Source organism: Psychrobium sp. MM17-31, assembly GCF_022347785.1.
Lineage (GTDB): Bacteria > Pseudomonadota > Gammaproteobacteria > Enterobacterales > Psychrobiaceae > Psychrobium.
The window spans coordinates 1-115343 of the sequence record NZ_JAKRGA010000003.1 but is presented as its reverse complement, the minus strand read 5'-3'; the positions used below and the strand labels follow the sequence as shown (position 1 = coordinate 115343).

The 115343-nt window shown below is 43.3% G+C and carries 94 protein-coding genes and 9 tRNA genes (1 of these 103 running past the window's edge); 36 read left to right on the top strand and 67 right to left on the bottom strand.

Annotation, left to right across the window (positions count from 1 at the left end):
• The 5 genes from MHM98_RS09370 to MHM98_RS09350 form a co-directional block, all read right to left on the bottom strand.
• A protein-coding gene (locus MHM98_RS09370) for a response regulator transcription factor (protein ID WP_239439010.1) crosses the window boundary here: on the bottom strand, positions 1 to 477 show its 5' portion. It extends 222 nt beyond the left edge of the window; 477 of the gene's 699 nt are visible here — the first part of the coding sequence; its start codon is at positions 475 to 477; its stop codon lies off the left edge, out of view.
• 13 nt (positions 478 to 490) lie between these two features.
• A complete protein-coding gene (locus tag MHM98_RS09365) occupies positions 491 to 1231 on the bottom strand; it encodes a spondin domain-containing protein (protein WP_239439009.1) in 741 nt (246 codons plus the stop codon).
• A 10-nt stretch (positions 1232 to 1241) separates the two neighbouring features.
• A complete protein-coding gene (locus MHM98_RS09360; protein WP_239439008.1) occupies positions 1242 to 1955 on the bottom strand; it encodes a spondin domain-containing protein in 714 nt (237 codons plus the stop codon).
• A 94-nt stretch (positions 1956 to 2049) separates the two neighbouring features.
• Entirely contained in the window at positions 2050 to 2772 is a 723-nt protein-coding gene (locus MHM98_RS09355) for a hypothetical protein (protein ID WP_239439007.1), read from the bottom strand.
• Positions 2773 to 2823: 51 nt separating this feature from the next.
• Positions 2824 to 3255, bottom strand: a complete 432-nt coding sequence (locus MHM98_RS09350; RefSeq protein ID WP_239439006.1) for a thioredoxin domain-containing protein — start codon at positions 3253 to 3255, stop codon at positions 2824 to 2826.
• 657 nt (positions 3256 to 3912) lie between these two features.
• On the opposite strand from MHM98_RS09350, the gene MHM98_RS09345 reads away from it, so the two are divergent.
• Positions 3913 to 5457 (top strand): methyl-accepting chemotaxis protein, encoded by a 1545-nt coding sequence (locus MHM98_RS09345; RefSeq protein ID WP_239439005.1) that lies wholly within the window; start codon positions 3913 to 3915, stop codon positions 5455 to 5457.
• 112 nt (positions 5458 to 5569) lie between these two features.
• On the top strand, positions 5570 to 6982 hold the full coding sequence (sbcB, locus tag MHM98_RS09340) for an exodeoxyribonuclease I (RefSeq protein ID WP_239439004.1): 1413 nt from the start codon (positions 5570 to 5572) through the stop codon (positions 6980 to 6982).
• An 89-nt stretch (positions 6983 to 7071) separates the two neighbouring features.
• On the opposite strand, the gene MHM98_RS09335 is transcribed toward sbcB, so the two are convergent.
• From MHM98_RS09335 to apbC, 15 genes are all read right to left on the bottom strand, one after another.
• The gene (locus tag MHM98_RS09335) at positions 7072 to 7941 is read right to left on the bottom strand and encodes an NAD(P)-dependent oxidoreductase (protein ID WP_239439003.1); all 870 of its coding nucleotides are present in this window, start codon (positions 7939 to 7941) and stop codon (positions 7072 to 7074) included.
• Positions 7942 to 7951: 10 nt separating this feature from the next.
• Positions 7952 to 9460 (bottom strand): FGGY-family carbohydrate kinase, encoded by a 1509-nt coding sequence (locus tag MHM98_RS09330; RefSeq protein ID WP_343229216.1) that lies wholly within the window; start codon positions 9458 to 9460, stop codon positions 7952 to 7954.
• Between the two features lie 155 nt (positions 9461 to 9615).
• Positions 9616 to 11478, bottom strand: coding sequence for an AsmA family protein (locus MHM98_RS09325; protein WP_239439001.1), 1863 nt, complete (start codon positions 11476 to 11478; stop codon positions 9616 to 9618).
• 140 nt (positions 11479 to 11618) lie between these two features.
• Positions 11619 to 12245 (bottom strand): dUTP diphosphatase, encoded by a 627-nt coding sequence (locus MHM98_RS09320; protein ID WP_239439000.1) that lies wholly within the window; start codon positions 12243 to 12245, stop codon positions 11619 to 11621.
• Between the two features lie 8 nt (positions 12246 to 12253).
• Positions 12254 to 12853 carry a DUF1415 domain-containing protein gene (locus MHM98_RS09315; protein WP_239438999.1) on the bottom strand — a complete coding sequence of 200 codons (600 nt, stop codon included), beginning with the start codon at positions 12851 to 12853 and terminating at the stop codon, positions 12254 to 12256.
• 3 nt (positions 12854 to 12856) lie between these two features.
• Complete coding sequence (locus tag MHM98_RS09310) at positions 12857 to 13153, bottom strand: YebG family protein (RefSeq protein ID WP_239438998.1); 297 nt, start codon at positions 13151 to 13153, stop codon at positions 12857 to 12859.
• A 73-nt stretch (positions 13154 to 13226) separates the two neighbouring features.
• Positions 13227 to 13997: a TatD family hydrolase gene (locus MHM98_RS09305; RefSeq protein WP_239438997.1), complete on the bottom strand. Its 771-nt coding sequence runs from the start codon at positions 13995 to 13997 to the stop codon at positions 13227 to 13229.
• A gap of 37 nt (positions 13998 to 14034) precedes the next feature.
• On the bottom strand, positions 14035 to 14361 hold the full coding sequence (locus tag MHM98_RS09300) for a PilZ domain-containing protein (protein WP_275441497.1): 327 nt from the start codon (positions 14359 to 14361) through the stop codon (positions 14035 to 14037).
• Between the two features lie 11 nt (positions 14362 to 14372).
• Complete coding sequence (locus tag MHM98_RS09295) at positions 14373 to 15422, bottom strand: DNA polymerase III subunit (protein ID WP_239438995.1); 1050 nt, start codon at positions 15420 to 15422, stop codon at positions 14373 to 14375.
• Positions 15423 to 15434: 12 nt separating this feature from the next.
• Positions 15435 to 16061 (bottom strand): dTMP kinase, encoded by a 627-nt coding sequence (tmk, locus tag MHM98_RS09290; RefSeq protein ID WP_239439704.1) that lies wholly within the window; start codon positions 16059 to 16061, stop codon positions 15435 to 15437.
• Between the two features lie 18 nt (positions 16062 to 16079).
• A complete protein-coding gene (gene mltG, locus MHM98_RS09285) occupies positions 16080 to 17192 on the bottom strand; it encodes an endolytic transglycosylase MltG (protein WP_239438994.1) in 1113 nt (370 codons plus the stop codon).
• Positions 17189 to 18010, bottom strand: a complete 822-nt coding sequence (pabC, locus tag MHM98_RS09280) for an aminodeoxychorismate lyase (protein WP_239438993.1) — start codon at positions 18008 to 18010, stop codon at positions 17189 to 17191. The genes mltG and pabC overlap by 4 nt, the downstream gene beginning before the upstream one ends.
• Positions 18010 to 18594 carry a dCTP deaminase gene (dcd, locus tag MHM98_RS09275; RefSeq protein ID WP_239438992.1) on the bottom strand — a complete coding sequence of 195 codons (585 nt, stop codon included), beginning with the start codon at positions 18592 to 18594 and terminating at the stop codon, positions 18010 to 18012. Before dcd ends, pabC begins: the two co-directional genes overlap by 1 nt.
• 35 nt (positions 18595 to 18629) lie before the next feature.
• Positions 18630 to 19268, bottom strand: a complete 639-nt coding sequence (udk, locus tag MHM98_RS09270; protein ID WP_239439703.1) for a uridine kinase — start codon at positions 19266 to 19268, stop codon at positions 18630 to 18632.
• Positions 19265 to 20353, bottom strand: coding sequence for an iron-sulfur cluster carrier protein ApbC (gene apbC / locus MHM98_RS09265; RefSeq protein WP_239438991.1), 1089 nt, complete (start codon positions 20351 to 20353; stop codon positions 19265 to 19267). Before apbC ends, udk begins: the two co-directional genes overlap by 4 nt.
• A 249-nt stretch (positions 20354 to 20602) precedes the next feature.
• On the opposite strand from apbC, the gene metG reads away from it, so the two are divergent.
• Entirely contained in the window at positions 20603 to 22639 is a 2037-nt protein-coding gene (gene metG, locus MHM98_RS09260) for a methionine--tRNA ligase (protein WP_239439702.1), read from the top strand.
• Positions 22640 to 22702: 63 nt separating this feature from the next.
• Here the strand turns inward: metG and MHM98_RS09255 are convergent, their stop codons facing one another.
• The 4 genes from MHM98_RS09255 to MHM98_RS09240 form a co-directional block, all read right to left on the bottom strand.
• On the bottom strand, positions 22703 to 23215 hold the full coding sequence (locus tag MHM98_RS09255; RefSeq protein WP_239438990.1) for a hypothetical protein: 513 nt from the start codon (positions 23213 to 23215) through the stop codon (positions 22703 to 22705).
• 115 nt (positions 23216 to 23330) lie between these two features.
• Positions 23331 to 25445 carry a methyl-accepting chemotaxis protein gene (locus tag MHM98_RS09250; RefSeq protein WP_239438989.1) on the bottom strand — a complete coding sequence of 705 codons (2115 nt, stop codon included), beginning with the start codon at positions 25443 to 25445 and terminating at the stop codon, positions 23331 to 23333.
• A gap of 222 nt (positions 25446 to 25667) precedes the next feature.
• A complete protein-coding gene (locus MHM98_RS09245; protein WP_239438988.1) occupies positions 25668 to 26183 on the bottom strand; it encodes a retropepsin-like aspartic protease in 516 nt (171 codons plus the stop codon).
• Between the two features lie 16 nt (positions 26184 to 26199).
• Complete coding sequence (locus MHM98_RS09240; RefSeq protein ID WP_239438987.1) at positions 26200 to 26832, bottom strand: single-stranded DNA-binding protein; 633 nt, start codon at positions 26830 to 26832, stop codon at positions 26200 to 26202.
• 128 nt (positions 26833 to 26960) lie between these two features.
• Here MHM98_RS09240 and MHM98_RS09235 point away from each other — a divergent pair, with 128 nt between their 5' ends.
• Complete coding sequence (locus MHM98_RS09235) at positions 26961 to 28232, top strand: DUF945 family protein (RefSeq protein ID WP_239438986.1); 1272 nt, start codon at positions 26961 to 26963, stop codon at positions 28230 to 28232.
• Positions 28233 to 28306: 74 nt separating this feature from the next.
• On the opposite strand, the gene pyrC is transcribed toward MHM98_RS09235, so the two are convergent.
• Complete coding sequence (gene pyrC, locus MHM98_RS09230; protein ID WP_239438985.1) at positions 28307 to 29338, bottom strand: dihydroorotase; 1032 nt, start codon at positions 29336 to 29338, stop codon at positions 28307 to 28309.
• A gap of 190 nt (positions 29339 to 29528) precedes the next feature.
• Here pyrC and MHM98_RS09225 point away from each other — a divergent pair, with 190 nt between their 5' ends.
• Entirely contained in the window at positions 29529 to 29858 is a 330-nt protein-coding gene (locus tag MHM98_RS09225; RefSeq protein ID WP_239438984.1) for a DUF440 family protein, read from the top strand.
• A 76-nt stretch (positions 29859 to 29934) separates the two neighbouring features.
• Here MHM98_RS09225 and MHM98_RS09220 read toward each other — a convergent pair whose 3' ends face one another.
• The 3 genes from MHM98_RS09220 to MHM98_RS09210 all read right to left on the bottom strand — a co-directional run bounded on the left by MHM98_RS09220 (position 29935) and on the right by MHM98_RS09210 (position 34089).
• Positions 29935 to 30657, bottom strand: coding sequence for a YebC/PmpR family DNA-binding transcriptional regulator (locus tag MHM98_RS09220; protein WP_239438983.1), 723 nt, complete (start codon positions 30655 to 30657; stop codon positions 29935 to 29937).
• A gap of 112 nt (positions 30658 to 30769) precedes the next feature.
• Positions 30770 to 33778 carry an immune inhibitor A domain-containing protein gene (locus MHM98_RS09215; protein WP_275441492.1) on the bottom strand — a complete coding sequence of 1003 codons (3009 nt, stop codon included), beginning with the start codon at positions 33776 to 33778 and terminating at the stop codon, positions 30770 to 30772.
• Positions 33766 to 34089 carry a hypothetical protein gene (locus MHM98_RS09210; protein WP_239438982.1) on the bottom strand — a complete coding sequence of 108 codons (324 nt, stop codon included), beginning with the start codon at positions 34087 to 34089 and terminating at the stop codon, positions 33766 to 33768. The genes MHM98_RS09215 and MHM98_RS09210 overlap by 13 nt, the downstream gene beginning before the upstream one ends.
• A gap of 149 nt (positions 34090 to 34238) precedes the next feature.
• On the opposite strand from MHM98_RS09210, the gene MHM98_RS09205 reads away from it, so the two are divergent.
• The 3 genes from MHM98_RS09205 (at position 34239) to MHM98_RS09195 (ending at position 36523) form a co-directional block, all read left to right on the top strand.
• On the top strand, positions 34239 to 35459 hold the full coding sequence (locus MHM98_RS09205; protein WP_239438981.1) for a Xaa-Pro peptidase family protein: 1221 nt from the start codon (positions 34239 to 34241) through the stop codon (positions 35457 to 35459).
• Positions 35460 to 35557: 98 nt separating this feature from the next.
• Positions 35558 to 36301, top strand: a complete 744-nt coding sequence (locus MHM98_RS09200; RefSeq protein WP_239438980.1) for a pteridine reductase — start codon at positions 35558 to 35560, stop codon at positions 36299 to 36301.
• 12 nt (positions 36302 to 36313) lie between these two features.
• A complete protein-coding gene (locus MHM98_RS09195) occupies positions 36314 to 36523 on the top strand; it encodes a CPXCG motif-containing cysteine-rich protein (RefSeq protein WP_239438979.1) in 210 nt (69 codons plus the stop codon).
• Positions 36524 to 36559: 36 nt separating this feature from the next.
• Here MHM98_RS09195 and MHM98_RS09190 read toward each other — a convergent pair whose 3' ends face one another.
• Complete coding sequence (locus tag MHM98_RS09190) at positions 36560 to 37174, bottom strand: riboflavin synthase subunit alpha (protein ID WP_239438978.1); 615 nt, start codon at positions 37172 to 37174, stop codon at positions 36560 to 36562.
• Positions 37175 to 37365: 191 nt separating this feature from the next.
• On the opposite strand from MHM98_RS09190, the gene MHM98_RS09185 reads away from it, so the two are divergent.
• Both MHM98_RS09185 and MHM98_RS09180 read left to right on the top strand, forming a co-directional pair.
• Positions 37366 to 37441, top strand: a tRNA-Val gene (locus tag MHM98_RS09185).
• 38 nt (positions 37442 to 37479) lie between these two features.
• Positions 37480 to 37555, top strand: a tRNA-Val gene (locus MHM98_RS09180).
• A 321-nt stretch (positions 37556 to 37876) separates the two neighbouring features.
• Here the strand turns inward: MHM98_RS09180 and recR are convergent.
• From recR to MHM98_RS09050, 26 genes are all read right to left on the bottom strand, one after another.
• Complete coding sequence (gene recR, locus MHM98_RS09175; RefSeq protein WP_239438977.1) at positions 37877 to 38479, bottom strand: recombination mediator RecR; 603 nt, start codon at positions 38477 to 38479, stop codon at positions 37877 to 37879.
• Positions 38480 to 38558: 79 nt separating this feature from the next.
• A complete protein-coding gene (locus MHM98_RS09170) occupies positions 38559 to 38888 on the bottom strand; it encodes a YbaB/EbfC family nucleoid-associated protein (RefSeq protein ID WP_239438976.1) in 330 nt (109 codons plus the stop codon).
• Between the two features lie 316 nt (positions 38889 to 39204).
• Entirely contained in the window at positions 39205 to 41727 is a 2523-nt protein-coding gene (dnaX, locus tag MHM98_RS09165; RefSeq protein ID WP_239438975.1) for a DNA polymerase III subunit gamma/tau, read from the bottom strand.
• Positions 41728 to 41756: 29 nt separating this feature from the next.
• Positions 41757 to 42302, bottom strand: a complete 546-nt coding sequence (gene apt, locus MHM98_RS09160) for an adenine phosphoribosyltransferase (protein WP_239438974.1) — start codon at positions 42300 to 42302, stop codon at positions 41757 to 41759.
• 156 nt (positions 42303 to 42458) lie between these two features.
• A complete protein-coding gene (locus MHM98_RS09155; RefSeq protein ID WP_239438973.1) occupies positions 42459 to 43391 on the bottom strand; it encodes an exopolyphosphatase in 933 nt (310 codons plus the stop codon).
• Positions 43392 to 43555: 164 nt separating this feature from the next.
• Positions 43556 to 44626 (bottom strand): DcaP family trimeric outer membrane transporter, encoded by a 1071-nt coding sequence (locus MHM98_RS09150; RefSeq protein WP_239438972.1) that lies wholly within the window; start codon positions 44624 to 44626, stop codon positions 43556 to 43558.
• Between the two features lie 260 nt (positions 44627 to 44886).
• Positions 44887 to 44962: transfer RNA gene (locus tag MHM98_RS09145), tRNA-Lys, on the bottom strand.
• Positions 44963 to 44982: 20 nt separating this feature from the next.
• Positions 44983 to 45058 (bottom strand) — tRNA-Lys (locus MHM98_RS09140).
• 20 nt (positions 45059 to 45078) lie between these two features.
• Positions 45079 to 45154: transfer RNA gene (locus tag MHM98_RS09135), tRNA-Lys, on the bottom strand.
• Between the two features lie 21 nt (positions 45155 to 45175).
• A tRNA-Lys gene (locus MHM98_RS09130) sits at positions 45176 to 45251 on the bottom strand.
• Positions 45252 to 45287: 36 nt separating this feature from the next.
• A tRNA-Lys gene (locus MHM98_RS09125) sits at positions 45288 to 45363 on the bottom strand.
• 33 nt (positions 45364 to 45396) lie between these two features.
• A tRNA-Lys gene (locus MHM98_RS09120) sits at positions 45397 to 45472 on the bottom strand.
• A 42-nt stretch (positions 45473 to 45514) separates the two neighbouring features.
• A tRNA-Lys gene (locus MHM98_RS09115) sits at positions 45515 to 45590 on the bottom strand.
• Positions 45591 to 46061: 471 nt separating this feature from the next.
• Positions 46062 to 46793: a tol-pal system protein YbgF gene (gene ybgF / locus MHM98_RS09110; protein ID WP_239438971.1), complete on the bottom strand. Its 732-nt coding sequence runs from the start codon at positions 46791 to 46793 to the stop codon at positions 46062 to 46064.
• 21 nt (positions 46794 to 46814) lie between these two features.
• Entirely contained in the window at positions 46815 to 47351 is a 537-nt protein-coding gene (gene pal, locus MHM98_RS09105; protein ID WP_239438970.1) for a peptidoglycan-associated lipoprotein Pal, read from the bottom strand.
• A 64-nt stretch (positions 47352 to 47415) separates the two neighbouring features.
• Positions 47416 to 48768 carry a Tol-Pal system beta propeller repeat protein TolB gene (tolB, locus tag MHM98_RS09100; RefSeq protein ID WP_239438969.1) on the bottom strand — a complete coding sequence of 451 codons (1353 nt, stop codon included), beginning with the start codon at positions 48766 to 48768 and terminating at the stop codon, positions 47416 to 47418.
• Positions 48768 to 49706: a cell envelope integrity protein TolA gene (tolA, locus tag MHM98_RS09095; RefSeq protein WP_239438968.1), complete on the bottom strand. Its 939-nt coding sequence runs from the start codon at positions 49704 to 49706 to the stop codon at positions 48768 to 48770. The genes tolB and tolA overlap by 1 nt, the downstream gene beginning before the upstream one ends.
• Positions 49707 to 49710: 4 nt before the next feature.
• A complete protein-coding gene (tolR, locus tag MHM98_RS09090; protein ID WP_239438967.1) occupies positions 49711 to 50139 on the bottom strand; it encodes a protein TolR in 429 nt (142 codons plus the stop codon).
• A 2-nt stretch (positions 50140 to 50141) separates the two neighbouring features.
• Complete coding sequence (tolQ, locus tag MHM98_RS09085) at positions 50142 to 50837, bottom strand: protein TolQ (RefSeq protein ID WP_239438966.1); 696 nt, start codon at positions 50835 to 50837, stop codon at positions 50142 to 50144.
• Entirely contained in the window at positions 50827 to 51228 is a 402-nt protein-coding gene (gene ybgC / locus MHM98_RS09080; RefSeq protein WP_239438965.1) for a tol-pal system-associated acyl-CoA thioesterase, read from the bottom strand. Before ybgC ends, tolQ begins: the two co-directional genes overlap by 11 nt.
• Before the next feature lie 587 nt (positions 51229 to 51815).
• Positions 51816 to 52826, bottom strand: a complete 1011-nt coding sequence (gene ruvB / locus MHM98_RS09075) for a Holliday junction branch migration DNA helicase RuvB (protein WP_239438964.1) — start codon at positions 52824 to 52826, stop codon at positions 51816 to 51818.
• A gap of 23 nt (positions 52827 to 52849) precedes the next feature.
• Positions 52850 to 53473 (bottom strand): Holliday junction branch migration protein RuvA, encoded by a 624-nt coding sequence (gene ruvA / locus MHM98_RS09070; RefSeq protein WP_239438963.1) that lies wholly within the window; start codon positions 53471 to 53473, stop codon positions 52850 to 52852.
• Positions 53474 to 53477: 4 nt separating this feature from the next.
• The gene (gene ruvC, locus MHM98_RS09065) at positions 53478 to 54065 is read right to left on the bottom strand and encodes a crossover junction endodeoxyribonuclease RuvC (protein ID WP_239438962.1); all 588 of its coding nucleotides are present in this window, start codon (positions 54063 to 54065) and stop codon (positions 53478 to 53480) included.
• A gap of 154 nt (positions 54066 to 54219) precedes the next feature.
• Positions 54220 to 55995, bottom strand: coding sequence for an aspartate--tRNA ligase (aspS, locus tag MHM98_RS09060; protein WP_239438961.1), 1776 nt, complete (start codon positions 55993 to 55995; stop codon positions 54220 to 54222).
• 134 nt (positions 55996 to 56129) lie between these two features.
• Entirely contained in the window at positions 56130 to 56588 is a 459-nt protein-coding gene (locus tag MHM98_RS09055; protein ID WP_239438960.1) for a GNAT family N-acetyltransferase, read from the bottom strand.
• 20 nt (positions 56589 to 56608) lie between these two features.
• Positions 56609 to 57064, bottom strand: coding sequence for a hypothetical protein (locus MHM98_RS09050; protein ID WP_239438959.1), 456 nt, complete (start codon positions 57062 to 57064; stop codon positions 56609 to 56611).
• A gap of 254 nt (positions 57065 to 57318) precedes the next feature.
• Between MHM98_RS09050 and cmoA the strand changes: the two genes are divergently transcribed.
• The 6 genes from cmoA (at position 57319) to MHM98_RS09020 (ending at position 65781) form a co-directional block, all read left to right on the top strand.
• Positions 57319 to 58050: a carboxy-S-adenosyl-L-methionine synthase CmoA gene (cmoA, locus tag MHM98_RS09045; protein ID WP_239438958.1), complete on the top strand. Its 732-nt coding sequence runs from the start codon at positions 57319 to 57321 to the stop codon at positions 58048 to 58050.
• 55 nt (positions 58051 to 58105) lie between these two features.
• The gene (cmoB, locus tag MHM98_RS09040; protein WP_239438957.1) at positions 58106 to 59092 is read left to right on the top strand and encodes a tRNA 5-methoxyuridine(34)/uridine 5-oxyacetic acid(34) synthase CmoB; all 987 of its coding nucleotides are present in this window, start codon (positions 58106 to 58108) and stop codon (positions 59090 to 59092) included.
• 305 nt (positions 59093 to 59397) lie between these two features.
• Positions 59398 to 61023 carry a methyl-accepting chemotaxis protein gene (locus MHM98_RS09035; RefSeq protein ID WP_239438956.1) on the top strand — a complete coding sequence of 542 codons (1626 nt, stop codon included), beginning with the start codon at positions 59398 to 59400 and terminating at the stop codon, positions 61021 to 61023.
• Positions 61024 to 61105: 82 nt separating this feature from the next.
• Entirely contained in the window at positions 61106 to 61660 is a 555-nt protein-coding gene (locus MHM98_RS09030) for an RNA polymerase sigma factor (RefSeq protein ID WP_239438955.1), read from the top strand.
• Positions 61657 to 62712, top strand: a complete 1056-nt coding sequence (locus MHM98_RS09025; RefSeq protein WP_239438954.1) for a FecR domain-containing protein — start codon at positions 61657 to 61659, stop codon at positions 62710 to 62712. The genes MHM98_RS09030 and MHM98_RS09025 overlap by 4 nt, the downstream gene beginning before the upstream one ends.
• A gap of 540 nt (positions 62713 to 63252) precedes the next feature.
• On the top strand, positions 63253 to 65781 hold the full coding sequence (locus MHM98_RS09020; protein WP_239439701.1) for a TonB-dependent receptor: 2529 nt from the start codon (positions 63253 to 63255) through the stop codon (positions 65779 to 65781).
• An 84-nt stretch (positions 65782 to 65865) separates the two neighbouring features.
• Here MHM98_RS09020 and MHM98_RS09015 read toward each other — a convergent pair whose 3' ends face one another.
• From MHM98_RS09015 to MHM98_RS08990, 6 genes are read right to left on the bottom strand one after another with little or no spacing between them, the layout of a single operon-like run.
• Positions 65866 to 66315: a hypothetical protein gene (locus tag MHM98_RS09015; protein ID WP_239438953.1), complete on the bottom strand. Its 450-nt coding sequence runs from the start codon at positions 66313 to 66315 to the stop codon at positions 65866 to 65868.
• Between the two features lie 23 nt (positions 66316 to 66338).
• Positions 66339 to 67247 (bottom strand): 23S rRNA pseudouridine(2605) synthase RluB, encoded by a 909-nt coding sequence (gene rluB / locus MHM98_RS09010; RefSeq protein WP_239438952.1) that lies wholly within the window; start codon positions 67245 to 67247, stop codon positions 66339 to 66341.
• A gap of 7 nt (positions 67248 to 67254) precedes the next feature.
• Positions 67255 to 67872, bottom strand: a complete 618-nt coding sequence (gene scpB / locus MHM98_RS09005) for an SMC-Scp complex subunit ScpB (protein ID WP_239438951.1) — start codon at positions 67870 to 67872, stop codon at positions 67255 to 67257.
• Positions 67873 to 67877: 5 nt separating this feature from the next.
• Positions 67878 to 68696, bottom strand: coding sequence for a segregation/condensation protein A (locus tag MHM98_RS09000; protein ID WP_239438950.1), 819 nt, complete (start codon positions 68694 to 68696; stop codon positions 67878 to 67880).
• A gap of 20 nt (positions 68697 to 68716) precedes the next feature.
• The gene (locus tag MHM98_RS08995; protein ID WP_239438949.1) at positions 68717 to 69337 is read right to left on the bottom strand and encodes an L-threonylcarbamoyladenylate synthase; all 621 of its coding nucleotides are present in this window, start codon (positions 69335 to 69337) and stop codon (positions 68717 to 68719) included.
• 23 nt (positions 69338 to 69360) lie between these two features.
• Positions 69361 to 70212 (bottom strand): PHP domain-containing protein, encoded by an 852-nt coding sequence (locus MHM98_RS08990; protein WP_239438948.1) that lies wholly within the window; start codon positions 70210 to 70212, stop codon positions 69361 to 69363.
• 384 nt (positions 70213 to 70596) lie between these two features.
• Here MHM98_RS08990 and MHM98_RS08985 point away from each other — a divergent pair, with 384 nt between their 5' ends.
• From MHM98_RS08985 to rlmA, 13 genes are all read left to right on the top strand, one after another.
• Positions 70597 to 72120: an anthranilate synthase component 1 gene (locus MHM98_RS08985; RefSeq protein WP_239438947.1), complete on the top strand. Its 1524-nt coding sequence runs from the start codon at positions 70597 to 70599 to the stop codon at positions 72118 to 72120.
• On the top strand, positions 72120 to 72749 hold the full coding sequence (locus tag MHM98_RS08980; RefSeq protein WP_239438946.1) for an aminodeoxychorismate/anthranilate synthase component II: 630 nt from the start codon (positions 72120 to 72122) through the stop codon (positions 72747 to 72749). Before MHM98_RS08985 ends, MHM98_RS08980 begins: the two co-directional genes overlap by 1 nt.
• 30 nt (positions 72750 to 72779) lie before the next feature.
• The gene (gene trpD / locus MHM98_RS08975; protein WP_239438945.1) at positions 72780 to 73799 is read left to right on the top strand and encodes an anthranilate phosphoribosyltransferase; all 1020 of its coding nucleotides are present in this window, start codon (positions 72780 to 72782) and stop codon (positions 73797 to 73799) included.
• Entirely contained in the window at positions 73796 to 75211 is a 1416-nt protein-coding gene (trpCF, locus tag MHM98_RS08970) for a bifunctional indole-3-glycerol-phosphate synthase TrpC/phosphoribosylanthranilate isomerase TrpF (protein WP_239438944.1), read from the top strand. Before trpD ends, trpCF begins: the two co-directional genes overlap by 4 nt.
• An 11-nt stretch (positions 75212 to 75222) precedes the next feature.
• Positions 75223 to 76416, top strand: a complete 1194-nt coding sequence (trpB, locus tag MHM98_RS08965; RefSeq protein ID WP_239438943.1) for a tryptophan synthase subunit beta — start codon at positions 75223 to 75225, stop codon at positions 76414 to 76416.
• Positions 76409 to 77215: a tryptophan synthase subunit alpha gene (gene trpA / locus MHM98_RS08960; protein WP_239438942.1), complete on the top strand. Its 807-nt coding sequence runs from the start codon at positions 76409 to 76411 to the stop codon at positions 77213 to 77215. Before trpB ends, trpA begins: the two co-directional genes overlap by 8 nt.
• 140 nt (positions 77216 to 77355) lie before the next feature.
• Positions 77356 to 77892 (top strand): septation protein A, encoded by a 537-nt coding sequence (locus tag MHM98_RS08955; protein ID WP_239438941.1) that lies wholly within the window; start codon positions 77356 to 77358, stop codon positions 77890 to 77892.
• A gap of 19 nt (positions 77893 to 77911) precedes the next feature.
• Positions 77912 to 78214 (top strand): YciI family protein, encoded by a 303-nt coding sequence (locus MHM98_RS08950; RefSeq protein WP_239438940.1) that lies wholly within the window; start codon positions 77912 to 77914, stop codon positions 78212 to 78214.
• A 12-nt stretch (positions 78215 to 78226) separates the two neighbouring features.
• Entirely contained in the window at positions 78227 to 79483 is a 1257-nt protein-coding gene (locus tag MHM98_RS08945) for an HD-GYP domain-containing protein (RefSeq protein ID WP_239438939.1), read from the top strand.
• 91 nt (positions 79484 to 79574) lie between these two features.
• Positions 79575 to 80384: an exodeoxyribonuclease III gene (gene xthA / locus MHM98_RS08940; RefSeq protein WP_239438938.1), complete on the top strand. Its 810-nt coding sequence runs from the start codon at positions 79575 to 79577 to the stop codon at positions 80382 to 80384.
• 55 nt (positions 80385 to 80439) lie between these two features.
• Positions 80440 to 80961 carry a GNAT family N-acetyltransferase gene (locus MHM98_RS08935; protein ID WP_239438937.1) on the top strand — a complete coding sequence of 174 codons (522 nt, stop codon included), beginning with the start codon at positions 80440 to 80442 and terminating at the stop codon, positions 80959 to 80961.
• 19 nt (positions 80962 to 80980) lie between these two features.
• Positions 80981 to 81586, top strand: a complete 606-nt coding sequence (locus tag MHM98_RS08930; RefSeq protein ID WP_239438936.1) for a hypothetical protein — start codon at positions 80981 to 80983, stop codon at positions 81584 to 81586.
• An 18-nt stretch (positions 81587 to 81604) separates the two neighbouring features.
• Entirely contained in the window at positions 81605 to 82411 is an 807-nt protein-coding gene (rlmA, locus tag MHM98_RS08925; RefSeq protein WP_239438935.1) for a 23S rRNA (guanine(745)-N(1))-methyltransferase, read from the top strand.
• A gap of 16 nt (positions 82412 to 82427) precedes the next feature.
• Here rlmA and yfbV read toward each other — a convergent pair whose 3' ends face one another.
• Positions 82428 to 82865, bottom strand: coding sequence for a terminus macrodomain insulation protein YfbV (yfbV, locus tag MHM98_RS08920; protein WP_239438934.1), 438 nt, complete (start codon positions 82863 to 82865; stop codon positions 82428 to 82430).
• 216 nt (positions 82866 to 83081) lie between these two features.
• On the opposite strand from yfbV, the gene MHM98_RS08915 reads away from it, so the two are divergent.
• From MHM98_RS08915 to MHM98_RS08900, 4 genes are all read left to right on the top strand, one after another.
• Complete coding sequence (locus MHM98_RS08915; protein ID WP_239438933.1) at positions 83082 to 84275, top strand: acetate kinase; 1194 nt, start codon at positions 83082 to 83084, stop codon at positions 84273 to 84275.
• 3 nt (positions 84276 to 84278) lie between these two features.
• Positions 84279 to 86423, top strand: a complete 2145-nt coding sequence (pta, locus tag MHM98_RS08910) for a phosphate acetyltransferase (protein WP_239438932.1) — start codon at positions 84279 to 84281, stop codon at positions 86421 to 86423.
• On the top strand, positions 86413 to 86856 hold the full coding sequence (locus MHM98_RS08905) for a hypothetical protein (protein ID WP_239438931.1): 444 nt from the start codon (positions 86413 to 86415) through the stop codon (positions 86854 to 86856). Before pta ends, MHM98_RS08905 begins: the two co-directional genes overlap by 11 nt.
• A gap of 195 nt (positions 86857 to 87051) precedes the next feature.
• Positions 87052 to 88881 carry a methyl-accepting chemotaxis protein gene (locus MHM98_RS08900; RefSeq protein WP_239438930.1) on the top strand — a complete coding sequence of 610 codons (1830 nt, stop codon included), beginning with the start codon at positions 87052 to 87054 and terminating at the stop codon, positions 88879 to 88881.
• Positions 88882 to 89101: 220 nt separating this feature from the next.
• On the opposite strand, the gene MHM98_RS08895 is transcribed toward MHM98_RS08900, so the two are convergent.
• Genes MHM98_RS08895 through pheS form a run of 3 tightly spaced genes read right to left on the bottom strand, consistent with a single transcriptional unit; the run spans position 89102 to position 92781 of the window.
• Positions 89102 to 89398, bottom strand: a complete 297-nt coding sequence (locus tag MHM98_RS08895; protein ID WP_239438929.1) for an integration host factor subunit alpha — start codon at positions 89396 to 89398, stop codon at positions 89102 to 89104.
• 3 nt (positions 89399 to 89401) lie between these two features.
• A complete protein-coding gene (gene pheT / locus MHM98_RS08890; RefSeq protein WP_239438928.1) occupies positions 89402 to 91789 on the bottom strand; it encodes a phenylalanine--tRNA ligase subunit beta in 2388 nt (795 codons plus the stop codon).
• Positions 91790 to 91800: 11 nt separating this feature from the next.
• On the bottom strand, positions 91801 to 92781 hold the full coding sequence (pheS, locus tag MHM98_RS08885) for a phenylalanine--tRNA ligase subunit alpha (RefSeq protein WP_239438927.1): 981 nt from the start codon (positions 92779 to 92781) through the stop codon (positions 91801 to 91803).
• Positions 92782 to 93083: 302 nt separating this feature from the next.
• On the opposite strand from pheS, the gene MHM98_RS08880 reads away from it, so the two are divergent.
• The 3 genes from MHM98_RS08880 to fabA all read left to right on the top strand — a co-directional run bounded on the left by MHM98_RS08880 (position 93084) and on the right by fabA (position 96949).
• Positions 93084 to 94286 carry a class I SAM-dependent methyltransferase gene (locus MHM98_RS08880; RefSeq protein WP_239438926.1) on the top strand — a complete coding sequence of 401 codons (1203 nt, stop codon included), beginning with the start codon at positions 93084 to 93086 and terminating at the stop codon, positions 94284 to 94286.
• A gap of 56 nt (positions 94287 to 94342) precedes the next feature.
• Positions 94343 to 96346 (top strand): AAA family ATPase, encoded by a 2004-nt coding sequence (locus tag MHM98_RS08875; RefSeq protein ID WP_239438925.1) that lies wholly within the window; start codon positions 94343 to 94345, stop codon positions 96344 to 96346.
• Between the two features lie 87 nt (positions 96347 to 96433).
• The gene (gene fabA / locus MHM98_RS08870) at positions 96434 to 96949 is read left to right on the top strand and encodes a bifunctional 3-hydroxydecanoyl-ACP dehydratase/trans-2-decenoyl-ACP isomerase (RefSeq protein WP_239438924.1); all 516 of its coding nucleotides are present in this window, start codon (positions 96434 to 96436) and stop codon (positions 96947 to 96949) included.
• Between the two features lie 68 nt (positions 96950 to 97017).
• Here fabA and MHM98_RS08865 read toward each other — a convergent pair whose 3' ends face one another.
• Together MHM98_RS08865 and MHM98_RS08860 are read right to left on the bottom strand one after the other, a co-directional pair.
• Positions 97018 to 97524, bottom strand: coding sequence for a GNAT family N-acetyltransferase (locus MHM98_RS08865; RefSeq protein WP_239438923.1), 507 nt, complete (start codon positions 97522 to 97524; stop codon positions 97018 to 97020).
• Positions 97525 to 97611: 87 nt separating this feature from the next.
• Positions 97612 to 115305: a cadherin domain-containing protein gene (locus MHM98_RS08860; RefSeq protein WP_239438922.1), complete on the bottom strand. Its 17694-nt coding sequence runs from the start codon at positions 115303 to 115305 to the stop codon at positions 97612 to 97614.
• Between the last annotated feature and the right edge of the window lie 38 nt (positions 115306 to 115343).

The following is a 115343-nucleotide window of genomic DNA, read 5'->3' as shown; positions in this document are numbered from 1 at the left end:
TGAGGTCAATTCAATGGCTGCGTTTTGAAAAGTAACTTTATGGCGTTGTGGCTCAATACAGAGATCCCCAAACACCAAATCTTGAGAAACACTAGGCGCCGCATTGTTTGCTTGAACCCGTCGAAACATGGCGCGAACTCTTGCTTCGAGTTCGCGAATACTAAAGGGCTTAGTCAAGTAATCATCGGCGCCCATGTTTAGGCCCATAATACGATCCGTCTCTGTATCACGGGCTGTCAGCATAACGATAGGTGTGGAAGGATCCGTCAGTCTAACTTGGCGGCAGATTTCTAAGCCATCTACCTCGGGTAACATAATATCCAACATGATGAGATCATAGTTGCCTGAGAGCGCTGCTTCCAATCCTGCTCGGCCGTTGTTAGCTTTCCTCACAACAAAGCCAGCGTTGATTAAGGTGATTTCGATTAGATTTGCCAAATCGATTTCATCTTCAACTATCAATATTCGCTGGCTCATGATTGTTTCCTTCTTACTTAGTTCGTTTAATGCTTACCCTTGCAACTAGGTTGTCAAAACGATGCGACGCATTTAACACAGAAGTTGGTAAGCCGTCATCTTGACTAACTACACCCGGATGCATAGTGACAAAGTCATTAAGATCGTCACGCGCGGCATTGAACCCTTCACCCATTGCGGCTGGGCCGGGTATCGATGCTTCTGTCTCAGTGTTCGCTTCGGTGCCAGAATCATAAACATTTAAACGAAATGACATACTGTCGCCTACAGCGTAGTTTGCTAGGTTGTGACCATTAAGACCTGTAAAGGCATCATTTGTATTCACTAACATAGACAAAATAGATAAATTAATATCAGTGGCCTGTGTCTCAATCGTTTGGGTGAAGGTTGCGCCAGGACCAACTGGATCGCTACCACTGGCTTTATTAACGATGCCATCGAGCGCCAATACGTCTTTGTTATCGCCCGCTTCAGCCAATACTTCTAATGCTGTACTTGCTTTTTCGCCGACCGCGAAGGTTTTAACGTCATCAGCGTGAGTTAAGATCGTAATTGGTGATAACGGCTGGTTGCTCGTTAAATTTGTTACGGTCACTTCATACTCATAAGTCGGAGCCGGTGTAGGCGTTGGGGTCGGAGTTGGAGTCGGCGCAGGTGTAGACGAACTCGAACTACCGCCACAACCAGCCAACGTCACAGCCGATAGACATGCCAATGCGATAAGTGATTTTTTGCTATTTGCTAACTTGCTCATAACCAACTCCTTATTTCACAGTCACAGTCACTCGTAATACAGGGTTTAACCAACGATGTACTGTATTATCTAAGTCACTTTTACCACCATCAGCCATAGCATCACCCACGTTGCCAGGGTGAATATGGACCATTTTATTGGTATCTTCAGTAGCTAAACCGCTACCGTTTGTGCCCGGCGTACCTACAGGAAATGCTGGAATACCTAATGCGCCAGGAGCGCCAGCACCAGCAACATATAGTTCGTTGTTCGCCTCTGTACCTGCGTCATAAGCATTAACGGTAAAGGTATAAGTTCCAGCTTCAGTTGGGATTTTCCAACTATCCGTGCCCGCGAACGCGTCATTGGTTGGTAATAACATTGCTGTTAATGATAAATGCGTGTCATCCATGGTGTTAAAATCGAATGCTTCAGTCGTTTCACCTGGCATTAATAACTTACCGTGTGGGTTTTTCACCACATGGCCACCTGCGGTTGTAACTTCGTCGGCTAAATCGTCAATAGCACCACCCTCTGCCATTTTTTGCAGCGCCATAGAAGCAGCTTCACCACTCTTAAATAAATGCGTGTCTGCATCATGGCTTGCTACTAGCAATGGCGTGAACGCGATACCGTGAGTAAGGTTGGTAACTTTAATAGAAAGATCTGCAGCTGAGGCAGAAAATGCGGATAACGCCATTACACCGGCGATGGTTGTTGAAACTAAGGTCTTCTTATTATTCATGATATTGCTTCCTTTGATTTAGTGTTGCACTAATCATAGGAAGCAAATATCCCGAAATTATTCGCTAATTATCACAAAATTATAACAATCTAAATTATCCAATAATAACAATAACTTCGTAAACTAAAATTTGTGAAATTAGGGTCAAAAATGTCGCGATACCCAATAATTTGTAACTTTGTTCATTAGAAGAAAATAATGGTAATAGCCACAGCGCTAACCCACCGGCTAAAAATCCAAAGAACCAATAAAGCTCAGGCGTAATTTGACTAAAGATTTCAGCACTTTCATTTGCGCCAAGCAACCAAGCGAGAATAACGAGACTAACTACACTCGCTATTACTCCTATCATGGGTAATAGACGATTAAATGCCTCTAAGCGATGCTTCGCTTTAACTAATAGCAATTGGGCTAAAACACTGCCGGTGATAACAACAGGTAACAGCACAAATAGATTTGATTGATAAATTAAAACGCCAAGGGCATAGCTCCCAACAGGAACCAAGGCACCATAAATTGCCCTATCAGGGATAGCACGCTTGTTGGGCAACTTACCTTGCCAAATACTCAATAAAATACCGTAGATACCGCCAATAACACCAATAGCTATTATCCAAGACGACAAATGAGTTTCCGCGGCCATCATTAACGACACAAAAACTACCGTCCAAATGGTAATCAGCTCACCTTGGATCCTGCTGTGCTGTCCAGGACATAGCTGCCCTTTCTTGAGAATCAAACAAATAATTGCCAACGAGACAAAAGGTGAAATCGCCAAAATTGGCACGACGATGTTATAAAATGAAATATCAACCACAAGTGTTACCCGATAAAAATTTGCGGCCGATTATACCTAATGACCACGCTGTTAGGACAGTGAATTATTGATAAAATTTATAAGCTCTTTTGGGCGCATGCCGCCGTTAACCATTGACTGAAGCTTGCCTTGCTTAAATAGTGCAATCGTCGGAACCCCTCTTATCTTATATTTTGATACCAATGCCTTATGCTTAAGTAGATAGGCATGAGCAAATCGGACCTTTTTATTAAACTTCTGCGCGGATTTTGCAAAGGTTTCTGAAAAACTCTTACAGATAGAGCAATTGGGTCCCGACATAAAAATAATTAAGGGACGCTTAGCGCGTGACAATGGCATGAAATGATGCGGTAACATCTCAATGACGACACCATCAGTAATCGGCTTTGCACATTTATTACACTGACGAGATTGGTCCAATTCCGCCAACGGGAATTTATTTGCGGTTTTACAAAAATTGCAATCTAGAGTTATAGAGCTCATTTTTACTTCTTCATTGACCTTAGTTTGGATTAAGAGATGATATCAGATAAACAGTATCGATAAGTTATCTATATTCTTTCTGATGAGCCATTTCTTCGATAGCTTGCTAATCCAAGCAGATTTAACGCAGATGGCGGTGAAAAGAGTTTTCAAAAAGAGGCGTTTATTATCCCGACTTCAGGTTAATAAATATTACCGTAAACAAGGGCGAGTCTATCATCTCAATTTGCTAGCTGCCTAATCACTTTGTATTTGCAACTTAATAAGTTCGATTATCGTGCAATCATTTCCTAATTCTGACTCATTAATAACTTTTTGTTATCAATACTACGACGGTTATAACAAACTTAAGGATTAGAAAAATTAAATATGATAAGAAAAAAGGATTAAGCTGTTGGTTTTATAAACAAAAAAATATCAACAAATTTTCACACTTTTAAAACTCACTGAAACGTGCGCTACATCACCGTTTCAGCCAGCGTGTTAATTATTTTGTAAGAAATAATTAATAAAAAAGGCGTTATTTACTGATTTAGAGCAATACTTTTATCTAGTAAGTCGATATGATTTTTATTGTTAGGTAGAGACTTTTCGAAATTTCAACTAAGGATTGAGAGAAGTTATCAGGAATATTTTTATTTTTTGCGAGAAGTTGTTATGAGTAAAGAACAGAAATTTTCGAAGTCTGATATTCTGTTGTCTACAACGGATTTAGACAGTCGAATCAAGTATGCAAATCAGCATTTCTGTGACATTGCTGGTTATTCATTGGACGAAATGGTTGGTAATCCGCATAACATGGTACGCCATGACGATATGCCCAAAGCAGCCTTCAAAGACTTATGGAGTTTTATACAAGCTGGCAAATCATGGATGGGACCAGTAAAAAACAGTTGTAAAAATGGCGATTACTATTGGGTAAATGCCTTTGTAACCCCCATCAAAGATGAAAATGGAAAAATTCACGAATATCAATCAGTGCGAACTTGTCCAGATGATGACGTAGTTAACCGTGCAAATGCTATTTATCCCCGCCTTAAATCAGGCAATATTCCTCGTCAAGCCACTGCACAAACAGACCAAACTAAATGGGTTCTAGCCGCGCTGTTATTAACAACCGTTGCATCATTAGCAAACCTAGTTTTAAGCGGTATTAATGTTGGTAGTGTTTTAATGACACTGCTAGCAGTTGGGACAAGTGCGCTGTTTTATAGCTGGCGCCAGAAATATGTCAAAGTAGTAGGAATGGCTAAAGACATTTTTGACAATCCCCTGATGACTTATCTTTACTCCGGCAACAACGACGATATCGGCGTAATAGAGCTTGCGTTTAAGAAGCGTCAAGCAGAGATTGCTGCCATAGTTGGCCGCGTTAGCGATATTTCAGGTAGCATCAACCAAACTGCTCAGCAGTCTTCAGAACGTGGCAGTAATGTGTCTCAAATCTTAAGTGAGCAACGCCACGAAACAGAACAAGTTGCTGCTGCGTCCAACGAAATGTCAGCGACGGTGCAAGAAATCACCCAAACAGTTAGTCAAGCAGCACAAGCAAGCCACGAAGGACTTAAGATTAGTAGTGAAGGCCAAGAGCAGGTTAACAGAACTGGCCAAGCGATTAATCAGCTATCTAATCAACTCAGTGAAGTTAACAACGCTATCGATAATTTAACCTCTGGTTGTCGCTCCATTGAATCGGTGTCAAATGAAATCAGCTCTATTGCAGAGCAGACAAATCTTCTCGCACTCAACGCAGCGATTGAAGCGGCGCGAGCCGGCGAACAGGGCCGTGGTTTTGCAGTAGTTGCTGATGAAGTACGCGCCCTCGCCCAACGAACTCAACAATCGACCAAAGAAATCGACGATCTATTAGCCCAGCTTATGCAAGAGTCTGACAATGCGACCCAAGCGATGAACGAAGGTAATAGATTGTCCGACGCTTGTGTTGAGCTTTCAAAACAAACGGGGGAATCGTTAGCCAAAGTACATCACGAAGTCAGTGATATTGCCGCTATAAGTCAGCAGATTTCTGAAGCCATCGGTCAGCAAGCAGTGGTTGCCGAAGAAGTGAACCAAAACGTGATAGCTATCTCCGACATGTCCACCCAAAGTGAAGAGCACGGCCGAGAAGCAACAGAGCTCAGCCTCAACTTATTGGAAAAACTGCGGGAGCAGCAAGGGCTGATCCTCCAATTTAAGGGATAAGGTTATATAAAGGCGCTGAACAGCGCCTTTTTTAATCACTAATTCGTTAATATCTAGCGATATTTATCAATGCTGTTAGACTCTCACCATTAACCGTTAGATAAACTATTGCATGAATAATTTCTCTCAGCCTACGATTTTGTGGCACGACTACGAAACTTGGGGCGCTGATACACGCCGCGACCGTCCAGCACAATTTGCTGCAATTCGCACCGATCTCGATTTAAACATTATTGGCGAACCTATCGAGCTGTATTGTGAACTAGCCAACGACTACCTCCCTGCCCCTGGCGCGTGTTTTGTTACAGGCCTTACGCCTCAAAAAGTCAATCGTTTGGGCATGCCTGAAACCCAATTTATCGAAAAGATTAATGCGCTATTTAGTGAGCCAAACACCACCGTAGCGGGTTATAACAACATTCGCTTTGACGATGAAATCACGCGTCAAACTCTTTATCGTAATTTTCAAGATCCCTACGCCCGTGAATGGCAAAATGGCTGTAGTCGCTGGGACATCATCGATTTAGTGCGCACCTGTTACGCACTGCGTCCAGAAGGCATTAACTGGCCGACGAATGATGATGGTGTTGTAAGCTTTCGCTTAGAGCTATTAACTGCCGCTAATGGCATTAGTCATGAAGGTGCTCATGATGCCATTAGTGATGTCATTGCCACCATCGAGATAGCAAAACTTATCAAAGAAAAACAACCTACGTTATTTGATTTCGTTTACAATCTACGCCGCAAAGCCGAGGTCAATAAGTATTTTGATTTGGTAAACTTCACGCCGCTGGTTCATATTAGTTCTAAGCTACCTGCAACATCTGGCTGTGCCACTTATATCGCGCCGCTTGCTTATCACCCAGTAAACAAAAACGCCGTAATTTGCGTAAATCTCAATATGGATTTATCACCGCTACTGGAGTTAACGCCCCCTGAGATTAGTGAACGAATGTATACCAAGCGCAGCGAACTTGGTGAATTATTGCCAATTGGATTGAAACTGGTACACAGCAACAAGTGCCCTGTTATCGCACCTGCAAAAACACTCACTAAGGAAGCAGCAGACCAACACGGTATCGATCGCGCGTTATGTCGCACAAACCTCGATATGCTTACCTCAAACCCACAGCTGCGTGAAAAAGTCGTTCAGGTTTATCAAATAGAAAGTGAACACGCGTCAGAGACTAATCCAGACTTGATGCTCTATAGCGGCGGCTTCTTTTCAAGTCACGATAAAGCCGCGATGGAGCGTGTGGTGCAAACACCACCAGAGCAGCTAGCAGCATTAGAATGCCATTTTGAAGATACGCGTCTCGATGAAATGTTCTTTCGCTACCGCGCTCGTAATTATCCACTTACCCTATCGATGGAAGAGCAAAAACGTTGGAATGACTACCGCCTATCGACAATGGATGGCCAAAGCTATGCTTACGAGCTTGAAAGTCTTGCCATGGAACACGAGAATGATGAACGAAAAATGGCAATTCTCAGAGCACTGTTTGAATATGCCAGTAGCTTATAATTGGTGAAATGATTCTTACAAACAAAAGGCGGTGTGATCGAACACCGCCTTTTTTATTTGCCTGCTCCTTAAAAGAGCAAACAATAAATTTACTTCTTTTTAGAAAGTCTTGCGTGCAAACTTGAAGTATCCCAACGATTCCCCCCCATTTCCTGCACGTCGCCGTAGAACTGATCGACAAGGGCTGTCAAAGGAAGCTTAGCGTTATTACGGCGCGCTTCATCTAGCGTAATGCCTAAATCTTTACGCATCCAATCTATCGCAAAACCAAAGTCGTATTCATTATCGATCATCGCCTGATAGCGATTCTCCATTTGCCAGCTTTGCGCCGCGCCTTTCGAAATTACTTCAATCACTTTCGCAACATCAAGATCTGCTTGTTTAGCAAAATGAACACCTTCGGCTAATCCTTGCACCACACCAGCGATACAAATCTGATTAACCATCTTAGCTAGTTGTCCAGCACCAACATCACCGATACGCTCGGCGCAACGAGCATATGCATCAAGCACTGGGCGTACATTATCAAAGGTTTCTTGCTCGCCGCCAATCATAATAGTCAGCACACCATTTTCTGCGCCTGCTTGACCACCAGATACTGGCGCATCTAAAAAGCCTATCGCTTTGCTCTGACAAACAGCCGCCAATTCACGCGCGACATCAGCTGATGCCGTAGTGTGATCACAAAGAATTGAATTTGCTTTCATCGTTTGTAGCACGCCATCTTCACCTATGGTGACCTGACGTAAATCATCGTCATTACCGACGCAACAAAATACGATATCCGCATTTTCAGCGGCGAGTGCCGGCGTTAACGCATAAGCGCCATCATATTCACTGCACCACTGCTGCGCTTTACTCGTTGTACGGTTATAAACAGTCACCTCGTGTCCTGCTTTTTGTAAAAAGCCCGCCATGGGATAGCCCATTACGCCTAATCCAATAAAAGTTAGCTTCATTTGAATTCCGTTATTCGTATTTGTTGTAAAAAGGTTTTAAGTAATCGTAGATTTTTGCACTTTTTTGCCGGTAAATCTGCTGATAAATAGTCGCATTGTTCGACGGTTCAAAACGTTGGCCGTGTTTTACCATCGTCTTTGCGCCTTCACTGATGCTGTTATAGAAGCCTACACCTTTAGCACAAGCTATAGCAGCACCCAGCCCTGATGTTTCATGAGTTTGTACGCGTTCACACGGCAAATTAAAAATATCACTGGCCATTTGCATCACCACATCACTTTGACTGCCGCCGCCACTGATACGAATTAAATCAATTTTCTGTGGTGCAATTTTTTCAAGCCGCGCTAATCCCTGCTTAAGTGACAACAGGATACCTTCAATCAACGCACGGTATAAATGATACCTTGTGTGATCTGGGGTGAAACCAACAATGGAGCCACGCGCCTCAGGCCCAGGATAGATAACACCGGGCGCCCAAAATGGTTGGACAATTAATCCGTTAGCCCCTGGTTCAATATCGAGAATACGACGACAAATCAGCTCTTCCGGCTTGATACCCAAACGCTGTGCTTCTTCAACGTCTGCTTGGCCATATTGCTCAATAAAATGCGTTAGCAGCCAAAAGCCACGCTGGAGAATAATCTCATTAATAAAGCTGTTTTCAACTAATGAAGGATAAGCGGGTAAATAGCGAAATGCTTCGCGATAATCTCGCTGAGTAATAGATATCGTTGATGCTGTGCCTAAGCTAATACTCGCCACATTAGGCGATGCAGTGCCAGAGGTTAAGGTTTCACAGGCTTTGTCAGCACCAGCACTAATAATTGGTGTTCCAACCACAAGTCCAGTGTCTAGATGCGCCTGCTGACTAACCCTTGCTATCATCTCACCGGGTTCAACCACATCTACCATTTGCTCAGGTTTCACTGCAATAGCCTGCCACTGCCAAGCGCTTTTTTTACCCCAATGACGCTTCTTGTAATTAAAGGGTAAATAGCCCACTTGCGCTGCCACGGAATCAGCTAATACACCACTTAACTTGAAATTTAGCCACCCTGATAAAAATCCAATCTTGGCGCTTTGCTTGGCAATTTCAGGCTGATGCTGCACGACCCAATTACACTCTGACTCGCCTTGAAAATAGCGAATGCGTTTAGTCATACCAATCACGCCAAAGGCTAATTGCCACCATAGAGAGAACTTCGGTAGTATGCTGGCCCTTCTATTATCCGGCCACATAATGATAGGACGTAACGGATTATTTTCACGGTCAAGATGAACAATACAATTACGCTGGGTCGTTAGAGATATCCCAACCACCTGCTCTGGCACAATATTACTTTCACGCCATAATTTTTGTAGCACCAAGCACACCTGCTGCCAACAGTAATGCGCATCTTGCTCAGCCCAGCCAAGCTGCGGCACTTCATAAGGGGTCACCAAATGCATCACTTTAGTAATAAGCTGCCCATTGGCGTCAAACACCAAGGCTCGCACACTTTGTGTACCGTAATCTATAGTAATAAGATATTGATTCTGTGAAGTATTAATGACGCTGACTCAAGTATGTAAAGACGTGGTTATGGTATATCAAAACACCTTTAAACCCAATCCTAGGCATAAAAAATGCCGCTAAATTAGCGGCATTTTTAGTTATTTAATAAAGTAAGAAATTAGAAGAAACCTTTAAGTTTATCTTTTAACTTGTCCTTGGCTTTCTTTTCAGCTTCTTTTTTTGCTTTTTCAAGCTTTTCGTTCGCCTTGGCTTTAAGTGCAGCCTTTTCCGCATCAAGCTTGGCTTTTAAAGCGCCGCTGGTATCTAAACCAAATTTAGGATCGGTAAAGCTACCACTCACTTTCAGTGGGATCGCAAGACCTGCTAAATCGCTGCTACCGCCTTGGCCTTTTGAAGTGCCGACCAAAGTCACTTTCAGGTGATAGTCCACCAACTCTTTTAAAATATCGGCGGTGCCCTTACCTGCTAAGCGTAAGAAAGGTGCTTCCATGTCTAATGATGTATTGTCCACCACACCATTCTTCATCGCGAACTTACCGTGTAGCGCAGTAAAGTCCGTTTTCTTTTCTTCTTCACTAGCATCACTGCCAAGTGCCGCTTTTGCTGAGCGTAGCTTTTGCGCGATATTAATGCCGTACAGTGCGCCATCTTTAATAGCAAAGCTGCCGTTACCTACTAGACCTTGCTTAATCTTGCTAACCGTTAAACCTTGACCACTAGCTTTAAGATTAAACTCCGTATTACCGGCAAGCATGTCAATATCGGCAGCGTCTTTAAGCAATGGTAAGATTTGTACGCCTTTAAGCACTTTATCGATTTGGTAACTATTCCTGCCGCCATCATGGCTAACCGTTGCGTTTAGCGTCATGTTACCTTGGTACAAATCAACACTTAGCGGAGCCAGCTTAGCGCTCCCATCTTTAACCAGCACTGTTAATGCAGTTTTACCTACATTGATGCCTTTAGCTTTAAATCCTTCAAAGGTTAGTTTACCGTCAACATCTAATGTATTAAGTACGCTTAGATCTGGCTCAACTTCCGGCGCAGGCGCTTTCTCTTCAGTGGGAGTCGCTTCATCTTCTTTAGGCGCTGGAATTAGCGGATTAAGATCCCACTCAGTCGCGGCTAGGTTAAAGCGCACCTTGGTTTTATCAGCGAGTGCAACCGAAGCACTGCCATCCATTTTCATACCGTTGATATCAAGGGCAAGTTTCTCGACATCAGCAACCACTGGCGATAAGGCAATACTCGCTGCTGTTTTTAAATCGATATCCATCTTACCAGCTGGTACGTTATCTCCTTTTAAAGAGCCGTTGAGGGTTAACGCATTAAGCGCCACCGCTGATAAATCTTGCTGCACCGTCATTTTGGCGTTTAGATTTAGATCGCCGACAAATTCTTTTGTCACAACACTTAAAATAATATCGAGCGAGGTTTCTTTACCTAATTCAAAACGGCCAAGCTCAATCAATTTAATGCTCAGATCTGTTTCAGAGCCGAGCTTTTGGTCGATGACGGTAATATTAGTATTGGTAATATCGATACCAGCTAACGTTAGCTTTGGCAATTTAGTCGGTGTAGCAGGTTGCGTTGTATCAGTTGTAGTACTTTGCGGTGGGGCTGATTTACCACTACCCATTCCTTCAAGGTTACTCACACCAGCTTTATTGGTTTCTAGATTGAAATTAAGTCCATCAAGGCTTAATTGACCTAATACAATTTCGCCTGAAATCAATGGCATCACATCAAGAGATACCGACAAGTTGTCAATTTTGGCGAGATTGTCTTTACTAAAGCCCGCTGCGTTCTTTAGTTCAATCTGCCCAGTTGCTATACCCAGTTTAGGGAAAATGACCCAACCTAAATCGCCATTGATCTTAAGATCGCGATTTAATGCCGTCTTGGCCTGAGTTTCAATTTCTGATTTATAGTCGTTGGGATCGACAAAGATTAATAACGCACTAACGGCGAGTACTAACAGCACGACAAGAGCGAGGAGAATTTTCAGTAGTTTTTTCATCTAGATTCCCTGATAGAAGATAAGTTGCTTTGTATTATGATAGACAACAGATAATGACATCAATTCATTTATTGTGTTATTACATTTGGCAAATAAAAAAGCAGCGAAATGTTCGCTGCTTTTCTTACGATATGATTTACTTATTTCGGATAAGCATTCTCTAATGCTTGATACACATTATCCGCCAGTGACTCATCACAAGCTAAGGCGTTTAACGCATCGGCTAAATGCTCGTTGTCTTCACGACCATTCCACACTTTGATGTAAGAGCCGTCTTTGTAGCCATGATCTTGACGGAAATAGTTAAGTACATTTTTTCCAATGTACCATTTGTAAAGGGCGTCAAAGTCAAAATCAACAACCGCCATTACTTTAACAAATTCGGTATACGCCATTTCTGACAAGGCAGATTTACCGACTAGTGCCTTAGCTAGTGGTAAGAACTTACCTCCTTCATAGGCTTTGCTAAAGTGCTCGCTCCAGATCTTGGCGCTTTGCTCAATGGCTTCTTCGATTGATAATGCAGGATGACGCTTTAACTCAGCGCTCATTAAGAAGTGCCAAATATCCACCAGCTCAAGATGTACTTGCTCAATATCAGGCGTTTGGTGTTTCCACCATTTCCAGCCGTAATGGTCGATCATTTCCGCGCCTTCAACGACTACGGCGCAGTGCCAGTCTTGTGAAGCGTCATTGATCCAATCGGGATTAATGGCGGCGTTTAATTTATTTTGCATGGCAAACATTTGCGTGAGTTGCGCGATCATAAATCTTCCTAATTGTTTTTATTGTTTGAGTGCTCAAGGTAACAAGAGTCGAGTAATGACTCCATGTATTGATATCCTTTGCGGCGAGTATACTCGATATTGCGCTCTGGGATCATCTCTGGTCGTAAAAAATTCGCCAGTGCCTTAGTAATATCTGCCTCGCGAATAATATGAATCGTCGGATACGGTGCTCTGTTGGTATAGTTGGCGGCATCTTCACCTTCCTGCTCGTCAAAACAATATTCTGGATGAAAACTCGCGAGCTGATAGATACCTTCATAGCCGTCGTTGATCAGTTGTTGCTGCGCACAATCGAGTAAATCTAGATACTGATCAAAATCCATTTGTGGATCGCTAAATATTAATAAGGTAGTGGCGATGTCTGCGTTATTGTCTAGCTCACAACAGGCATCGTAAAACTTATCCAGATAGGTATTAAAGGTGGCAGGAGTCAGTACTTGATATTTAATGCTTCGCGCTTGCACCTCTGCTTTGGCAAAGGGACAGATATTCAAGCGCACAATGACTTTATCTACCCACGCCTTAGTGTGGGCGATAATAGCCGCACTATCATTTGCAAAAGCGCGGCGTTTTTCTTGTGTGTTCATGCCTTATGAGGCTTCCTCGATTGAGGTTACATTGCTGCCATCAGCTTCATCACCAGAAAGCTCAGGCTGTTTACCTTTTAAGGCTTTTTCCACATTCTTAGCGTTAAGGGCAAGATAGATAGTCAAAGTTTCTAAATCGTCTTCCTTAAGTTTTGGAAGTACATTGTCGTGACGCAGTAATTGTTGCAGTAACTCAGCGTTATCGAGGGCTTTGTCATAAGCATCAGCAGCTTTCTTATCGGCAGTACGCAATTTTTCTACCCCTCTTTTGTCTTTAACAATATATTCGATTTCAATCATTGATCTATCCTCTGTGGTGGTCAGATATATACTACTGTATTTTTAACCAGTATCACAACAGTATTTTTCGGTTTTACGATTTTATAAATAAATCTCGAAAGTTTTGACTGGTTGTTTCAGCCAATGTTTCGACAGAAACGCCTTTAAGATTGGCGATAAACTCCGCGACATCTTTGACAAACGCCGGTTGATTCTCTTTACCACGATGAGGCACAGGCGCTAGATACGGTGAATCTGTCTCAATCAATAAGCGATCTAACGGCAGCTTAGTCACGGTTTCACGCAGCTCTTTTGCATTCTTAAAGGTCACGATGCCGGAAATGGAGATATAGAATCCCAAATCCATGGCTTGCTTAGCCATTTCATAGCTTTCGGTAAAACAATGCAATACACCGCCAACTTTATCGGCGTGGCCTTGCTTTAAGATATCTATGGTTTGCTGACGCGCGTCACGGGTGTGAATAATTAGCGGCTTGTTTACCTTGTTTGCCACCTCAACGTGCTCGATAAAACTCTGGGTTTGCACATCAATGGTTTCTGGTGCGTAAAACGCATCTAATCCAGTCTCTCCCACTGCAACGACTTTGTCATTGTGACAATATTCTTCAAGCAATGTCGGATTTACCAAATCTTCTTGATACAGCGGATGTTGACCACAACTGGCGTGAATAAAAGCATATGGATTTATCGTATCCAACATCGCTGGATAAGATTTTAAATCAACACTCACACAAAGCATTTCGTTAACGCCTTGTGCTTTCGCATTACCAATTACATTGGCCAAGTCATTGTCGTAAAGTGACAGGTTTAAACGGTCCAAATGACAATGTGAGTCTATAAACATACTACTTTTGATACTCTAATTTAATTTTTTAAACTGGCTACATCGTCGATGTAACATCGCCACCGCTAAGCTTAGGGCCTAGCAAGCGCTCTATTTCGGTGCGCAACTTTATTTGTGCTTCGCTAAGTGCGACACCAAATCCTACGGGTCTACCGCCTTGCGCACCCAATGGATTTATCCAAATCACTGGCCCTTCGAATACGCTAGGCTCTAAATCATCTGGCAACATAACGCTGACTTTGACCTGCTGTCCGAGCTCTACTTTCTCTTGACTAATAAAGAACAACCCACCGTGATTTACATACGGCATGTAACTCCCGTACAGCTGCTGTATGTTCTTAAATTCTATACTGATGCTTATCAATGCTATCTTCCTTAACCATTAATGATCTGTTCTGTTGTTTTGATTAACAAGTTTTGTAATTGCAATGCGCCATTGACCCCACTATTACTCATCAACAAATGGTGCAACTGCGCTAACTCGCTGTCAAGGTTGACTAATGCCTTGGAGTCTATACTCAAACTTGAGGTATATAGATTAGAACTTAGCGCGTCAATTGGCGCTCTACCAAGCACCTGACCTTTGGCAATCCACAAATTTATTTGCTTGAGCATAGAGACTAGTTGAACAAGCGACATTGGCATCGTTTTGTGACTGGTTAATGACACTAATAACTCGCTTAGCTCAATCACACTTACTGCAGCGAGATCGTCATTTTTACTGCCCCAAGCCTGATACATCCGATTGCATTGATTGATGAGCGCATCAATATGTTCAACACTATTGTCTTCTAGCGCTGATAACGCGGCTAATGGAGAGTGCCCTAACAGCGCGAATTGCGCAGGCGTAATTGCTCTATCACTCTTGCGGGTTAACCAAGCGATAAGCTTATCGATTGGTGGTTGTTGCAGCGTCAGCTTTAAACAACGACTCAAAATAGTGGCCGGGATCTTTGCGATAGCAGATGTTGTTAGCACAAAATAAACGTGCTTTGGTGGCTCTTCAAGAATCTTTAATAACGCGTTGCTCGCAGCTTCTGTCATGCAATCTGCGTCGTGAATAAAAACGACACGGCGTTGGTTAACCAGACCTGTATCCGTAAGTTTATTACTCACGCTACGCACTTGTTCAATACTGATTTGCGTTTTGTTTTCCAAATGCTGCACATGGTAGAAGTCAGCGTGGGTTCCAGCGTTATGAAGCTGGCAATCCTGACATTGACCACAGGCTTTGTTTTCAATGGGTGTTTGGCAATGGATCAACTCTGCTAAACGAGCGACCAACTCCGACTTTCCGAGTGCAGTGGCCGAGCTAATTAATAACGCATGATGAAGCCGTGCCTGTGCGAGATCACTCGCCAGCCCCATATAGGGTTTCACCAACCAAGGGTATAAACTGCGTTGTTTAGCCGTTTGCTCTGTCATGGCAATAACCCACTATTGCGCAGCAATAAATGTAGTTAACGTGGTGGTAATATCAGCCGCCACTTGCTCGATAGATTGTGACGCATCAATCTTAACCACACTCTCGTCATTGGCGGCCGCGTGTAGATAAACAGCACGTGCGCGTTGGAAAAACTCGATAGCGTTTTGTTCGATGCGATCTAACTCCCCTCGCGCCTGTGCGCGTGACAAGCCAAGCGTCGGGTCAATATCTAAATACAGCGTGAGATCAGGTTTAAAATCACCCAACACAGCTTTTTTAATCGGCGCCATAATATCGCTAAGTCCACGACCACCGCCTTGATAGGCTTGCGAAGATAGATCATGACGATCGCCAATAACCCACTGGCCATTTGCTAATGCAGGCTTGATTACGCGTTCAACAAGTTGACTGCGCGCGGCGTACATCAGCAGTAACTCACTTTCAACGGTTAATTCTTCATCTTCTCGTGATTCTTTAACAAGTGCACGCATCGCTTCCGCTAACGGCGTACCGCCGGGTTCGCGGGTTGAAATAAAATTCGACACCCCGTTGTCGCTAAGAACTGTCTTAATGTGATTGATTGCTGTAGATTTTCCTGCCCCTTCAAGGCCTTCAATCACGATAAACTTTGCCATAATTTTCTCTAAAACTTGTTGTTATTGTTGTTTGAGTGTTGCTAGGTAACGCTTTAGCGCCCGGTTGTGATCTTTTAAATTCGTCGAAAACACATGATCGCCCTTGCCAGACGCAACAAAATACAAATAAGGCGTAGACGTTGGATTTAACGTTGCCGCAATTGCTTGACGACTCACCATGGCGATTGGCGTTGGTGGCAAACGTTTAATAACATAGGTGTTATAAACGTTTTTATCACGTAAGTGACTGTATTTAATATCGCCATCATACACATCTGCCATGCCATAAATCACGGTTGGATCTGTCTGTAAACGCATCTTTTTATTCAAACGATTGATAAACACCGACGCAACGTCTCTGCGCTCAGCGGAGAAGCCTGATTCTTTTTCAATTATCGACGCAAGCACCAGTGCTTCTTCCTTGGAGTCTAACGGTAGATCCTTTACGCGTGTTTTCCACAACTCATCAAGCGTAGAATTTAGCACGCTATGTGCTCGTTTGAGTAAATCAATCGCTTTCGTATTTGCCGTAAAATGATAGGTATCTGGATAGAACATCCCTTCGACACGGGCGAAGCGATATTTGTCTTCATCTACTGAAGATGCGGGAAAGCTCGCGATGTAATCATTCATTCGTACTTGTGAATAGTCCACTTGTGGGTGTTTTTGCAACACGCCTAGCCATTCTTTAAACGTAGTGCCTTCAATAAAGGTAATGGCAAATTGCTTTTCAACACCGCTGGCTAATACAGTCAATAACTCACGCGGACTTGCCTGACTTGGGATCTCGTAATGCCCAGCTTTTAATCGCGTTAATTGCGGCTCAAATACGAATAACGCCTTGTAGCGCCATTGTTCTTCGATGATTTGGGAGTTTTGTAGATTTCGTAGTACTTTACTAGCGCTATCGCCACGATTGACGACAAATTGCGTCAATTGTCGCTGCTCGTTAGGCGTATTTGACCAATTCGTTAACCAATGCTTAAAGCCTAAGCCACCAGCGACTAATAAAACGACGCCAAGCAAGGCACCGATAGCCATTAATTTTAGTAGGCGCTTGAACCATGACGGTTTTGCTTTCTTTTCCGCGGAGTTATCCGAAGACGATTGCTGACTCATATCCTGTTTGCTCATACATGGTCCTTATGCGAAATATGCGCGATCAATCGCTTAGTTAGACTACCAATAGCATAGGATTTAGTTTCAATGGCAACGACTGGCACAACATCCATTAAACAGTTTGTTATAAAAATCTCATCAGCATCCGTTAGCGAGCTGAGCTTAAATCTATCTTCCACTACTTCAATCGCCCATGCAGCTAACGCGCTTTTTACTTGCGCGCGCATTAGGCCTTTAACACCAGAAAAGTCGAGATTTGGCGTATAAACTTTGTCACCGTTGCGCCAAAATAAATTTGCCATGTTTGTTTCGATAACACAGGCCTGACAGTCGAGTACGACTGCGTCTGTCCAGCCGTTGTCGTCAATTTGCTGTTTTACTAACACCTGCTCTAAACGATTAAGGTGTTTAATGCCTGCCGTGAGTGGATTTAGTCCAAGTGCAACTGTGCTAACACCGAGTGCAATACCGTCTCGTTGCCACGCTTGGTAACAAGACGGCAATGGTGATGTCGACACCACCACCGTTGGCGAATCGCAACCAACACTTGAATAGCCCCGTTGCCCAACACCGCGGCTAATAACGACTTTAATCACGCCCTGTGCCAACATCTTAGCAACGTCACAAAGCTGATTAAGAAGTGCATCAAAATCTATCTGCGCTATCGCCAATGCGCTAATCCCACGTTGTAAGCGCATTAAATGGTCTGGCAATAAATGACACACCCCATTAGTGACTTTAATGGTTGTAAAAATGCCGTCGCCATAGCTAAAACCGCGATCACTTGCACTAATAACATCAGTGGCGACGCCATTAACCCACATCATTGACATTACTTGTCCTGTCCAATGCGTGATGCGACTGCGCCACTCTGTCCTTTGTACTTAGCATTTTCACGCTTGTTATAAGGATTTTCAGCAGGCGACGATAGTTTTTCAAAATTAAGCGCACCAATTGGCATTCCGGCACGTAGTGCTAAAGGCAATTTACCCGCATTGATAAACTCCAGCACGATATTGCCAGACCAACCAGGGTCAATACGATGCGCAGTCACGTGAACCATTAACCCCAATCTTGCAAGTGATGAACGTCCGTCTAACCAACCAACAATATCCGCTGGTAGTGTTACCGATTCCATGGTCATGGCTAACGCCAGTTCGCCTGGATGCAAAATAAAAGGTTGGTCACCCTCTAAGATGATTTCATCGCTCATTACGCGATCTAACGCGTCCTGAACATCGCTCTTAGGACCACTAATATCAATAAACGGGGCATTATGACCTTCAAAAACACGAAACTTGTTGCCTAGTCTCACATCAACCGTTACACCGTTAATGGTGTCGGGATCTGGACTTGGCTCAATAACAATTTTTTGCTCACTTAAATAACGCTTGATATCGATATCACTTAAGCGCATGCGACTGGCTCCTTGCTGTAAATAATGCTTTTAAATTAGCGATTTAATAAACGGTTAATGTCAGATTTTAACATCTCGATGGCAATGCGGTTCTTACCACCACGAGGCACGATAATATCAGCGTATTGCTTCGATGGCTCGATAAATTGTAGGAACATTGGACGAACAGTCGCCTTGTATTGTTCGAGAACAGATTCCATTGTACGACCGCGTTGTTCAACATCGCGCACCAATCGGCGCATTAAACACACATCTAGCGGTGCATCCATATAAATTGACGCATGGAAGAACTTGCGAAGTTCAGGGTTCGTCAGCAATAAAATACCTTCAAGTACAATAACGCGCTTGTTGCCCATCGCTAGGGTCTCAGGTAAACGGGTGTGGGTTGAATAACAGTATTGCGGTAACTCAACGCTTTCACCGTTTTGTAATTTCTCTAAGTGTTCAATCAACAGATCGTGTTCAAGCGATTGAGGGTGATCGTAATTGGTTTGAACCCGTTCTTCCATGCTTAGGTGATCTTGGTTGCGGTAGTAATAATCTTCGTTGATAACACCAATTTGATTACTACCTACTTCGTCGATTAATTCCTTGACGATAGTTTGTGCCAATAAACTCTTACCAGAGGCTGATGCGCCAACAATGGCGATAAAAATACAGTCTTTCATATCTATTCTCCGACAATGAGTGATGGAATGCTTTGATTCGTTTTATTTAAATTAATAGCGCAGCGCAGTGCAATATTGAGATAGTCTTGCGCCGCTTCTGATTGTGGTTGCGCCACCAACGTTGGTTTGCCCTTATCAATATCATTTCCGATGTCACTGGATAATGGTAAGTGGCCAACCAACTCAACCTGTGAATTTTTTGCTAATGCTTCGCCGCCCGCCGTCCCAAAGACATGGCTGTGATGACCACAGTTATCACAGCGGTGATAACTCATGTTTTCAATGACGCCAATAACAGGGACATTAACCTTGTTGAACATGCTAATGCCCTTTTGCGCGTCTTTAAGCGCTAAGTTTTGCGGCGTTGTCACAACCACTGCGCCCGATGACGGCACATCGCTCGACATGGTTAACTGAATATCCCCTGTACCCGGTGGCATATCGACCACTAGATAATGAAGCGCAGGCCATTGCGTTTCATAAATCAGTTGCGACAGCGCTCGCGATGCCATAGGGCCACGCCACACAGTGGCATCGTTTTCATCCACTAAGTAACCTAGCGACATGGTATAGAGTCCGTAGCGCTCGATCGGTTCAAGCAACTTACCATCATGAGACACCGGCTTTTCTTTTACCGCACCAAGCATAGTTGGTAATGACGGGCCGTAAATATCCGCGTCTAATAAACCGACCTTGGCGCCGCCATGCGCAAGCGCTAACGCAAGATTAGCCGATGTCGTCGATTTACCAACACCGCCCTTACCAGAGGCCACCATAATAATCTGTTTTACTTGCGATATTTTGTCACTGGTATTAATGGTCTTAACAGCCAATTCTAGCGATATTGTGAGTTGTGAAAAATCATGACTAGGCTTAAAGAGCTCAGAAAGAAATTGGGTGAGTTCCTCACGCATATGCAAACAAGGGATTTGAACCCGAATACTTAAATCAAGTGTTCCGCGTTTTAGTTGACCTCGGGTAAGATCCATAACAGATAATAAAGGCGCTTTAGTGTCTAAAAACGTTGCCTTTTGCATCACTGCTTTTAGTTCGCTGACAAGTGTTTTGTCGTTATTTGAAAACAGCCCCATGCCACTGACCTTCTAAACTGACTTAAGCATTAAAAAATTCGGGCTATTGTATCTAAATTTCAATAACTTTTCGACGACATTTTATTGATGAATTCAACGGTTATCTAAGGTATTATTGGCGCCATTTCCACGTCTTAGCACGATGTTGTACAAAGAAACGGCAAGATTATCTTCATTTAGTAATCTAGCTCACAAATTAAGGTTCTTTTACTCATCTGCACGAGCCGTTATTCATTTATAAAAGGCGAAATATCCGTGACTGCAAAACGACAAATTCTAGTGACAAGTGCACTTCCTTACGCAAATGGCCCTATTCATCTAGGCCACATGCTTGAGTATATCCAAACCGACATCTGGGTCCGTTTCCAAAAACTACGTGGCCATGAGTGTCATTACGTGTGTGCAGACGATGCCCACGGCACACCAATTATGCTTAAAGCGCAGCAGTTAGGTATTAGTCCTGAAGAAATGATCGCTAAAACCAATATTGAGCATCAAGCTGACTTTAGCGATTTCGGTGTTGCCTTCGACAACTTCCACTCCACACACAGTGACGAAAACCGTCATTACGCCGAGACGATTTACAACGCGTTAAACGACAACGGTTACATTTCAACAAAGACTATCGAGCAGTTATTCGATCCAGAGAAAGAGATGTTCTTGCCAGATCGTTTCGTTAAAGGCGATTGCCCAACCTGTGGCAGCGAAGATCAAAACGGTGACAACTGTGATAGCTGTGGTGCAACGTACAGCCCAACAGATCTTAAAAACCCACGCTCTGTGGTTTCTGGCGCAACGCCTGTGCTGCGTGAAAGTGAGCATTACTTCTTCGAACTCCCTAAGTTTGAAGCCATGCTTAAAGAGTGGACACGCAGCGGTTCATTGCAAGATGAAATGGCTAACAAACTGGCTGAATGGTTTGAAGATGGCCTACAAAACTGGGATATCAGCCGTGATGCACCATACTTTGGCTTTAATATTCCAGGCACCACCGATAAATACTTCTACGTATGGTTAGATGCCCCTATTGGCTACATCGGTAGTTTCAAGAATCTATGTGACAAAAATCCAAGCATCGATTTTGATGCCTTTTGGAAAAAAGACTCAACGGCTGAGCTATACCACTTCATCGGTAAAGACATTATCTACTTCCACAGCCTATTCTGGCCTGCGATGTTAGAAGGTGCGGGTTTTAGAAAGCCAACGTCTGTTTACGCGCACGGTTTTGTAACGGTAAACGGCGCGAAGATGTCTAAATCGAAAGGTACCTTCATTAAAGCCCGTACCTACTTAGAGCATTTAAACCCTGAGTATTTACGTTATTACTACGGCGCTAAACTAACGAGCCGTATCGATGATTTAGACCTAAATCTTGAAGATTTCGCCCAGCGCGTAAACTCAGACATGATCGGTAAAGTGATTAACATCGCTAGTCGCTGTGCAGGTTTCATCACCAAGAAATTCGACGGTACATTAGCAGCGACAGTATCAGAGCAAGCGTTAATGGACGAGTTCATCGCTGCACAAGATGATATCGCTCAGTGTTTCGAGCAACGTGATTTTGCTAAAGCCGTTCGTCAAATCATGGCGCTAGCCGATAAAGCGAACCAATACATTGCCGATAAAGAACCGTGGCAACTAGTGAAAGACGAAAGCAAGCTAGACGATGTTCAAAACATCTGTAGTGTCGGCATTAACTTATTTAAAGTATTAATCACTTACTTAAAACCTATTGTGCCTGCGCTCGCCGAGCAAGTTGAAGCCTTCTTAAACGTTGAACTGACGTGGGATAGTATTAACACACCGCTAACGGATCACAAGATCAACAAGTTTAAAGCAATGATGCAGCGCGTTGATATGAAACACGTGGAAGCCATGGTTGAAGATTCAAAAGAAAATCTTGAGCCAGCAAAACCAGCGCTAGATCCTAACTCGCCACTAGCGAAAGATCCTATCGCACCAGAAATTAGCTTCGATGATTTTGCTAAAATCGATTTGCGCATCGCTAAGATTGCTAAAGCCGATCATGTGAAAGGCGCAGATAAGTTATTGCGCTTAGAGTTGGATTTAGGCGGCGAATCACGTCAAGTATTCGCAGGCATTAAATCGGCGTATCAGCCAGAAGATATCGAAGGAAAGCTCACGGTGATGGTAGCCAACCTTGCGCCGCGTAAGATGCGCTTTGGTATGTCGGAAGGTATGGTATTAGCAGCAGGTCCAGGCGGCGAAGAGCTGTGGATCTTAAACCCAGATGACGGGGCTCAACCGGGTATGCGTGTTAAGTAACACGACAACGTGATAACTAAAAACGGCGCTTAATGCGCCGTTTTTTTTAAGTCTAATGTTAGATTACTTAGCAAAGACCATTCCTTGGCTTATTTGCTGAATTGATTGGCCCAATTCATCTTTCCCTGAATCACAGTCTGTTTTGTCAATTTGATTAGTAATCGTCGTAAACAAGTAACTACGTTTACCAATAGCGCTTGCAATGAACAACTCACACTGCTGATTGTTACCGGTTAATAAAAAGCTAATACTCTTAACACCATTGGTTGTTAGCTTTTCCGCTCCTAAACGATACGGTTTAAAAGTATGAGTCGGAAACATACGTTCTCGTAACTGCTGTGCAAAAGCCTCTAACAGTGGATAAGCATTCTTAGTGTCGGTATGGACGAAACTAACTGCAAATATCTTTCGATTACTCAGCGTATATTGAATATTGGTTCCGTCGATGTATACATCTTTTAAATGATCAGTGACTCGAAATGAAAGTCCAGCTCTGTCAAATTCACTCGCAACAGCTCCACTAAGCAACGATAGGCAACCAATTAATAGTCCGACAACATACTTTTTTAACTTCATGTTATTCAAAAGAAATATCCTACTTTTACTAAAATCTATTGCAGCATATGCTTAGACAAAAAAAAGAGCAAGCCTAAGCTTGCTCTTTTCTCATGGCGATTAAGTCGTGCGCCTGTTAAGTCTTAAGCTTACCTAATTGACTTTCTTGCGCCTTAACTAGCTCAGCTAAGTTGACACTACTTGCGTAAGCTTCATCGGCAAAACTTGCTAACTCAGCGGCTGATGTTGAGATAACGGTGATATTTTTGTTCACTTCTTCCGTTACCGCACTTTGCTCTTCTGCAGCTGTTGCAATATGGCTTACCTTGCCAGAGACTTCATCAATTTGCTCAACCATTTGATTTAGCGAATCTAGTGCATCGTTAGTCTTAGTTACCGCAACCTGCGCTTGTTCGGTGCCCTTCTCAATAACGGATGAGGCGTTAGTCACTTCAACGTGAAGTGATTCAATAAGCTTACTAATATTATCTGTCGACTCTTGGGTTTTTGATGCAAGTGAGCGAACTTCATCGGCTACTACTGCAAAACCACGACCTTGCTCACCAGCACGTGCTGCTTCAATAGCCGCATTTAACGCTAATAGATTCGTTTGATCAGCAATGGCACGAATAACTTCAACAATAGAGCTAATGTTATCGCTGCTTTGCGATACTTTAGTTACGGCATCGCGTGCTTGTAATGACTCTTGCGACATCGTAGTTACGTACTGCATCGCAGTCGTTAAGTTAGTACGGCTCGCTTTAACGTTTTCACTCATGGCATCGGCTTCGTGCGCGGTGTCTTCAGAGGCGCGGGCAACTTCAAGCGCGGTAGAGCTCATTTCGTTCATGGCAGTTACTACGTTTTCAATCTCGATGTATTGACCGTTAACACTGTCGCGAATACTTTGCGAGATACGCGCCGTTTCTTCACTTTCTTTTTGAGATTTTTGCGTTAATTCTTTGAGCTCATCAATTAAATCTTTTAGCTTACCTAAAAAGCGATTAAACCACCCAGCAAGACCAATTAACTCGGCGTGAGACTCGACGCTCATGCTCTTAGTTAAATCGCCCTCTTCACTGGCTAGATTTTCCATGCGATCTTTAAACATGTTAATCGGCGATACGATACTCTGGGTTAAGAACCAGATAGCAACAATCGCGATAGCAGCCGTTAATAACCCGATAACGATTTGTAATTGGTTAAGTGATTGTGCATTGTCATTAAGCGTGTTTTCCAACGCAAAAATACTTGCGAAGGCATCTTTCTTATCCACTTCGATAATAATCGACCAAGTACTGTTAGAAACGGGAATATTAATGGCTCTAGCAACGCTGATTGCGTCATCGGTTTCAATAAAGCCACTGCCTTGATGTAAACGACCTAATTGCTCTGCACGGTCGCGACCAACCGCTTCGTAAAACGGACGTGCCATCTTGCGATAATGACTTGAGGCAACAATAAAACCTTTTTCACTTAGTAGCGTTACCTTGGCATTACCGTTGTAAAGCTGCTTTGATAACTCTTCAATAAAACGTTGGAAAATAGGTAAGTTAAGATCTGCACCAACCAATCCTTTGAATTGACCATCTTTCATCACAGGTACTGTTAATGAAGTCATTAACTCTTGATTACCCGGCGAAATCTCATAGAGATATGGTTCCATTAGACAAGGTTTGCGGTTTTCTTTCGCACACAAAAACCATTCCGCATTGCGAATACCGAACTCATTTAACGTCGTGTCGTACTTATCGTTGGCATCGGTGATTTCGCTTTGAATAATGCTGCCGCTGTTTTCACGCACGAAATAGACTTCAAAAGAACCAGCGCCTTTAACACTATGATTGTTGCCACTTAGGTGCTCGCTATCAAAGGCATCGAAACCATTGGCTTCGAACTGAGCGTAAAATGATGAGATTTGTTTGTTGTGAGTTAGCGTATCCTTAACCGCTTTGCGCGCTAATTCACGATTTAACGCATCAGGCCCAGTATCTTGTAACATAGCCACAAAAGAATATGGCACGCGGTAGGCTTCGTTGATAAAAGCGGCAATACGCTCGCCATATTGGCCTGCTTGTGACGATAACTTAACCTGAATTTCCTTATTCAATGCAGCTTTCACTTCCTTAGTGACTGTTTGATTACTGTTATCTTGCGCGATCCAAACACTGATCGACAACAAGGATACTGTAAAAATAAATAGGCTAATGGACATCCACAATAGCTTGGCGCTGATTGAATATCTTCTCATATAGTTCCTCAAAAGTTATCGCATTAACAAAGGGTTAACATAATATTGCAGTATTTATAAGTATAAACGATGCTGATAATTCGAGCAGATAAAGTGATAAAAATTTGTGCGCTATGGCAAAGAAATTTGGGTTAGGAAACTAAAAGTCTAATTTAGCTCACTTTTTTGATTTTTTATCTATTATCCCATTGCTATCTTACAACTAAATGGTTAGATAAGCGATTAGGGCTTTAAATAAATGGTGTTGGATGCCACATCAATTATAGCTTGATGCTTAGACAAGATATCTTGACCGATGACGCCCTCAATGGGTTGCTTGCTATAGCCATTTAATGCTTTAACTACATGGCTTAAATTCATACCAAAGATAAATGGATGCTTTATATCTAATTGCTTTATTTTTAAAGACTCAACAGAATATGTTTGGGCGTCAACACTACCGCCAACGCCAGTTGCATTTGAGTAATCAACTTTTGCGGTGGGAAATAATCGAAATTTTGGAATAGCGTCGCGATGGACTACAGTAACGCTAGCACCGCTATCGAGCACAAAATAAGCTTTACGGCCATTAATAGTGACATCAATCACCGCATGTTTAGTTGCCAATTGTTGATAGCAGAGCTTGTTGTAACCTTTGGTTTTCAAAAATCGATCAAGGTCACTTTGCGATTTGTGACAGGTTGCGACAGCATTCATCGACACAAGTGCTAAACTCAAACCTAAAATTCTCAACCTCATCGCAAACTCCTAGCTGTTAACTCAATACGCAAGTATGCCCTTCGACCCAATATTGATGGCTAAAAGAGTCACCGACTTTTTTAGACTGTCCACTTAGCACGCCTTCAACCAATGCCATAGTTGGGGCGTTATCTTGACTAAGTTGATTAGCGATATACTTAGCAGTTGCCCCTTTAAGCTTCACTTCAGTGTGAATGGTTTTGTCATCGATATTTGATACATCGAGTTCCAATGTCAGCAAATCGACACCGTTTATCGTCTGTACGAGCTCAGAGCGTTTTACTACGGTGCCCACCAGATGAGCCTGATTCCAATTGATGGCCGTCGATTTTGGCATCAATTTAACTTGCTGTGCCTGCAACGTATCTTTACTTTGCGCTGATTGACTTTGTAATTGCCTAATTTGCGCTCTAACGTAAATCCCTTGCCCTGCCTGCGCGTTTGCCACCGCGTCTTCAGCATCTTGTCCTAACAGCGTCACACTGAAATAGTTACTGTGCTCTTGCCATGTGCCCTGACTATCGCGCCACTTGCGTTTGGTGATAACTTCAAGCGGTAGCATGGCAGTACCATCAGCAAAGTAACGAATTTGATTGTGCTTACTGACAATGTTGCCAAGTAGTACGATGTGATTGTCGTGTAGATTCACTCGACGCTCCAGTGATGAAAATTAGGTCAATTATAATATAAAAATCAGTTTCTTAGAAAATAAAATTGTTAACAGGAGCAAAACCGCCTATCCTTATGGCGCAAACAATTTAACCCATAGGAAATCAAATGACCAAAAATGGAATTATCGGCCTTTCAGCAGGAGCTATTATTGTTCTTGGCGGTCTTACCCTTTACACGAATTCAGCTTTTTCGAGCCAAATTTCTCAAGCGATCGAAAATAATGAACATCCACAGTTTAAGTTGTCAGTTGAATCACAGGAAAGTGGTCTATTTGGCGGCTCAGCACAGTACAAACTGGTATTAAACCGCGATGCATTAGCTCAAGCAGGCGCTCCAAACCAGGACGACGTTGAGTTCTACTTCAATCATGAGTACGCCAGTTATCCTCTTCTGGTCGATAGTCAATTCACTATTGATTTTACCAAAGGCGCGCCAAAAGAATTGATGGAGCTTTTTACTGTTGATTCAATCGATCACATCGCGACGTTAAGTACTAACCTTTTGAGCCAATCAAACTCTCTCAACGTCACATTCCAACCAGCGACATTAGAAGACAAATCAGGCAGTGTCGTGAAAACCGGTAAAATGACCAGTAATATTGACGGTAATCTTGAATTTAGTGAAGGTACTTACAACTTCGATTTTTCAGAAATAACTGGAGAGCTGACTAGCGGCGGCAATATGTTAATGACTGCCTTTACTGGCAATGGTGATTTTGCCTCTGAACAGGGGTTCGTATACACCAAGCAATCGACAACGTCATTAAAGGAACTTAGTTTTAAAAACGAAGCCGTTTTAGAACAATGGGCGCTAAAAAATCTTACTTTCCTCACGTCCACCACGCCATTTGACGGTGATGTTGTATCTGGCGATAGCAAAGTGTCGTTTGATTCGGTAATTGTTAAAAATGCAATGGCTGACTACACAATTACCGACACTGTGTTAGATATCGCTATTAAAGACATTGATAAGAACGGCGTCATCGCTGTGAACGAAGCTTCTCGTTCGGGTGCAGAAATCCATGAATTAATTGCGGCAACTAAGGACATTCTAGCGCGTGGGTTTAAAGGCGACATAAAGAGCCTAACAACTACCGTGAATGGCGTAAAAGTTGATTCTAAAGGTGCCTTTGACGTTCCAGCATATGCTGGCGAAATGAATCAACAAATGATCATGATGCATATGATGCACAAATTCAGCCTCGACTACAACGCGAACCTATCAAACAACTACGCGAGTGTATTTCCACAATACGCGCCAATGATTGATGGTATGGCGGCGCAAGGTTTTGCAACAAAAGATGACGAAGGCAATGTGAGCACTGTCATCAAGATCAAAGATATGGCAATCACCGCAAACGATAAACGCATTCGCTAATCGGTTTTGCTATCGCAAACATAAAGGGCGCTCATCGAGCGCCCTTTTCTTTTGTCTGGCAAATTGTATTTTCTTTAATTTACGGTCCAGCCAATAGTTTCTCCGGCTTTTAGCGGCACAACAATGTCATTGCCTAAAGGTAAAGTGTCTGGCACTGTCCACGCTTGCTTAGTCAACGTAATAGTATCAGTGTTGCGCGGTAAACCGTAAAAATCAGGGCCATGGTGTGACGCAAAACCTTCTAATTTGTCTAACGCGTTTTCTTTTTCAAACACTTCTGCGTATAACTCAATGGCAGCGAATGCCGTGTATGCGCCAGCACAGCCACAAGCCGCTTCTTTGTTGTCTTTAATATGTGGCGCAGAATCGGTGCCTAAGAAAAACTTTGGACTGCCACTAATCGCAGCCTCGATAAGCGCTTGCTGATGGGTATTGCGTTTTAGAATTGGCAAGCAGTAGTAATGTGGCTTAATACCGCCAACCAACATGTGATTACGGTTATACAACAAGTGATGTGCAGTAATAGTCGCACCAACATTGGCTTGCGCTTCCATCACAAAGTCAACTGCCTGTTTAGTGGTGATGTGCTCCATCACTATTTTAAGTGATGGGAAGTCTGCCACAACATTTTTTAGGATCTTGCTAATGAATACGGCTTCGCGATCAAAGATATCAATCTCGTTATCTGTAACTTCACCGTGAACCAGCAATGGCATGCCCAAGTCGCTCATCATTGCTAATACTGGATAAATGTTCTTAACGTCTGTCACACCAGAAGAAGAGTTGGTAGTAGCACCTGCTGGGTATAATTTAGCGGCATATACTTTGCCACTTTCAAAAGCTTTCTTTATTTCTTCTGCACTAATGTTGTCGGTTAAGTACATAACCATTAGAGGGTCGAACTGACTAGTCGCAGGACGATTAGCCAAAATGCGCTCACGGTATGACAACGCTTGTACCGCTGTAGTTACTGGCGGTACAAGGTTTGGCATAATAATGGCGCGCCCCATATATTTAGCGCTGTCTGGCACTGTCGTTGCCAGAGCTTCTTCATCGCGTAAGTGTAAATGCCAATCATCTGGGCGGGTGATGGTAATTGTCGTCATAAAGAAGCTCACTTTTAGTAGTTATAAAATTGGCGCATAGTTTAGTGACTCCCCTTACCTGTGTAAAGTCGACATTAAATAAACAATCAATCGCCAATGACAAACTAACACGCGCACTAGCAAGTAATTTAGTTTACAATTGCTGCCATTAAAGACCAAACTGGTCCCTGTATTAGAATGAAGGATTCCCATGGCGAACACACAAGCATTAGATAGCGACTTACTTATCGGCTTTGCGCTGGATTTATTTGAAGAGCACGCTGCTGACAACCTCGATGAGCCAGATCTAAATTACTATATCGATGAATGTGAAACCTCAGCGGCAGTCGAATTGGTGAGTGCTTTTAATGACTGGCAAGAAGTGTCAGGTTTAAGCCAAGATGAGCTGGATAGCGACTATATTGAAGTGCGCATCGGCTTAATGGAAGATGATGAATTTGATTTAGTCTATGCACGCGTACTATTGAAAGCCAATCAAAAGGACGTTAATGAGTTTAGTCATATCAAATGGAAGCGTTAATTGACGTATTAAAGCTCACGCAATAAAAAAAGCCGACGATAAAACGTCGGCTTTTTCGTATCTTTTTTTCGAGCGATTATGCAGGCAGAATTGCATTGTGATAAACAGACTGAACGTCATCACAATCATCAAGCATCGTTTGGAACTTCTCAAAATCCGCTAAATCATCTGCGCCAATTTCTGTTTCAGTCTGTGCAACGAAAGTAATTTCTTCTACTTCAAATTCTAATGAAGAGTCCATATCGCTTAGCGCATTTTTTACTTTAAAGAATTCAGTGTGAGGTGCAAAAACTGTAATCTTGCCATCTTCGTTCTCGATGTCTGTCACATCAACGTCTGCTTCTAATAGCGCTTCGTATGCCGCATCTTCGTCATCGCCTTCGTAACGGAAAATCGCTAGGTGATCAAACATGTGAGCAACGGTACCTGTGCTACCGATTTTCGCATTTGATTTTACGAAACAGTTACGTACTTCAGTGTAGGTACGTTTGTTATTATCTGTTAAACAATCAACGATAACCATACAACCGCCAGGACCAAAACCTTCGTAACGGGCATGTTCATAGTTTTCGCCACCAGCACCGGTTGCTTTTTCGATAGCTCGGTCGATTACGTGCGTAGGAACTTGATCCTTCTTCGCCTTATCGATAAGACGCTTTAATGAAATATTAGAGTCTGGATCTGCGCCGCCGTTTTTCGCTGCAACGTAAATCTCTTTACCATAACGCGAATAAACGCGAACTTTTGCACCTTGGGTTTTGGCCATAGATGCTTTTCTGTTTTCAAAACTGCGACCCATTTTTGTTCTCTTTATTTATTCCAAAAAAATATGCTCCGATTCTAACAGACAATCGGAGCAAGATGCTAGCAACGACATTACAGCCGTTGCTTTAATAAACAACTATTTGCTGTTAGGTAATTTTACGTCGTTGGCTGATGCGGCGTAAACTTAATAGAGATATCAACGCAAGTAGATAGCCCCCTAACGAACCACCTGAAGATTCACTTGACGAAGTACTCGAGCTAGAAGCTGGTGATACAACGATCTGTTTCGTTGTTTTGTCCGTCGTACCACTCGCATCAGTCGCTGTAAGTTCCACTGTATAGGTACCCGCATTTGCGTACACATGATTCGGCGTAGTGGCGTTCGATGTTTGTCCATCACCAAAATTCCAACTAACGGTGGTATCGCCATAAGCACCACTGAGTTGACTTGTAAATGTAACCACCTGATTAGCTGCGGTATGAGTAAACTGCACAGATAAAGCGCTTTTTATGGCGACATTGAAGGTTTTAGTTACCGATTGGTCAATCGCATCCGTCACAGTCACCTCAACCTGATAACTGCCAATTTCTGTGTACTTGTGTTTAGCGTTGGCTAATGCAGATGTATTGCCATCGCCAAAATCCCACGCATAGACTAACGGTGGCACGCCGCCAACCGCGTCGCTAGTGAAAGTAACATCAAAAATTTCCGTTGTATCCACGCTATAATTAGCCTCCATAGTAAGCTCAGCACCAATGGTCACAGTCTTTTTGGTCGAGAATTGTGCACCCGAGGTATCTTCAATTGTCAGTGATACTTCGTATTGCCCCCCTGCTTCATAAGTATGGCTAGGGTTCAATTCATTTGAGGTATTTCCATCGCCAAATGCCCACATTGTTTTACTCACCGAATAACTAGAGGTGGTGTTATGGTTAAAGTTAACGGTTAAGCCTTCTCGGTTAGCCGTAATTTCTGATGTCAATTCAATCGGCGTTCTACTCAGATTAATGGTCGCGTTTTTGCTCTGGGGATCTTGCTGCGTAACAGCAAACTCGATACCCCATTGCGGTAGTTTTACGCCATTTTGTGGCTGTGCAGGCGCAGAGTAATCGTCGCTGTCTTTAAACTCCTTGTATGCTGAAAGGTGACTATCACCAGAAAGCGCGCTCTGAGGAAACAGGCTAAATGCCGCATCGCGAATTTGACGCTGAGTGGCACCGAAACTAAGACGATTTTGATCGGCATCGACAACGCCAATGAAGCCCTCCCCTGGATGCTCGCTTGAATTGTTGTCAGAAAATGCATCATTGCGGAACCACAGCAATACACCAGGATCGTAGTTTTCCTCAGCCAATCCTTTATCAAGTTTTTCCGCGGAACGCACTTGTACATAGTAGTACGCTGGCGCAGCATCCTTAAACTCCGTGATGCGTTTGAAGGCTTTAAAACCGTCTTGGCTATGTGCAGTAAAGCCTTGCTCAAAGTCGTTAATGGTTACGCTATTATTAGGCGTAATTACACGCACATCATCAACCGCTATCCCGAAGCCACCAACGGCTGGATCAGTAACATATTCAATAGTAAATGTAACACTTTGCCCAGCCCAATTTCCGATATCGAACACTAATTCAGTCCATGGCGCGTCATTTAACTTCCCTGTCAATAGGTGTGACTTGTTCGGAATGTTTGCCGCTGTTTCGACGGTATTATCGTTAGATAGCGCAGTTCCATTAATTAAAAATCGTGCATAATCGTAACCTTCTTCGATATCCCAACGAGCCCATAAAGCAATCTGTGCTGCGCTATTACTAGGGACGTCAATTGCAAACTCTTGGATAAAGTGAGATTGATTTTCGTGCTCAGCCAACAGTTGATATTCCCCTTGTTTCGGCGCGCCAAACAGCTCTTTACGAGCAGGTAACTCAATACGAGTCTGATTATAAGATGCATTGTGATCACTGGCCTGAGTCAGCATTACATCAATCCCAGCATTGGTTAGATCATCGGCTTGCAATTCCTGCTGGTTAATCCAGTTACCGCCGAATTTTTGTTGCAAAATATCACGGGCGTATGGACTAAAAGACGTTGGCTCTGTCCCTCTTAGCTCACCTAACCAACTGCCACCTGACATAATTGACCAATACCCAACTGGTGAACCAATTAGTGTTGACTTCAAATCATATTCGTCATCTAGCCCTAAATCATGACCAAATTCATGGGCAATAACACCGGACCCCGAATCGATAGGCACTATGGTGTAATTTTTAACTTTTACGTTGCTGCCGGCGATTGTTGCCAATGAATCAGGCACTGAAAAACGATGCGACCAAATGGCATTAGTACCAAGCACACCACCGCCGGCTTCTTCGCCAACACTTGAATGAACAATTAACACGTGGTCGATATAACCGTCTGACTCATTGGTATTCCCATCGTTGTCCAGATCTTGAGGGTCTTTTAAATCATAATCAGATAAATTCACGTCACCGCTAGCAACCGCCGCTTCTATCGCTTCTACTACTAAACGCTCAGCGTTTTGATCATTGCCAGCATCGCCATTACCACCGTAAAAAGACGCAGAGTTTTTCGCGCGGTACCAACCAAATGCTTGGCCATTAAAATTAAATGTATTACCTGATTCTAGTGAATAATACTGCTTCACCGACATCAAATTCTGACTGTCAGGCCCCGCAAAGCCATCGCTTGAAAATAAAAGATCGCGATAGTGGGCCAAAGAATAGTCACTATAAAATAGATCTGTATCGTTACTCGACAGCCCATTGCTTTGATAAGTTAAGTTAGGAAAATCGATTAATACGGCGAGTACGTTCACATCGGTAGTCTTTTGACTATTATCCGCCAATACATACTGCTGAAAAGCTTTTGAGCTGACTTTTGTAACCGGATAATTCTTTTGCATTTTCACCGAACGTTTGTCGGTATTGCGATAACGGCTAATAAAGGCGCTAACCTTTTCAGAGATTTGCTTTTGATTGTCGTCGGCACCTATTTCTCCGCGTTTTTTAAGCCAATATTCAATTTTGGCTCTATCGATCAAGGCTTCATCGACAACAGAGTGTTTTTTCATTGCCCCGTAACTAAGCATAGGCAGCATGGCCAAACTAACAGCCAATGATTGTACTATTTTTTGCATGATTTTCTCCCCTGCTGTTTACGCTGCAGATACGCGTCGAGCTGGACTCTTTGTGACTCGTAAGAAGCCTTGCCATCAATCTCGCCGGCATTGATAAGCATTTTTAATAGTTTGTCATAATCCTTAATGGGCGGAGACAGATAACAAGGTCCTGTTGTTGATGGTTTTGATTTGTCATCGTTTAACACACTAGATTCTTGGACCTTGTTAGTTTGCTTTGAATCACTAACTGTCTGAGTAGATTGTTGATGTGATGACACACATGCAGTATTGAGAATTGAAGCTAATATTAGAACCGAATATTTTTTCATTATTACCATTTCTTAAATCAGGCGTTTGCATTAATACTATAGTTGTTTCTTGTTCTTTTACAGAAATAACCCTTAACAAATTAACGATTTATTTACACAAACAGATTGTATACAATGTACAACTACTATTAACACCGACGAGGTAAGCAATGTCTAACGGTATCGGCGGCGCCACACAACAACAAGCGCTAGCAAAATTGTCTAATATGACCACCAATATCACTGCTCCAACACAAGATGAATATAACCAACGTATCAGTCGTGCTTGCGAGCTAATGCAAGCGCAAAACATCGACGCCATCTATCTAAATGCAGGAACAAACCTAACGTATTTCACCGGTACCGCCTGGTATGCCTCAGAACGCATGGTCGGCGCATTGCTTACGCAAAAAGGTGATTTGACTTACATCGCGCCGTGGTTTGAGGAAAGTACGCTTGAAGAGTTTATGGTTGTTAAAGCTCCTGTAGCAACATGGCACGAACACGAATCACCATACTTACTAATGACCTCTTTAATGACCAATAATTCAATCGAACAGTTAGCAATTGATGAATCGACGTCGTTTTTTATCGTCGACGGCATTAAACAAGCAGCAGTAGCGCAAGGCATTGCGGTAAACTTCATCAATAGTAAAAGTATTACTGCCGGCTGTAGAATGCAAAAATCGGCAAGCGAATTAGCGTTAATGCAACGCGCTAAAGACATGACAATGGAAGTACATAAAGCAGCTGCAAGCATCCTGCACGAGGGTATTACGACTACAGAAGTGACAGATTTTATCAACCGCGCGCATCAAGCAGCTGGCGCTAAAGGATCTTCTTTCTGTATCGTGCTATTCGGTGAGGCGACGGCTTACCCTCATGGTGTTAAAGATCCACAGGTTCTTAAACAAGGCGATATGGTGTTAATAGACACTGGATGTTTAGTTCACGGCTACAATTCTGACATCACCCGTAGTTATGTATTTGGCGAAGCAACCGAAAAACAGCGTGCAGTTTGGCAGCACGAAAAAGACGCGCAATTAGCTGGATTCAACGCAGCAAAACTTGGCCAAGCATGTGAAACCGTCGACATCGCTGCACGCGGTTACTTAGAAAGCCAAGGTTATGGACCAGAATACAATGTCCCTGGCCTTCCTCATCGCACTGGACACGGCTGTGGTTTAGATATCCACGAATGGCCATATCTAGTGCGTGGTGATAAGACGCCACTTGCACCAGGCATGTGTTTCTCAAATGAACCAATGATTTGTATCTATGGTGAATTTGGCGTTCGCCTTGAAGATCATTTCTACATGACAGATTCAGGTCCGAAATGGTTTACCGAGCCAGCCTATTCAATTGATGATCCTTTCGGATTTAACGCTTAGTTATTGAAATCGGGGCCAAAGGGCCCCTTTTTATTACCCAAAGTTTCTACATCTTGCGGTACAATGCAATCTAATCTAATGAAGAACGGAAGACATTGATGAGCAATCCTGTAGCGCTAGTGACTGGCGGCGCAAAACGCCTTGGCGCAAATACCGCAAAGCACCTCCACGCCAAAGGCTATAACCTAGTTATTCATTACAATAAATCGGCGGATTGCGCCAACCAGCTTGTTGCGCAGCTGAACAACGAACGGTCAAACAGTGCCAAAGCAGTAAGTGCAGATCTTAGCAATATCGATAACATTGGTGAGTTAGCTAACGAAGTAATGTCGACTTTTGGTCAGCTAGATGTACTGATTAACAATGCATCAAGTTTCTATCCAACGCCACTGGATTCTTTGACGCTTACACAGTATCAAGATCTGGTTGCCACCAACATGACGGCACCACTATTTTTAACAAAAGCATGTGCTGCGATGCTCAAGGTAAGTAATGGTGTAGTTATTAATATGTGCGATATTCACGCCAAGCGTCCCTTGGAATTTCACTCGGCCTATTGTATGGCGAAAGCAGGACAACAAATGATGACGTACGCCCTTGCTAATGAACTGGCGCCAGAGATAAGAGTGAATGGTGTGGCCCCCGGCGCAATAGAATGGCCAAGTAGTGGCATTAATGGCGATGCTGTGCAAGAGGTGCTAAAATCAATTCCGTTACAGAAAAAAGGACACATGAATGATATCGCGCAAGCGATTGAATATTTAATCTCAGCGCCTTACGTAACTGGACAAATTCTTACCATTGACGGTGGGCGCCAACAACTAGCATCAAAAGGTGCTTAATGAGGTATCCTTATGTCTATCAATGGTCTTACTGAAAAAACCATCACCTGTCCCCATTGCGGTCATCACACCCACGTAGAAATAGATCCTAGTAATGGCGATCAAAACTACTACGATGAATGCACAAATTGTTGTCAGGAATTGCACCTGACAACGCATATCGATGAAGCCAATAACACGCTAGAAATTACGATTGACGCCGATGATGAGCAGTTTTACTAATCTAAGCTAATTCACAATACAAGGCTCAATTACGGATTACTGCTGAAACTTCTGTGCCATTACACGCTCAACGGTATCAACAATCGCCTGTGTTTGGCTGTCTATTTCAATGTTATAGACACTACCAAGCAACTTGCTGTCTAACGTGGTTAATGATCTCGTCTCAGGGATCAAATAAACTTCAAACCAATTCTTACCCACTTCGCCAATAGTTAAACTCGCACCATCAATCGCTGCAAACCCTTTAGGCAGAATATATTTCATCCATTTTTCATCGCAGCTAAAGCGCAGTCTCGAATTGGTGTCAGTTGCTTCACGCTCGATGAGCGTTGCCCCCATTGCAACATGTCCTGAAAGAATATGACCGCCAACCTCGTCGCCATAGCGCATCGCTCGCTCGATGTTGAGTACGTCGCCAACCTGACATTGTGAAAGGTTTGTCACCTTAAGTGTTTCATCCATCACATCGAAATAGACGATATCGGAAGTTTGACCTGCGACGGTTAAACAAACACCATTATGTGCTACGCTAGCGCCATGCTGAAGGTTTTCCAACAATGCACCACTAAATTTCATGCCGAAACGCCATAAATTATCTTGCTTTTCGAGAGAGGCAATAGGCGCCATCGCCTGAATAATACCTGTAAACATCGATTACTCACTTTAGATTTGAATTTAGGTGTTAATTTACACCAACCAATTTATTTGTCACAAAGAAATTAGTGTGGGCATTAACACTGTACAATCCCTGCTCAATCACACACTTAAATCTAAAAATGGCTTGCCAATAAATTTTGGCAGCTATATGATAGCGCTCGTTAACAAGGTAATTGTTATGAAATGCGCGATTAGCTCAGTTGGTAGAGCGCTAGCTCGACATGCTAGATGTCACAAGTTCAAGTCTTGTATCGCGCACCACTTCATAACCGATTGAATGTATTACCCATACCGTTAATGCGCGATTAGCTCAGTTGGTAGAGCGCTAGCTCGACATGCTAGATGTCACAAGTTCAAGTCTTGTATCGCGCACCACTTTCCTCATTAAATTTCTAAATAGTTCAAATAGATAAATCAGTTAATCGCGATGCGAATCAAGAGACCGTTTTGCGCAGCAGCTCGCCGAATTCGCTGTGTTGGAAGGCGCTAGCTCGACATGCTAGATGTCACAAGTTCAAGTCTTGTATCGCGCACCACTTTCCTATAAAAATTATAAATAGTTCAAATAGATAAATCAGTTAATCGCGATGCGAATCAAGAGACCGTTTTGCGTAGCAGAACGCAGCTCGCCGAATTCGCTGTGTTGGAAGGCGCTAGCTCGACATGCTAAACGTCACATCCCTGTGACTATTAACATTATTTAATGGCAACACGCCCGTTAAATGAATGACTCAAGGTGGTGCCGTCAACATATTCCAACTCACTACCGACAGGGACGCCGTGGGCTATGCGGCTCGCTTGAATATCATAATCGTTACAAATATCCGCGATATAGTGAGCCGTCGCCTCACCTTCAACCGTAGGGTTTGTGGCCAAGATAACTTCGCTAAATTCACCTGACTCGATCAATTTCTCAAACCTATCTAAACCAATATCATCTGGACCAATACCGTCTAATGGAGATAAATGCCCCATCAATACAAAATAGCGTCCGTAGTAATAGCCTGTCTGCTCAAATGCAATAACATCAGCGGGCGTCTCCACAACGCAAAGCTGCTTACTCTCTAACCGTTTGGGGTTACTACACAAATGACATACATCTTGCTCTGTTAGCGTACGGCACACACTGCAATGCTTGACGTGGCTCATCGCATTATCTAGAGCCTTAGCCAAATTAAGGCCTCCTTCACGATTGCGCTCAAGTAATTGAAACGCCATACGCTGCGCAGACTTAGGACCAACACCTGGTAGGCAGGTTAAGCCGTCAATAAGATCAGTAATGTAAGGGCTAAACTTCATAGTAGTTCTTGTTGTAATTGATAGTGGGAATTTGAGCGCAAAAAAAAGCGCTTTGCAGCGCTTTTTATTAGACAGTGTCTTAGAATGGCATTTTCATGCCTGGTGGTAATTGCATACCGCCAGTTACTGCTGCCATTTTCTCTTTGTTAGTCTCTTCAACACGACGTGCTGCATCATTGATTGCCGCAGCGATCAAATCTTCTAGCATCTCTTTGTCGTCTTCCATTAGATCAGGATCGATTTCAACACGACGAACATTGTGATTACCGGTCATCGTAATTTTAACTAAACCAGCACCTGACTCACCAGTCACTTCCATATTAGCAATCTCTTGCTGAGCTTTTGCCATATCGTCTTGCATTTTCTGGGCTTGCTTCATTAAGTTGCCCATACCGCCTTTACCAAACATAATGTCTCTCTTTGTTGATTGAGTGCGAAAATATACACCGCACATTTTTATATTATTTTACTCGCTCTGCTGCGAGGCACAAGTGAAATATAAGGTCACTTGCGTGAAATTCAAGGGTTAAGTAACCTAAACTCGGGCTAACAAATGCCTTTCTGAAAGCCCTTTCCACCGCTAACTACGTTAAATCTACTTGCAATAGGCGAAGCTATTGACGCGCAGATTTTCCTTGTTATCGAAGAAAATGACTAATCAGAAAGTGTATGTGGCAATTTATTGATAATACGCATCTAATATCATCTCTTAACCCAAATTCAGGTTAGCTAATCGCTTTTAACGTGCGATATTTGATACTCTCATCTACTAAATTAGCGTCGAACTGAGAAATAAAATTCAGTACACCTTCGTCTGCTTTTATGCAATCTGCCGCTAATGATAAACGATGCTGATGTAAATCTTGCGCGATTTCAAACGGCGTCTTAACCTCATTGTCGCCAATCTCTACTTCAAGCTCAATAGGTGCATCATGCAGCGCAGTGAGCTTTTTCGACAAGGCATCTAATGCAGTTTCTGCGTTGAGATGGCGATGTTCATTAGCCAATAATAAATGGACTGTATTGCCTGTTCGCTCATAGACAGAATGGATTGCGAGCTGTCGCAATCGCCCGCCCAAAGCCATTTCTTCAATCATTAAGGTCCAAGGATCATCTGAATTAGGCGCTAACAAAAGTGCGGGATCTTCAACCAAAGCAACAGGTGTATCTTCCACAGGCGCATTATCATTTGGGATAGCACTCGTCTTAGCGACTAAGTTTTCAGGGCTTACCACTGGTAACGAATCTACGGTTTGCTCAATTACGTCGCTTGTTTGTTGTGGTAAGTGACCGCCGAATTTTTGCGTTAGATCATCACTTACCGCTTGGGGCTTTTTTCCGCTATCCCCCTCGCTACTCTCACGTTTCGATTTCAGCTTATTTTTAGCTTGTAAAAACGCATTGATATCCCCGGCATTGAATTTGGTATTCAACGCGGCTTGATTGTCATTTGAAGAACCTAAATTACTGCTAGATAACTTGTTTGAAGAAGCTGTTTCGTTATGCTCTGGTAGCGCCTGATTAATATCAACTGGCTCGTAGTATTCGTGCTCATCATGAGCCATTGCCATTGACATGTTTAGCATTTCTTCGTCGCTAAAATCATTTGCAGATTGCGCTGCATTACCCATTGGGTCTGAAGCCATTGTGTCAGTACCAGATTGAGGTGAAGGAACTGGCGCTGACGATACAATTTTTGAAACAGCAGGTTCTTCAGAGTCACTCACTGATTGGTCAGGTGCAGTGTTTTGTGTTGGTGCAATAGCAACGCTTTGCGCTGACGTATCCTGTTGTATTGGTTCCGCTGAGACGAGTTTAGGCTCTGGTGACGGAGTTGGTGTCATTTCACCTTGTTGCGGCGCAATAGAAGATGAGTGCTCTTGAACAGTCGAAGGCGATTGCTCGTTAAGCTCTCCTTGTTTTTCAGCTTGTGACTCATTAGTTTCCGCCTGCTCAACGGTCGCTACGGGCTCAGTTTTTTTTTCACCGTGTAGCGCCGCTTTAACAGCAGCTAAACCGACAGGACCGGCTGACGAACGCTGGACTTGAGCCTGAGCCATAATCGACGCTTGTTCTTGTGCAAGCATATTTGCATGCGTCTGATCTTCGTCTTCAGCTTTATGATTTGTGGTCGGCTCAGCGTTTTCAACATCGCTTTGCACGTTAATTGTTTTGGGCTTAAATGCCAATAAACGCAGCAATACCATTTCAAAACCACTGTGTGGATCGTTTGCAAATGGTAACTCTTTGCGCCCTTGCAATAGCAAGCTATAAAACAATTGCAGCAATTCTGCGTCGTATTGAGCAAGTGCGATCACACCACGCGGCTGATTGGCAAGCCTTGCTGAGTTCTTTACTACTTGTGCCATCGATGCGAAATGAACGCTGTCAATCATCTGCCCTAATAACGCATCAAAGTCAGGGCTAAGCTGTGCTACTTGTTCGCAATAGGCAAACAGAGCTGCTGCATCTCCATTTAGCGCAAGCGTTAAAAGCTGTGCGCTATGATCAACATCGATAGTCCCTAACATCTGACCGACGACATCTTGACTTAACGCGCCGCTTCCATGGGAAATAGCTTGATCGGTTAAGCTTAACGCGTCACGCATACTGCCCTTTGCACTTTGACTCAATAAGCCTAGGGCGCCTTCGTCAAAATTAATGTTTTCGGCAGTTAATATGTTGGCTAGTTGGGTAGAAATCTGACGGGGACTTAATGCCTTGAGATTAAATTGCAAACAGCGAGATAAAATCGTCACTGGCAGTTTCTGAGTCTCAGTTGTCGCAAATAAGAACTTTACGTGCTCAGGCGGCTCTTCTAGGGTTTTTAAAAGTGCATTGAAACTGCTGCGCGATAGCATGTGCACTTCGTCAATAAGATAAATCTTATAACGAGCGCGAGTTGGCTTATATTGAACGTTATCGAGAATTTCGCGGGTATCTTCTACCTTGGTGCGAGAGGCGGCATCGATTTCAATTAAATCAATAAAACGGCCTTGCTCAATTTGCTGACAACTTTCACACTCTCCACAAGGGGAAGCAGAAACGGCGACTTCACAATTTAGGCATTTGGCGAGCAATCGAGCGATCGAGGTTTTACCGACGCCTCGTGTACCGCTAAACAGATATGCATGGTGCAAGCGTTGTTGCTCTAGCGCATTTACTAGTGCTTGCAATACATGCTGTTGACCGACAACTTCTTCAAACTTACTCGGTCGCCACTTTCTCGCTAATACTTGATAAGACATCTCGCCCTCAATCGCCCAATTGATATTAATTATTCGCCTTCAAACTCAACTAGCGTTGTGATATTAACGTCAAGCGCTGATAAACGTGTCTCACCGCCTAGGTCTGGTAATGAAATAACGAAGGCCGCATCAGATACTTCAGCGCCAATTTGTTTGATTAATTTAATCGTTGCTTCTACAGTGCCGCCTGTTGCCAACAAATCATCAACGATTAATACTTTGTCATCGCTCGATAATGCATCTTCATGAATCTGCAGCGTGTCGGTACCGTACTCTAAGGTGTAGTCTTGAGAAATTGTTTTACGTGGTAATTTACCTGGCTTACGGGCTGGTACAAAACCAATGCCTAACGCTAACGCTAATGGCGCACCGAAAATAAATCCGCGTGCTTCAGTGCCAACGATCTTAGTAAATCCACCCTCTGAGAATTTTTCCGCCAATAACTCTACGGTAAGCGCAAAAGCTTTAGGATCTTCTAGTAAAGATGTTACATCGCGGAACATGATCCCCTCTTTCGGATAGTCTGCGACAGCTTTAATGCTAGATTTAATATACTCAAGAGATTGTTGATCCATGATACTCACTTTATTGTTTTAGTGGCATAGCGCCATTTGAAATTTGTTTCGATTATAGGGGAGTCAGAATTTGAAAGGAAGTAATGCCCTACAAAAACAACGAGATTGTTAAGTAAGGCATTTAAAAGTCGCTTAACTGCTTAAAATTAAAACGGATTAACCATCCGCGGTAATACGAGCAATCAGATTTTCCAATACGTCATCCGCTTCATCGATTGGAATTTGACAGGTGCCTGCCGCATCGTGGCCACCGCCGTTATTTTCAAGCATCAAATCGCCAACGTTTGTCTTTGACGAGCGATCAAAAATCGACTTGCCTGTTGCAAAAACAATATTCTGTTTCTTAAATCCCCACATTTGATGAATCGAAATATTACACTGTGGAAATAGCGCATAAATTAAGAAGCGATTACCGGCGTAAATAACCTCTTCATCTCGTAAATCTAACACAACAAGGTTTTTGTGAACGGTACTACAACGAGTAACTTGCTCTTTAAACAACGCCTGTTGATCTTGGTATAACTTGACACGCTCTTGAACATCTTCTTTTTGCATGATCTCTTCAATTGGCGAAGTGCGACACCAATCAATGAGCTCCATCATCAATTGATAGTTCGAAATGCGAAACTCGCGAAAACGCCCTAAGCCAGTGCGCGCATCCATAATGAAGTTTAATAAATCCCAACCCTCTGGGTTGATCACTTCATCCATATTAAATTGTGCAGAGTCACCTTTATCTACCGCTTCCATCATCCCATCCCATTCGACAGGGAAAGAGCGATGACCGCCGTAATATTGCCATACAACACGTGCAGCAGATGGTGCGTCAGCGTCAATCACATGATTATTTAGTCCACTATCGTTGCGTTTTGTTTCTGATAAATGGTGATCAAATGCAATATGAACGGCAGGCACATAAGGGAGGTTGGTGGAAATATCGTTGCTGGTTACTTCTATTTTACCATCTTGCATATCTTTGGGATGTGCAAAGAGTATTTCTTCTACTAGTCCCAGATGCTTTAGCAGTACAGCAGACACTAATCCATCAAAATCACTGCGGGTTATCAAACGAAATTTACCTGAGGCCATGCAACCTTTCTCCTTAACAACGTTGTCTTATAAAACTTTCCAATGAGGGTTCATTATTACCTCATACTAAGTTATTCAACAAGTAATTTTTACGCCAACCCTTTGCGTAAAAACAAAAAAGCCAATGAAAAATCATTGGCTTTTTGACTGTACAAAAGTTGTGATTAGAACTTGAATACTGCTGAGATTTGCAAGTAATCAGAACTAACTTCTTCAGCGCCATCATCATCTTGAGTAAAGCGACCGTATTCCATACCAACAGATAGTTTATTGGTTAATGCTTTAAAGTAGTTTACGCCAAATTGACTACGGTTTTTGTTACTTAAGTCTGTGTCCACAGAGCCATAGTAAATAGTTGAACGATCACCTTCGTTCCAGAAATGACGATAAGCAACAGTGAAGGCTGTTTGATCTTCATATTCACCGTTTACCAAACCTTGAGATGCTACAACACCTACATAACGACCTGTTTGTCCCATGTGAAGTTGGAAACGTAAGTCATCTTTGCCAACCGTTTTAATGCGACCAGCTACCGAGTAACCGATACCCGTTTCATTACTTACTTCTGAATCTACTTTTTGGAAAACAGCACCCACAGAAACGTTACCCCAATCACCTTTAAAGGTATATTTACCTACGATATCAGGGATTTTGTCGTTCGCAGTACTTGCTGCATCGCCATGAATGTCTGTGCCCCAGGTTTCTGGATTCTCTATTGAAAGCTGTAGCCCACCATTAGTGTATCGGATCTGACCTTGACGGTTGAACACTAAGCCCATAGTCGCACCTGCAAAATCTACCGTTTCGGCAATTGCGCTGGTATTCATAAAGGTTGACCACGTTTGACCCATCAGCCATTTGTCATACTTAACAAATGCGTGACGAATACGTGGGTGGGACGAGTTAGAAATAATTTCATTACCGCCACCGCCGTAGAAATCCATTTCAATAAACGCCATCACATCGCCATGGGTATACTTAGTATTAAAACGGGTTTCTTTTGCATGAATTTTAAACTGACTGCTGTCTGCAACTGGTGTACCTTGTCCGATCCAGAAATCACGATAGCCAACTTCACCCGTCACATAACGAGCGTCAGCCTTTAAATAACCACCAAATTCAATTGAATCTTTATCAGTTAACTTAATTTTATAGCCAGCTTGCGCCGTGGTTGCAGCGGCCGCAAGTGCAACGGTCATTGCTATTTTATTTAATTTTAGTTTTTTTAATAACACGTTCTTATTCTCCTTGTTTAGGTGTGTTCAAATATCAAGCAAAGACAGATCCTTGGGAATGCGCAAAAAGTCGTAAGACCTTGGTCGTATATGGCATTTTGTAATAAGATTGTTAAAAATAAACTGTTATAAGCTTTTAAAACAACGACTTATTAGATCTAACAGAGAAAGAGAGTTTATATCAAAAGATGCAGTTTACGCAAACGTAAGACTAATGGCTAATAAGTTTAGCTGAATAAAAATCGGAATATCAAGGAGATTGGTGGGTCATGTAGGATTCGAACCTACGACCAATGGATTAAAAGTCCACTGCTCTACCAACTGAGCTAATGACCCTAAAAGGCATGATGAAATATTGGTGGGTCATGTAGGATTCGAACCTACGACCAATGGATTAAAAGTCCACTGCTCTACCAACTGAGCTAATGACCCAACAGATATTTGGGTAAACTTGGTGGGTCATGTAGGATTCGAACCTACGACCAATGGATTAAAAGTCCACTGCTCTACCAACTGAGCTAATGACCCAACAGCTTACATTTTATTGATTGGTGGGTCATGTAGGATTCGAACCTACGACCAATGGATTAAAAGTCCACTGCTCTACCAACTGAGCTAATGACCCGCTCATCAATAAGACTGTTGTTGTAAAAGTTATGCTTGGTGGGTCATGTAGGATTCGAACCTACGACCAATGGATTAAAAGTCCACTGCTCTACCAACTGAGCTAATGACCCAAGGCATAATATTTTACTAAGCAAGAATTGAAGTGGTGGGTCATGTAGGATTCGAACCTACGACCAATGGATTAAAAGTCCACTGCTCTACCAACTGAGCTAATGACCCACATATTACCAATATGGGGTAAAACCATTTCAATGAAAACGTTGGTGGGTCATGTAGGATTCGAACCTACGACCAATGGATTAAAAGTCCACTGCTCTACCAACTGAGCTAATGACCCAACGTTTACTTGCAAGTGAAGTGCTTCACATCTCCCCTGCAACGGGCGCTAATAATACTGATTAATATTTTAAGCGCAACCTATATTTTTAACTTTTTCGTTTAATTGATAACTTTTCGAACGACTCGACATTTTTTAGATTACAAAAACAGCATTTTTGCTAAAAAATGTCGATAAGGCGTAGTCATTCAATTAGTTAAATACCCATGCTACTTGAAAATGCAGGTTTCAGAGACTGGGTAGGATGCGAGTACAAGGCATGATTTTTAATTAATGGTTATTCCCTAATTAGAAATCATAACGCAGTAATCGCTTTCTACCCAGTCTCCCGTAGGGCAAGCCGATAAGCGACCAAATCCTACGTTATAAAATTCGGATGGGGAATAACCACACCACTCATTTTATGCCTTGTCTTTGGCACGCTTCTCGCCTTGCTGAATTCACGCATTTCCAAGCAGCATGGGTATAAACTTACCGCAACCCTTTCAATCGCGTTTTTGCGATTTGAGCGGCAGACGAATCGGCATACTCTTTAATGGTTTGCTGATAAAGTGCCTTTGCTTTATCTAACGCGTTTTCATCTTGGGCAATCTTCGCTAGTTTCACCAAGGCGTCACCGCGCTTGATTGATTCTGGAAAATTGTTAACTAAGGCTTCAAACTGAATCTTAGCTTCAGCGGCATTACCTTTAGTAATATAAAGCTGACCTAACCAATAGTGTACGTTAGATAAGTAAGACGATTCTGGATATTGTGTTTGATAGGCTTTGAATTTTTCAATCGCCTCGTCAAACTTCTTATCCTTGAGTGCTAGATTAAGAGCAAACTCATAAGCGCCACTTTCAGAAAGCGGTGCCCCTGCTGTTGGATTAGTAACATCAACAACCTCGTTCGTCGGTGTAACTACAGCAGCATTTAATTTGGTAAGTAACTTATCAACTTCTTGATACAACTCGCGCTGACGTTGCAGAATTTGATTTAGTCGGTGTTCTTGAGTCTCGTTTAAGCCGCGTAGCTCATTCAATTCTTGTTGGAGGCTATCGATATGCTGTTGCATTTCGAGTTGTGTTTTGCCTTTTTGAACCAACATTTGCTCAAGAGCTGCAATGCGTTGGTCAGGGGAAGAGGATAAGTCGACGACTTTGGCGGTTTGCGCGGTTGCGCTCCCCGCCATTAAGAGACCTAATGCAATAAGATTTTTCATTAGTTCTTAATTATGTTGTGATTAGTATACTAATACTGCACGACGGTTTTTAGCAAAACCAGCTTCAGTGCGGCTGTTGTCTAATGGCTTTTCTTCGCCGTAAGAAACAGTTTCGATTTGAGATGCGTTAACACCTAAACCTTCTAGGTAACGAGCTACTGCTTTAGCACGACGCTCGCCAAGTGCGATGTTGTACTCAGGCGTACCGCGCTCATCAGCGTGACCTTCAACAAGTACTTTAACGCTTGGGTTAGCACGTAAGAATGCAGCGTGTGCATCTAACATTGAAGAGAACTGGCTTGAAACATTTGACGTATCGAAGTCGAAGTATACGATGTGCTCTTTACGTAATTCTTCCATCGCTTCGCGTTTAATTTCTTCAGGAGTTTTAGGTTTTACCATACCACTAGTTTGTGCACCATTATCAACAGTTTGCTGTTGGTTAGTTTGGTTTGTTTCTGATGCATCGCTATCAGCAGTAGACGTTGAACCACATGCAGCTAGAGCGAACATAGGAATGGCTACAGCAATCCCCTTAACAATTTTATTTAAACGCATTTTCCGTTCCTTTAGTTATCTAAACAGTTATCTAAATAGTTATTTAAATTAATTAAAATTTTTATTAATAGATGTATGGTGACCAAGCTGGCGCTTTGATTTCACCATCACTCACTGGTAATCGAGCCTTAAAGCGACCGTCAATAGATACCAGTCCTAACACTTGTTGTCCTCGATAAGTCGTGCCGTAAATAATCATGCTGCCGTTCGGCGCAATACTCGGCGACTCGTCGAGTCGTGTTTTCGTCAATACTTGCAAACTGCTGGTTCGCAAATCTTGCTTGGCGATATGATACTTGCCTCGCGTGCGATTCACCATGACTATTTCATCATTTTTCGGTGTAATCGAGCCACCAAGGTTCATTTCGCCTTCAAAAGTCACTCGCTTAATGCGGCGCGTGTCTAAATTTACTTGATAAATCTGTGGTTTACCACCTCTCTCGGAAGTAAAGACCAAATTTTTTCCATCAGGAGACCAGCTCGGTTCTGTATCAATAGCGCGATTCTTGGTAATTCGGGTAACAACTTTAGTCGCTAAATCCAAAGTATACAAATCAGGATTACCATCTTTTGATAGTACTAATGCGAGCTTTTTACCGTCAGGTGAAAAACGCGGTGCACTATTTATGCCCTGGAAACTACTGACTTTTTCACGTTGTTGGGTGTAAATGTCTTGAATGAAAATTTGCTGACGTTTATTTTCAAACGACACGTACGCCAACTTTGTACCATCTGGCGACCACGACGGAGACATCAATGGCTCTCGAGAGCGTAATATTTCAACTTCATTGTGACCATCAAAGTCGGCAATCATTAAGCGATATTTATATTCTAAACTTGCACGGTTGACTAACACATAAGCGATCTTTGTGCGGAATGCACCGCGCTCGCCAGTGAGTTTCTCGTAAACAACATCACTAATGCGATGGGCATATTGTCTAAATTCATCGAGTGAAATTACCGTTTCACGAGAATCTAAAACATGGGCATTTGAAGCGACCAGTTTGCCATTTTGTAGTACTTGGCCGTTAGCTTTAGTCGCATTTGCACTGAGCACATCAACAAGCTCAAAACCGACTACATAACGGCCGTCTTTAAATGGTTTTATAGTGCCAACCACCATAGCTTCAATACCTAGCTGTGCCCATTGACCATAATCAATCTCTCCGTCGGTCGATGGCTGCGATGGCATCGAAAAAACCGCTGATGGGTTAAAACGGCCAGAAAAACGCAAATCGTTGGCAATGACACTGGCTAGCTCTTTCGGCTTTGGGCCTGTGCCTTGCCATTTAAACGGCACTACAGCAATCGGCCGTGCGCTATTAACACCTTCCGTGATTACAATATCGATGGCAGCTTTTGCCGGCTGCGTCATCACTAAACCTGCAAGCAGGCAATATTTTACAATTGATTTCATTAATCGAACTCTGGTTGTACGGTTAAGTTTATTTCTTTTAGTTTTGCGTAAACTTGCGGATCTTTCGACATTGGCAATGTGCTTGCCTTTTGTACCGCAGCAATAGCTGACTGACAAACAATGGTGTCACCCGAAACGCGAGTTACACGAGTTACAAAACCAGATGACGCTAAACGAATGTTCAGTACACATTCCTTGCCTTTCATACTCTGATCAGTAACCCAGTTACGCTTAATCGTTGCCGAGATAAGACTGGTGTACTTTTGTACTTCCGTCATAACTTTTGCCTGACGTGCTTTAGCCAGTGCAGCTTGCTCTTCAGCCAGCTCTTTAGCTAACGCCTCTTCGCGCTCGCGCTGTTCACGCGCCGCTTTTTCTTTGGCTAACTTCTCTTTGCGCAGTCGCTCAGCTTTTGCCTTAGCTGCTTTTTCTGCCGCGATACGTTTAGCCTTGGCTTCAGCAGCCGCCTTTTCTTGGCGAATACGCTCTGCTTTAATTTTCTTGGCTTTCTCAGCTTCTGCTCTTTGTTTCGCCTTAGCTTTCTTTATCGCGTCTTCCGCTGCTTTCTTTTGTTTTGCGGCTTCATCGCGAGCTTTTTTAGCAGCGCGATCGGCAGCGCGTTTCTCAGCCTGTTTTTTCTTACGCTGGCGTTCTAAATCGCGAATGCGCTTTTGTTCTTCCTTGAGCTTTTTCTGACGTAACTCTTCGGCGCGTTTAGCATCTGCCTTTTCTTTCTTTAGACGCTCAACTTGTTTTTGCACATCGTCATTGTTGACCATTGCAGCTTTAACAATTGGTTTGTCGTTGGCGAGAGTAACTTCTAACGTAGGTTTCTTCGGCGGCGTAATCACTGCGCCAGCAACCAAACCACCAACTATAACTACGTGAAGCGTCACTGACGACAGCGCTGCTTTAATGACGTTGGTTTCGCTACTCATACTACTATTTGCCTTCTACTGGATCTGTCATTAAACCAACCGATGGTGCGCCTGCGCCCTGAAGCGTGACCATTAGTTGCAAAATGTGGTCATAAGAGACAGTGCGATCGCCTTTAACCATCACTGGCGTATCTGGTTTTAACTGAAGATGCGCGGCAACCAAGGTCGCTAATTCTTCTTGGCTAAGCTCTTCACGCGGATTGTCACCGACAGTTAGGTAGTAAGTACCATCGGCCTTTACCGAAGCAATCAGCGGCACATTTTTCTCTTCTGGTAATGCTTTTGCAGACGCCTTAGGTAAATCAACTTTCACGCCCTGTACAACCAGCGGCGCTGTCGCCATAAAGATAATCAGTAGCACTAACATTACATCAATGTATGGCACTACATTGATGTCAGAGTTTAAACGTCTTTTCTTACGTTGATACTGCATGACTATTGTCCTGCTTTTTCAGAGGCCGCATAAGCTTCACGTTGAAGAATTGAAGAGAACTCTTCCATAAAGTTTGCATAGCTGTTTTCAAGCTTATCAACGGTGGTTGAAAATTTGTTGTAGGCGATTACTGCTGGGATAGCGGCGAATAAGCCCATGGCTGTCGCAATCAGCGCTTCAGCGATACCTGGCGCTACCATTTGTAACGTAGCTTGTTGCACAGCCCCTAACGCAATAAACGAGTTCATGATGCCCCAAACGGTACCGAATAAACCAACGTATGGCGTGATCGAACCGACAGTCGCAAGAAACGACAGATTGTGCTCTAAACGATCAATTTCACGAGAGAGAACGATACGCATTGCACGGTGTGAACCAGCAATTATTGCATCTGGGTTCGTAGAAGACGTCTGACGTAAACGCGCGAACTCCTTAAAGCCAGCACTGAACATTTGCTCAACGCCACCGTTAGTGCCTGAGCGCGCTGAAACTTCTTTATAGATAGATGAAAGATCTGCACCGCTCCAAAACTTATCTTCGAATTTTTTGAGATTCGCTTTCGCGGTATTGAGTAAACTACGGCGTTGGAAGATAACGGTCCAAGAAACAATGGATGCCATTAACAACGCTAGCATAACAAGTTGAACTAATAGACTGGCTTCTAAAAATAAATCAATGAACGATAATTCAGCTTGCACGCTGTAACTCCTTTAAAATATGGCTTGGAATAGCTGTCGGTTTCATGGCTTCAAGTGCCACGCAAACCACTACGACCTGTGCACTGCTCAACAGGTTCCCATCAATAGTGGAAATTTTTTGTTTAAAAACAACGCTTGCTCGTTTCAGTTGTTCAACTTCGACAGTTACGACTAATTGATCGTTAAATCTCGCCGCAATCAAATAATCCAATTCACAACGTCGCACTACAAAAGCTAATCCTTGTTCAAGCAATACATCTTGTTCAAAGCCGAGGCTACGCAAAAACTCTGTACGAGCACGCTCATAAAAATTCAGGTAATTTGAATGATAAACGACACCACCAGCATCGGTGTCTTCGTAGTAGACGCGAACGGGAAATTCAAAAATCATTAAGTAAACTTCACAACTAAAATTTAATGGCTGAAACTACTATAGAATCGGCTTTGTATCAACATCACAGCCCGTCAATTGTATAAATTAATCTCAGACAGGCATTTTTAACCAAATGCCTGAATCATCCTGTTACAATTCGTGCTAATTCATACATGCGTTTAACAAAAGGCGATCAAGTTCACACTTTGATAACTTTTGGTAATTCGTAGCAACTGCATGACTATGCACTGGTTTTACTTAACACCCGCCAAATGGCCATCTAAAGGCTATTATTTATGCAGCGCCAAGATTAGTCATTAGTTTTTCTAATGCTAATTCGCAGATTTTCTAGTTTGAATGAAAGGTTCGACCAGCGTATTATGCACCCATCTCGAGAGGCGCTCTTGTTAACTGCCTCTTAGTTAACGGCCTAGTAGTTCGCCGTTAACAAAGTTATCTCTTTTGTGAATTACTTAACTTCCTATTTGACCATTGTCGGTCATTTAAGCCCACTGCCTTTTTAGTGGGCTTTTTTTTGCCTGAAATTTAAGAAACTCGCTTTTGAAGCGCTGACCAGAGTAACTCTAGCCAACTTTTTAAGAAGATTAATCTTTATTGGATGATAAACCAAAATGAAGGTAGGTTTGTGCCGTTGCAATTCGGCCGCGATGAGTACGTTGAATAAAGCCTTGTTGAATTAAAAAAGGTTCAATTACATCTTCAAGCGTGTCTTTATCCTCACCAATTGCCGCCGCAAGATTATCTAAACCGACTGGACCACCGTCGAACTTCTCGATAATAGTCATTAGCATCTTACGATCCATAAAATCAAAACCCTCGCTATCAACATCTAGGACAGACAACGACTCGTTAGCGACTTCTTGGGTGATCCTGCCGTCATAACTCACCTGCGCGAAATCTCGCACGCGGCGTAATAATCTGTTAGCAATACGCGGTGTACCGCGAGAACGTCTAGCGATTTCGGTTGCGCCGCCGCGATCAATATCAACTTCTAATTGTCCCGCACTGCGAGTCACGATGTCAGTAAGCTGTTCAACTGTATAAAACTCTAATCGCAGCGGAATGCCGAAACGCGCTCGTAGTGGTGAAGTTAATGAACCTGCGCGCGTGGTTGCACCTATTAGAGTAAATGGTGGTAACTCTAACTTGATTGAGCGTGCAGCTGGGCCCTCGCCAATCATGATATCGAGCTGATAATCTTCCATCGCTGGATAGAGAATTTCTTCAACGACCGGACTTAAGCGATGGATCTCGTCGATAAATAAAATATCGCCGTGTTCAAGGTTAGTTAGCAGTGCGGCCAAGTCCCCAGCCTTTTCAAGCACTGGACCAGAGGTTGTTTTAACGTTGACTTCCATTTCGTTAGCAACGATATGAGCGAGTGTCGTTTTACCTAAACCCGGTGGGCCATAAACCAACATGTGATCCAATGCTTCATCCCGCTGTTTCGCCGCTTTAATAAAAATACGTAACTGCGCCTTAGCATCAGTTTGGCCAGTGTAATCATCGAGCATTTTCGGTCGCATTGCGCGATCGATATTATGCTCGCTCTCGTCCATAGATTCGGCTTGGATCAGTCTATCTGCTTCTATCATTATTTAGCTTCTTTTGCTGCTATTTAAATCATCGACTTAAGTGCCGCTTTAATGAGGTCTTCACTGCTCATATCTGGTGTGCGGACTTTCTTAACGACTTTACTTGCTTGCGTTTGTTTATAACCCAAGGCGAGCAACGCATCAATAGCATCTTGCTCAACATCAACTTCTTCCACAAAGGTTGAACCCAAGGCTTCTTGCGGCAATGATAAATCGCCTAAATCTTTTTGCTGACTTAACGTGAAGTTCTTCAGACGATCTTTTAGCTCGATAATCAAACGCTCTGCGGTTTTTAAACCAATACCCGGCAGTTTCACCAATGATGCCGCATCATTATTAGCCACCAGATTAACAAACTCTGCTGCCGATAAGCCCGATAAAATCGCTAAACCAAGCTTTGGCCCCACGCCATTGGCTTTAATGATTTCACGAAACAGCTCTCGCTCAACCTTTTGCGCAAATCCATACAGCAACTGCGCATCTTCACGCACCACAAAGTGAGTATGAATAGTGACTGATTCACCCACCTCTGGCATTTGGTAAAAACTGGTCATGGGCATCTGTACTTCATAACCAACGCCTGAGACTTCAAGTAATAATAATGGAGGCTGTTTCTCAGCAACTATGCCGTTTAATCTTCCGATCACGCGCTTATCCTTTTAAATCTTTTATTGTTATTTTGTTTGCTTTGAGCTGCTCTTTACTCAGCTGATAACGACCGCGTAGTACTTTAGCTGAACGCGCCGTACTCTTCCCCGCCATCGCAATGAGACTTTGTGTATTGTGAGCGTGACAAATGGCAATTGCTAAACCATCGGCAGCATCTTCTTGCGGCTGCGCTGGTAGCTTAAGCATTTGCGTTACCATGTGCCCCACTTGATCTTTAGTCGCTGCCCCTGTGCCAACAACAGCTTGTTTTACCAAACGCGCTGCATATTCAGCAACGGGAATCGATGCATTCATGGCTGCGACAATAGCGACACCGCGCGCCTGACCAAGCTTTAATGCCGAATCTGCATTACGCGCCATAAACACTTGCTCGATGGCAAATTCATCTGGTTTATAGGTTTCAATCAATTGCGTCACGCCATCGAACACCTGCTTTAGACGCTGTGGCAGCTCTTTTTCGCTAATGCGAATACAGCCACTGGCGACATAGCTAAGCTTATTGCCTTGCTTTTTGATCACGCCGTAGCCTGTGACACGAGAGCCTGGATCTATCCCGAGGATGATTGACATAAAATTGATTTAAACCTTATTTGCACACTGTGCTTTTATCATGGTGATAGGTTATGTCATAAAACCACTGGTTACAAGTACAGTATTTGTTAAAAATCAAAAAAAAACGAGCCAGTGGCTCGTTTCTTATTCAAAAGTTAATCACAGGCGCGGATTAGTCTTCTGATTTTTCTTCTTCAACAACAGTCGACGCGATGTTTAACTCATCTAACTGTGCAGGGTTCGCATTACCCGGTGCATTAGTCAATGGACAAGCGGCAGTCGTTGTTTTCGGGAACGCCATAACGTCACGAATCGAGCTAGTGCCTGTCATTAGCATGATTAAACGATCAAGACCGAAAGCTAAACCAGCGTGTGGTGGTGTACCGTATTTCAATGCTTCAAGTAAGAAACCAAATTTCTCTTGTGCTTCTTCATCGCTGATGCCCAAGATTCTAAATACGCTGCTTTGCATTGGCGCGTTGTGGATACGCACTGAACCACCGCCTAATTCACAACCGTTTAATACCATGTCGTATGCGTCAGATAGCGCAGCTGCTGGGTTAGCTTCTAGCTCTTCTGGGGTTACGCCAACTGGTGCCGTGAACGGATGATGTAATGCATGGTACTGACCATCGATTTCTTCGAACATTGGGAAATCAACAACCCATAGTGGTTTCCACTCATCAGAAGTTAGACCTAAATCTTCGCCTAATTTCAGACGTAGCGCGCCCATTGCTTCAGTCACGATGTTTGCACTATCAGCGCCGAATAAAATAATATCGCCAGTTTTCGCGTTAGTGCGCTCTAAAATGCCTTTCACAACTTCTTCGTTTAAGAATTTTAGAATTGGCGATTGAATGCCTTCCATCCCAGCATCGATGTCGTTAACCTTCATCCACGCTAGACCTTTAGCACCGTAAATGCCTACGAACTTGCCATAGTCATCGATGTTCTTACGAGATAGTGATGCACCGCCAGGTACACAGATTACAGCAACACGGCCTTTCTCGTCATTTGCAGGACCTGAGAATACTTTAAACTCAACATCTTTTAATAAATCAGCAACGTCTACTAACTCTAATGGGTTACGTAAATCAGGCTTGTCTGAACCAAAACGACGCATAGCATCCGCGTAAGTCATGGTTGGGAACTCACCTAAATCAACGTTTAATAAATCGTTGAATAAGTTACGAACTAGCTCTTCTGTTTTACCGCGCACTTCATCTGATGTCATGAATGACGTTTCGATATCGATTTGGGTGAACTCTGGCTGACGATCGGCACGTAAGTCTTCATCGCGGAAACACTTAACGATTTGGTAGTAACGGTCCATACCAGACATCATTAGCAGCTGCTTAAATAGCTGTGGAGATTGTGGTAGTGCGAAGAACTTACCTTTGTGAGTACGACTTGGTACTAAGTAGTCACGCGCACCTTCTGGCGTAGCAGCAGTTAAGATTGGTGTTTCGATATCTAAGAAGCCGTTGTCTTCTAAGAAACGACGTACAAAACCAGTTACCTTAGAGCGGAATACTAAACGCTCTGTCATTTCAGGACGACGTAAGTCTAAGTAGCGGTATTTTAAACGCGCTTCTTCAGAGTTATTTTGGTTTGAATCAAGCGGTAATGGCTCTGCTTTGTTGATGATTTCTAGTGCTTTACCTAGTACTTCAACGCCACCAGTAGCCATGTCTTTGTTCACTTGACCTTCTGGACGTGGACGAACAATACCAGTAACTTTTACACAAAACTCGTTACGCAGGCTGTTAGCAACAGCAAATGCGTCTTCTAAATCTGGATCGTAAACCACTTGTAAGATACCTTCGCGATCGCGTAGGTCTAAGAAGATAACGCCACCTAGGTCACGTCGTTTGTTGATCCAACCAACAAGCTCAACTTGTTGACCGATTAAAGATTCATTTACTTGTCCGCAATAATGGCTGCGCATTGTCTAATTTCCTAACTTCTGCCCTTGGGGCGCTTACATAATGGCGCATAGTATAAAGAAAAAATAGCAATTAGGTAAGCGCTAAAATCAAGCGTTAGATCAAGATCTTAAACTGGATGAATTTACGACAATAATCAGGGCTTGCGAGTCATCACATAGCGATGTTCATGAGCGCGGTAAAAGCCCTCCACCAGCTCACGTTCGTCAAAACCCCACGACTCATAAAGCGCAATCGCATGATTATTGTTGGGATCGACCGTTAAGAAACATTCTACGCGTTTTTCATCAAGTTCATCGAATAATGCCTTAAATAACATACCACCAATGCCCTTACCGCGCTGCGAATCATCTACCATCACCTTGTGCAAGCAATAGCGGCCATCTTCACAAGCAAATGCGAGAATAGCGCCAACGACTTCTTCATCGCACTTGGCGCTATACATAACCGCGTGCTCGCACCAAATGCGCCATGAGTGCTCACCATCGGGGATAAACTCACCGTGGGCATTGTTAAGCCACGCCACACGATCGAGTGCAGCAATGGCTAGAAAATCTGATGGAAGGGTTTTGGTGATAATTATTGGCGAATTCATTTTTGACTGATTTGCTATTGTTAATCGTCATTTAAGCGTTCAGAATCTTTCAAACGTGATTCCAATCGCGCCAGAAGTATATCATTTTGACTGGGGTCAATCTGTAACGGCACACGCTCAAATAGATCTTTAAATTCTCGTACTTCCACAGTATGAAGTCCCCTCTTTACATTTGCGTTTGCATTTAAAAGATAGGTCAAAGCTTTGAGAATGTATCTATCAATTTGCTTCTGTGTTTCAAAAGCACTTTCACTAAATGCAAGTTGTCTAATTTGCAAAAACTGCTTTAACCTCGACATTTCGAAGTCAAAATGGAGCTGACCTCGATATTTCGTATAATCATCCACAAATTCTTCCAACTCCTTCTGACATTGCGGATTTTTAGCTTCTAGCTTTCGAACATCATCAGCAAATGATGATATTGAAAAGAAAACCAATACGACAAGTAAATTACGCAATTTTAGCTCTTTAATCATTGTTATAACCTCACACTAACCTTTTACCTAAACTCTCGCCTTAATTCTTTTAATAACAAACCGTTCCGTCTATTGCGATAAGTCTTATCGACGTCAACGGGAATATGTCACTGACTACCTCATAAAGCAAGCACAGCTTCTACCTTTGAAGATCACACGCAGAAAAGACATTTTAGCTAACAATCAACTTTCACAAGACACGCCCACCTACCTGCTGTAAAATGCGCGCACTTAATTTTGAGTGATTAAAAATTATGACCGAACACACGGACAATATTTACGCGGCGCCCCTCGATAAATTAGGGGATTTTAAATTTGATCAGCAGGTAGCGCAGGTATTTCCTGACATGATCAAACGTTCAGTGCCGGGCTATAGCAACATAATTACTGCGATTGGCATGCTCGCCAAGCGTTTCGCCCAGCCAAATTCAAATTTGTACGATTTAGGTTGTAGCCTAGGTGCTGCAACTTTAGAAATGCGCCGTCACGTCACAGCCAGTCGCTGTAAAATTGTTGCTGTTGATAATTCTCAGGCGATGATTGAACGTTGCTTGTTGCAAGTTAATGCCTTTAAAAGCGAGACCGACGTTGATGTGGTTTGTGATGACATTCAAAACATCGATATTAATAACGCTAGCGTTGTGGTGCTTAACTTTACCCTGCAATTTATTAAACCTGACGAGCGTCAGGCGATTATCAATAAGATTTATAGTGGTTTACGCGCAGGCGGTATCTTAATCATCTCTGAAAAACTGCGCTTTGAAAACGACACAGTCAACGAATTGCTCACCGACTTACACCATGATTTTAAGCGAGCCAATGGTTATAGCGAGCTTGAAATCAGCCAAAAACGCAATGCCATCGAACACGTAATGCTTACCGATACCTTTGATATCCACCAGCAGCGTTTTGCTAATGCAGGCTTTAGCACCAGTGAACTGTGGTTCCAGTGTTTTAACTTTAGCTCGATGATTGCCATCAAATAACAACTAAACGTTCAAATTAGTTATATAGACACATTTAAATAAGGGACAATCTCTAATGATTGACTTTAGTAACTTTTATCAAATTATTGCCAAAAACCAATTAAGTCATTGGTTAGAAACACTGCCAGCACAATTAGGCACATGGCAGCGAGAACATCAGCACGGTCAATTTCCCAAATGGCAAAAGTGCATGGAAAAGTTGCCGCATATTCACGCTGATAATATCGATTTTAAAAATGCAGTGCGCATTGCGACTAGTGAAGATGTGCCAGCGGGCGAATTAAAGAAACTCGAATCATTGCTTAAGATGTTTACCCCATGGCGCAAAGGGCCATTCTTCGTCCACGATATTCACATCGACACCGAATGGCGTAGCGATTGGAAATGGGAGCGCCTGCGCGAACATATCTCACCACTGAAGTACCGCACTGTATTAGATGTCGGCTGTGGCAGCGGCTATCACATGTGGCGCATGTTAGGCGATGAGGCTGATTTTGTCGTCGGTATTGATCCTTCTACCCTATTCTTGTTCCAATTCGAGATTATCCGTCACCTAGCCAATGGCGACCAACGCGCTCATTTGTTGCCACTCGGCATTCAAGAGCTACCTAAGCTACGCGCCTTTGATACGGTATTTTCGATGGGGGTGTTATATCACCGAAAATCGCCAATCGATCATTTGCAGCAGTTAAAAGACCAACTGCGTCCGGGTGGTGAATTGGTATTAGAAACATTAGTGATCGACGGCGACGAAAACCAAGTGCTAGTGCCACCAGGGCGCTATGGCAAAATGAATAATGTGTGGTTCTTGCCGAGCGTTGATGCTCTGATCCTGTGGCTAGAAAAGCTCGGTTTTGAAAACGTACGCTGCGTCGATGTTTGTGACACCACACTGGAAGAACAACGCCGCACCGAGTGGATGGACTTTGAGTCATTGGAAGACTTTTTAGATCCAAATGAGCACAGCAAAACTATCGAAGGTCACCCTGCCCCTAAACGTGCGGTGATTATTGCTAATACCACTGAAGCTCCAATTACTTAAACGCCTTATTCTTAGCAAAAACTTAAAAGCCGCCTTCTTAAATTACCTGTGGTGATTAGAAGGCGTGTTTAACGCTCTCTAAAATTCGCAAGACATTTATCTTTTCAACCGATTGATCTAAATCAACAACTCCCGTTTGAATATCATAACAAAAGCATTGACTGCAAAGGCTATCAGCAATAACTTGAAAAATAGGCCTGTTTGAATACATGCTTTGGTCTAATAGTTTTTTATTATTAAAGCACCTAGGTTAACTACTAATGTAGTAATAACCCTTGTGATTTGCGACAAGGATGAGGTTTATCATGAAAATTCGCCCAGTTACATTCGTCTCTTTTGCTGCTCTCAACTTTCTGGCGAGCATCGCAATAGCTATCCTTTCCCAGAATTTATCTTTATCGTTAACCATTACCATTGGTGCAATACTCACCGTTGGTTTAAACCTCGCATTGCTGTTCTTTAATATTCAAAGGCCCTATCTTCAAGAATTATCTCAATTAGCCGCCAAACACCAATTAGATCAGAGTGACAATGCGCATGATTTAATGGAAGCCAAAGATCTACAAATGACCAATGTCGGGCAGGAAATTGGTAACCGCGCAAGTGAACTGGCAATAAATTCAGCGCAAGTCGCCTTCTTCGTTGAGCAACTCGCCGCCGATATCGAAAACACAGGCGATGAAGCAAGCCGTGTTGCTGCTGCAACTGAAGAACTAGCCGCCAGCACCAAAGAAATTAATCACAACGCCACTATAACGGCACAATCGGCGATAGATGCTCAACAGGCCAGTGAAACCAACAAAGCCCAATTACAAAGTAATATCGATAGTATTACGACTCTTCATAGCGGCGTAGCCAATGCGACGACGCAGATCCACAAGCTTGTGGAACGCGCTTCCGAAATTCAAAGTATTACCGATGTTATCGATTCAATTGCTGAACAAACGAACCTGCTCGCTTTAAACGCTGCTATTGAAGCCGCGCGAGCAGGTGAACAAGGACGCGGTTTCGCCGTCGTTGCAGATGAAGTACGTGCCCTTGCCTCAAAAACTGCTGATGCCACAGACAAAATCGGCCAAATGCTTAAGGATATGACCCATCAAACCGAATCAACTACCCAAGTTATGGATGAGGTATCGAATCAAACATCGCAAGTGGTGGAAGTAAGTCATTCACTGTCAGAATCAATGGAGCGCATCAGCCAGTTGATGGAAGGCTCGTCTCACTCCATTGGCCAAATAAGCTCCGCGCTTAAAGAACAAGATGCCACCACGGAAGAATTATCGAGCTCGATACTAAAAATCAGTGAATTTCTCAGCCATAAAGGCAAGGAAACCTCTGATGTTTCACACGATGCCACCGAGCTATCGAAGTCAACGGAATCGATCTTTATCCAACTATCAGCATTTAAAACAGGAACTACGATTGAGACCATGTGTCAACAAGCGCAGTCTGCAGCCCAGGCTATTGGCACCATGTTTGACACAGCAATCGACAATAACCAGATATCACGCCAAGACTTGTTCGATCGAAATTATCAAGAGATCGCCAATACTAATCCGCCAAAATACACTACAGCTTTCGATAGTTTTACCGACCAGCATCTTCCCGCTATTCAAGAGCCATTGCTCGATACGTTTAAGGACATGATTTACGCTGGTGCCGTCGATAACAATGGCTACTTCCCCACTCATAACGCCAAGTTCTCTAAGCCACTTACTGGAAATTATGATAAAGACGTCGTCAATAATCGAACAAAACGACTATTCAATGACCCTACAGGCATTCGCTGTGGCGCCCATACAGAAAAGTTCTTGCTACAAACTTACAAGCGCGACACAGGCGAGATTATGCACGATGTCTCGGCACCGATTTTTGTCAAAGGAAAACATTGGGGTGGCTTTAGAATCGGCTTTACCGCCAATAACTAGTGCCTGTTAATTAGAAAAACAAAGTTGCAAGATAATCTCCAACCGCCTATATTGGTCTAACTAATCAAAGGGACTTGCTTCTGTGGACAATAAATCTAATATTTTCAGCAGCTTTGTTAAATATACTGGTCAAATACGCCGCGTTATAAGCAATATTGTCAAACCAGAAGATGTTGACGATATTGTCCAAGATACTTTTGTGCGTGGCTATGAAGCAGAGCTAAAACAGGAAATAAAATACGCCCGCAGCTACATGCTCACCACAGCAAAAAACCTTGCCTTAAATCACAAAGCCAAATCCGCCGAAAAACTCAATCAATCGATAGAGGATTTATCGCAATCGCCTGTCTCATTATTAACAGATAACTTTGAGGACAATTTTGAGAGCAAAGAGCGTTTTCTTCATTTTGTAAAAGCGGCTCAGCAATTATCAGGCCCCGTCCGAAAATGTTTTATCCTAAAAAAAGTATATGGACTCACCCAAAAAGAGATCGCCAATTACTTACAAATTAGTGAAAGCACTGTCGAAAAACACGTCGCTAAAGGACTGCTATTAAGTGTACAATACATGGAATCCATAGAGCAGTCTCCAACACGCGACACCCAACAAACGGTAAAAGAGTTTAAAAGCCGATGAGTAACATTAGTCAGTTTGTAAAAAAGGACGATATCCAGGCCCAAGCTAGCCTTTGGATAAGCAAACTCGATCGCGGATTATCTGAAGAGGAAATGCGAGAACTCTCCGTTTGGATAAACGCACATGAAGAGAACCACCGCCAATTATTAAAAATGGCAGCGTTTTGGGACAACCTGAGTGTGCTAAATGAATTAAGCGCCCTGTTCCCACTAGACAGTATTCCAGCCCAGCAACCAGTGCGAAAGAGACGTTGGTCGATTGCCGCATCAATGGGTGCAGTGCTCGTCGCTGGAACGTTAATGTTAACTCAACAATCTTGGCTACCAGCTGCTATGGGCATAGCGGGTTATCAATCTGAGAGCTATGCGACTCAAGTTGGTGAGTTTAATACCTTCACCTTATCTGATGGTAGTACTGTCGTGCTCAATACGGCGAGCGCCTTAACCATTGAGTTCACACCACAACACCGCAAATTAGTGTTAGATAGCGGCGAAGCCAATTTCGACGTTGCCAAAGATCCTGCTAGACCATTCACAGTTCAAGTCGGCGAAAGTACCTTTACAGCACTTGGCACCATTTTTAACGTGCAAAAGAATTCCGAAACTACCATGGAACTGGTGGTCACAGAAGGTCGTGTACTCGTCGCACAGGGTGATAACTCCCTCGATGATTTAACTCATGCAATGTCCACTAGTGTTGGTACGACAGGTAATGCCACCATAGTATCTTCTGGTCAAAAAGCGAAAATAGCGCCTAATCTGCGAGCACCAATTCTACAACTTCCAGACGAAGCCATTCAAAAAGATCTCGCTTGGCAACAAGGCATGATTATTTTTGAAGGTGAATCACTCACCCAAGCACTCGATGAAGTTAGCCGCTACACGGCAACCGAATTTGAAATTGTCGATCCAGCAATTGCCGACATTAAGATTGCAGGCTTTTTTAAGGCTGGTGATATCGATGGCTTAGTTGATTCACTTCACAGCAATTTCAACATTCAAGCGACCTACTCCACACCACATACCGTTCAATTATCCGCTGCACAGCCTTAATTTAAGGCTGTCATAGCGTAACCATATTATTTTATTACAGTTTTCGACTAATTATTCTAAGCTTTGCGCTGGCATTGTCAGCCTTTATACGCCAAAATAAAATTTAATTCCATTTGTAGTAGAGGATTTCTCATCCTGATCTGTTTACTAACTAAGCAACGGGCTAAACATAAAGCTCGACGCTTGAAATCACGCAAAACGATATTGTCAGTTTGGCTACTTGTTTCAGGTAGCTTACTTGGATCAAACGTATTTGCAGCTGATGAATTGATTAGATTCGATATTAGCAAACAGCGCGCCGACAAGGCGTTAATCGCTTTTGGGAAAACCGCCGACAAAACCATTGTCTTTTCATTTGACGTCGTGAGCAAACACGACGTTGACGGCTTAAAGGGTTATTACAGTGTCAATTCTGGCATTAAGGCCCTACTCAATGGCTCTGGACTCGTCGCTGTTGTTAACGACGCTAATCAAATCAGCATTAAAATAGATAATGATGATAGGAAGACAACAGCAATGAAGAAGACTACACTTGCGGCGATGATCCCCGCCCTGCTAGCCACCAACACCACCGTTCAAGCTGCGGATGAGCAGCCCAAAGCCGAAAAGAAACCCGAAGCTATTACCGTCGTTGGTAGCCGTGTCGCCGGTCGCTCGGCGGATGACTTACCTGTGCCAGTAGATATTCTGTCGAAAGAAGCACTGCAAAACACTGGGCAAATTGAAGTCGGACGTATGCTACAGGCCATCGCACCGTCGTTTAATTTCTCAACCTCAGCCATTAGCGACGGGACGGATGCACTACGTCCAGCAACACTACGTGGCTTAGGACCTGATCAAACCTTGGTGTTAATTAACGGTAAGCGTCGCCATCAAGCAAGTCTTATTCACATTAATACGTCTGTTGGTCGTGGTACGGCTGGTACCGACATGAATGCAATTCCAGCTGCTGCTATTAAACGCATAGAGGTGCTGCGCGATGGCGCGGCAGCCCAATACGGCTCTGACGCCATCGCCGGTGTTATCAATATCGTGCTCAATGATGAAGAAGACGGCGGCAAAGTTGGCTTACAATACGGCCAATATAGCGAAGGTGACGGTGAGAGCACCAATCTCGATGTTGCTAAAGGCTTTGCGCTTGGTGACAGCGGCTATTTAAATACCACCCTTAATATTCGCGATCGTGGCACTACTAACCGCGCAGGCCTCCACGGCTCTTGTCAATTCTCAGGTTGTACTGACGGTGCTAATGGCGTTAAGGTAGCTGGCGATCCACGCGAAGCAACAGCAACACGTGAAACCTTCCGCATTGGTGACGCAGATTCTCGTCAATTCGCCCTGACCGTAAACACAGCCTATGAATTAGGTGCTGGTGAACTATACGGTTTTATCACCTATTCGAAGCGCGATAACGAATCGGCCGCATTCTTCCGTCACAATGCCAACAATGGGGGTAATGCGCCATTACAAGACGGCGATGCGACTATCCCAGCTGGATTCCTGCCAAAAATCAATTCAGATATTAACGATATCTCATACAATTTTGGCTACAGCACAGAGTTTGATAACGATTCAAGCCTCGACATTTCTTATACCTATGGTCAAAACAAAATTGACTATGTCACTAGCGATACCATTAACTCGTCCTACGCTAATTCATTGCGTTACACAACCGATCTGAGCGCCGATGAAATTCGTGCAAGCGTACCACGTGAAGCAGCAGCGTACGGCCTTGAATTAGCGCTACGCACTATTAATCTTGATTACACCGCAAGTTATGACGCGCTAGAGCTTGCCATTGGCGCAGAGTTACGCACCGATTGGTACGCTGTAACCGCAGGCGAAGAGTATTCATATCGTGATTACGATACCGTCGAGGGTCAGAGCCTCTATGCGACAGATCGCAGTGCTGGTACCCAAGGCTTTGGTGGTATAGGCCCAGTGTCAGAAGTTGACGAGACGCGTGATGTGACCTCTTTCTATGTAGATATGGAAACCGAACTATCTGATGATTTCATTATCAGCGGCGCTGTGCGTTATGATGATTACGAAGGATTTGGCGACAGTACCAACTTCAAAGTGGCAGCCAATTGGTCAGTGACTGATAACTTCTCACTGCGTAGTGCGATGAGTAGTGGCTTTAGAGCACCATCTATGCAGCAGCTTTATTTTAACAATATCTCCACCCAGTTTATTAACGATCCGGCAAACCCAGATGGCGATCAAATTGCCGTGCAAGTGGGTACGTTCCGCAATGACAGTAACCTCGCCAAATCTATCGGGATTCCAGAGCTTAAAGAAGAAGAGTCCACCAACTTTAGCCTAGGCGCAGTTGTCGCTGTTACCGACGATGTTAATTTAACCATTGATTACTACACCATTGATATCGACGATCGCATCGTGATTAGTAATAAATTAGGTTATGGCTTATCCGATACCCTCGATAGCGCATTAACTGCCGCAGGCGCTGGTGCTGGCCAATTCTTCTTAAATGGTGCTGATACCGAGACTAAGGGTTTAGATATTATCGCGACATGGAATACGGAAGTAGCCGACGGTGATTTAAATCTAACCTTTGCCGCAAACTTTACCGATACCGAGGTGGCTAAAGTATTTGCACCAGCGAACAGTGCTTTGGGTGATGTTGATCCTAGCGACATATTCTCTGAGCAAGACATCTCTATTATTGAGGAATGGCAGCCTAAAGATCGCATCAGCGTTACTGGTTTATATACCATTGAAGATTGGTCAATAAACCTTGCGTTTAATCGCTATGGCGAATACACGGTAACAGATGGTGGCCGCCAAACCTACGGCGCAGAAATCCTTACCGACTTACGCGTGAAATACCAAATTAACGACAATATGTCGGTGAATATCGGCGGTAATAACATCTTTGATGTTTACCCTGATAAAAATACCATTGGTAACTCGCGCACGGGGACAATCGTTGATGCCAGTGGCAATCAAATCGTAAGCAGCCCGGGTGTATTTACCTACTCTCGCCGCTCTGCTCCGTTCGGCTTTAACGGCGCTTACTACTACGCTGGTTTAGAATACTCGTTCTAATCCCCCGACTCTTTATAGTCGAAAGTGTCGACCGACAAAAAACGCCGCTCGATTTGAGCGGCGTTTTTAATTTCAGCTTGAAAACTACTTACCAATCATCATTTGCAATGCTTTTTGGTCAGTATATTGAACATAATTTGATATTGCTTTCATTGTCTGTTCATTATTCATTAACTCTTGCATAGCAACTTCACCAACTAGCTGAAATGATTGCTCAACTGCACGCGGATTTTCTTTCACTGCCTTAACTGTTTCAGTAGGACAATCTTTTACCAATAATCGAGTAATAAGTTCTCCAACGTACTTATCAGTTTTAGTACGTTCAACGTTTGATACTGATAAAAACTCGCTAATTTCTGGATGAGCTCCCATTGAAAAGAACACCCACCTTGCAAGTGTCTTACGCTCTTTGCCGTTGAGCTGGTCAATTAAACAATTTCCAAGCTTTTGTGTTGCATTAGCAGCATTCACCGCCGGTGTTAGAAATAATGCTACACTCGCCATAGCAATGAAGATACCTTGTTTATATTTCATAATTTTCCCTTTTATTATTGTAATTACATGCGTGTTCGTTTCTTTTGCGTTTGACGGTGCTTTTTGTTTTTCGCAGGCTTACCGCGTTGCTCATCGGCTTTTTTGATAACGCGATGTTTACGCACGGCGCGGCGAATACGCGCCGTTTTATTGCGTTGCTCTTCGCGAAGATTTAAGAATGACTCTGTTTCTGGTTCTAATCCTGCTAGCTCACGTAAATAGTTGATTTGCGGAAGCTCAAGATCCTGCCATCCGCCACGAGGCAATGATTTTTCAAGACCGATATTGCCGTAACGCAAACGGATCAAACGACTAATTTGAATCTCTTCATGCTCCCACATTTGACGCACGGTGCGATCTCGCCCTTTGGTCAAAATACAGTGGAACCAGCGATTCAATCCTTCACCCGGCTGAAGTTTGACTTTTTCAAAGTTAATTTTGCCTTCGTCTTTTAATTCGATACCCGCGCGAAGATGTTGAATGTTTTTATCCAGCACTTCGCCAAAAATGCGCACTGCGTATTCACGCTCAATTTCCCGCTTAGAACGCGTAAGGCGGTTGGCCAGTTCACCATCGGTGGTAAATAGCATCAAACCAGAGGTGTTAGTGTCTAAACGACCAATAGCAACCCAACGGCTATTGCGCAGTTTTGGCAAGCGATCAAAGACGGTGTCACGCCCTTCGGGATCTTTACGGGTCGATAATTCACCTTCTTGTTTGTGATAGGCAATCACACGACAAATCTGTTTTTCCGCTTCTTCGATGTTTACTACGACACCATCAAGACGGATTGCATCACTGGCTTCAACACGAGCACCCAATGTCGCTACTTTACCATTGACACTGACTCGCCCTTCGCTGATCGCTTTTTCGAGTTCGCGACGCGATCCTTTACCAGCGCGTGCTAGTACTTTTTGTAATTTTTCACTCATGTTAACCCTATTGTTGCTCGAGTTCGCTAAGCGCCATCTCAAGCTTACTTTCTGTAAGTTCTGGCAACTGTGCCAAGGACGTCAGTCCAAAATAATGTAAGAATTCTTTGGTAGTGCCGTATATTGACGGCTTGCCTGCAATATCTTTTTGACCAACCACTTTAACCCATTCCCGCTCCATCAGTGTTTTCATAATGTTGCTGCTGACGGCAACACCGCGCAAATGTTCAATTTCACCGCGAGTGATGGGTTGTTTGTAGGCGATTAGTGCCAAGGTTTCTAATAACGCTCGAGAATACCTTGGTGATTTCTCCTGCCATAGTCGGCTTAGCGGCTCACTTAAACTTTCATCTGTTATAAAAGTAAACCCCTTGGCAGTCTCTCGTAATACGATTCCGCGCTCTTGATAGTCGCTTGTCAGCTCATCGAGAAGCGCTTTTATCTCTTTGCTTGATAATTTGAGATGCGATAATACACTATCTTTGAGCATTTTAACCGTCATTGGTTTATCAAATGCAAATAATGCGGCTTCAATCAATTGTTTAGTGCCTTTAGGTGACTTTGGCACGACCATTTCTGGCTCGGTTGAGACTTCGTTCAGGTCGCTTTGTGCTTCGTTGACCATATTTTCTATTCCAATACGTCGTCGGTGGCTAATAAGAAAACATTGAGAGAGTCGTCTTCACTCGCTAAGGCAATACCAATCATTTGCTCTTTACACAGTTGTAAAATCGCTAAAAATGACACCACTGCGCCAGCTCGTCCCTCTTCAACATTAAACAATTGCCAAAACATTAGACTGGTGTTTTCACTTAATTTATCCATGATTTCACTCATCCGCGCTCGCGTCGATAGTGATTCACGTTGAATATGATGATGGACATTTGCCTGCACTTGTTTCATCACTTGAGTAAATGCAAGACTTAGCTCTTTTAAAGTCACTTCACTAAGCGGCGAATCAGCAACCAAGTTATCCGCCTTGATTGCATGGGCAGTGTAGTAATCCCGATCTAATCGAGGCAGCGCTTCAATATCTAACGCTGCCCGCTTGTAGCTTTCGTATTCTTGCAACCTTTTGACAAGCTCCGCACGAGGATCCGCTTCTTCGTCTTCAACGGTTTCTTGCACCGGCAGTAACATTTTCGATTTAATTTGCGCAAGAATAGCAGCCATCAATAGATATTCAGCCGCTAAGTCTAAATTGAGCTCCTTCATTAAATCGACATATTCCATGTACTGCTCAGTGATCCTGCTAATGGGAAGATCTAAGATGTCGAATTTGTGTTTGCGAATTAGATAAAGCAATAAATCTAATGGACCTTCAAACGCCGATAGAAAAACCTGCAGCGCATCAGGCGGAATAAAAAGATCAGTCGGCTGTTTATCTACTGGCTCACCAGCCACCAGTGCGATTGGTTTCCGCGGCGCTAATTCGTCGTTATCTTGCATCAAACTAAACTATCTCGTCGCTAAACAAATGGCGACGGATCGCCAGCACCTTCACGCACTAACACAAAAGGGCCATCTGACATATCAACAACGGTGGTTGGCTGTTCACCAAGGTGACCACCATCGATAATGAGATCGACGTGCTTTTCTAGTTTCATACGGATCTCTTCAGGATCAGACTCTGTCACCACTTCACCCGGTAATATTAACGATGTAGATAAGATCGGCTCACCTAATAATTCCAACAACGCGTGGGCAATATTATTATCAGGAACCCGCAAACCTATGGTTTTACGCTTAGGATTTTGAACCCGCTTTGGGACGTCGCGCGTCGCTCTAAAGATAAAGGTGTAAGGCCCTGGTGTCGCGTGTTTTAGCGCACGAAAACACTGATTGTCATATTTGGCGTATTGGGAAATTTGCGACAGATCGCTACACATTAAGGTAAAGTTATGCGCCTTATCGATTTCCCGTACTCGACACACTTTCTCTAATGCAGATTTGTTATCAAGCTGGCAGCCAATGGCATAGCCCGAATCTGTGGGATAAATAACAACACCGCCGTTTTCGATAATCTCTACCGCTTGCTTTATTAAGCGCTGTTGTGGGTTATCGGGATGAACGTAAAAATACTGACTCATGGTAATCCTTATATTGATAATGCTTAAACAGCTTGTACGTATTCAGGCCACAGCGACCAAACAGGCGTTACACCTTTTGCAAAATACAGATTGCGGCCAAGTTCAATCCAACTCGATGGAAAATGAAAATCACTGCCGGCAGAGCCAAGTAATTCATATTCTTGTGCAAGAGCAGCAAGGTGCTGACGATGTGGCGGCGCAAGTTGGCAGCCTGCGGCTTCAAGTGCATCGCCACCAGCAGCTTTAAACGCAATGGTCAGTTTACGCAGCCATTTTCCCGACAGCTTATAGCCCATTGGATGCGCTAATATCGCTTGCCCGCCAGCTTGATGAATGACATCGATTGCTGACTTCATATCAGGCCACGGACTCGGTACATAGCCAACTTTGCCGCGCGCGAGGTATTTCTTAAAAGCAGTGGCATTATCCTTGACCATACCTTGCTCAATCATATAGCGCGCAATATGTCCGCGACCGATTTGACCTTCGCCAGCAATCGCTTTAGCGCCTTGATAAACATTATCAATTTGCTGGGTCTTTTCAACACGACGGGCGATTTCCATGGCGCGGGCCTCACGGATCTGCGATTGATTTTCCAAATAGGCCACCATCGCTGGATGCTCAACATCAAAGTTAAGGCCGACAATATGAATATCTTTATTTTCCCAACAGGTTGATATTTCAACACCGCTAATTAATTTAAGATCATATTGGTTATCTGTTATTTCTTTTTGAACTAACGCAATACCATCTGTGGTGTCGTGATCTGTTAACGCCAACACGTCAACCCCACGTTCAACTGCACGCGCGGTGAGTTCTTTAGGGGTTAGTTTGCCGTCTGAAACAGTGGTATGGCAGTGCAAATCAAATATCATTGACCAAAAAACCTTACAATTTAATAAAACAATCACAATAGGTGCTTGACATCATCCAACAATTGTTAAATTCTATAGCCACATTTGGGCTGAATAACCAACAATTGATTAATTTTCAGTCTAAAACACGATTTATAATCAACAATTTATATTGAGAATAAAAACTAGTGTCTATTATGCAACAAAAATCTCTGACTATCCTTACAAATCTTTGGTGGTGGCGCGTGAATTCTTCGCGGGCTTAACAGTGGTTGTATAAAAATAAAACAGACAACATTGAAAAACCCGCTTAACGAGCGGGTTTTTTGTTTTTTATTCAACGTAAAAATTCGCAAGCTTTGCAACAACGAAAAAGTAACGCAAATTACAAACAGTGAATTAACCATGATCAAGAGTAAACTAACAAAAAGCAGTTGCCAGTATAGCCAGTACCCCACTGAGCTTTTCTCGCAACTCACACAGGGACGGCATAATGTTATGCTACTTGAATCGAGCGAAATCGATTCAAAAGATGACATGCAAAGCTTGTTGCTATTAAGCAGTGCGATGAAAATCGTCTGTCAGCATCGCGATGTTACGCTTAGTGCGCTTAACAATAACGGCCGCGCATTAGTTGAGCCTTTAGTCGCGCATTTTGCTGATTTAGTTAGCGCCAGCGATGAAATGTCAGTGACATTGAGTTATCCGCTACCTAATCAAGAACTAGACCAAGACAGTAAGTTGCAAGCGTTATCGTCATTTAGTGCACTACGCGAATTAAATGCGTTGCTTAGTCAAGGACAAAGTGATGACGACGCTCACCGTTATATCGCTGGTACTTTTGCTTATGACATGATTGCCTCGGTGGAAAACTTGCCAGAGGTAACAAGCGGCGCCAATAATTGTCCCGACTTTGTTTTTTACGTCATCGAAGATGCGCTACTACTTGATCATCAACGCCAAACGGCAACACTGGTTAATCAATCATTTGATGACGGGATAGCAAATAATCACCAAGCTTTATTAACCGCCATCCAAGATTTTACGCCAACCGCCATCACTGGCAGTGCAATCGCGCAAGATGTTGCCGTTAATATTAACGATGAGGATTTTATTGACATCGTTAAGACGCTTAAACAAGAGATTGTCCAAGGTAATATCTTCCAAGTTGTACCGTCACGAGAATTTTCACTGCCTTGTCCGAATCCATTAGCAGCCTATGTTGAGCTCAAGCGCACTAACCCATCGCCTTATATGTTTTATATAAAAGATCAGGATTTTGTGCTCTTTGGTGCATCCCCTGAAAGTGCCCTTAAGTATGAACAAACGACCAATCAAGTTGAAGTATACCCAATCGCCGGTACGCGCCGTCGCGGCTTTAACAGCGATGGCAGCATTAACGCCGATTTAGACGGCCGTTTAGAGCTGGATTTGCGTCTTGATAAGAAAGAACTTGCCGAACATATTATGCTCGTTGATCTTGCGCGTAATGACGTTGCACGTATTAGTGAAGCAGGTACCCGAAAAGTAGCGGAATTATTAAAAGTCGATCGTTACTCTCATGTAATGCATTTGGTGTCTCGCGTGGTAGGCCAACTGCGAAGTGATCTTGACGCCCTACACGCTTACCAAGCTTGTATGAATATGGGTACCTTAGTTGGAGCCCCTAAAATTGAAGCGTCACGCCTAATCCGCGATGTTGAGCAACAGCGACGCGGCAGCTATGGCGGCGCCGTTGGCTACATTAACAGTGCAGGTGATATGGACAGCTGTATTGTTATCCGCTCGGCCTTTGTCAGAGACAATACAGCCATTGTCCAAGCAGGCGCTGGTGTAGTGTTCGATTCAGATCCCCAAGCCGAGGCTGACGAAACCCGCGCCAAAGCGCAAGCCGTACTCTCAGCAATTGCTGCACAAGGAGGTCTGTAATGACTCAGCTAGACCAACTGTCACAATGTCACGTGTATTTACTCGATAATTTTGACTCTTTCACCTATAACCTCGTCGATCAGTTTCGCGTCATGGGGGTTAAGGTCACCATCTATCGCAACGACCTATCAGCAGATTTCATTATTGAACAAATGAAAAGCAGCGAGCTAAAGCCAGTATTAGTATTATCGCCAGGGCCAGGTTCACCAAGTGATGCAGGTTGTTTAGTCGAGCTAATTGACAAGTGTCGCGGCAAATTTCCAATGCTTGGCATTTGCTTAGGCCATCAAGCTATTGTGCAATCATTTGGTGGCACCATTGGTCTTGCACCGGGTACCGTGCACGGTAAATCCTCAGATATTACGCACAATAATTTGGGACCATTTAAAGATCTAATTAATCCTATGCCTGTCGCACGCTACCACTCGTTGATGGCGACCCAAATGCCAAGCGGATTAAAGGTATTGGCTAATATCGACGACATTGTGATGTCGGTGATGGATGAGACTGAAAGTATCATTGGCTTTCAATTTCATCCCGAATCAATTTTAACCCTAGGCGGCGAAGCATTATTGGTGCAATCGCTTACTCATTTAATGCAAGCTAAGGTTTCTCATGCCAACGCATGAACGCAACCTTGAAATAAAGAAGGAACTGTAATGATCCACGATATTTTAGAACAGCTCTACCGCCAACAAGATTTATCTGTAGAGCAATCACAAGCATTGTTTAGCGAAATTGTGAGCGGCAATGTCGAGCCAATCATGCTAAGTGCATTACTAAGCGCATTAAAAATCAAAGGTGAAACTAGCGACGAGTTTGCTGGCGCCGTCTTAGCATTAAAACAAGCCGCCTTGCCCTTCCCACGCCCTGACTATTCATTTATCGATAGTTGTGGCACTGGTGGTGATGGCTCAAATACCATCAATATTTCCACCGCAAGTGCTTTTGTTGCTGCCGCTTGTGGTATCAAAGTAGCCAAACACGGTAACCGTAGCGTATCGAGTAAATCAGGCTCCGCCGATCTACTTGAAGCCCTTGGCATCAAATTGGATATGTCACCTGAGCAATCGCGCCATTGTTTAGATAACTACAATCTGTGTTTTTTGTTTGCAGTGCAGTATCACCAAGGGGTTCGTTTTGCAGCCCCTGTGCGCCAAGCCCTTAAAACCCGCACTATTTTTAACGTATTAGGACCAATGATTAACCCAGCTGCGCCAAATCGTCAGTTAATGGGCGTGTATGATAAATCGCTAATTGAACCAATTGCTCACACCCTTAAACAGACTGGCGTCGAACGTGCGCTGGTGGTTAATGGCAGCGGTCTTGATGAAATGGCCATTCACGGCCCAACCGATATAGCCGAGTTAAAAGATGGCGAAGTAAAGGTCTATCAAATTACACCGCAAGACATGGGAATTGAAGCGTTTCCACTTGATGCATTAACGGGTGGTGATGCGAAGGAAAATGCCGCCCTAATCACTGATTTACTGCAAGGCAAAGGCAAAACCGCCCATGAATATGCGGTAGCCGTTAATGTAGCCGCTACCCTTTATTTAACGGGTCAGTGCCAAGATATTAAAACTGGCGTTGAAGTAGCACTTAATAGTATTCGAAGCGGCGCGCCATATAAGGTGGTTGAACAACTCGCCGCAGCAAGTAAGGAATTTAACGCATGACAGTAACACAACAAATGATCGATGGCCTGCGTGTGACAGGTACAGTACTGGATAAAATTGTTGCCGATAAACCTGCGCAAATTAGTCAATTACAGCAGCGTTATGCCGCTAATGAGATCATTAAAGCTCTCAAGCCATCAACTCGCAGTTTATTTGAAGCACTAAGCGGTGAGAATGCTGGCTACATTTTAGAATGTAAAAAAGCCTCGCCATCCAAAGGTCTGATTCGCGATGATTTTGATTTAGTCGAGATTTGCGGTGCCTACCAACACTACGCTGCAGGGATCTCGGTATTAACCGATGAAGCCTATTTCCAAGGTAAATTTGAATATGTTAAACAAGTACGTGAACTGCTTGAGCAACCTATTCTGTGTAAAGACTTTTTTGTCGACGCTTATCAAATTCACTTAGCGCGCTACATGGGAGCAGATGCCATTTTGCTAATGCTTTCAGTGTTAGACGATGACAAGTATATCGAGCTAGCGAACGTCGCCAACCAATATTCAATGGATATTCTCACCGAAGTAAGTAACGAGAAAGAACTAGAGCGTGCGCTAGCTCTAGATGCCAAGATTATTGGTATTAACAATCGTGATTTACGTGATTTATCGATAGATCTAAACACCACTAAGAAGTTTGCCCCAAAAATCGGTGATGATCGCATTATAATCAGCGAATCGGGTATTAGCACTCATCAACAAATCACCGATTTAGCACCATTCGCAAACGGCTTCTTGGTCGGTAGTTCACTAATGGCACAAACAGATATCGACTTAGCCTGTCGCCAACTTATTTTTGGTGAAAACAAAATTTGCGGCCTTACCGATAATGCTACTGCGCACGGCGTAGCAGCTGCTGGCGCAGTTTATGGTGGCCTTATCTTCGCTCCTAAATCGCCGCGCTACGTAACGCCTGAGCAAGCACTCGACGTTAAAGCAGGCGTTAACCTGAAGTTTGTTGGCGTATTTGTTAATGAAGAACTTGATGATTTAATCGAGATAGCAACCAAGGTATCGCTCGATGTTGTTCAGCTGCACGGCAACGAAGATTCTGATTACGTGACTGCGCTGAAACAACAGCTACCAAACACCCAAGTGTGGCAAGCGCAGCGTAGCGACCAACTAAATGACATTAACGCCAGTGATGCAGATCGTTTATTGATCGACAGCGCGGTGGTTAATGATCACAGCGTGCAGTTTGGCGGCACAGGCGAAAGCTTTGATTGGGAACTAGTACCAAGCGAGTTAAAAACACAGTCAATGCTCGCTGGTGGCCTTGGCCCAGACAACATCAAACTGGCAGCTCACAGTGGCTTCTTAGGACTTGATATTAACTCGGGCGTGGAAACTAGCCCTGGGGTTAAAGATCTCGTCAAAATTAAACAAGTAATGCAACAAATTAGACAATATTAGGATTTTAAACAATGAGTAATACCTCTCCCTACTTTGGTGATTTCGGTGGCATGTTCGTGCCAGAAATCCTAGTACCTGCCCTTGAGCAGTTAGAAAAAGCTTTTGTCGACAGCCAGTCTGACGAAGATTTTCAAAAAGAATTTACCGATCTGTTAAAAAACTACGCAGGTCGCCCTACGGCGCTAACGCTTACCACGCGTTTTAGCCCAAATCCGAATGTAAAAATCTACTTAAAGCGCGAAGACTTGCTCCACGGTGGTGCCCATAAGACCAATCAAGTATTAGGTCAAGCCCTACTCGCTAAACGCATGGGTAAAAACGACATTATCGCCGAAACAGGCGCCGGTCAACACGGTGTGGCTACGGCTCTTGCTTGTGCGCTACTTGGTTTAAAAGCGCGAATTTATATGGGCGCCAAAGATTGTGAACGTCAGCAGCCAAATGTGTTTCGTATGAAATTAATGGGCGCAGAAGTTATCCCAGTAACTGCGGGTAGCGGCACGCTAAAAGATGCGGTAAACGAAGCATTGCGTGACTGGTCAGCAAGTTATGAAAAATCTCATTACTTACTGGGCACCGCGGCGGGCCCTCATCCATTCCCAACCTTAGTTCGTGAGTTCCAAAAAATGATTGGCGAGGAAGCTAAAAAGCAAATCGTCGCAGTTGAAGGCCAACTACCTGATGCCGTTATTGCTTGTGTTGGCGGTGGTTCAAATGCGATTGGCATGTTTGCCGATTTTATCGACGAAAAAGACGTTGCGCTAATTGGCGTTGAACCTGCTGGTAAAGGTCTTGATAGTGGCCTACACGGCGCAACTATCGGCAAAGGTCGCAAAGGTATTATTCACGGTACTTACACCTATTTAATGCAAGACGGTGATGGCCAAATTGAAGAGTCTTACTCGGTATCTGCTGGTCTAGATTACCCTGGTGTTGGGCCGCAGCACGCGCATTTAGCAGCAACAGGTCGAGCAAAGTACGAATCAGTCACAGATGATGAAGCACTTGAAGCGTTTCAACGTCTTGCTCGCTGTGAAGGTATCATTCCAGCGCTAGAATCGTCACATGCCCTTGCCTACGCCTATAAAATGGCCGAGCAAGCAACAGAGCCGATGACATTATTGGTGAATTTATCAGGCCGTGGCGATAAAGATCTCGCCCATGTTACCCAAGTTTTACAAGAGCGAGGAGCTGCTCATGACTAATAGATATCACGAGCTATTTAGCCAGCTCAAAGCAAAAAACGAAGGCGCTTTTGTTCCTTTTGTTGCCATTGGCGATCCAAATCCTGAGCAATCATTAGCGGTTATCGATACCTTAGTGAACGCTGGTGCCGACGCGCTAGAGCTTGGTATTCCATTTTCAGATCCAAGTGCCGATGGACCAACCATTCAAGCGGCAAGCGACAGGGCTTTAGATGCGGGCACAACACCAGATGTGTGTTTTGATATTATCGCCAAAATCCGTGCTAAGCACCCACAAACGCCGATCGGTCTTTTGCTTTATGCCAACCTTGTGGCGAGCAACGGCTTGGATACTTTCTTTGAAAAATGTACCAAAGCTGGTGTTGATTCGGTGTTAATCGCCGATGTGCCGCTACGTGAAAGCGCGCCGTTTAAATCAGCTGCCACTGCCGCAGGTATTCAGTCAATTTACATTGCGCCGCCAAATGGCAGCGAGCAAACATTAAAAGCGGTTGCCGAGCACAGCGAAGGTTATACCTACTTATTGTCTCGCGCTGGTGTGACGGGTACAGAATCAAAGGTACAAATGCCAGTCAATCACTTGATTGATACCCTTAAAGCAAACAATGCACCGCCGCTATTACTCGGTTTTGGTATCTCTACACCAGATGATGCGAAAAACGGCCTAGCAAGCGGTGCCGACGGCATTATTAGCGGCTCAGCCGTAGTGAAAATTATTGAGAAAAACCTCAATAATAATTCACAAATGCTAAGCGAGCTAGGTGAGTTTATTGGCGCGATGAAAGCTGCCACAAAATAGCCTGCTTGTAATATAGCCCGTCTAAAATAGCCAGCAATCGCTGGCTATTTTTTTATCGACAAACTCAGAGGCCTAGTGACAAGCTCGCGTCTGTTTGATTACAATATCCAGCAATACATATAAATAAGAATCAACGTTTTATGAAGCACCTTCTCGAATACCTGCCACTTGCCGCCTTTTTCATTAGCTACTATTTATTCGACGTGTATACCGCGACTGCTGTGCTCATTGGTGCTACGGTATTGCAACTAATCGCCTTACAAATCATTTTCAAAAAAATAGAACGTCAAAACTGGATTGTATTTGGCGTAGTGAGCGTGTTTGGTGCCCTCACTCTTTATTTCCACGACGACAATTTCATCAAATTGAAACCATCAATTATTTATGGCGTATTCGCCTTAGTACTTTTAGGTTATCAATTAGTAGGCCAATCAATCCCGCAGAAGCTGATGGGGAGTGAAATAGACGCACCATCGTATGTTTGGCGTAACCTGTCATTTGGCTGGGCAGCGACCTGTGTTATTGCTGGCGTTTTAAATTTCTGGATTGCCTTTAATCTAAGTCTAGATACTTGGGTTAATTTTAAAGTCTTCGGCCTAACCGCCCTTACCTTCATTATGTTCATTTGCTCTGGTGTGTATATCTACAAATACATGCCTAGCGATGACGCACAGTAATAAATTAGGAACAAGTTTTATGTGGTATATGATTCATGCAACCGATGTTGCAAACAGTTTAGAAAAACGTTTAGCGGCCCGTCCAGACCATCTAGCTCGTTTAAACGAGTTACAAGCCCAAGGACGTTTGTTACTTGCAGGGCCAACGCCTGCTATCGATAGCGAAGATCCTGGACAAGCAGGCTTTAGTGGCTCATTAGTGGTTGCTGAATTTGAAAGCTTAGAGGCAGCACAGCAATGGGCAGACGTTGATCCATATGTTTCTGCTGGCGTCTATGAAAGCGTTGTCGTAAAACCTTTTAAAAAAGTGCTTCCTGCCTAAAGAAAACTGTTGATGAAAGATAATAGTGCCAGAATCAAACTAACCATAGATCGCCTGCAACCAGGAGTTTATATCAAACTGCCTGTGCGATGGAACGCGCACCCTTTCATGTTTAACCAATTTAAAATTACGTCGCAAAATCAAATTGCGTTATTAAAGCAAGCAAACATCAAGCACGTTTACGCGATTCCTAGTAAAAGCGATGCTCATCCGTTACCTGTCAAAGAAGATAGTGCGCCAGCGAACGTCGAAACTGAACAAGACACAACGCTACTCAAAAACAAGCTTAGCGATAAAGAGCAACAAATCCTCGCGATGCAGCAGCATCGCCGAGCCATCAAAGAGTGTGAACAAGCTTATCAAAACGCCTTGAGTAAAGTGCGCTCTTTAACTTCCAAGGTACAATCTCGTCCTCTAGTGGCAATGGAAGAAGCTCAAAGTGTAATGGCTACCATGACTAAGGCCCTGCTAGGTAAGGACGACTTAGTTCTTCATTTGGTTGGTGATGATCGCGACGATATGGACAGCCACCAGCACGCAGTATCGGTATCGGTATTGGCGATGATGATTGGTAAGAAAGTTGGTTTAAAAGAAAGTGAGATTAGTGACCTAGGTACCGCAGGATTGCTGCACGATATCGGCAAGTTGAAAATTCCTAGTCAATTTTACACCAGCAAAGACGTAACACCTGCCAAACGAAAATTTGTTATCGAAAAGCATCCGGAATACTCCATTGAATTTATCAATAACGTGCCATCAATTAATGACACTGTTAAACGATTAATTAGCGAACATCACGAATATGCTGACGGTAGCGGCTACCCTAAGGGTTTAACAAAGGACAAATTACATCCACATTCACTGATTATTTCGATGGTTAATTTGTATGAAAACCTTTGCTATCCCTATGACGAGAGCAAGGCTCGCACACCAGCACAAAGCCTTAGCTATTTGTTTGCCAGTAAGAAGTCTCAGTTTGACGAAAAACAGCTAAGTGCCTTCGTTAAATCGCTTGGCATTTACCCACCTGGAACTTTAGTCAAATTAAATAACGGCCAAATTGGCATAGTTATCACCGTCAATACGGCAAAACTGCTAGCACCTTGTGTCATGGTGTTTGATGAAAAAATTCCCCGCGATGAGGCAGCAATCATCGATTTAGACCAAGAAGAAGTCACGATTGAGTCTGCGCTTTCACCTCGAAGTGTTGAGCCGCATATCAAAAATTATCTCAATCCACGCTCGCAATTATCTTTTTTCATCGAATAATAAAATTAGCTGTTGCTCAATTTTTTTGGTGGGATAGAATCAAACGAAGCGTTTAAGTTTTACGCAATAATAATTTAAAAAAGAAGTATTTATGAAAGTAATTTCCTTTAACATTAATGGCCTCCGCGCTAGGCTTCATCAACTAGAAGCCTTAGTAAATAAGCATCAACCAGATGTAATTGGCTTACAAGAAATCAAAGTCGATAACCCTCAATTTCCGCTCGACGCTGTAGAAGCACTAGGTTACAAGGTGTTCTATCACGGCCAAAAAGGTCACTACGGTGTTGCGTTAATGACTAAATTGGACGTTGAAGACGTTCAATACGGATGGGAAACAGATACGGAAGATGCGCAGCGCCGGATGATTATGGCTACTGTTACTACTGCTGCTGGCAACAAAGTGCGCGTGTTAAACGGTTACTTCCCACAAGGGGAAAATCGCGAGCACGAAACTAAATTCCCTGCCAAAGAGAAGTTTTATCAAGATCTGCAGGATTATTTAGAAAAGAATCACACCAATGATGAGAATGTCATTGTGATGGGTGACATTAACATTTCACCAACAGACTTAGATATTGGCATCGGTCCAGACAATGCCAAACGTTGGTTGCGCACAGGTAAATGTAGCTTCCTTCCAGAAGAGCGTGAATGGCTAGCGCGACTACAAGGTTGGGGACTAGAAGATACTTTCCGACTGTTACATCCGGAAACCAATGATAAATACAGCTGGTTTGATTATCGTTCACGCGGCTTTGACGATAATCGCGGCCTGCGCATTGATGTAATATTAGCGACTGAAAACCTCAGTCAATACTGTGTTGAATCGGACGTCGACTACGAATTGCGAGGGATCGAAAAACCTTCTGATCACGCGCCTATTTGGTCATCGTTTGAATTTTAAATTTAACCATAACTCGCACTGTTATTAGTACCAGTGCGTCATGTGAGATTTTAATATGATAACTATAAGACAGGCAGTCCTTGGCGATCTTTACCATGTAAACGCCATTTATAATCACTTTATAGAGCACTCTGCTATCACTTTTGACGTTGAGCCTTGGTCAATCGCCCAACGCTTGCAGTGGTATCAAACAGCTATTTTAAAGCAGCGCCATATTTTGCTAGTCGCTGTTCAGGACGATAAAGTTATCGGTTTTGCCTACAACGGTACGTTTAAAGCCAAACAAGCCTATGCTAGCTCAACAGAGGTTACCGTTTACAAAGCACCAGATTGTGAGGAAAAAGGCGTCGGACGTGCCCTCTATCGCCATCTACTCAATGCCTTAAAATCTCAAGATTACAATCGCGCTTACGCTTGGATTACTCTGCCAAATGACGCATCGATTGCCCTGCACCACAATATGGGATTTGAAACTGTTGGAACCATGGGCCAAGTAGGTAAAAAATTCGACGAGTTTCATGATGTCGCTTTGTTAGAAAAAGTCTTAACTAATGAGACAGAACAAGAGCCAGCCTAGTTAGGCGAATAACATTTACATGATCAACCTTTGCCTTATCGCGGTTTGTTCCTTAGTGCTTGTGAGCATAAAACCGTTACCAACGCTAAGCGAGCTCAAAGGCAAAGGTATCGCGTTTCATTTATTTTGCGCTGCAACCCTCACCCTCATTTTACTCGCCTCCCTCACTGGTGGCTTATCCCCGCAAATGCCAATGCACTTTATGGGATTAGCGGCAGTATCACTAGTAATCGGCATTAGACTTTCATTATGTGCAGTCGCCATGGTTATAGCCTCTTTAGTGTTAATAGGCGAATTAGCCATAAGTGACATTGGTGGCTATTGGCTAGCCGGCTACATAATTCCGCTCTTTGTCTTTGCTAAATGGGTGCAGCTCACCAAACATCGCAACCTTTGGCGCTTTTCATTCGTCACTGCTGGTCTTGGCAGCACCATTATCTTCTGCGTGAAAACACTTGGCTTATCACTCTATTATGTTTTTGTATCAAATGTCGCTGTCGATGCGGTATTAAACCAGTATATAATTCTCAGCCCATTGTTTTGGCTACCAGAGTTACTGTTTAATGCGACAGTTCTGATTACGTTGTTACAACACCGCCCCCAATGGGTTTTACTTTATCGTTAAGCCAATTAGAAGTTTTCTATGATTTATCAATGCCCGCTTTGCCAATCAGCACTAAACCTATCAAACAACGACAAACAACTCATTTGTCATAATAACCACAGTGTCGATCGGGCAAAACAAGGCTATTTCAATCTATTACCTGTTCAAAACAAAAAGTCAAAGCAGCCCGGCGATAGTAAAGAGATGATTGCTGCACGAGAAGCTTTTCTCGCAGGCAACTACTATCGGACGTTGGCTCATGCACTAGAAAAGCTAGTGCAGTCACTAGCAAAAGACAAAACAACCATTCTCGATATTGGCTGCGGCGAAGGCTATTACTCAAGAGCAATTTGCGAAGAGAACGGTTGGCAACACTTTGGCTTTGATATTTCAAAGCCCGCTGTCATGAGAGCGGCTAGAAAAGATCCGGCAGGTGAATACGCGGTTGCCAGCTCGGAGGCCATGCCATTTATCAATGAATGCGTTGACGTCGCCTTTAAAGTCTATGCACCTGTCAGCGATACTGAATTGCTTCGCGTGTTAAAAACTGGCGGACATTTCATCAATGTCACACCGGCGCCACGTCATTTATGGCAACTGCGAGAGTTTATTTATCAAGAAGTACGTCCGCATCAAACGCAAGACACACTATTTACAGGCTTAGAGCGCGTAAACAGTGAGCAACTGACTTATACAATAACACCAAGCGCTGAAGACTGTATTCGATTATTGGATATGACGCCTTTTGCTTGGAAAGCGACACCAGAAATACGCGAGAAAATAAAAGCGGCTTGCCCTTTTGAGATAGAACTGGACTTTCTAGTCACACTATTCAAAAAGCCATAGCAAACTGATTTGTGTACTACGGCAATTCAAATGCCTTATTGAGTTTGCTATAGGCTTGATTAAGCAGTAATGCCATGTCTTTATAGGATGCTTTGCGAGAAATGGGAGCTACATTAATTCCCGCGTTAATCATTTGACTGCGAATATCACTGCACCAACTAATTAAGCCAAGCGGCAACGGCTGCTTGGCGCGATGCCCTAGCCAAATTAAACTTTGATAAGGAATACTCAACACCAACAACGACATTGCAAGTGCACGAGGCATGACTTCATGACCGAAATAGAGATATTGAGCAACAAAACTTAAGCAGGCGATGCCCGCAGCACTTTTCTGCAATAGCTTCGACAACTTAATAATCTTAGGATCAGGAAAAATCACCGAAAGTGCACGTTGCTCAGGCCATAATGCCTGATACTCTCTGCCCTGCTCGATCAAAAGTTTAATTTCGGTCATAAAACTCTCAAATTAATGATAATTATTCAAAAAACTGCGACACAAAAATACGACTTAAGTATATAATCACATTCTTAATTTAATGCCGATTATCGCGTCGAAATCTGTAGATATTTAATTATTGTAGTGGCTCGCCTCTCACTTTACTAGCCCCACAATCTTTAGAACCTATAGAGCGGTAATCATCATCTTTGTCCGATATGTTAGGAAACCCCAATGCACAATTCGCTGGTCTTTGTTTTAAATTGTGGCAGCTCATCACTGAAATTTTCATTAATCGACGCTAAGTCTCACGATGAAATTTTAAGTGGCCTTGCCGACGCTCTAGGTTCTAGTAACCCCATTATTAAATATAAATACCAAGGTGATAAGAAAACGATAGCGTTAAATGCCAATGCAATGCACCAAAGCGCCGTCGATACAATAGTTACCTTACTTAGCGATTTATCATTAAACGACGCAGTCATTGCGGTCGGACATCGCGTTGTACATGGTGGCGAGCTATTTACGCAGTCGGTAGTTATCGACAATCAGGTCATCGAGCAATTGGAAGCCATTTCCAAACTTGCACCACTGCACAACCCTGCTAACCTCATTGGCATCAATGCGGCGCAACAGGCATTCCCTAACCTAGCCCAGGTTGCTGTGTTCGATACCGCATTTCATCAAAGTATGCCAGCAAAAGCCTTTACTTATGCACTGCCCCACGCGCTTTATAAAGAGCACGGCATTCGTCGCTACGGTTTTCACGGCACCAGCCATTACTTCATTACTCAACAAGCTGCGAAGATGCTTGATAAAGATGTGTCAGAAACCAATATTATCAGCGCCCATTTGGGTAACGGCGCTAGTGTCACCGCCGTCAAGAATGGCCAAAGTGTTGATACCAGTATGGGCTTAACACCACTTGAAGGACTAGTAATGGGGACCCGCTGCGGCGACGTTGATCCAGCGATCGCGCAATATATGATTGACCAACTTGGCTACAGTAATGACGAAGTGAATAACGTCTTTAACAAACAAAGCGGTTTATTAGGACTTTCAGAATTAACAAATGATTGTCGCGTGATAGAAGAGCGAGCGCAACAAGGCCATGCCGGTGCTAAACTGGCCCTTGATGTCTTTTGTTACCGCCTCGCCAAATACATTGCTTCATACACAGTACCACTTGGCCGCCTAGACGCTATCGTTTTCACTGGTGGCATCGGTGAAAACTCAGATCTGATTCGCGCCAGCGTTATTGAGCAACTTGAAATCTTCGGCCTAGCGCTCGATGAGCAAGCAAACCTAGACGCTCGCTTTGGTAATCAAGGCGTTATCACCAAAAACAGCGGTGCCAAAGCAATGGTTATCCCAACTAACGAAGAATTAGTGATTGCCCTTGATGCCATCGCTTTAACTCAGGAGTAGATCATGGCTAGAACAATAATGTTAGTGCCTGTTGGTTTTGGTGTTGGTTTAACCTCTGTCAGCATGGGATTAGTACATGCCATCGAACGTCATGGCATTAAAGTAAACTTTTTCAAACCTGTCGCCCAGCCAGTAACGGGCGACGTTGGCCCAGAGCGTTCAAGTACCATTATCGGTCGCAACCCGAATATTGAGCCACCGAAACCGCTATCGCCTAACTACGTTGGCAAGCTGATGAGTAGTGGTAAGTCGGATATTCTGCTGGAAGAAATCGTTGAACAAGCAAACCTTGCCCAAAGCGATAATGATATTTTAATCATCGAAGGCTTGGTGCCAACCCGTAAGCAACAGTACACTTCGCGCCTCAATAACTTAATCGCCAAAGCGCTCGATGCCGAAGTGGTTTTTGTTACTTCGCCAGGTAGCGACAGCGCGATCCAACAAAAAGAGCGCATTGAGCTTGCCTGTCAGCCATTTGGTGGTACCGGTGCTGAGCGAATCTTAGGCTGTATCGTTAACAAAATTAACGCCCCTATCGATGACAATGGCGTATTACGTCAAGATCTTGAAAATGGCGGTAATACTTCTAACCAACAACAAATGGAAGTGTTCCAACTATTTGGTCGCAGCCCAATTCGCGTTTTAGGTTACATCCCTTGGAACGAACAAATCATTGCGCCGCGTGTTATCGACATAGCCAATCATTTGAAAGCTCGAATCATCAACGAAGGTGAAATTCACAGCCGTCGTCTACGCAGTATTACTTTCTGTGCCCGCAGTATTCCAAACATGGTTGAAAACTTTAGCGCCAATAAATTGTTGGTTGCCTCGGGTGATCGCTCAGATGTGATTGTATCAGCCTGTCTAGCAGCGATGAATGGCGTAAAAATCGGCGCTTTACTGCTAACCAATGGTTATGAGCCTGAACAACCTGTGATGGATCTGTGTCAGCAAGCGATGGCAACAGGCTTACCAATTTTGTTGGTTGATACCAATACATGGCAAACATCGATTGATCTGCAAAGTTTCAACGACGAAGTGCCGGATGATGACGTTGAGCGCATCAACAAGGTTGATGAATTTGTCGCCAGCCATATCGACAAACATTGGATCGGCTCGCTAACGCATGCCTCTAGCCGCCAGCGCCGCTTATCACCAGCAGCCTTTAGATATCAGTTAACTGAGATGGCACGTCGCGCCAATAAGACAGTGGTATTGCCAGAAGGTGAAGAGCCGAGAACTATCAAGGCCGCGGCGATTTGTGCACAGCGCAACATTGCAAACTGTGTGTTGTTAGGTAATCAAGAAAATATCGAATTAATTGCCACCCAACAAGGTGTGGAATTAGGCGCCGGTGTGACTATTGTTGACCCACAAGAAGTTCGTCAGCGCTATGTCGAGCCGATGGTGAAATTGCGCGAGCACAAAGGTCTTACTGAAGTAGTGGCTCAAGAGCAGCTAGAAGACAATGTTGTTTTGGGCTCTATGATGCTGGCACAAGATGAAGTTGACGGACTAGTATCTGGCGCCATCCACACCACCGCTAATACTATTCGCCCACCACTGCAATTGGTAAAGACAGCCCCTGATGCGAGTTTAGTGTCTTCTGTATTCTTTATGTTATTGCCGGACCAAGTGCTTGTTTATGGTGATTGTGCAATTAATCCAGATCCAAATGCCGAACAGCTTGCAGAAATCGCTATTCAATCAGCAGATTCAGCGATTGCCTTTGGTATCTCTCCAAAAGTGGCTATGATTAGTTACTCAACGGGAACATCCGGCAGTGGCTCTGACGTTGAAAAAGTGCGTGAAGCAACCAAAATTGCTCAAGAGCGCCGCCCAGACTTAATTATCGATGGCCCACTACAATACGATGCGGCGATTATGAAGAACGTTGCCGCATCCAAGGCGCCAAACAGTCCAGTAGCAGGACAAGCCAATGTGTTTATCTTCCCAGATTTAAATACTGGTAACACCACCTATAAAGCTGTGCAACGAAGTGCCGATTTAATAAGTATTGGCCCAATGCTCCAAGGTATGCGTAAACCGGTCAATGATTTATCACGGGGTGCATTAGTTGACGATATTGTTTACACTATCGCCTTAACCGCAATTCAAGGAAAACAAGCTCAAAATCATGAACACTAAATTTTTAATGCCGATTGGCGCTAGAATCAAAGCAATAATTATTGCATTAATGGCATTAACGCTTGCCGCTTGCGGCGACGAAGAATCTAAAAAGATGCCTGAAGATGTCGCAAAAGAATTCGTTGAAGCCATCTATAATTCGAAAGATATTAAGGCAATTAAAAAACATTCTGTGAAGCGCGTTGCAGGCTTAGTCGATCATTACCGCAGTATCAAAATGATCCAGCGTAACATGATGCAGCTTTCATTGGATTCTGCCACGATTCAAGTGACAGATGTTGGTGGCGATTTCTTTCGTAAGTCGAAAAAAGACACCAAGGTCGAACTACACATTCGTGGTAAATATCAAGGCGGCGTTGTTGCAGATGATCGATTCCTTACCATGACTTGGGAAAACAACCGCTGGAAAGTGAAAAAAATCTCAAAATCCTAACTTATAGGTGCTAATTGCGTAAAAACCGGACAGTTGTCCGGTTTTTTTTGCGTTTAGTTTAATTACTTCTAAACTTAAAACGTATGCAGTCGATACTGTCATTGAAGGGACTCAGATGAAGTTTATCCGCTGGAATTTACTTCAGAACCGTATTAGCGAATACAAGTATTATCGCCTTTCAACAAAGAGTCTTTTATGAACATTAAACTCAAATTACTCCTTAGTACCGCCCTACTAGTGATCAGTATGTTACTGATGCTAGGGTTACAAATGTACAGCCTCAACACCATGCACAGCCTTTTAGAAGGCGTTGAAACTGCAGATGCAATTGATAAAGGCGTTCTTCAATTACGCCGCAACGAAAAAGATTTTCTGGCCCGTAGAGACGAAAAATACATCGGAAAATTTCAAAAGAACGTTGCGAAAATTAAATCCCATAGCAATAACCTCAAAACCACATTCCGAGAATTTGATCTTAGCGTTGGTAAGATCAATGAGTTTGACGATATCCTGAGCCAATATCAAAGAATATTTGAAAAGCTCAACCAGCAACAAAAAACCATTGGCTATAAAACTGATCTTGGATTACAAGGACGTTTAAACATTGCTTCACAAGAATTATTAAGTGCTATCGGCAATGGAGATCATCGTGCAACTAGCGAATTATTCCAATTGAAAGCGATAGAACGACAGTTCATGTTGCAACCATCTGACGAAGCACTACAAACGATGAATGATACTATTGCAAGTTCTTCGCAGTTAGACGCCACTGCACCAACGCTATTACGTGACTACCAAAATTCATTCAGCGCCCTATTTGAAGCCAAGAAGACTTTTGGCTTCAATCAAAAACTCGGCATCCTCGGAAATATGCGGGCAACGGTACACAAAACCGAAACCTTACTTGAAGACATAGTAGCAAGTAATAAAGCAAAAATTCTTGAGACAGAAAATTCAATCGCCTATTTTCAGTTTTCGCTATTTTTCATCATATTAGCAATTGCTATCGCCATTTCGCTAGCAACTTCTCGCAGTATACTACGCCCTATCGAGCAGCTAAGAGACCTAATGATAACCATTGGTGAGACCAAGAATTTAGGGCTACGAGCAAAAGACGACGGTAACGATGAAATAGCTGAGATGTCGACGCACTTCAACCAGATGGTTTCGCAATTTAGAAGCTTGATCACCGAAGTTAATTCTTCAGTCGTCGCGCTAAATGATGCAACTAATCAATTGGCCAATAATGTTGCAGTAACGACTCAAGGCGTGCAAAGCCAAATGGCTGAAACTGATATGGTAGCTACTGCGATCACGCAAATGGTGGCTACTGTCGATGAGATTTCAAACAATACATCCGATACAGCTAACAAAGCCGAAATGACCAATCAAAATGCCATTATGGGTCAACAAGGTGTAGAAAAAACGATTGAGCAAATTAATCAATTGTCATCTAACTTGTTAGATTCAGAACAGGTTATCACCGCACTTGAGACTGACAGCCAAAGCATCGGTCAGGTATTAGAAGTAATTCGCGGCATCGCCGAGCAAACAAACCTACTCGCTCTGAACGCAGCAATTGAAGCGGCGCGCGCGGGTGAACAAGGTCGAGGATTCGCAGTAGTAGCAGACGAAGTACGCAGCCTTGCAAGTAAAACGCAGGACTCAACCAAAGAAATCGAATCTATTATTTCTCAATTCCAAGGTCGAACTTCTGAGATTGTCGCACTGATGGCAACCTGTCGTGACCAGGGTGAAATCAGTGCAGAGCAAGCGTCTAGCACCGGTAAGATGCTGCAAGAAATCACCGATGATGTGTCGGTAATTTTGGGCATGACTCAATCTGTAGCCGCTGCAATCGAACAACAAAGCGCCGTCGCAAGTGAAGTTAACAAACACGTTGTTAAGATCCGCGACGTCACTGACGAAACCTCTGGTTTGTCAGATCAAAACTCGCAAATGAGCAAAGAGGTTGCGACACAATCAGACACTTTAAGCCAAGCAGTTTCTCAGTTTAAAATCTAGTTTACACTGGAACCATCTAACGAAAAGCCGACATATTGTCGGCTTTTTTATGCACCAATATACTCGAATTAAAACTACCAATAGCAAGCAAGTCGTGCGTCATTATTGAAATTAGGCAATACTTGTCTTACAGGCATTAATCGATGCAACACAAACAAAAAAAGCCAATGTCCATCAACGATGGACATTGGCTCTTTAGCGATGTAAATACAGCTAGAAGTTATTCTTTGGCTTCTAATTGCTCGACGCGAGCTTTAAGCTTTTGCCCAGCTCTAAAAGTCACGACACGGCGTGCAGAAATTGGAATATCTTCACCAGTTTTAGGGTTACGACCAGGACGTTCCGCTTTATCACGCAAATCAAAGTTGCCAAAACCTGATAACTTGATTTGTTCGCCACTTTCTAAACAGCCACGTAGCTCTTCAAAAAATAACTCAACCATCTCCTTGGCTTCTTTTTTACTAAAATCCAGATTTTCAAATAGATGTTCTGCCATATCGGCTTTAGTTAAGGCCATATTCTAGTCTCTTAAAGTTGCACCAAATGAATCATTAGCTGCTTTGACTGCTTTTTCGACAACCAATGCAATGTCTTTATCTTCCAAAGTTCGAGTCGCATCTTGCAAAATTAACGCAATCGCTAAACTCTTATATCCATCTTCGATACCTTGACCGCGGTATACATCAAACAAGTTTATGCCAACTAACTGATTTTCGCCAACATTTTGTATGCTTTTTATAACATCTTTTGCATTAACGTCTTCTTTAACCACTAGTGCGATATCGCGGCGGTTCGCTGGAAACTTAGACTGGGCAACGGCTTCAGGTAATTTTCTTTGTAAAAGAGCAGCTTGTTTGATTTCAAATACAATGGTACGACCATTGAGGCCAAGTGCCTTTTCATGCTGTGGATGGATAGCACCGATGAAGCCAACTGACTCATCATTAACGAAAATTTCCGCAGATTGACCTGGGTGAAGCGCGTCTAAATTCGCCTTTTTGAACTCAAATTGCTCAACGTCTGCAGTCACTTCCATTAGCGCTTCTAAATCACCTTTAAGATCGAAGAAATCAACGGCGCGAGATTCTAAATCCCAATGCTCGTCGCTAATGCCACCAGCAATAACACCGGCAATCATAGGATCTTGTGAAATGCCATGCTCGCTGTTGGCGTCTGGGTAGAAACGAAGACCGGTTTCAAATAGACGAACGCGAGATTGCTGACGCTTCTGGTTGTTAGAAACTGCCGCTAATAAGCCTGTCCATAAGCTCACACGCATTACTGACATATCCGCCGAGATTGGATGTGGTAACACCTTAGGCTCAAGCTCAGGGAATAATACCGCTTGTTTCTTAGGATCAACAAAGCTGTAAGTAATGGCTTCGTTAAAGCCGCGTGCAACCATCGCATTGCGTAAATCGTTAACGCTTAGCTCTTTTTCTTTGTGCTCGCTCATTGTTAATAGCGCCGCTGGTGCAACATTTGGAATGTTGTTGTAACCGTATACGCGGGCAACTTCTTCAATAAGATCAGACTCGATGTTGATGTCGAAACGGTAGCTTGGCGATTGACATGTCCAGCCATCGGCGTGTGCTGTTGTTTCAATACCTAAGCGGGTTAGAATTTCAGTCACTTGTTCATCGATAATTGAAATACCGATGATGCGCTCTAGACGGCTGCGACGTAATTCAATTTTATTTGATGTTGGTAAGTGCTCTTCACTAACCGCTTCTACGATAGGACCAGCTTGGCCGCCAACGATGGTTAAAAGCAGCTCGGTAGCACGCTCCATTGCGTCAAACTGTAACTTAGGATCAACACCGCGCTCATAACGGTGTGATGCATCAGTGTGCAAACCGTATTTACGTGCTTGACCAGCAATAGCTAACTTACCGAAAAACGCACTTTCTAAGAAAATGTCTTGTGTTTCATCGTTAACACCGCTGGTTTCACCGCCGAAGATACCTGCCATCGCCAATGCTTTGCTGTTATCAGCGATAACTAATGTATCGTCGTTTAACGTTACTTCGTTACCATCAAGTAGCGTTAGTTTTTCGTCGGCTGTTGGCATACGAACGTCAATGGCACCATCGATTTTTGATAAATCGAACGCGTGCATTGGATGACCAAGCTCTAGTAATACGTAGTTAGTCACGTCTACCACAGCATCGATGCTGCGAATACCACTGCGGCGTAACTTCTCTTGCATCCAAAGTGGTGTTGCTGCTTTAACATCAACACCTTTGATCACACGACCTAGGTAGCGTGGACACGCTTGTGGCGCGCTTAATGTGATTTCAAGCTTATCGTCGATGGTTACGTCAGCAGCTGTAATTTCAACTGGCGTTACATCCATGTTGTTTAATACAGCAACTTCGCGAGCTAAACCTTTAATACCTAAACAGTCAGCACGGTTTGCCGTTAAATCAACATCGATAGACACATCATTAAGCTTTAGATAATCACGTAAATCAGTGCCGATTGGCGCGTCTAATGGCAGCTCTAAGATACCATCGCTGTCATCAGCCATGCCTAACTCGCTAAATGAACACAGCATGCCAAATGATGGCTGACCGCGTAATTTCGCTTTTTTGATTTTAAAATCGCCTGGTAATACAGCGCCAACTTTAGCAACCGCTACTTTTAAACCCAGACGACAGTTTTTCGCACCACAAACAATATCAACTAGCTCATCTTCGCCAACGTTGATTTTCGTTACTTGTAGTTTGTCGGCATCAGGATGTTGACCACACTCTACCACCTCACCAACAACAACGTTGGTAAACTCGGCAGCTACTGGCTCAACATCATCAACTTCTAAGCCAGCCATTGTTAGCTGGGCTGATAATTCTTCGCTACTTACGTTTGGGTTAACCCACTCACGTAACCATGATTCACTAAATTTCATGTGATTAACCCTTATTTGAACTGTTTTAGGAAGCGCGCGTCGTTTTCGAAGAACGAACGTAAATCGTCGACACCGTATCTAAGCATGGTTAAACGCTCTACACCCATACCAAAGGCAAAACCAGTGTACTCTTCTGGGTCGATACCAGCGCTGCGCAATACTTCAGGGTGAACCATGCCGCAACCTAATACTTCTAACCAACCGTTTTTACCCATAACATCTACTTCAGCCGATGGCTCAGTAAACGGGAAGTAAGACGGACGGAAACGAATCTCTAAATCTTCCTCGAAGAAGTTCTTAAGGAAGTCGTGCAAAATACCCTTCAACTGAGTAAAGCTCACGTTCTTGTCAACCATTAGGCCTTCCACTTGGTGGAACATTGGCGTGTGGGTTTGATCGTAATCGTTACGATATACACGACCCGGAGAGATAATACGCAATGGCGGCTTTTCTACTTCCATAGTACGAATTTGTACACATGACGTTTGTGTGCGAAGTACTGTTTTAGGATCGAAGTAGAACGTATCGTGGTCGGCACGTGCTGGGTGATGATCTGGAATATTTAACGCATCGAAGTTATGAAAATCATCTTCTACTTCAGGACCCGCTTTAACGCTAAAGCCTAACTCGCCGAAAAAGCTCTCGATACGCTCAATAGTGCGGTTAACTGGATGCACAGTACCAGCGGCAAGGCGACGTCCCGGTAAGCTAACATCAATAGATTCACTAGCAAGCTTTTCGTTTAGCGCAGCAGTGCGAAGCACATTGCCCTTTTCAACGATAGCGCCTTGGATCTGCTGTTTACCTTGGTTAATTAGTTGCCCGGCTTTTGGACGCTCTTCGTTAGATAGCTGACCTAACGATTTAAGCAAGTCAGTCATCTTACCCTTCTTACCTAAGTAAGTTACGCGTACTTGATCTAAAGTATTTAGATCCGTCGCTTGAGCAATCTCTTCTAGTGCTTGCTTAACAATTGGTTCAAGTTGCTGCATTAAGCTTTCCCATACTAATGGTTAATACTGGCCGATAAGATAATAAAATCATCCACCAGCAATTGAATTTGACAAAGGTTGGCAATTCTACGCCATGCGCTGGGTTATTTCTAGGCTAGAGCACTGATTTTTAGTGATACTTTCGTCTTTTTTGTGTTTTATTTTGCCGCGTTCAAATTTGTTGCTGTGATTGTGAACTAAATCGTTATCAAGACATGACAAATGGCGGAAAACTGTTGCGCCATCTGTGCCCTGTCCGTAAAATTCTCGCTCATTTATTTTCGAACTTTTCAGGGTGCATCATGCAACAACAAAACAGCGCGTCAATTATTCTAAAACCCGGCCGCGAAAAGGCGTTAAATCGCCGCCATCCATGGATCTTCTCGATGGCTATTAAAGCGGTGAAAGGCAAGCCACAATTGGGCGAAACTGTTGATGTATTAGATGCTAAAGGCAACTGGTTAGCCTGTGGTGCTTTTTCGCCAGACTCGCAAATTCGCGTGCGTATTTGGTCGTTTGAGCAAGGAGAAGTTATCAATCAAGCATTTTTCGCATCGCGTATTCAATCTGCCCACGATGTTCGCCAAGAGCTGATAAGAGATCAGCAGCTCACAGGTTTTCGTTTAGTCGCTGCCGAGTCTGATTACCTACCGGGCATCACTATCGATCACTATGACAACACCTTAGTGACTCAACTGTTAAGTGCTGGCGCAGAATATAATCGTCACCATATCATCGGTGCGTTAGAAGCTATCTTCCCTAATTACAATATTTACGATCGCTCTGATGTCGATGTGCGTAAGAAAGAAGGTTTAAAACCAGTTAAGGGACCGATTAAAGGCGACGAGCCACAAGAGCTAAGCGTCATCGAAGAAAATGGCGTAAAAATCTTAGTGGACATTCCTGGCGGTCATAAAACAGGTTTCTATTTTGACCAACGAGATAACCGCCGCATCGCTGGTAGTTATTGTAAAGATAAAACAGTGCTTAACTGTTTCAGTTATACAGGTACCTTTGGTATCTATGCCATGAAAAATGGCGCTAAGCATTTTACCAATGTCGATTTAAGCCAAAGCGCGCTGGACATTGCTAAGCAGAATATCGAAATTAATAACCTTGATTTATCGAAAGTCGATTTTATACAAGCCGATGTATTTAAACTATTGCGCCGCTATCGCGATGAAGGTAAGAAATTTGATGTCATCATCCTCGATCCACCTAAGTTTGCCGACAACAAGTCACAACTTAACGGTGCCTGTCGCGGTTATAAAGATATCAACATGGTAGCAATGCAACTGTTAAATCCAGGCGGCACACTATTAACTTACTCATGTTCTGGCCTGATGGCGGCAGATTTGTTCCAAAAAATCGTTGCCGATGCTGCGCTAGATGCAGGACGTGACGCACAAATCATTGGCCGTTTGTCACAAGCCTCTGATCACCCAATCGCCAGTACCTTCCCTGAAGGTTTTTACCTCAAAGGCCTTGCGGTAACCGTGCGCTAGTCTAGCGCACACATTCGTGATAAGTTTAAAAGAAACAGTTATTTAAGGATTTTATCTTGAAAGCAGTAACAGGGTTAACAGTTAACCAGATTGGATTTAATCAGCAGCGTGCCCAAACCCTGTTAGAAAATCATTCGTGGCTCGATGCCATAGGCTTAAGCCTTGGCCAAGAGCGCGCACAAAATGCCTTTAAGTTTTTTGCGACACAGCAATGTAGCGAGCAACACATGGTGGTGCTTGGCTATCCAGCGATTGATTCAAAAGCGCTAATTCGAGAGCTATTATTATCCAATCCCCTTACCGCAGAAAATGTCTTTGACGTGGTGTACTGTGAAGATGTCACAAATCCTCGTAAACCAATTTGTTTAAACTTACCCGCTGGACAAGGAGTTAAGTTTACGCGTTTAGTACACTCTTGGCTAAAACGCGCCGCTTTATTAGTTAAAGACAATCCAGAGAGTGAAGAGAAATATTTTACCGTTGAGCTTGAGCCACTACTTAAAGTGTTTAAGCGCTTACCTAAGGTACTAAGTTTCTTAAACGATCTCGCTAAAAATTTAGATAATGGTTACGCACTATCACACCCAGTATTAGTGAATAACTTTGTATCTCACGAAGCGGATGACTCTTTCCCAATCGTATTTTGTGATAACCCAAACAGCATTAAGCTCTTTGGCGATATCGCACAAGTTACCGAGCAAGGCACTACTGTCGCTAACCATCATTTATTGCAGCCCGGCTTATTACATCAAGCCAATGGCGGCGTTTTGGTGTTGCCGAGCGATCGTCTGCTGGAGAACCCGCAGCTGTGGTTTGAGTTAAAGTCATCCTTATTTGATCGCCAAATTAAGTGGACCAGTGCCAATCACTGGCTCGATCCGCAAGCGATTGATTTAAAAACGCAGATTATTTTGGTCGGAGATGCCCTGTCTTATCGCGGCCTGTTAGATCTCGATCCCGACATCACGCAATTATTTCCGCTAGTTGCCGAAGTTAATCATCAATTCGCCCTCGATGATGACAAAGACTACGTCAAGTATGCAGGTTTTCTGCAAAACATTTCACGCCGAGCTGGTTGTAATGAGCTAAGCCGCGAGGCCTTAGTGGCCTTGATGAACTACTCATCGTTTTTAATTGAGCATCACCAACGTATGTCCCTTGACAGTGCATTACTAAAATCACTCATTCAACAGGCGCAGGTGTTTGCCAACGGCAATGAACATATCGAATCTAGCCATATTATCGAAGCGATAAATGCTTATAACCATCGCAAAAATCGCGTCGCGCAATACAGTTTTGAAGCCATCAAAGACAAACAACTATTGCTAGTCACCGAAGGCAAACAAATTGGCCAAATCAACGCGCTGTCTGTACTCGATACAGACCTTGATAGCTTTGGTGAGCCATCTCGCGTAACAGCCGCCGTGTATTACGGCGATGGCGATATTGGCGATGTGGAGCGCAAAGTCGATCAAGCAGGTAATATTCACGCCAAGGGTGTTGCGATCCTGACTTCGTATTTACACCAAAAATTTGCGATGGATGATGAAATCCCGCTTGATGCCAATTTAGTGTTCGAACAGTCTTACCAAGGTATCGACGGTGATAGCGCCGCGATGGCAAGCTTACTTTGTTTATTATCAGCCTTTGCTAAAAAGCCACTGCATCAAGGAATCGCTGTGACTGGTGCCATGGATCAATTTGGTAATATCTTGGCCATTGGCGGCGTTAATGAGAAAATCGTCGGTTTTTTCAATGTCTGTCAGGCTAATGGCTTTAAAGACAATCAAGGTGTCATAATTCCTAAATCAAATATTGCTAACCTTAATTTGCCAGATGAAATCATCGCGGCAATTGAAAGCGGTCAATTTGCGATTTATCCCGTTGAGCATATTGAGCAAGCAATCGCCCTATCCTTTGGTCTAACGGCAGGTGAAGCCGATGACAACGGTGAATATCCTGCTGATTCCGTCTACGGCGCTATCGCAGCGCGTATTGAGGAAATTAACAATCCACCGCAAGCGCCAGAATCATTCTTATCGCGGCTAAAATTCTGGTAAAACATGCGCCCTTAATGGTCATCGGAGTTGTTAAGCGTACATCTGTTCGCTAATCTAGCGCACAAATTTTAAGAGTGGTTTATAAAAATGATTAAAAAGTCGAGTTACACAAGAGAAGATTTATTAGCCAGTGGTCGTGGCGAGTTATTTGGTGAAGGCAACCCACAACTGCCTGCACCTAACATGTTAATGATGGATCGCATCGTTAGCATGACCGAAGACGGTGGTGAGTTTGGCAAAGGTGAAATCATTGCCGAACTAGATATTACGAAAGATCTTTGGTTCTTCGATTGTCACTTTATCGGCGATCCTGTAATGCCTGGTTGTCTTGGCTTAGACGCAATGTGGCAACTCGTTGGTTTCTACCTAGGCTGGATTGGCGGCACTGGCCGTGGTCGTGCACTAGGTGTAGGCGAATTGAAGTTTACTGGCCAAGTATTACCAGATGCTAAAAAGGTTACTTACAAAATCAACATGAAGCGCGTTATCAACCGCAAATTAGTAATGGGTATGGCAGATGCAACTATGGAAGTTGATGGCCGTGAAATCTACGTTGCTAAAGACTTAAAAGTTGGTTTATTTAGCGATACGACTAAATTCTAAACGCTAGTTGATAGTTAACGACAAACGCCGCACTAGTTTTAGCGCGGCGTTTTAGTTTCTGAAACAGGTTAATTTAGTGGTAATTCGAAATAACGGCTGTCTTTCATTTCATTGGGCACCGATGGCAATGAAGTTTCTTCAAAGCCTAGTTTAAGTAGCAAATTGATGCTCGCTTCGTTGCTAGGCGCCGTCATTGCACACAACCGATTATATCCTTTGTCAAAGTTAGCCCAGTTAACAACTTCCCTCGCCGCTTCACTGGCATAGCCTAACCCGTGTACTTGTTCAAGAAACGCATAGCCAAGATCCGGCATCACAAAATAATCGCGCTTCATTAACCCACACAAGCCAATAGGCTCGCCTGATCCTTTAATGCGCACGCAATGCATGCCAATTTCTCGCGGATAAGTTAGAAATGGGCCGTTTTCGAGAAAATTGATCGCGCTTTGTTTATCATCGACGTAACGCTCACCGATATTTTGCTTAAAGCTTGGCTGGTTAAGTAATTCAATTAAAAACTCAGTGTCATTAACTGTTAACTCTTCAATGATCAAACGCTCTGTTTCAATTCTCATTGTTGTTTCATTCCCTAATACGCAGGCATAAAAAACTGACGTTATCACTAACGTCAGTTTTTATCAAAAGCGATGCTGATTTAGTGATTACACAATATCATCATCTAAATCATCGAGGCTTTGTGCTGACTCTGGATCAACGCTGTTACCGTTAGGTTGTAGCACAACACCATCTTTATTACCGTTAACAATCACTTCTTCTTGGTCGGTAATTGACGGTGGCGGTGTATCTAGCGCTTCAAGTTCATTATCTAATCCTTGAATCAACTCTTTGTCTTCATCGAAGTTGGAATCTAGGTATTGCAACAATGATTCTTGCTCTTCCAAGATCAAGTTTTCATAATCTGACGCATCAACAATTGAGCTTTCGCTTTGCTGACTGTCATTTTCATGAGCAAACCAGACTTCATCAGCATGTTCAACGTCAATAAGAGAAGCATCAAGGCCAATGATATTAACGCTCTCTTCAATTTCAACTCCTCTAGTATCTAAATTCACCTCATTAAAAGCAATATCATTATTACCAATATTGTCAGAGTCAGGGGTAGCGGGAGTTTTAAGTTGTTCCGCATTCTGAGCGATCACAGATTGATTGATAGGCTCAGCCCCTTCCACAAGAAATACTACCGTCGCAGGAGCGCTTTCTGATTTACCGTCAGTCACCGTATAATCAAAATTATACTCTTTAGTCTGTCCCGGTGTTAATTTGTGGATCTGCTCACCTGGAGTAAATTCAATTTCACCATTGACAACACGTGCAGAGCCAAGAATACGTCCTTTATTATCAGTCACCTCAACGGTTTGCCCATGACTAACGTCTTGACCATCGATAGTAACAATACTTAGTGCATCTCCCTCTAAATCAGTATCATTAGCAAGAACATTGACGCGAATAGGCGTATTTTCATCCGTCATTAATGATATTGATTGCTTAAGCGTTAAATCAAAATTATTTAAATTAACACCTTTCATTACTGCATTGTGCCACTGTGCAGCTGTAATCTCACTACCACTAGCAACCTCTTGACCATCCAACATTAATTGACCTTGAGTATACTGGACTTGATAAACAGTATTAATATCTGCGACATCGAGATCCGCTAATTCAAAGTCGCCAATCTGAGTCTTATTCTCAATAATAAGTGACTTAGAACCATTAGCATTATATGTTTGGGTATATAAACTACCGTCGGATTCAAAACTTATCGCAAATCGCCCATCTGGCAAGGCAATTAAATGCACATTTTCTGCATCAACGTTAAGATTATCGAGTGGGCCAGCTTTTACTTTATTGCCAACTTTATTACCATCAGCGCTAAATTTTTGGCTATAAATTGCATCACTATGCCATGCAACAACGAATTCACCATCATCACCGATACCCGTCACACTAGGTAGCTGATCATCTTTGGCTGATGTATTCATGCGCACTCGACTAAGTTCATTGCCATCCCGATCAAATCTTGCAACGTAAATATCATCAGTAGTTGATGTCGTTCCAGCACCACTCCACACTACCACAAAGCTACCATCAGTTAACTCTGTAATATTTGGCGCAGTATCAGCTACCTGTTTACCACTAGATTTAGTATTTAAAACAATAGTGTTACCAAGTTGTTCACCTTCACTATCAAATCGTTTCACCTCTATAGCAGCAGTTTTATCAACACCAGACTGATAAGCCGCCAAAAACTCACCATTTTGACTAGCTATAATAGTCACATCACTTGTTTGCTCACCAAGTGATATTGGCGCATTATATTTCGCCAAAGCTTGATTAAGGAGTTGTATATAAGCCTGCTCACCACGTTGGAATGACAACGCAAAACTATTATCAGACTCAATTAATGCAATATCCGCTACATTGCCATCTTTCAAGTCATTAGGGGTGATATTTTTCGCGATTCCATCTTTTTTACCATTAGCCTTAAATGCTTGCGTATAAACATTAAGAGTAGATGTATCTGGGTTTACCGATGTAAAGAGAACAGCATAGCTACCATCTTGCTGAGTAGACGTAATAAATACTTCGTTTGCCTCAGTAACAATAGGTGAATCAGCTTTTCCAGCTGCGCCTTCAACGACAAAGCTCCCTCCCCAACGATGAATGTTAGCCGTAACTCCAGTTCCTGCAGAAAAACTATAGGAAAAAGTGCCATCTGTTTTTTGATAAAGCTCGCCTTCATAAGGATGCCCCATACCATAATTATATTCGTGCTCCGTTGTAGTCGCAGGCCCGCCATTACTTGGGAATATTTTAGAAATAACAGAACCATAGTGGCCAGAGCCAATATTAGAAATACCGTAGGAATAGAATGCGACGACATTACCGTCACTATCAATAGTTGCACCAATCGAACTTTCAGTTAAGCGATGTCCTGTTCGATAATTAACATAGTCGAGACTACCAACACTGTAACTAGCATTAATAATATTTCCTTGGGCATCTAAATCCGTTCTGTAAAGTTGATTACCTGTTGCATGGAATGATGCATATAATTTAGTAATAGGATCAAAGGCAAGTCCAACAGAATGATAAGAAATACCTTTTTGAACAGGTGTTAGCTGTTGAGTATCACCAACACGTTGATTCGTCGTAGGGTCAATGACCCATGTCCAAGTTTCATAATCAGATGACTCTCCATCTCCATTATTGGCGCTTCGCTTATAACCTGACGCAGTATAGAGCAACAAATTATCAGCTGTTTCAACGACTCGAATATCGCTAACAGTATCAAACTTGTGCGCTTCAACGCTATTATCATAGTCTGTTGTTGAATTACTCTTTCCTTGATAGTAATGCAATGAAACAGATAAATTACCAACCTCATCGTGAACTACGTTAAGATCTGAATCCAAAATCATTGTTTTTAGTTCTGGTTGGTTTGTAAATTCATCTGGCTCAACCCAAGAAACGAGTGTGTTTCCATTCGCCAATAGCAATGAATTGGTTTGTCTCGAAGAGCTAGAATACTCATAACTAACATGACCAGATTCTTGGTAACTTTCTAACGCCACTTCATCTGTGACTGCATTACCACTGCTATCATAACTTCGAACCATAAGATCGGTCGAAATATCTGACGTGTCACGTGTAGGATCATTACTTTCAAAGTTAGATTGATTATATGAATGCCAAAATATGTTGAAGCCTCCGTCAGCTGACGCTGATACTACAACTTCACTAAAACTCTTCTTAGCATTTGCGCTTGCTTGCCCCTGCCACTGATTAACTTCAAACTCATCAGCTAATGGCTGCCCGTCTTTGCTATAAACACGAGCAAATACAGTATTGTTATACTGATTTCCTGAAGTCCCATCAAAAGCAGTCCAAACTCGGACAATATTGCCATTGGCTAATTCGGCTTCCTGATTATTGCCATACATTAGCTCTGTAAATGTCTGTGTTTCAGATACTTTACCAAAGTTACTCGCGGTATTAGGAACATCGGCTTCAACTTTACTATCGCTAATACCAGCTGTATCAATATCAACTTTTTGTAATGCACCAACAGTATCACCATCAGCGCTATACTTTTGTGCATAAACAGCTTTCGAGCCATTGTTTTTCTGACCAATAAAGGTCACTGCATAATCCCCACTATTTCCAATAGCAGTTATTTTAGGTTCAAAGTTCATTATAGCTAAAGTGCTGCTGCCTTTTAACTCAACCGCATTACCATTCTTGGTACCGTCAGCGTTTATTCGCTGCACATAATATTTACCGGTATCACTTCCACCATAAATTAATACCGATGTACCATCATTGCCGACAGCTGCATAATCAAATAAATCTCCGTCACTACGCGAGCTTGTATCGTCTTCGTGTTTTATGCCTGTTGATGCATTATCAAAACCAGTAATAATAATCTCATCAGAAATATCAACCCAAGTGCTTTTATCATCTTGTACTACAGGGACTGCATTTTCTGATCCTCGAACAGTAAAACTTACAGTAGCGCTATCAGTCGCTTCCCCGTCACTAATCGTGTATTCAAAACTAAAGTCTTTCAATTGATCCTGCTTGAGCTTCTCAATCTCTTCGCCAGGAATAAACTCAATTTTTCCATTAATAACACTCGCAGTACCAATAATTTTTCCCTTATTATTAGTAACTTCTACCGTTTGCCCAGAAGATACATCTTGACCATTAATTTGAGTGATAACTAACGTGTCATTATCTACATCACTGTCATTAGCTAAAACATCCAAAACAATAGGGGCATCTTCTTCATAAATAATTTTGGCTCCAGTTTCAACACCGCTAGCATCAAAGCGCTTAGTAAAAATGTCCCCTTCTTCATCATTTTCAAACAGCGCCCAAGTTACAATAAAACCACCGTCATCAAGTGATTTCACTGACGGAGTCTTGTGTGCATAATCTGAATCTGGGTTAATTTGAATTTCTTGACTTACAGCAGTACCGTTCTTATCTATTACCCGAACAAAAATATTGGCCTCATCTGTCATAGTCTCAGATGCATAGACAACGACTAAATTACCGTTAGCTAACGTATCAATACTTAGCTGTGTGATATCTGTGCCTATGTTCATTAAGCCATCACTAACAACTTTTTCGCCTCCAACTTTTTGACCACCCTTATCAAAACGCTGTGTCATAAGTTGATAGATGTTATCTCCCGAAATCTGACCAGAATATTCAGTCATTGCGTACCATGCAATGATATAACCGCCATCTTGTAACTCACTCACAACAGGCCACTTATTAACGTTAACGGCCGATGAGTCACCAGTATAGTTAGTTGTCGACACTTCAGTGACACCACCAATCTTGGAACCATCACTGCTCAAACGCTGTTGTTGTATTTGCCAGCCATCTTCTTGCCACGACAACCAAGTAACAACAAAGCTGCCATTATTAAGTTGCGCCAATTGTGGGCTCATATCATGTATATTATCGTCATTAGTAATAACAACATCTGTCAAAGTTACATTGCCATCTGCATCCACCAATTCAAAACGAACATCAGAAGACACTATGCTACCTGCCCCCCAATGTTCATAAACAGCTGCGAAACCGCCCTCATCCAGAGCCATGATTTCTAATTGATTTTTATACTCATCAAGGCTGTAAGTTAAACTCTGCTCACCAACACCAATTTGTTCAGCATCACTGTTATAGCGCTTAAATTGAGCAATACCTGAACTTCCCTGATAAGCAATAACAAAACCGCCATCAGCTGCCGCTGTAATTGAAGGGGATGACTCTCTACCATATTGATGAACCAATTCACTATCTGTCAGTGCATTTCCATTCGCATCAAAATGTTTAAAGAACACCCCACCACTACTTCCAAAAGTAGACCAGGTCACAACATAACTACCATCATTAAGTACAGCAATATCCGAATATTCTTCTCGAATACCAGAAGTATCACTATTTACTCGCAGCGGCATTTCGTCTCTCGTCGTAAAATCATCATCTTGTGCCACCGGCGCACTATTTGGAATTTCGATAGTTATTTTGTGTACTACCTTAGTTTTAGCTCCTTGTTCATCAAAAGCATTAATAGTTATTTGGGCCTGTTCAGCATTTCCTTGCGCTGTATAAAGGATATCTCCAGTACTCTCATCAATAGTAACGACACCGCTATCTGCACTAATTGTGGTTTTAGAAAAGTCTAATTCACTATCTATATCACGAACATTCCCAACAATAACAACATCGCCATCTCTCACAACGTCAGTATGCGTAAACTCAACTATTGGCGCATCATTAGTACCGATCACATTGAAAGTTACCTGTGCTATTTCACTCTTCAGAGCTTTATCATCAGCAATACGATAATCAAAACTATAACTTGCTATCTCGCCTTCAGGTAATACGTGTAAAACATCACTTGGTACAAAGCGAATTTGATTATTAACCACTGATGCAGTTCCAATTACTTCACCGGAAACGGTAATATCAACTTCCTGTCCTTGCGAGACATCTTGACCGTTTATTTCAACGATAGATAGGGGGTCGTTATTTGGATCACTATCATTAGCTAAGACATCAAGCAACTGTATTTCATCTTGGCCAATTTCATCGGCAGAAACTGCTTCAATCTTTAAGTCATAATCTTTGCCTTTAGCATTAACTAATTGAACATTATTCCACTCATCAACATTGACTAAGCTGCCAGAGGCAACTGCTTCACCATTAACCATGAGCTGACCAGTCGAATAGGTAACTCTAACTTGTTGCGCGCTTAATGCCTCAGAATCAAGAGTAATATCGAAATCACCTCGGCTATTGCCAAAATCACCAATACGCTGACCGTTGGCGTCGAAACCTTGAATATTTAAAGAGGTATATTGTGTATCATCATGCCCACGCCATACCACATTAAAGGCACCATCATTGCCGTTGGCAAAAACTTGAGGCTCTTTAAATATTTGATTTGTCCAGGTAGTACTTGGCTCATCAAGCTGAACCATTTCACCCACTGGCAGCCCCAGATTGTTAAAACGTTGGACGAAGACAGCATAATTATCACTACTATCAGCTTCACTTTCCCAAGCAATCACAAAATCGCCATCGGTTCCTATATTGGTAATACTTGGATTTGCATTGCGTAAGTCAACATTAGTAAACCCATCCAATGTGATAGCTTCAGTGCGCATTGCTGAGCCGTCTGCATTATAGGCTTTAATATATATGAGACTTTCTGTTCCGTTTGTTTCTTCCCACACTAATGCGAAATTACCACTGTCACCTAAAGCAACAACCTGCGGATTATAATCATTGTGCTTAGTGCCTTGTTGATCGACTTTAGTTGGTGAGTTTGATACAGGCTCACCTTCGGCGTCAAAGCGTTGGAAGTATGTTTCAGAACGATTCACACTAGTGTAGTTACTCCATACCAATACATAACTACCATCAGTGCCAACTTCGGTTACTGTGGATGTAGCCTGATTGTAATCTGGGTTTCTTGAATCTGCTTGATAGGAAACAACATCAGCTGACGAGCCATCGTTATTAAATTTCTGAGTATAAACGTGACGTTTGCCACCTGATGTCCCAACCCAAGTAACCACATAACTACCGTCATTACCAACTTCGGTAATATCAGGCTTGAATTCGCTACCTAGTGGTGCTCCTGCTGGCTCTAGGCGTGTAGCAGAGCCAGACGGTTCGCCGTTACTATCAAATTCCTGTAAGAAATGATAATAATTGCCACCAACATTGCCATACCACACCATGACATATTCGCCATTGTCGCCAATCGACGTAATTTGCTGGTATTTGTCGGCAGCATTGGTTGGACCCGATTCGAATTTATGTCGCTCATGGCCTGAAATCGTCCCGTCAGCGTTAAATTGCTGCGTGAAAATCGAGTAATCACTGCCTTGCGAGGTGTGTTCTTTACCTTGCCAGCTCACCACAAATTCACCGCTGTCACCGAGAGCAGTAATCCGTGGCAAGTTATCCTCATCGTCAAGTCCAACAGTATCCATTAGGACAACGCTGCTAATCGCATCACCTTCACTATTAAACATTTGAACTGCAATAGAGTCTTTTGTTTGACCATTAGCAATCACTTGCCAAGTCATAGCAAAATCACCATTTTCATTCAAGACTTCGATTTGTTGACGCTTGCCCACGATGCCTTGATAAGCTATCTCTTGGCCATAACTGACGTTACCCGTGTAATTCGTCGCGCTTAATAAGTTGGACACATCTTCCAAAGCACCAAAGGTATCATCGACTGCTACTGGCGCATGGTTGACATGCATTACGTTCAAACTAATGGTTTGTGGGACAATAGCACCAGCTTCATCAATAGCAGTAATCGTAATACTTTCTATTCCAGAAAAATTCGTGTTTGGTGTATATATTACTTCTCCATTCGCGTTAATACTCACGGTACCATTTTGTGCAGAAGCATTAGTTGCATCGAGATCTAAATCTCCGTCAATATCTGTAATTGTCGCAATCACGATAGATTGAACAGAATTCTCAACCTGAGTCTCGACTTGTGTAATGACAGGAAGATCATTAGTACCAGCCACAACAAAGCTCGCAGTTGCATTGTCGCTAGCATCACCATCACTAATTGAATAGGTAAAACTCAATGCGAGTTCTTCACCTTGCGCCATAGAATTAAGTGATACATCAGGCGTAAATACCACCTTGCCATCGACCACACTAATGTGCCCTGCCAACATTCCATTGACGTCTAGCACTTCAACGCTGTTAATAACATTAGTTAACTCAGTTCCATTTAAATGAGTAATAGTGAGCGCATCTCCATCTGCGTCACTATCATTCGCTAATACATCAATCGTTAATGCGCTATCTTCATCAGTAGTAATATTCGAGGTGTAATCATCACCCGTTTTAATAACGACATTATCAATTAATAAGTCTTCATTGTTAGCATTCGTAGATGCTTCAAAAGCCAATTTCACGCGCCCTTGTGCATCTAAAGTGACTGCGATGTCATTATATTGATGCCAATTTCCATTGGTATACGAATCATCAATCTCTTTAACATCATTAAAATACACTTTGATGTCATCTGCTCCACCATCCCAATTTTTATTCCCTTTAGCCCTAAAGGAAATGGTCACTGTTTCACCAGCGTGTTCAGGTCCAAAATCGAAGACTTTCGACGATGTTGTGCCATTTTCGACTTTTAAACGTCCTGAGTTAAGCTTTTGATTTTGCCAACCTGTTGTGCCACTTCCGAATGTTTCTTCTACTAATACCTGCGTTGAAGAAACAACAACAGTGTCATCATCAACAGCAACAGGCGCATTATTTTCATAGATTTCAACAGTCACTGTTTGAGCATGTGAAATAGCGTTGCCAGCAACATCACTACCATTCGCCTGAATACTAAACTCATTGTCTGCGATGATATCATCGGTGCTAACATTCTCAATTGACCAGCTGTTACCGTCACTTGAAATCACACCGCTATACTGGGTGCCATTTATCGTGGTGGTAACAGAATCGCCAGTAGCAAACTCTCCGCTTGCACTGCCTGTAATAGTAATTTGTGTGCCGACTTCATCTTTATCGATAATGTTATTGTCAGTGACAGGATCAACGCTGATAGCCCCCACCCCTTGCGTATCGATAGTAATACTTAACGGAGCACTTTTTTCATTGTTACTACTATCTGTTGCCGTAACCACAACTGTGTGCTCACCATCATCTAATGTAGTTGCTGAGATGATTGTATATGTGCCATCTCCTTGAACAACACCGCGACCTATTTCAGTGCCATCGATAGTTAGCACTATAGTGGCACCGATCTCGCCGTTGCCTGCAAAGATAGGTTTGTTTTGAGAAGTTATACCATCGCTATCAGACTCACCAGTGTCTGAGCTACTGGCTATCTCGATTGTTGGTGCGACCATCTCATCAAGTGTGATAACAACAGGCTGTTGAGTAAATAAATCACCGTCACTAACTTGAACTGTTAATGATAAGGTAGTGATATTTCCCGCATTGTCATTTAGCGCATCGATTCCCGCTTGGGTCAGTGTTATTTCGCCACTATCAGAATCGATGGTGACATAACCTAACTCGTTACCTTGAGTGATTGAGAACGTTAACTCATCAGTATCAGGATCTATTGCAATTATGCGAGCAACAATTTGATTTAACTGCGCAGTTTCTTCTACTGCTGTAAATGACTCGACCTCTGTGATCACAGGTGCTTCATTAATATCGCTAACAGTAATCACAAAGTTTTTGGTGGCTGAGCTTTGATCTTCAGAGGTTGCTATTACCGTAATATCGTGAGATTGCTGTGTTTCAAAATTCAGGTTACCAACAACAGTTACAACACCGGAGTTTGCATCAATCGCAAAGAGCCCAGCCGCTATGTCTGCATCGGATAATTTGTAAGTAACTTCGTCGCCATTATCAAGATCGTTAGCGAATGCAGTGATCCCAGCTTCACTGCCCACGGTCGCGTTTTCTACGATAATATTCGCTGCGGTGTTTTTATCTTCAATTGCACTGACAGCATTATCAGTATCGCCTTGTGTTCCTTCACCGCCGATACCTTTCTCGTTATTATGAATGACGACTGTCACTTGTTGAGTCGATGTTGAGCCATCTTCCGATGTTGCAACCATCGTAATTGCTTCAAAGTTTTCCTTTTCAAAATCTAAATTACCCGCAACAGTAATTTCACCTGTGTTTTCATCGACGACAAATTTTTCACGGCCTTGTTCATCGACACCAACATTAATCAGGCTATATGTGACCTTATCTCCGTCCGGATCGTCGGCAAATGCAGTCAACCCTACATAGGTACCAATAGTCGCATTTTCAGATACGAGACTCACAATAACGTCATCACTATCGCGTACTTGATCAACGGCTCTATCTGTGTCGCCGCTTGTTCCTTCGCCACCTAGCCCATTTTCATTATTATCTACTTCAATAGTAAAGGTGTGGGTTGACGTACTGCTATCTTTAGAAGTTGCTAATACTTTTAACTGGTATGTATCTTGAGTTTCATAATTTAAATTACCTGTAACGGTAATCACACCGGTCGATGCATCGATAACAAATGGTCCCGCATCACCAACGATGCTATAAGCGACATCATCGCGTCTATCACTATCATCGGCAAATGCCGTAATGCCAACTTTGGTTCCGGCAATAGCATTTTCAGATACTTTGCCAATCGTATTATCACTATCGGTAATTGCTGACACAGCATTATCGGTATCACCTGTTGTTCCAGTTCCTCCTATCCCTTGTTCATTGTTGTGAATAACAATTATTACTTGCTGTGTCGATGTTGAACCATCTTCGGATGTTGCCACCATAGTAATTTCTTCGAGATTTTCCTTTTCGAAGTCCAAATTACCTGCAACAGTTATTTCCCCTGTATCTGCATCGACGGCAAACTTAGCACGCCCTTGCTCATCAATACCCACATCGATAAGGCTATAAGTCACTTTATCGCCATCAGCATCTTCGGCGAATGCCGTCATACCAACGTAAGTACCAATCGGTGCATTCTCAGATACCAAACTCGCTATCACATCGTCCGAGTCATGCACTTGAGTTACAGCATTATCAGTATCACCAGTTGTACCCTCTCCACCATTACCGTCATTATTATCACCAATATCTATGGTAAAGACTTTAGTACTGGTTGAGCCATCTTCCGAGTTTGCTTGTACGGTAATCTTGTGACTCTTGTCTGTTTCGTAATCAACGTTGCCAACGAGAGTGACTACACCGGACGTCGCATCGATAGCGAATAAACCGCCATCATTGTCTGCAAGACTGTACGTCACTTCATCATCAGGATCTTCAGCAAATGCGGTTATGCCAACTTCAGTACCGACAACTGCATTTTCAGAGAGTTTGTGGTTGTCACTGTCTCCGCTAGCATCTTCGTCACTAATTGCCCCTACCTCAGGACCATTAACAACGGTAATATTCAACGCACCACGCGCTCCTGTATTAGTGTAATAATGAATTTGAGGAACATTACCAGAGTAATTTTCTTCTGGCACGAAAGTATAGCTACCATCACTATTTAAGGTAAAAGTACCCACATTTTCGATAGTACCTGTATTGCCCGCTTGATATATCGTAGTATCACCCGGCAGAATAAACGTTTCGATAATTAGCGTATTATCGACATCACTATCGTTTGTTAAAACATTGCCATTTAACGTTTCATTTTCTTGTGTCGTCACAAGATCATCAACAATGACACTTGCATCGTCTGCGCCTATTACGTTAAAGGTCACAGTCGCTGTTGAATCTGTATCTGAGTTATTTTCGCTATCGCGAATTGTATATTCAAACGAAATACTTAATTTTTCGCCTTCAGCTAAACGGGCAAGGCTAGCTCCTGGTGTGAATACGATTTCATTTGACTCTATTCTTGCTGTACCAACGAGTTCACCACCCTGGAATATATCGATCTCTTGACCCGAAGTTGCATCTTGATCGGCAATTTTCCAAATTGAAATTTGGTCTCCCGTGTCTTGGTCAAAATCATTAGCGAGAACATTTAGTTTATAAACGCCTGGGCTAGCAGGATTTTCTTGAATCTTAACGCCATTCTCATCAAACGACTGAGTATAAATTGCAACATTTCCATCTTTATCTAAGCTCGGCCAAGTAACAACGTAAGCTCCGTCAGTTCCAACAGCTGTTGTATCAGGAATTAAGTTAATAACACGACTAGCATCATAACTTTCGACTAATATCACACCGTTCGTTTCAGGACTCGGAGAGGTATCTATTGTACCATCTGCATTAAATTTTTGTGTAAAGACAAACGTTTGACCGGGTATATAGTTAAAGAAGCCCTCCAATCGGTCACCGACTACCTCACCAATCCAAGTCACTACAAATCCACCATCATCTAACGGTGTAATTGTTGGCCATTCATTACCAGATTGCATAAATGGCGCTTGTAATTGAGTTGGCGAAGTTGCTCCTAAGTCACCATTTGGACCAACAAACTGAACAAACGATTTTGCTGACGTATTGATATCACTAAGACCAACTGTCCACGTAATTGCGTAAGCACCTGAATCACCTAATGCAACAACATTAGCATCCGCACGAGCGAGTTCAGGGTAGTCATCCGATAACTCTTGAATCCCGGAAGCATGAGGCGAACCGTCAGCATTAAAACGTTGCACAAAGTGTTTTGAGTATACTTCGTTACCAAAACTCCCCTGAGTACTACTCCACACTACAACGTAGGAGCCATCATTACCGATAGAGGCTATTTGAGTACCATTTTCATTTATCGTTGTACTATCTGGTGTCTCCAGTTTATTAAGACTAAGTTTGCCAAGGCTTGCGTCAAAAGTTTGAACATAGCCCGAAGTATCGCCCTCGAGATCAGTGCCTATATAACCAATTGCAAATGAACCATCGTCGCCCAGCGCTGTAACGGACGTTGTAAAATCATCCATTGCAAGATTGCCAGCAACTTCAAGCTTTTGAATGCCGGGGGCATAAATCTCACCATTAATATCAAACTTCGCGTAACTTACAGAGTGATCTCCTTGCTCATCTTCACCGGTCCAGACCACAACGAAATCGCCATTGTTGCCAACACTAGTAATTCGAGGCAGACGATCTTCTCCAGATGTGTTATCAAAAGCTTCTAATTTCTGTGTTCCATTCGGTGAATGATTTAATGTTCCATCTGCGTTAAACAGTTGCAAATAAATAGAGAAATCACCACTTTCTGGTTCTTCCCCCATCCAAGTTACTGCAAATGCACCGGAATCGCCTATTGCAGATATCGCCGGATGATAATTTTGTCCGTCAACATTTCCAGTAGCTTGGAGCTTTATCATTCCACCTGTAGCAGGATTAACCGCAGTATTAGGTGAACCATCAGCATTAAAGCTTTGCACGTAAATAGAAGCATCATTGTCGCTATTATCCGTGCGCCATACGCTTGCAAATCGCCCATCAGTTCCAACTGACACAGTACTAACACTATTGCTATACCCGTCGAGTGCATCAAACGCCTGAAACTTTTGAACTCCTCGATTCTCGTCAATTTTTGCAATTAACTGGAAGTCAGCAAAGTTATCATTAGTCGCTACAGGGCTTTCATTCACATCAGTGACATTAATCGTAAAGCTATCGCTTGACGTTGAGCCATCGGTTGATGTAGCAATCACAGTCACTGTGTGTGATGGCGCAGTTTCATGGTCAAGGGCGCCAGCAACCGTTACAACACCACTAGTGGCATCAATCGCAAATAAACCAGCAGCTTCATCAGCCGCTGACAGTGCGTATGTCACGCTGTCATCTTCATCTTGGTCTGTGGCTAGTGCGGTAATACCAACGGTTGTTCCGACCGTTGCGTTTTCTGCCACGCTGTCAGCCGCAGTGTTGCTATCGGTGAGCGTGCCAATAGCTTCGTTTACGTCAGTGACATTAATGGTAAAGCTATCGCTTACCGTTGAGCCATCTGTTGAGGTGGCAATCACGGTTACTGTGTGTTGCGGCGCGGTTTCATGGTCAAGCGCGCCAGCAACCGTTACAACACCACTAGTGGCATCAATCGCAAATAAACCAGCAGCTTGGTCAGCCGCTGACAGTGCGTATGTCACGCTGTCATCTTCATCTTGGTCTGTCGCAAGCGCGGTAATGCCAACGGTTGTGCCTGCAGCAGCATTTTCAGCAACCGTGTTAGCGTCATCGTTGTCATCCTTAAGCTCACTAATCGCTTCATTAACATCAGTGACATTAATGGTAAAGCTATTGCTTGACGTTGAGCCATCGGCTGATGTGGCTATCACTGTAATGCTGTGTGAACTTGCATCTTCGTGGTCAAGTGAGCCAGCAATGGTCACCACACCAGTGGTTGCATCAATCGCAAATAAACCAGCAGCTTGGTCAGCTGCTGACAGTGCGTATGTCACGCTGTCATCTTCATCTTGGTCTGTAGCAAGCGCGGTAATGCCAACGGTTGTGCCTGCAGCAGCATTTTCAGCAACTGTGTTGGCGTCATCGTTGTCATCCTTAAGCTCACTAATCGCTTCATTAACATCAGTGACATTAATGGTAAAGCTATTGCTTGACGTTGAGCCATCGGCTGATGTGGCTATCACTGTAATGCTGTGTGAACTTGCATCTTCGTGGTCAAGTGAGCCAGCAACCGTTACAACACCACTAATGGCATCAATCGCAAATAAACCAGCAGCTTGGTCAGCCGCTGTCAGTGCGTATGTCACGCTGTCATCTTCATCTTGGTCTGTCGCAAGCGCGGTAATACCAACCGTTGTGCCAGCAGCGGCGTTTTCCGCAACCGTGTTAGCGTCATCGTTATTATCTTTAAGCTCACTAATCGCTTCATTTACGTCAGTGACATTAATCGTGAAGCTATCACTTGAGGTTGAGCCATCGGCTGATGTCGCTATCACTGTAATGCTGTGTGAACTTGCATCTTCGTGGTCAAGTGAGCCAGCAACGGTCACCACACCAGTGGTTGCATCAATAGCAAATAAACCAGCGGTTTGGTCAGCCGCTGACAGTGCATAAGACACAGTGTCTGTGGCATCTTCATCAGTCGCTAAGGCCGTGATACCAACCGTTGTGCTAGCTGCTGCATTTTCAGCAACACTGTTGGCATCATCGTTATCATCTTCAAGCGCGCTAATCGCTTCATTCACGTCAGTGACATTAATGGTGAAGCTATTGCTTGACGTTGAACCATCGGCTGATGTGGCTATCACTGTAATGCTGTGTGAACTTGCATCTTCGTGGTCAAGTGAGCCAGCAACGGTCACCACACCAGTGGTTGCATCAATAGCAAATAAACCAGCAGCTTGGTCAGCTGCTGACAGTGCGTATGTCACGCTATCATCTTCATCTTGGTCTGTCGCAAGTGCGGTAATACCAACGGTTGTTCCGACCGTTGCGTTTTCTGCCACGCTGTCAGCCGCAGTGTTGCTATCGGTGAGCGTGCCAATAGCTTCGTTTACGTCAGTGACATTAATCGTGAAGCTATCACTTGAGGTTGAGCCATCGGCTGATGTGGCTATCACTGTAATGCTGTGTGAACTTGCATCTTCGTGGTCAAGTGAGCCAGCAATGGTCACCACACCAGTGGTTGCATCAATAGCAAATAAACCAGCAGCTTGGTCAGCTGCTGACAGTGCATAAGACACAGTGTCTGTGGCATCTTCATCAGTCGCTAAGGCTGTGATACCAACCGTTGTGCCAGCTGCTGCGTTTTCAGCAACCGTGTTGGCATCATCGTTATTATCCTTAAGCTCACTAATCGCTTCATTAACATCAGTGACATTAATCGTGAAGCTATCACTTGAGGTTGAGCCATCGGCTGATGTCGCTATCACTGTAATGTTGTGTGAACTTGCATCTTCGTGGTCAAGTGAGCCTTTAACTGTTACGACACCAGTGGTTGCATCAATAGCAAATAAACCAGCGGTTTGGTCAGCCGCTGACAGTGCATAAGACACAGTGTCTGTGGCATCTTCATCAGTCGCTAAGGCCGTGATACCAACCGTTGTGCCAGCTGCTGCATTTTCAGCAACACTGTTGGCATCATCGTTATCATCTTCAAGCGCGCTAATCGCTTCATTCACGTCAGTGACATTAATGGTGAAGCTATTGCTTGACGTTGAACCATCGGCTGATGTGGCTATCACTGTAATGCTGTGTGAACTTGCATCTTCGTGGTCAAGTGAGCCAGCAACGGTCACCACACCAGTGGTTGCATCAATAGCAAATAAACCAGCAGCTTGGTCAGCTGCTGACAGTGCGTATGTCACGCTGTCATCTTCATCTTGGTCTGTCGCAAGTGCGGTAATGCCAACGGTTGTGCCTGCAGCAGCATTTTCAGCAACTGTGTTGGCGTCATCGTTATCATCCTTAAGCTCACTAATCGCTTCATTAACATCAGTGACATTAATGGTAAAGCTATCGCTTGAGGTTGAGCCATCGGCTGATGTGGCTATCACTGTAATGCTGTGTGAACTTGCATCTTCGTGGTCAAGTGAGCCAGCAACGGTCACCACACCAGTGGTTGCATCAATCGCAAATAAACCAGCAGCTTGGTCAGCCGCTGACAGTGCGTATGTCACGCTGTCATCTTCATCTTGGTCTGTAGCAAGCGCGGTAATACCAACAGTTGTGCCAGCAGCGGCGTTTTCCGCAACCGTGTTAGCGTCATCGTTATCATCTTTAAGCTCACTAATCGCTTCATTAACATCAGTGACATTAATGGTAAAGCTATCGCTTGAGGTTGAGCCATCGGCTGATGTCGCTATCACTGTAATGCTGTGTGAACTTGCATCTTCGTGGTCAAATGAGCCTTTAACTGTTACGACACCAGTGGTTGCATCAATAGCAAATAAACCAGCAGCTTGGTCAGCTGCTGACAGTGCGTATGTCACGCTATCATCTTGGTCTGTCGCAAGTGCGGTAATGCCAACGGTTGTGCCTGCAGCAGCATTTTCAGCAACTGTGTTGGCGTCATCGTTATCATCCTTAAGCTCACTAATCGCTTCATTAACATCAGTGACATTAATGGTAAAGCTATCGCTTGAGGTTGAGCCATCGGCTGATGTGGCTATCACTGTAATGCTGTGTGAACTTGCATCTTCGTGGTCAAGTGAGCCAGCAACGGTCACCACACCAGTGGTTGCATCAATAGCAAATAAACCAGCGGTTTGGTCAGCCGCTGACAGTGCGTAAGTCACGACATCTTCGTCATTTGCATCTTTTGCTAAGGCAGTGATCCCTACTTCTGATCCAACTTCGGCATCTTCGGCGACATTATTCGCATCATCATTTTCGTCTATTAACGGACCAACATCTTGGTTAATGGCAATGGTAAAGGTTTCACTTGAGCTTGATTTGTCCGTCGATGTTGCAACAACAATCACATCCAGTGACGTCGCATCGGTGCTAAAGCCATCTGCCACACGAATCACGCCTGAGCTTGCATCGATGCTAAATAAGTCTTTGTTAACGCCGCTTAGGCTGTACGTCACCGTATCACCAGTATCGGTATCTTCGGCAAATGCAGTAATACCCACCAACGTGTCTTTAGCTGCATCATGCTCTATCGTCACCACTGAGGTATCGATATCCGTAATGGCTGATACATCGGTATCAGTATCACCCGAGGTGCCTTCGCCGCCGCGACCTTCTTCGTTGTTACCAACACTGATAGTGAAGGTATTACTTGAGGTTGAACCGTCCTCTGAGGTCGCAATAATCGTAATATCGTGCGATTGCGCTGTTTCATAATTCAGACCACGCTCGGCTTTAATCGTCACTATGCCGCTTGTTGCATCAATCGCAAACAGTTGGTTGG

Bases quoted from the DNA above. Each gene is read 5' to 3' on its own strand.
- MHM98_RS09365 (WP_239439009.1), bottom strand. From the start codon at position 1,231: ATGAGCAAGTTAGCAAATAGCAAAAAATCACTTATCGCATTGGCATGT.
- MHM98_RS09360 (WP_239439008.1), bottom strand. From the start codon at position 1,955: ATGAATAATAAGAAGACCTTAGTTTCAACAACCATCGCCGGTGTAATG.
- MHM98_RS09350 (WP_239439006.1), bottom strand. From the start codon at position 3,255: ATGAGCTCTATAACTCTAGATTGCAATTTTTGTAAAACCGCAAATAAA.
- MHM98_RS09345 (WP_239439005.1), top strand. From the start codon at position 3,913: ATGAGTAAAGAACAGAAATTTTCGAAGTCTGATATTCTGTTGTCTACA.
- sbcB (WP_239439004.1), top strand. From the start codon at position 5,570: ATGAATAATTTCTCTCAGCCTACGATTTTGTGGCACGACTACGAAACT.
- MHM98_RS09335 (WP_239439003.1), bottom strand. From the start codon at position 7,941: ATGAAGCTAACTTTTATTGGATTAGGCGTAATGGGCTATCCCATGGCG.
- MHM98_RS09325 (WP_239439001.1), bottom strand. From the start codon at position 11,478: ATGAAAAAACTACTGAAAATTCTCCTCGCTCTTGTCGTGCTGTTAGTA.
- MHM98_RS09320 (WP_239439000.1), bottom strand. From the start codon at position 12,245: ATGATCGCGCAACTCACGCAAATGTTTGCCATGCAAAATAAATTAAAC.
- MHM98_RS09315 (WP_239438999.1), bottom strand. From the start codon at position 12,853: ATGAACACACAAGAAAAACGCCGCGCTTTTGCAAATGATAGTGCGGCT.
- MHM98_RS09310 (WP_239438998.1), bottom strand. From the start codon at position 13,153: ATGATTGAAATCGAATATATTGTTAAAGACAAAAGAGGGGTAGAAAAA.
- MHM98_RS09305 (WP_239438997.1), bottom strand. From the start codon at position 13,997: ATGTTTATAGACTCACATTGTCATTTGGACCGTTTAAACCTGTCACTT.
- MHM98_RS09295 (WP_239438995.1), bottom strand. From the start codon at position 15,422: ATGACAGAGCAAACGGCTAAACAACGCAGTTTATACCCTTGGTTGGTG.
- mltG (WP_239438994.1), bottom strand. From the start codon at position 17,192: ATGAGCAAACAGGATATGAGTCAGCAATCGTCTTCGGATAACTCCGCG.
- pabC (WP_239438993.1), bottom strand. From the start codon at position 18,010: ATGTCAATGATGTGGGTTAATGGCGTCGCCACTGATGTTATTAGTGCA.
- dcd (WP_239438992.1), bottom strand. From the start codon at position 18,594: ATGCGCTTAAGTGATATCGATATCAAGCGTTATTTAAGTGAGCAAAAA.
- apbC (WP_239438991.1), bottom strand. From the start codon at position 20,353: ATGGGGCTGTTTTCAAATAACGACAAAACACTTGTCAGCGAACTAAAA.
- MHM98_RS09255 (WP_239438990.1), bottom strand. From the start codon at position 23,215: ATGAAGTTAAAAAAGTATGTTGTCGGACTATTAATTGGTTGCCTATCG.
- MHM98_RS09250 (WP_239438989.1), bottom strand. From the start codon at position 25,445: ATGAGAAGATATTCAATCAGCGCCAAGCTATTGTGGATGTCCATTAGC.
- MHM98_RS09245 (WP_239438988.1), bottom strand. From the start codon at position 26,183: ATGAGGTTGAGAATTTTAGGTTTGAGTTTAGCACTTGTGTCGATGAAT.
- MHM98_RS09235 (WP_239438986.1), top strand. From the start codon at position 26,961: ATGACCAAAAATGGAATTATCGGCCTTTCAGCAGGAGCTATTATTGTT.
- pyrC (WP_239438985.1), bottom strand. From the start codon at position 29,338: ATGACGACAATTACCATCACCCGCCCAGATGATTGGCATTTACACTTA.
- MHM98_RS09225 (WP_239438984.1), top strand. From the start codon at position 29,529: ATGGCGAACACACAAGCATTAGATAGCGACTTACTTATCGGCTTTGCG.
- MHM98_RS09220 (WP_239438983.1), bottom strand. From the start codon at position 30,657: ATGGGTCGCAGTTTTGAAAACAGAAAAGCATCTATGGCCAAAACCCAA.
- MHM98_RS09215 (WP_275441492.1), bottom strand. From the start codon at position 33,778: ATGCAAAAAATAGTACAATCATTGGCTGTTAGTTTGGCCATGCTGCCT.
- MHM98_RS09210 (WP_239438982.1), bottom strand. From the start codon at position 34,089: ATGAAAAAATATTCGGTTCTAATATTAGCTTCAATTCTCAATACTGCA.
- MHM98_RS09205 (WP_239438981.1), top strand. From the start codon at position 34,239: ATGTCTAACGGTATCGGCGGCGCCACACAACAACAAGCGCTAGCAAAA.
- MHM98_RS09200 (WP_239438980.1), top strand. From the start codon at position 35,558: ATGAGCAATCCTGTAGCGCTAGTGACTGGCGGCGCAAAACGCCTTGGC.
- MHM98_RS09195 (WP_239438979.1), top strand. From the start codon at position 36,314: ATGTCTATCAATGGTCTTACTGAAAAAACCATCACCTGTCCCCATTGC.
- MHM98_RS09190 (WP_239438978.1), bottom strand. From the start codon at position 37,174: ATGTTTACAGGTATTATTCAGGCGATGGCGCCTATTGCCTCTCTCGAA.
- recR (WP_239438977.1), bottom strand. From the start codon at position 38,479: ATGAAGTTTAGCCCTTACATTACTGATCTTATTGACGGCTTAACCTGC.
- MHM98_RS09170 (WP_239438976.1), bottom strand. From the start codon at position 38,888: ATGTTTGGTAAAGGCGGTATGGGCAACTTAATGAAGCAAGCCCAGAAA.
- dnaX (WP_239438975.1), bottom strand. From the start codon at position 41,727: ATGTCTTATCAAGTATTAGCGAGAAAGTGGCGACCGAGTAAGTTTGAA.
- apt (WP_239438974.1), bottom strand. From the start codon at position 42,302: ATGGATCAACAATCTCTTGAGTATATTAAATCTAGCATTAAAGCTGTC.
- MHM98_RS09155 (WP_239438973.1), bottom strand. From the start codon at position 43,391: ATGGCCTCAGGTAAATTTCGTTTGATAACCCGCAGTGATTTTGATGGA.
- ybgF (WP_239438971.1), bottom strand. From the start codon at position 46,793: ATGAAAAATCTTATTGCATTAGGTCTCTTAATGGCGGGGAGCGCAACC.
- pal (WP_239438970.1), bottom strand. From the start codon at position 47,351: ATGCGTTTAAATAAAATTGTTAAGGGGATTGCTGTAGCCATTCCTATG.
- tolB (WP_239438969.1), bottom strand. From the start codon at position 48,768: ATGAAATCAATTGTAAAATATTGCCTGCTTGCAGGTTTAGTGATGACG.
- tolA (WP_239438968.1), bottom strand. From the start codon at position 49,706: ATGAGTAGCGAAACCAACGTCATTAAAGCAGCGCTGTCGTCAGTGACG.
- tolR (WP_239438967.1), bottom strand. From the start codon at position 50,139: ATGCAGTATCAACGTAAGAAAAGACGTTTAAACTCTGACATCAATGTA.
- ybgC (WP_239438965.1), bottom strand. From the start codon at position 51,228: ATGATTTTTGAATTTCCCGTTCGCGTCTACTACGAAGACACCGATGCT.
- ruvB (WP_239438964.1), bottom strand. From the start codon at position 52,826: ATGATAGAAGCAGATAGACTGATCCAAGCCGAATCTATGGACGAGAGC.
- ruvC (WP_239438962.1), bottom strand. From the start codon at position 54,065: ATGTCAATCATCCTCGGGATAGATCCAGGCTCTCGTGTCACAGGCTAC.
- aspS (WP_239438961.1), bottom strand. From the start codon at position 55,995: ATGCGCAGCCATTATTGCGGACAAGTAAATGAATCTTTAATCGGTCAA.
- MHM98_RS09055 (WP_239438960.1), bottom strand. From the start codon at position 56,588: ATGAATTCGCCAATAATTATCACCAAAACCCTTCCATCAGATTTTCTA.
- MHM98_RS09050 (WP_239438959.1), bottom strand. From the start codon at position 57,064: ATGATTAAAGAGCTAAAATTGCGTAATTTACTTGTCGTATTGGTTTTC.
- cmoA (WP_239438958.1), top strand. From the start codon at position 57,319: ATGACCGAACACACGGACAATATTTACGCGGCGCCCCTCGATAAATTA.
- cmoB (WP_239438957.1), top strand. From the start codon at position 58,106: ATGATTGACTTTAGTAACTTTTATCAAATTATTGCCAAAAACCAATTA.
- MHM98_RS09035 (WP_239438956.1), top strand. From the start codon at position 59,398: ATGAAAATTCGCCCAGTTACATTCGTCTCTTTTGCTGCTCTCAACTTT.
- MHM98_RS09025 (WP_239438954.1), top strand. From the start codon at position 61,657: ATGAGTAACATTAGTCAGTTTGTAAAAAAGGACGATATCCAGGCCCAA.
- MHM98_RS09020 (WP_239439701.1), top strand. From the start codon at position 63,253: ATGATCCCCGCCCTGCTAGCCACCAACACCACCGTTCAAGCTGCGGAT.
- MHM98_RS09015 (WP_239438953.1), bottom strand. From the start codon at position 66,315: ATGAAATATAAACAAGGTATCTTCATTGCTATGGCGAGTGTAGCATTA.
- rluB (WP_239438952.1), bottom strand. From the start codon at position 67,247: ATGAGTGAAAAATTACAAAAAGTACTAGCACGCGCTGGTAAAGGATCG.
- scpB (WP_239438951.1), bottom strand. From the start codon at position 67,872: ATGGTCAACGAAGCACAAAGCGACCTGAACGAAGTCTCAACCGAGCCA.
- MHM98_RS09000 (WP_239438950.1), bottom strand. From the start codon at position 68,696: ATGCAAGATAACGACGAATTAGCGCCGCGGAAACCAATCGCACTGGTG.
- MHM98_RS08995 (WP_239438949.1), bottom strand. From the start codon at position 69,337: ATGAGTCAGTATTTTTACGTTCATCCCGATAACCCACAACAGCGCTTA.
- MHM98_RS08990 (WP_239438948.1), bottom strand. From the start codon at position 70,212: ATGATATTTGATTTGCACTGCCATACCACTGTTTCAGACGGCAAACTA.
- MHM98_RS08985 (WP_239438947.1), top strand. From the start codon at position 70,597: ATGATCAAGAGTAAACTAACAAAAAGCAGTTGCCAGTATAGCCAGTAC.
- MHM98_RS08980 (WP_239438946.1), top strand. From the start codon at position 72,120: ATGACTCAGCTAGACCAACTGTCACAATGTCACGTGTATTTACTCGAT.
- trpD (WP_239438945.1), top strand. From the start codon at position 72,780: ATGATCCACGATATTTTAGAACAGCTCTACCGCCAACAAGATTTATCT.
- trpCF (WP_239438944.1), top strand. From the start codon at position 73,796: ATGACAGTAACACAACAAATGATCGATGGCCTGCGTGTGACAGGTACA.
- trpB (WP_239438943.1), top strand. From the start codon at position 75,223: ATGAGTAATACCTCTCCCTACTTTGGTGATTTCGGTGGCATGTTCGTG.
- trpA (WP_239438942.1), top strand. From the start codon at position 76,409: ATGACTAATAGATATCACGAGCTATTTAGCCAGCTCAAAGCAAAAAAC.
- MHM98_RS08955 (WP_239438941.1), top strand. From the start codon at position 77,356: ATGAAGCACCTTCTCGAATACCTGCCACTTGCCGCCTTTTTCATTAGC.
- MHM98_RS08950 (WP_239438940.1), top strand. From the start codon at position 77,912: ATGTGGTATATGATTCATGCAACCGATGTTGCAAACAGTTTAGAAAAA.
- MHM98_RS08945 (WP_239438939.1), top strand. From the start codon at position 78,227: ATGAAAGATAATAGTGCCAGAATCAAACTAACCATAGATCGCCTGCAA.
- xthA (WP_239438938.1), top strand. From the start codon at position 79,575: ATGAAAGTAATTTCCTTTAACATTAATGGCCTCCGCGCTAGGCTTCAT.
- MHM98_RS08935 (WP_239438937.1), top strand. From the start codon at position 80,440: ATGATAACTATAAGACAGGCAGTCCTTGGCGATCTTTACCATGTAAAC.
- MHM98_RS08930 (WP_239438936.1), top strand. From the start codon at position 80,981: ATGATCAACCTTTGCCTTATCGCGGTTTGTTCCTTAGTGCTTGTGAGC.
- rlmA (WP_239438935.1), top strand. From the start codon at position 81,605: ATGATTTATCAATGCCCGCTTTGCCAATCAGCACTAAACCTATCAAAC.
- yfbV (WP_239438934.1), bottom strand. From the start codon at position 82,865: ATGACCGAAATTAAACTTTTGATCGAGCAGGGCAGAGAGTATCAGGCA.
- MHM98_RS08915 (WP_239438933.1), top strand. From the start codon at position 83,082: ATGCACAATTCGCTGGTCTTTGTTTTAAATTGTGGCAGCTCATCACTG.
- pta (WP_239438932.1), top strand. From the start codon at position 84,279: ATGGCTAGAACAATAATGTTAGTGCCTGTTGGTTTTGGTGTTGGTTTA.
- MHM98_RS08905 (WP_239438931.1), top strand. From the start codon at position 86,413: ATGAACACTAAATTTTTAATGCCGATTGGCGCTAGAATCAAAGCAATA.
- MHM98_RS08900 (WP_239438930.1), top strand. From the start codon at position 87,052: ATGAACATTAAACTCAAATTACTCCTTAGTACCGCCCTACTAGTGATC.
- MHM98_RS08895 (WP_239438929.1), bottom strand. From the start codon at position 89,398: ATGGCCTTAACTAAAGCCGATATGGCAGAACATCTATTTGAAAATCTG.
- pheT (WP_239438928.1), bottom strand. From the start codon at position 91,789: ATGAAATTTAGTGAATCATGGTTACGTGAGTGGGTTAACCCAAACGTA.
- pheS (WP_239438927.1), bottom strand. From the start codon at position 92,781: ATGCAGCAACTTGAACCAATTGTTAAGCAAGCACTAGAAGAGATTGCT.
- MHM98_RS08880 (WP_239438926.1), top strand. From the start codon at position 93,084: ATGCAACAACAAAACAGCGCGTCAATTATTCTAAAACCCGGCCGCGAA.
- fabA (WP_239438924.1), top strand. From the start codon at position 96,434: ATGATTAAAAAGTCGAGTTACACAAGAGAAGATTTATTAGCCAGTGGT.
- MHM98_RS08865 (WP_239438923.1), bottom strand. From the start codon at position 97,524: ATGAGAATTGAAACAGAGCGTTTGATCATTGAAGAGTTAACAGTTAAT.